Origin of the sequence: Pseudomonas sp. WS 5079, from assembly GCF_012985465.1 — a bacterium.
In the GTDB taxonomy this organism is placed as follows: domain Bacteria; phylum Pseudomonadota; class Gammaproteobacteria; order Pseudomonadales; family Pseudomonadaceae; genus Aquipseudomonas.
On record NZ_JAAQWN010000009.1, the window covers coordinates 1 to 115,343 of the forward strand.

98 protein-coding genes, 1 tRNA gene and 2 pseudogenes (1 of these 101 running past the window's edge) are annotated in these 115,343 nt (G+C 59.9%); 57 read left to right on the forward strand and 44 right to left on the reverse strand.

Features of this window, described 5'->3' with window-relative positions:
• Window positions 1–227 precede the first annotated feature (227 nt).
• Entirely contained in the window at window positions 228–995 is a 768-nt protein-coding gene (locus tag HBO05_RS22390; RefSeq protein WP_169956941.1) for an AraC family transcriptional regulator, read from the reverse strand.
• 200 nt (window positions 996–1,195) lie between these two features.
• On the opposite strand from HBO05_RS22390, the gene HBO05_RS22395 reads away from it, so the two are divergent.
• From HBO05_RS22395 to HBO05_RS22415, 5 genes are read left to right on the forward strand one after another with little or no spacing between them, the layout of a single operon-like run.
• Entirely contained in the window at window positions 1,196–2,812 is a 1,617-nt protein-coding gene (locus HBO05_RS22395; protein ID WP_172314075.1) for an APC family permease, read from the forward strand.
• A gap of 26 nt (window positions 2,813–2,838) precedes the next feature.
• The gene (locus HBO05_RS22400; protein ID WP_172314077.1) at window positions 2,839–3,765 is read left to right on the forward strand and encodes a 4-hydroxyproline epimerase; all 927 of its coding nucleotides are present in this window, start codon (window positions 2,839–2,841) and stop codon (window positions 3,763–3,765) included.
• A 44-nt stretch (window positions 3,766–3,809) separates the two neighbouring features.
• A complete protein-coding gene (locus tag HBO05_RS22405; RefSeq protein WP_169954303.1) occupies window positions 3,810–4,757 on the forward strand; it encodes a dihydrodipicolinate synthase family protein in 948 nt (315 codons plus the stop codon).
• Window positions 4,758–4,812: 55 nt separating this feature from the next.
• Window positions 4,813–6,384, forward strand: a complete 1,572-nt coding sequence (locus HBO05_RS22410; protein WP_172314079.1) for an aldehyde dehydrogenase (NADP(+)) — start codon at window positions 4,813–4,815, stop codon at window positions 6,382–6,384.
• Between the two features lie 2 nt (window positions 6,385–6,386).
• Window positions 6,387–7,652, forward strand: coding sequence for an FAD-dependent oxidoreductase (locus HBO05_RS22415; protein ID WP_172314081.1), 1,266 nt, complete (start codon window positions 6,387–6,389; stop codon window positions 7,650–7,652).
• A 20-nt stretch (window positions 7,653–7,672) separates the two neighbouring features.
• Here HBO05_RS22415 and HBO05_RS22420 read toward each other — a convergent pair whose 3' ends face one another.
• The 9 genes from HBO05_RS22420 to HBO05_RS22460 all read right to left on the reverse strand — a co-directional run bounded on the left by HBO05_RS22420 (window position 7,673) and on the right by HBO05_RS22460 (window position 21,086).
• Complete coding sequence (locus HBO05_RS22420) at window positions 7,673–8,800, reverse strand: fimbrial protein (RefSeq protein ID WP_170043073.1); 1,128 nt, start codon at window positions 8,798–8,800, stop codon at window positions 7,673–7,675.
• The gene (locus tag HBO05_RS22425) at window positions 8,797–11,256 is read right to left on the reverse strand and encodes a fimbria/pilus outer membrane usher protein (protein WP_346343165.1); all 2,460 of its coding nucleotides are present in this window, start codon (window positions 11,254–11,256) and stop codon (window positions 8,797–8,799) included. Before HBO05_RS22425 ends, HBO05_RS22420 begins: the two co-directional genes overlap by 4 nt.
• Window positions 11,257–11,427: 171 nt before the next feature.
• On the reverse strand, window positions 11,428–12,093 hold the full coding sequence (locus HBO05_RS22430; RefSeq protein ID WP_307830297.1) for a fimbria/pilus periplasmic chaperone: 666 nt from the start codon (window positions 12,091–12,093) through the stop codon (window positions 11,428–11,430).
• Between the two features lie 153 nt (window positions 12,094–12,246).
• The gene (locus HBO05_RS22435) at window positions 12,247–12,795 is read right to left on the reverse strand and encodes a fimbrial protein (RefSeq protein ID WP_169954308.1); all 549 of its coding nucleotides are present in this window, start codon (window positions 12,793–12,795) and stop codon (window positions 12,247–12,249) included.
• 401 nt (window positions 12,796–13,196) lie between these two features.
• Window positions 13,197–15,545: a transporter substrate-binding domain-containing protein gene (locus tag HBO05_RS22440; protein WP_172314085.1), complete on the reverse strand. Its 2,349-nt coding sequence runs from the start codon at window positions 15,543–15,545 to the stop codon at window positions 13,197–13,199.
• The gene (locus HBO05_RS22445; RefSeq protein ID WP_262381445.1) at window positions 15,542–17,905 is read right to left on the reverse strand and encodes an ATP-binding protein; all 2,364 of its coding nucleotides are present in this window, start codon (window positions 17,903–17,905) and stop codon (window positions 15,542–15,544) included. The genes HBO05_RS22440 and HBO05_RS22445 overlap by 4 nt, the downstream gene beginning before the upstream one ends.
• A gap of 20 nt (window positions 17,906–17,925) precedes the next feature.
• On the reverse strand, window positions 17,926–18,591 hold the full coding sequence (locus HBO05_RS22450; protein WP_170057991.1) for a response regulator transcription factor: 666 nt from the start codon (window positions 18,589–18,591) through the stop codon (window positions 17,926–17,928).
• Window positions 18,592–18,704: 113 nt separating this feature from the next.
• The gene (locus tag HBO05_RS22455; RefSeq protein WP_169954312.1) at window positions 18,705–19,370 is read right to left on the reverse strand and encodes a response regulator transcription factor; all 666 of its coding nucleotides are present in this window, start codon (window positions 19,368–19,370) and stop codon (window positions 18,705–18,707) included.
• Window positions 19,371–19,751: 381 nt separating this feature from the next.
• Window positions 19,752–21,086: an EAL domain-containing protein gene (locus HBO05_RS22460; protein WP_169954313.1), complete on the reverse strand. Its 1,335-nt coding sequence runs from the start codon at window positions 21,084–21,086 to the stop codon at window positions 19,752–19,754.
• A 299-nt stretch (window positions 21,087–21,385) separates the two neighbouring features.
• Between HBO05_RS22460 and proP the strand changes: the two genes are divergently transcribed.
• Entirely contained in the window at window positions 21,386–22,888 is a 1,503-nt protein-coding gene (gene proP, locus HBO05_RS22465; RefSeq protein ID WP_169954314.1) for a glycine betaine/L-proline transporter ProP, read from the forward strand.
• A gap of 177 nt (window positions 22,889–23,065) precedes the next feature.
• On the opposite strand, the gene HBO05_RS22470 is transcribed toward proP, so the two are convergent.
• The 6 genes from HBO05_RS22470 to HBO05_RS22495 form a co-directional block, all read right to left on the reverse strand.
• Window positions 23,066–24,388 (reverse strand): OprO/OprP family phosphate-selective porin, encoded by a 1,323-nt coding sequence (locus tag HBO05_RS22470; RefSeq protein WP_169954315.1) that lies wholly within the window; start codon window positions 24,386–24,388, stop codon window positions 23,066–23,068.
• Between the two features lie 207 nt (window positions 24,389–24,595).
• Complete coding sequence (locus HBO05_RS22475) at window positions 24,596–25,507, reverse strand: LysR family transcriptional regulator (RefSeq protein ID WP_169954316.1); 912 nt, start codon at window positions 25,505–25,507, stop codon at window positions 24,596–24,598.
• Between the two features lie 11 nt (window positions 25,508–25,518).
• A complete protein-coding gene (locus HBO05_RS22480) occupies window positions 25,519–25,851 on the reverse strand; it encodes a DUF2790 domain-containing protein (protein ID WP_169954317.1) in 333 nt (110 codons plus the stop codon).
• Window positions 25,852–25,946: 95 nt separating this feature from the next.
• Window positions 25,947–26,762 (reverse strand): aminoglycoside phosphotransferase family protein, encoded by an 816-nt coding sequence (locus tag HBO05_RS22485; RefSeq protein ID WP_222931752.1) that lies wholly within the window; start codon window positions 26,760–26,762, stop codon window positions 25,947–25,949.
• Window positions 26,759–26,965 carry a hypothetical protein gene (locus HBO05_RS22490; RefSeq protein ID WP_172314089.1) on the reverse strand — a complete coding sequence of 69 codons (207 nt, stop codon included), beginning with the start codon at window positions 26,963–26,965 and terminating at the stop codon, window positions 26,759–26,761. Before HBO05_RS22490 ends, HBO05_RS22485 begins: the two co-directional genes overlap by 4 nt.
• A gap of 167 nt (window positions 26,966–27,132) precedes the next feature.
• Window positions 27,133–27,558, reverse strand: coding sequence for a hypothetical protein (locus HBO05_RS22495; protein ID WP_169954319.1), 426 nt, complete (start codon window positions 27,556–27,558; stop codon window positions 27,133–27,135).
• A gap of 295 nt (window positions 27,559–27,853) precedes the next feature.
• Here HBO05_RS22495 and HBO05_RS22500 point away from each other — a divergent pair, with 295 nt between their 5' ends.
• The 3 genes from HBO05_RS22500 to HBO05_RS22510 all read left to right on the forward strand — a co-directional run bounded on the left by HBO05_RS22500 (window position 27,854) and on the right by HBO05_RS22510 (window position 29,595).
• Window positions 27,854–28,573, forward strand: a complete 720-nt coding sequence (locus HBO05_RS22500; RefSeq protein WP_262380955.1) for an endonuclease — start codon at window positions 27,854–27,856, stop codon at window positions 28,571–28,573.
• 60 nt (window positions 28,574–28,633) lie between these two features.
• A complete protein-coding gene (locus tag HBO05_RS22505; RefSeq protein ID WP_170058695.1) occupies window positions 28,634–28,816 on the forward strand; it encodes a hypothetical protein in 183 nt (60 codons plus the stop codon).
• A gap of 173 nt (window positions 28,817–28,989) precedes the next feature.
• Entirely contained in the window at window positions 28,990–29,595 is a 606-nt protein-coding gene (locus HBO05_RS22510; protein WP_172314091.1) for a hypothetical protein, read from the forward strand.
• Window positions 29,596–29,642: 47 nt separating this feature from the next.
• On the opposite strand, the gene HBO05_RS22515 is transcribed toward HBO05_RS22510, so the two are convergent.
• From HBO05_RS22515 to HBO05_RS22525, 3 genes are all read right to left on the reverse strand, one after another.
• On the reverse strand, window positions 29,643–29,963 hold the full coding sequence (locus HBO05_RS22515) for a hypothetical protein (RefSeq protein WP_172314093.1): 321 nt from the start codon (window positions 29,961–29,963) through the stop codon (window positions 29,643–29,645).
• A gap of 72 nt (window positions 29,964–30,035) precedes the next feature.
• On the reverse strand, window positions 30,036–30,473 hold the full coding sequence (locus HBO05_RS22520) for a hypothetical protein (RefSeq protein ID WP_169954323.1): 438 nt from the start codon (window positions 30,471–30,473) through the stop codon (window positions 30,036–30,038).
• Window positions 30,474–30,750: 277 nt separating this feature from the next.
• Window positions 30,751–31,641, reverse strand: a complete 891-nt coding sequence (locus HBO05_RS22525; RefSeq protein ID WP_169954324.1) for a LysR substrate-binding domain-containing protein — start codon at window positions 31,639–31,641, stop codon at window positions 30,751–30,753.
• A gap of 115 nt (window positions 31,642–31,756) precedes the next feature.
• Between HBO05_RS22525 and HBO05_RS22530 the strand changes: the two genes are divergently transcribed.
• Together HBO05_RS22530 and HBO05_RS22535 are read left to right on the forward strand one after the other, a co-directional pair.
• Complete coding sequence (locus HBO05_RS22530) at window positions 31,757–32,197, forward strand: PACE efflux transporter (protein WP_169954325.1); 441 nt, start codon at window positions 31,757–31,759, stop codon at window positions 32,195–32,197.
• Window positions 32,198–32,247: 50 nt separating this feature from the next.
• Window positions 32,248–32,778, forward strand: a complete 531-nt coding sequence (locus HBO05_RS22535) for a hypothetical protein (RefSeq protein WP_170043083.1) — start codon at window positions 32,248–32,250, stop codon at window positions 32,776–32,778.
• Window positions 32,779–32,854: 76 nt separating this feature from the next.
• Here HBO05_RS22535 and HBO05_RS22540 read toward each other — a convergent pair whose 3' ends face one another.
• Window positions 32,855–33,415, reverse strand: coding sequence for a hypothetical protein (locus HBO05_RS22540; protein WP_170043084.1), 561 nt, complete (start codon window positions 33,413–33,415; stop codon window positions 32,855–32,857).
• Between the two features lie 486 nt (window positions 33,416–33,901).
• On the opposite strand from HBO05_RS22540, the gene HBO05_RS22545 reads away from it, so the two are divergent.
• Complete coding sequence (locus tag HBO05_RS22545; protein ID WP_169954328.1) at window positions 33,902–34,510, forward strand: hypothetical protein; 609 nt, start codon at window positions 33,902–33,904, stop codon at window positions 34,508–34,510.
• Window positions 34,511–35,147: 637 nt separating this feature from the next.
• On the opposite strand, the gene HBO05_RS29375 is transcribed toward HBO05_RS22545, so the two are convergent.
• Entirely contained in the window at window positions 35,148–35,273 is a 126-nt protein-coding gene (locus HBO05_RS29375) for a hypothetical protein (protein WP_262381451.1), read from the reverse strand.
• A gap of 92 nt (window positions 35,274–35,365) precedes the next feature.
• Here HBO05_RS29375 and HBO05_RS22550 point away from each other — a divergent pair, with 92 nt between their 5' ends.
• The 6 genes and pseudogenes from HBO05_RS22550 (at window position 35,366) to HBO05_RS29380 (ending at window position 44,844) form a co-directional block, all read left to right on the forward strand.
• Complete coding sequence (locus tag HBO05_RS22550) at window positions 35,366–35,719, forward strand: siphovirus Gp157 family protein (RefSeq protein ID WP_172314095.1); 354 nt, start codon at window positions 35,366–35,368, stop codon at window positions 35,717–35,719.
• Between the two features lie 101 nt (window positions 35,720–35,820).
• Window positions 35,821–36,597 carry a hypothetical protein gene (locus HBO05_RS22555; RefSeq protein WP_172314097.1) on the forward strand — a complete coding sequence of 259 codons (777 nt, stop codon included), beginning with the start codon at window positions 35,821–35,823 and terminating at the stop codon, window positions 36,595–36,597.
• Between the two features lie 185 nt (window positions 36,598–36,782).
• On the forward strand, window positions 36,783–37,193 hold the full coding sequence (locus HBO05_RS22560; protein ID WP_172314099.1) for a hypothetical protein: 411 nt from the start codon (window positions 36,783–36,785) through the stop codon (window positions 37,191–37,193).
• 528 nt (window positions 37,194–37,721) lie between these two features.
• A complete protein-coding gene (locus HBO05_RS22565) occupies window positions 37,722–39,389 on the forward strand; it encodes a ShlB/FhaC/HecB family hemolysin secretion/activation protein (protein ID WP_262381449.1) in 1,668 nt (555 codons plus the stop codon).
• Between the two features lie 104 nt (window positions 39,390–39,493).
• Entirely contained in the window at window positions 39,494–44,446 is a 4,953-nt protein-coding gene (locus HBO05_RS22570) for a hemagglutinin repeat-containing protein (protein WP_172314103.1), read from the forward strand.
• Window positions 44,447–44,634: 188 nt separating this feature from the next.
• Window positions 44,635–44,844 (forward strand): annotated as a pseudogene (locus tag HBO05_RS29380) (hypothetical protein).
• Window positions 44,845–45,516: 672 nt separating this feature from the next.
• On the opposite strand, the gene HBO05_RS22575 reads toward HBO05_RS29380, so the two are convergent.
• A tRNA-Ser gene (locus HBO05_RS22575) sits at window positions 45,517–45,607 on the reverse strand.
• 152 nt (window positions 45,608–45,759) lie between these two features.
• On the opposite strand from HBO05_RS22575, the gene HBO05_RS22580 reads away from it, so the two are divergent.
• From HBO05_RS22580 to HBO05_RS22610, 7 genes are all read left to right on the forward strand, one after another.
• Entirely contained in the window at window positions 45,760–46,431 is a 672-nt protein-coding gene (locus HBO05_RS22580; protein WP_029293588.1) for a Bax inhibitor-1/YccA family protein, read from the forward strand.
• Window positions 46,432–46,518: 87 nt separating this feature from the next.
• Window positions 46,519–46,911, forward strand: a complete 393-nt coding sequence (tusD, locus tag HBO05_RS22585; protein ID WP_172314105.1) for a sulfurtransferase complex subunit TusD — start codon at window positions 46,519–46,521, stop codon at window positions 46,909–46,911.
• A 1-nt stretch (window position 46,912) separates the two neighbouring features.
• The gene (gene tusC / locus HBO05_RS22590; RefSeq protein ID WP_172314107.1) at window positions 46,913–47,263 is read left to right on the forward strand and encodes a sulfurtransferase complex subunit TusC; all 351 of its coding nucleotides are present in this window, start codon (window positions 46,913–46,915) and stop codon (window positions 47,261–47,263) included.
• Window positions 47,263–47,556 (forward strand): sulfurtransferase complex subunit TusB, encoded by a 294-nt coding sequence (gene tusB, locus HBO05_RS22595; RefSeq protein ID WP_169954334.1) that lies wholly within the window; start codon window positions 47,263–47,265, stop codon window positions 47,554–47,556. Before tusC ends, tusB begins: the two co-directional genes overlap by 1 nt.
• Window positions 47,553–47,888, forward strand: coding sequence for a TusE/DsrC/DsvC family sulfur relay protein (locus HBO05_RS22600; protein ID WP_170043092.1), 336 nt, complete (start codon window positions 47,553–47,555; stop codon window positions 47,886–47,888). Before tusB ends, HBO05_RS22600 begins: the two co-directional genes overlap by 4 nt.
• Complete coding sequence (locus HBO05_RS22605) at window positions 47,885–48,886, forward strand: glycosyl transferase family protein (protein WP_172314109.1); 1,002 nt, start codon at window positions 47,885–47,887, stop codon at window positions 48,884–48,886. The genes HBO05_RS22600 and HBO05_RS22605 overlap by 4 nt, the downstream gene beginning before the upstream one ends.
• An 88-nt stretch (window positions 48,887–48,974) precedes the next feature.
• Entirely contained in the window at window positions 48,975–49,970 is a 996-nt protein-coding gene (locus HBO05_RS22610) for a glutathione S-transferase family protein (protein WP_172314111.1), read from the forward strand.
• A 66-nt stretch (window positions 49,971–50,036) separates the two neighbouring features.
• Here HBO05_RS22610 and cysG read toward each other — a convergent pair whose 3' ends face one another.
• Genes cysG through HBO05_RS22640 form a run of 6 tightly spaced genes read right to left on the reverse strand, consistent with a single transcriptional unit; the run spans window position 50,037 to window position 57,522 of the window.
• Entirely contained in the window at window positions 50,037–51,431 is a 1,395-nt protein-coding gene (gene cysG, locus HBO05_RS22615) for a siroheme synthase CysG (protein WP_029293572.1), read from the reverse strand.
• Window positions 51,432–52,712 carry a serine--tRNA ligase gene (gene serS / locus HBO05_RS22620; protein WP_076963826.1) on the reverse strand — a complete coding sequence of 427 codons (1,281 nt, stop codon included), beginning with the start codon at window positions 52,710–52,712 and terminating at the stop codon, window positions 51,432–51,434. It abuts the gene before it with no gap.
• Window positions 52,713–52,728: 16 nt separating this feature from the next.
• On the reverse strand, window positions 52,729–53,103 hold the full coding sequence (crcB, locus tag HBO05_RS22625) for a fluoride efflux transporter CrcB (RefSeq protein WP_172314113.1): 375 nt from the start codon (window positions 53,101–53,103) through the stop codon (window positions 52,729–52,731).
• The gene (locus HBO05_RS22630) at window positions 53,100–54,425 is read right to left on the reverse strand and encodes a replication-associated recombination protein A (RefSeq protein WP_169954339.1); all 1,326 of its coding nucleotides are present in this window, start codon (window positions 54,423–54,425) and stop codon (window positions 53,100–53,102) included. The genes crcB and HBO05_RS22630 overlap by 4 nt, the downstream gene beginning before the upstream one ends.
• 10 nt (window positions 54,426–54,435) lie before the next feature.
• A complete protein-coding gene (lolA, locus tag HBO05_RS22635; RefSeq protein WP_029293564.1) occupies window positions 54,436–55,059 on the reverse strand; it encodes an outer membrane lipoprotein chaperone LolA in 624 nt (207 codons plus the stop codon).
• 57 nt (window positions 55,060–55,116) lie between these two features.
• Window positions 55,117–57,522, reverse strand: a complete 2,406-nt coding sequence (locus tag HBO05_RS22640; RefSeq protein ID WP_170043097.1) for a DNA translocase FtsK — start codon at window positions 57,520–57,522, stop codon at window positions 55,117–55,119.
• Window positions 57,523–58,043: 521 nt separating this feature from the next.
• Here HBO05_RS22640 and aat point away from each other — a divergent pair.
• The 3 genes from aat to infA all read left to right on the forward strand — a co-directional run bounded on the left by aat (window position 58,044) and on the right by infA (window position 59,806).
• Window positions 58,044–58,724, forward strand: coding sequence for a leucyl/phenylalanyl-tRNA--protein transferase (gene aat, locus HBO05_RS22645; protein WP_172314115.1), 681 nt, complete (start codon window positions 58,044–58,046; stop codon window positions 58,722–58,724).
• 55 nt (window positions 58,725–58,779) lie between these two features.
• The gene (locus HBO05_RS22650) at window positions 58,780–59,487 is read left to right on the forward strand and encodes an arginyltransferase (RefSeq protein WP_169954342.1); all 708 of its coding nucleotides are present in this window, start codon (window positions 58,780–58,782) and stop codon (window positions 59,485–59,487) included.
• Between the two features lie 100 nt (window positions 59,488–59,587).
• Window positions 59,588–59,806, forward strand: coding sequence for a translation initiation factor IF-1 (gene infA / locus HBO05_RS22655; protein ID WP_002553999.1), 219 nt, complete (start codon window positions 59,588–59,590; stop codon window positions 59,804–59,806).
• Between the two features lie 178 nt (window positions 59,807–59,984).
• On the opposite strand, the gene clpA is transcribed toward infA, so the two are convergent.
• Window positions 59,985–62,255, reverse strand: a complete 2,271-nt coding sequence (gene clpA, locus HBO05_RS22660; RefSeq protein WP_070995983.1) for an ATP-dependent Clp protease ATP-binding subunit ClpA — start codon at window positions 62,253–62,255, stop codon at window positions 59,985–59,987.
• Window positions 62,256–62,284: 29 nt separating this feature from the next.
• Complete coding sequence (gene clpS / locus HBO05_RS22665; protein WP_029293391.1) at window positions 62,285–62,653, reverse strand: ATP-dependent Clp protease adapter ClpS; 369 nt, start codon at window positions 62,651–62,653, stop codon at window positions 62,285–62,287.
• A 224-nt stretch (window positions 62,654–62,877) separates the two neighbouring features.
• On the opposite strand from clpS, the gene cspD reads away from it, so the two are divergent.
• Window positions 62,878–63,177, forward strand: coding sequence for a cold shock domain-containing protein CspD (gene cspD / locus HBO05_RS22670; RefSeq protein ID WP_169954343.1), 300 nt, complete (start codon window positions 62,878–62,880; stop codon window positions 63,175–63,177).
• A 68-nt stretch (window positions 63,178–63,245) separates the two neighbouring features.
• On the opposite strand, the gene icd is transcribed toward cspD, so the two are convergent.
• Window positions 63,246–64,502 carry an NADP-dependent isocitrate dehydrogenase gene (gene icd, locus HBO05_RS22675; protein WP_169954344.1) on the reverse strand — a complete coding sequence of 419 codons (1,257 nt, stop codon included), beginning with the start codon at window positions 64,500–64,502 and terminating at the stop codon, window positions 63,246–63,248.
• 495 nt (window positions 64,503–64,997) lie between these two features.
• Here icd and HBO05_RS22680 point away from each other — a divergent pair, with 495 nt between their 5' ends.
• From HBO05_RS22680 to nuoN, 23 genes are all read left to right on the forward strand, one after another.
• Window positions 64,998–67,223 carry an NADP-dependent isocitrate dehydrogenase gene (locus HBO05_RS22680; protein WP_169954345.1) on the forward strand — a complete coding sequence of 742 codons (2,226 nt, stop codon included), beginning with the start codon at window positions 64,998–65,000 and terminating at the stop codon, window positions 67,221–67,223.
• A gap of 162 nt (window positions 67,224–67,385) precedes the next feature.
• Window positions 67,386–68,603, forward strand: a complete 1,218-nt coding sequence (locus HBO05_RS22685) for a serine hydrolase domain-containing protein (protein ID WP_262381447.1) — start codon at window positions 67,386–67,388, stop codon at window positions 68,601–68,603.
• Window positions 68,604–68,673: 70 nt separating this feature from the next.
• Window positions 68,674–69,120 carry an NUDIX hydrolase gene (locus HBO05_RS22690; RefSeq protein ID WP_172314117.1) on the forward strand — a complete coding sequence of 149 codons (447 nt, stop codon included), beginning with the start codon at window positions 68,674–68,676 and terminating at the stop codon, window positions 69,118–69,120.
• A gap of 59 nt (window positions 69,121–69,179) precedes the next feature.
• On the forward strand, window positions 69,180–70,304 hold the full coding sequence (mnmA, locus tag HBO05_RS22695; protein WP_169954347.1) for a tRNA 2-thiouridine(34) synthase MnmA: 1,125 nt from the start codon (window positions 69,180–69,182) through the stop codon (window positions 70,302–70,304).
• The gene (gene hflD / locus HBO05_RS22700) at window positions 70,301–70,924 is read left to right on the forward strand and encodes a high frequency lysogenization protein HflD (protein ID WP_005789104.1); all 624 of its coding nucleotides are present in this window, start codon (window positions 70,301–70,303) and stop codon (window positions 70,922–70,924) included. The genes mnmA and hflD overlap by 4 nt, the downstream gene beginning before the upstream one ends.
• Window positions 70,925–71,049: 125 nt before the next feature.
• The gene (gene purB / locus HBO05_RS22705; RefSeq protein ID WP_029293372.1) at window positions 71,050–72,420 is read left to right on the forward strand and encodes an adenylosuccinate lyase; all 1,371 of its coding nucleotides are present in this window, start codon (window positions 71,050–71,052) and stop codon (window positions 72,418–72,420) included.
• Between the two features lie 84 nt (window positions 72,421–72,504).
• Window positions 72,505–73,674, forward strand: a complete 1,170-nt coding sequence (locus tag HBO05_RS22710; protein ID WP_029293370.1) for a cupin domain-containing protein — start codon at window positions 72,505–72,507, stop codon at window positions 73,672–73,674.
• Entirely contained in the window at window positions 73,667–74,089 is a 423-nt protein-coding gene (locus HBO05_RS22715; protein ID WP_169954348.1) for a GNAT family N-acetyltransferase, read from the forward strand. The genes HBO05_RS22710 and HBO05_RS22715 overlap by 8 nt, the downstream gene beginning before the upstream one ends.
• A gap of 242 nt (window positions 74,090–74,331) precedes the next feature.
• Window positions 74,332–75,057, forward strand: a complete 726-nt coding sequence (locus HBO05_RS22720) for a secretin N-terminal domain-containing protein (protein WP_172314119.1) — start codon at window positions 74,332–74,334, stop codon at window positions 75,055–75,057.
• A gap of 508 nt (window positions 75,058–75,565) precedes the next feature.
• Window positions 75,566–76,891: an isocitrate lyase gene (aceA, locus tag HBO05_RS22725; RefSeq protein ID WP_003219577.1), complete on the forward strand. Its 1,326-nt coding sequence runs from the start codon at window positions 75,566–75,568 to the stop codon at window positions 76,889–76,891.
• A gap of 657 nt (window positions 76,892–77,548) precedes the next feature.
• Window positions 77,549–77,962: an NADH-quinone oxidoreductase subunit A gene (locus HBO05_RS22730; protein WP_003219575.1), complete on the forward strand. Its 414-nt coding sequence runs from the start codon at window positions 77,549–77,551 to the stop codon at window positions 77,960–77,962.
• A 10-nt stretch (window positions 77,963–77,972) separates the two neighbouring features.
• The gene (locus tag HBO05_RS22735; protein ID WP_012724951.1) at window positions 77,973–78,647 is read left to right on the forward strand and encodes an NADH-quinone oxidoreductase subunit B; all 675 of its coding nucleotides are present in this window, start codon (window positions 77,973–77,975) and stop codon (window positions 78,645–78,647) included.
• A gap of 71 nt (window positions 78,648–78,718) precedes the next feature.
• Complete coding sequence (nuoC, locus tag HBO05_RS22740; RefSeq protein ID WP_090402815.1) at window positions 78,719–80,503, forward strand: NADH-quinone oxidoreductase subunit C/D; 1,785 nt, start codon at window positions 78,719–78,721, stop codon at window positions 80,501–80,503.
• A 2-nt stretch (window positions 80,504–80,505) separates the two neighbouring features.
• Complete coding sequence (nuoE, locus tag HBO05_RS22745) at window positions 80,506–81,003, forward strand: NADH-quinone oxidoreductase subunit NuoE (protein ID WP_029293358.1); 498 nt, start codon at window positions 80,506–80,508, stop codon at window positions 81,001–81,003.
• The gene (gene nuoF, locus HBO05_RS22750) at window positions 81,000–82,355 is read left to right on the forward strand and encodes an NADH-quinone oxidoreductase subunit NuoF (RefSeq protein ID WP_169954350.1); all 1,356 of its coding nucleotides are present in this window, start codon (window positions 81,000–81,002) and stop codon (window positions 82,353–82,355) included. The genes nuoE and nuoF overlap by 4 nt, the downstream gene beginning before the upstream one ends.
• 135 nt (window positions 82,356–82,490) lie before the next feature.
• Window positions 82,491–85,205: an NADH-quinone oxidoreductase subunit NuoG gene (gene nuoG / locus HBO05_RS22755; RefSeq protein ID WP_172314121.1), complete on the forward strand. Its 2,715-nt coding sequence runs from the start codon at window positions 82,491–82,493 to the stop codon at window positions 85,203–85,205.
• On the forward strand, window positions 85,202–86,209 hold the full coding sequence (nuoH, locus tag HBO05_RS22760) for an NADH-quinone oxidoreductase subunit NuoH (RefSeq protein ID WP_017737147.1): 1,008 nt from the start codon (window positions 85,202–85,204) through the stop codon (window positions 86,207–86,209). The genes nuoG and nuoH overlap by 4 nt, the downstream gene beginning before the upstream one ends.
• A gap of 11 nt (window positions 86,210–86,220) precedes the next feature.
• Window positions 86,221–86,769 (forward strand): NADH-quinone oxidoreductase subunit NuoI, encoded by a 549-nt coding sequence (nuoI, locus tag HBO05_RS22765; protein WP_003174725.1) that lies wholly within the window; start codon window positions 86,221–86,223, stop codon window positions 86,767–86,769.
• 9 nt (window positions 86,770–86,778) lie between these two features.
• The gene (nuoJ, locus tag HBO05_RS22770; RefSeq protein ID WP_017476146.1) at window positions 86,779–87,282 is read left to right on the forward strand and encodes an NADH-quinone oxidoreductase subunit J; all 504 of its coding nucleotides are present in this window, start codon (window positions 86,779–86,781) and stop codon (window positions 87,280–87,282) included.
• A 2-nt stretch (window positions 87,283–87,284) separates the two neighbouring features.
• Complete coding sequence (gene nuoK, locus HBO05_RS22775) at window positions 87,285–87,593, forward strand: NADH-quinone oxidoreductase subunit NuoK (RefSeq protein WP_003219560.1); 309 nt, start codon at window positions 87,285–87,287, stop codon at window positions 87,591–87,593.
• On the forward strand, window positions 87,590–89,443 hold the full coding sequence (gene nuoL / locus HBO05_RS22780; RefSeq protein ID WP_029293339.1) for an NADH-quinone oxidoreductase subunit L: 1,854 nt from the start codon (window positions 87,590–87,592) through the stop codon (window positions 89,441–89,443). The genes nuoK and nuoL overlap by 4 nt, the downstream gene beginning before the upstream one ends.
• Window positions 89,444–89,482: 39 nt before the next feature.
• Window positions 89,483–91,015 (forward strand): NADH-quinone oxidoreductase subunit M, encoded by a 1,533-nt coding sequence (gene nuoM, locus HBO05_RS22785; protein ID WP_029293337.1) that lies wholly within the window; start codon window positions 89,483–89,485, stop codon window positions 91,013–91,015.
• A gap of 7 nt (window positions 91,016–91,022) precedes the next feature.
• Window positions 91,023–92,486 carry an NADH-quinone oxidoreductase subunit NuoN gene (gene nuoN, locus HBO05_RS22790; protein ID WP_065944419.1) on the forward strand — a complete coding sequence of 488 codons (1,464 nt, stop codon included), beginning with the start codon at window positions 91,023–91,025 and terminating at the stop codon, window positions 92,484–92,486.
• Between the two features lie 233 nt (window positions 92,487–92,719).
• Here nuoN and HBO05_RS22795 read toward each other — a convergent pair whose 3' ends face one another.
• The 6 genes from HBO05_RS22795 to HBO05_RS22820 are packed head-to-tail and all read right to left on the reverse strand — an operon-like array spanning window position 92,720 to window position 98,649.
• Window positions 92,720–94,462: an ABC transporter substrate-binding protein gene (locus tag HBO05_RS22795; RefSeq protein ID WP_169954352.1), complete on the reverse strand. Its 1,743-nt coding sequence runs from the start codon at window positions 94,460–94,462 to the stop codon at window positions 92,720–92,722.
• Between the two features lie 38 nt (window positions 94,463–94,500).
• Window positions 94,501–94,773 (reverse strand): DUF2160 domain-containing protein, encoded by a 273-nt coding sequence (locus HBO05_RS22800; RefSeq protein ID WP_029293327.1) that lies wholly within the window; start codon window positions 94,771–94,773, stop codon window positions 94,501–94,503.
• A 10-nt stretch (window positions 94,774–94,783) separates the two neighbouring features.
• Complete coding sequence (locus tag HBO05_RS22805) at window positions 94,784–95,584, reverse strand: carbohydrate ABC transporter permease (protein ID WP_017735079.1); 801 nt, start codon at window positions 95,582–95,584, stop codon at window positions 94,784–94,786.
• Between the two features lie 10 nt (window positions 95,585–95,594).
• The gene (locus tag HBO05_RS22810; RefSeq protein WP_029293322.1) at window positions 95,595–96,461 is read right to left on the reverse strand and encodes a sugar ABC transporter permease; all 867 of its coding nucleotides are present in this window, start codon (window positions 96,459–96,461) and stop codon (window positions 95,595–95,597) included.
• Complete coding sequence (locus tag HBO05_RS22815) at window positions 96,458–97,555, reverse strand: ABC transporter ATP-binding protein (protein WP_170043106.1); 1,098 nt, start codon at window positions 97,553–97,555, stop codon at window positions 96,458–96,460. Before HBO05_RS22815 ends, HBO05_RS22810 begins: the two co-directional genes overlap by 4 nt.
• Window positions 97,555–98,649: an ABC transporter ATP-binding protein gene (locus HBO05_RS22820; protein ID WP_172314123.1), complete on the reverse strand. Its 1,095-nt coding sequence runs from the start codon at window positions 98,647–98,649 to the stop codon at window positions 97,555–97,557. Before HBO05_RS22820 ends, HBO05_RS22815 begins: the two co-directional genes overlap by 1 nt.
• A gap of 328 nt (window positions 98,650–98,977) precedes the next feature.
• Between HBO05_RS22820 and HBO05_RS22825 the strand changes: the two genes are divergently transcribed.
• The 3 genes and pseudogenes from HBO05_RS22825 (at window position 98,978) to HBO05_RS22830 (ending at window position 102,255) form a co-directional block, all read left to right on the forward strand.
• On the forward strand, window positions 98,978–100,798 hold the full coding sequence (locus tag HBO05_RS22825) for a sigma-54-dependent Fis family transcriptional regulator (RefSeq protein WP_172314125.1): 1,821 nt from the start codon (window positions 98,978–98,980) through the stop codon (window positions 100,796–100,798).
• 322 nt (window positions 100,799–101,120) lie between these two features.
• Window positions 101,121–101,479, forward strand: a pseudogene (locus HBO05_RS29385) (hypothetical protein).
• A gap of 227 nt (window positions 101,480–101,706) precedes the next feature.
• Window positions 101,707–102,255 carry a dihydrofolate reductase family protein gene (locus HBO05_RS22830; RefSeq protein ID WP_170043109.1) on the forward strand — a complete coding sequence of 183 codons (549 nt, stop codon included), beginning with the start codon at window positions 101,707–101,709 and terminating at the stop codon, window positions 102,253–102,255.
• Window positions 102,256–102,328: 73 nt separating this feature from the next.
• Here HBO05_RS22830 and cysS read toward each other — a convergent pair whose 3' ends face one another.
• On the reverse strand, window positions 102,329–103,711 hold the full coding sequence (gene cysS, locus HBO05_RS22835) for a cysteine--tRNA ligase (RefSeq protein WP_170043110.1): 1,383 nt from the start codon (window positions 103,709–103,711) through the stop codon (window positions 102,329–102,331).
• A 41-nt stretch (window positions 103,712–103,752) separates the two neighbouring features.
• Window positions 103,753–105,453 carry a glutamine--tRNA ligase/YqeY domain fusion protein gene (locus HBO05_RS22840; protein ID WP_172314127.1) on the reverse strand — a complete coding sequence of 567 codons (1,701 nt, stop codon included), beginning with the start codon at window positions 105,451–105,453 and terminating at the stop codon, window positions 103,753–103,755.
• Window positions 105,454–105,700: 247 nt separating this feature from the next.
• On the opposite strand from HBO05_RS22840, the gene HBO05_RS22845 reads away from it, so the two are divergent.
• On the forward strand, window positions 105,701–106,204 hold the full coding sequence (locus tag HBO05_RS22845) for a peptidylprolyl isomerase (RefSeq protein WP_169954358.1): 504 nt from the start codon (window positions 105,701–105,703) through the stop codon (window positions 106,202–106,204).
• Complete coding sequence (lpxH, locus tag HBO05_RS22850) at window positions 106,201–106,950, forward strand: UDP-2,3-diacylglucosamine diphosphatase (RefSeq protein WP_169954359.1); 750 nt, start codon at window positions 106,201–106,203, stop codon at window positions 106,948–106,950. The genes HBO05_RS22845 and lpxH overlap by 4 nt, the downstream gene beginning before the upstream one ends.
• A gap of 133 nt (window positions 106,951–107,083) precedes the next feature.
• Here lpxH and HBO05_RS22855 read toward each other — a convergent pair whose 3' ends face one another.
• The 5 genes from HBO05_RS22855 to HBO05_RS22875 form a co-directional block, all read right to left on the reverse strand.
• Entirely contained in the window at window positions 107,084–108,613 is a 1,530-nt protein-coding gene (locus HBO05_RS22855; protein WP_172314129.1) for a DHA2 family efflux MFS transporter permease subunit, read from the reverse strand.
• A complete protein-coding gene (locus HBO05_RS22860; protein ID WP_169954361.1) occupies window positions 108,613–109,815 on the reverse strand; it encodes an HlyD family efflux transporter periplasmic adaptor subunit in 1,203 nt (400 codons plus the stop codon). The genes HBO05_RS22855 and HBO05_RS22860 overlap by 1 nt, the downstream gene beginning before the upstream one ends.
• 41 nt (window positions 109,816–109,856) lie before the next feature.
• Window positions 109,857–110,330 (reverse strand): MarR family transcriptional regulator, encoded by a 474-nt coding sequence (locus HBO05_RS22865; RefSeq protein ID WP_169954362.1) that lies wholly within the window; start codon window positions 110,328–110,330, stop codon window positions 109,857–109,859.
• Between the two features lie 220 nt (window positions 110,331–110,550).
• On the reverse strand, window positions 110,551–114,225 hold the full coding sequence (locus HBO05_RS22870) for a translocation/assembly module TamB domain-containing protein (protein ID WP_172314131.1): 3,675 nt from the start codon (window positions 114,223–114,225) through the stop codon (window positions 110,551–110,553).
• On the reverse strand, window positions 114,222–115,343 hold the 3' portion of the coding sequence (locus tag HBO05_RS22875) for an autotransporter assembly complex family protein (RefSeq protein WP_169954364.1). The gene runs 606 nt beyond the window's last position; the window shows 1,122 of its 1,728 coding nt (coding positions 607–1,728); the start codon falls outside the window, past its right edge; its stop codon occupies window positions 114,222–114,224. Before HBO05_RS22875 ends, HBO05_RS22870 begins: the two co-directional genes overlap by 4 nt.

Sequence of the window (115,343 nt, forward strand, 5' to 3'; positions counted from 1 at the left end):
CCACCGCTATCGCTGGCAAGCCAGCTCCTACATTGGATCGTCGTACATTGAGTACCGTGTGCATCCTGCGGTGGCAGTGAAATGCAATCCTCCAATCCCTGAGGATCAATGTAGGAGCTGTCGAGCCTTGGCGAGGCTGCGATGGCGGCGGCATTGCTGGGGTTGATGTTGGCTGACCCGCCGCTATCGCTGGCAAGCCAGCTCCTACAGGGACGTGCGCCCACTCATTAGCGGGTGGCCTGGCGATACTGGCGTGGCGTAAAGCCGGTCAACGCCTTGAACTGGCGGGTGAATGCACTGTGGTCGGTGTAGCCGCACTGCAAGGCCACTTCGGTGATCGGCAACTCGGTATGCAACAGGCGATGGGCATGTTCCAGGCGTACTTTCTGGATCATTTGCCGGGGAGTCAGGTGGAACACGCGCTTGCAGTAGCGCTCCAGCTGAGCCACCGACGTGCCGGCGATGCGCGTCAGTTCACCCAAGGTCACGCGCCGGTTGAAATGGGCCCGGATGTGCTCGTCCACCGCCGCCAATCGCTGATAGGCCGGGTGGGTCTCGCTGGCGGATTGCAGGTCGACCGAGATCCCCGCCAAGCCAATGATCGCGCCCTCGCGGTTGTATAACGGCCACTTGTGGGTCAGGCACCAACCGGGTTCGCGGCTGCCGTACAGGTGCAACTCCAGTTGATCCTCCAGCACCAGGCCCTGTTCGAGCACGCGCCGGTCCTGCTCGGTGTAGCCCGGCCCCAACTGCGCGGGGAACACCTCGGCGCTGGTCTTGCCCAGTAGCGGGCGCCGGTCTTTCAAGCCACAACGCTGTACCAGGGTGTGGTTGGCCATGACATAGCGCGCCTGCACATCCTTAATAAACATCGTCGCATTGGGAATCACGTCGAGCATCGGCAACAGCATGGCCACGCCCGCCAGCAGCTGTTCGAGGCTGTGTGGCCGCTGCTCGCCACCTTGACACAGGGTTGCAAACGCGTTGTGCATCATGCCGCTCACCGCCTCGTTTATCGCCTCGCCGGGCCAGCAGATTGCCCGATGGCCATGGCCCTGTCGAGCACCGCTGCGCATCCGGCAATTGTGCTGAATTCGTCATTGATGACCGCGCAAAACATCAATCGCCAGCGGGCTGATGGGTTCACTGTAGCGCCACTGCATGCCTATCCAATAACCCACAAGAAGGCGCCGCTATGTCAGCCCAAGGCAAGTTCAAGAAACAGCTGTCTCTGATCGACCTCACTTTTATCGGACTGGGAGCCATCTTCGGTTCCGGTTGGTTGTTTGCCGCCAGTCACGTGTCGTCCATCGCAGGCCCGGCAGGGATTTTTTCCTGGTTGCTCGGCGGTTTTGCGGTGCTGTTGCTGGGCATTGTGTATTGCGAATTGGGCGCGGCCCTGCCCCGTGCCGGGGGCGTGGTGCGCTACCCGGTGTATTCCCACGGCCCGTTGCTGGGCTACCTGATGGGCTTTATCACACTGATCGCGTTTTCCAGCCTGGTGGCGATTGAAGTGGTCGCCTCAAGGCAATACGCCGCCGCCTGGTTTCCCGAGTTGACCAAGGCCGGCTCCAGCGACCCCACCACCCTCGGCTGGCTGGTGCAGTTCGGCCTGCTCTGCCTGTTTTTCGTGCTCAACTACCGCAGCGTCAAGACCTTCGCCATCGCCAATAACCTGGTCAGCATTTTCAAGTTCATCGTGCCGCTGCTGGTGATCGGCGTGCTGTTCACCTTTTTCAAGCCGGCCAACTTCCACTCCCAGGGGTTCGCCCCGTTCGGCCTGTCGGGGATTGAAATGGCAGTGTCCGCCGGCGGGGTGATTTTTGCCTATCTGGGGCTGACGCCGATCATCTCGGTGGCCAGCGAAGTGAAAAACCCGCAACGCACCATTCCCATTGCCCTGATCCTTTCGGTGCTGCTGTCCACGGCAATTTATGTGCTGCTGCAAGTGGCCTTCCTCGGCGGCGTGCCCACCGAAATGCTCACCAATGGCTGGGCCGGCATCAGCAAGGAACTGGCTCTGCCCTATCGCGATATCGCCCTGGCCCTGGGGGTGGGCTGGCTGGCCTACCTGGTGGTGGCCGACGCGGTGATCTCCCCCAGCGGCTGCGGCAATATCTACATGAACGCCACGCCACGGGTGATCTATGGCTGGGCGCAGACAGGCACCTTCTTCAAGATTTTCACGCGCATCGATGAGAAATCCGGCATCCCGCGCCCGGCGCTGTGGCTGACCTTTGGCTTGTCGGTGTTCTGGACCCTGCCGTTCCCGTCCTGGGAGGCGCTGATCAATGTGGTGTCCGCCGCCCTGGTGTTGAGCTACGCCGTGGCCCCGGTGTGCGTGGCGGCGCTGCGACGCAATGCGCCGGACATGCCGCGCCCGTTCCGGGTCAAGTGGATGAGTGTGCTGGGCCCGCTGTCATTCATCATCGCCGCGCTGATCGTCTACTGGTCGGGCTGGAGCACCGTGTCCTGGCTGCTGGGCCTGCAAATCGTGATGTTTGTGGTGTACCTGCTGTGCCGTCGCCTGGTGCCGACCCAGCACCTGAACATCGCCCAGCAAGTGCGTTCCAGCGCGTGGCTGATCGGCTTCTACGCCGTAACCATGGTGCTATCAAAACTCGGCAGTTTTGGCGGCCTGGGCGTGCTCAGCCATCCCTTCGACACCCTGGTCGTCGCCGCCTGCGCCCTGGGCATCTACTACTGGGGCGCCGCCACCGGCGTGCCGGCGCACCTGGTGGAACTGGAACACGAAGACGACGAAAGCGAAGCCGTGCTGCCCGCGAGCGGCATGCACCCGGCGAACGCATAACTGGCCAATCACCAAGGAATAGCTGGATGAAACGACTGCATGTGATTGACTCCCACACCGGCGGCGAACCGACGCGCCTGATCATCAATGGCTTCCCGCAGCTGGCCGGCCAGACCATCGCCGAGCAGCTCGACAGCCTGCGCACCACACACGACCAATGGCGCCGCGCCTGCCTGCTGGAGCCCCGTGGCAACGATGTACTGGTTGGCGCGCTGTACTGCGAGCCGGTCTCGCCGGGGGCCACCTGCGGGGTGATTTTCTTCAACAATGCCGGCTACCTCGGCATGTGTGGCCACGGCACCATCGGCCTGGTCGCCTCGTTGCACTACCTGGGCCGCATCGCGCCAGGGGTGCACAGCATCGACACGCCGGTGGGCGAGGTCAGCGCCACCCTGCATGAGGACGGCGCGGTCACCCTGCGCAACGTGCCCGCCTATCGCTATCGCCAGCAGGTGCCCGTGGAGGTGCCGGGGCATGGCCGGATCTACGGCGATATCGCCTGGGGTGGCAACTGGTTTTTCCTGGTGTCCGAGCACGGCCAGGGTGTGCACATGGCCAATGTCGAGGCCCTCACCGACTTCACCTGGGCGATGCTCAAGGCCCTCGAAGCCCAAGGCATCCTTGGCGCAGACGGCGCGTTGATCGACCACATCGAACTGTTCGCCGATGACGAGCAGGCCGACAGCCGCAACTTCGTCATGTGCCCCGGCAAAGCCTACGACCGTTCGCCCTGCGGCACCGGCACCAGCGCCAAGCTGGCGTGCCTGGCCGCCGACGGAAAACTTCAGGCCGGTGAGCCCTGGGTGCAAGCCAGCATCACCGCCAGCCAATTCGAAGGCCGTTTTGAATGGGAGGGCGAACACATCCGCCCCTTCATCACCGGCCGCGCCTATATGACCGCCGACAGCACCTTGCTGATCGACGAACAGGACCCTTTCGCCTGGGGCATTTGAGCACCCGGCAGCTTTTAAACAGACCCTTCCAAGGAGCTAGAACCATGAGCGATAACATCTTCACCGGCTGCATCCCTGCCCTGATGACCCCGTGCACCGCCGAGCGCCAGCCGGACTTCGACGCCCTGGTCGCCAAGGGCCGCGAGCTGATCGATATCGGCATGAGCGCCGTGGTGTACTGCGGCTCCATGGGCGACTGGCCGTTGCTCACCGAAGCCCAGCGCCAGGAAGGCGTGGCGCGCCTGGTGGCGGCGGGCATCCCGACCATCGTCGGCACCGGCGCGGTCAACAGCCGTGAGGCGGTCTCCCATGCGGCCCACGCGGCCAAGGTCGGCGCCCATGGCTTGATGGTCATCCCGCGGGTGCTGTCCCGTGGCGCTTCAGCCAGCGCGCAAAAAGCCCATTTCGCGGCGATCCTCAGCGCCGCGCCGAACCTGCCGTCAGTGATCTACAACAGCCCCTACTACGGCTTTGCCACCCGCGCCGAGCTGTTCTTTGAACTGCGCCGCGAGTACCCGAACCTGATCGGCTTCAAGGAGTTCGGCGGCGGCGCCGACCTGCGCTACGCCGCCGAACACATCACCTCCAAGGACGATGCCGTGACCCTGATGGTTGGTGTCGATACCCAGGTGGTGCACGGTTTCGTCAACTGCAACGCCACCGGCGCGATCACCGGCATCGGCAACGCCTTGCCACGGGAAGTCCTGCAACTCGTGGCCCTGAGCAAGCAGGCCGCCAAGGGCGATGCCAAGGCCCGGCGCCAGGCCCGTGAGCTGGAAGCGGCGCTGGCGGTGCTGTCGTCCTTCGATGAAGGCTGCGACCTGGTGCTCTATTACAAGCACCTGATGGTGCTCAATGGCGACCTGGAGTACAGCCTGCACTTCAACCAAAGCGATGTACTGAGCGATGCCCAACGCCGGTATGCCGAGCATCAGTACGCGCTGTTCCGCCAGTGGTACGCCAACTGGTCGGCAGAACAGAACGTCGACTGACTGCTCGTACGCCGCTGTTGCACAGCGGCGTTCCTTCTTATTTCAGGAACAGACCATGACTCTGACAGGCACTATGCTGATCGGTCAGCACTCCATTGCCGGCACCCGCGCAGCCATCCGCGCGATCAACCCAGCCACTGATGCTGCGCTGGAGCCGGCCTATCCCGGCGGCTCCAGCGAGCAGGTCGCCCAGGCCTGCGCGCTGGCGTGGTCAGCCTTTGACAGCTACCGCGAGACATCCCTGGCGGCGCGTGCTGAATTCCTCGAAACCATCGCCAGCGAAATCGAAGCCCTGGGCGATGAACTGCTCGAGCGTGCCGTGGCCGAAACCGGCTTGCCCCTCGCGCGGATCCAAGGCGAACGGGGCCGCACCTGCCAGCAACTGCGCACCTTCGCCCGCACCGTACGCGCCGGCGAATGGCTGGACGTGCGCGTCGATAGCGCCCAACCAGGCCGCCAGCCCCTGCCCCGTGCCGACCTGCGCCAACGCCAGGTGCCGCTGGGGCCGGTGGCCGTATTCGGCGCCAGCAACTTCCCGCTGGCGTTCTCGGTGGCCGGCGGTGATACCGCTTCAGCCCTCGCCGCCGGTTGCACGGTGATCGTCAAGGCCCACGGCGCCCACCCCGGCACCAGCGAACTGGTGGGCCATGCGCTGGCCCGTGCCGTGAAGCAGTGTGGCCTGCCCGAAGGTGTGTTCTCGCTGCTGTACGGCGCTGGCCGCGAAGTGGGGATTGCCCTGGTCAGCGACCCACGGATCAAGGCGGTGGGCTTTACCGGCTCGCAAAGTGGCGGCATCGCTTTGTGCCAGGCGGCCCAGGCGCGGCCGGAGCCGATCCCGGTGTATGCGGAAATGAGTTCGATCAACCCGGTGTACCTGTTCCCGGCCGCCCTCAAGGCGCGCGGCGAAGCGCTGGCGCAAGGGTTTGTCGCCTCGTTGACCCAAGGCGCCGGGCAGTTTTGCACCAATCCCGGGCTGGTGATTGCGGTTCAAGGTCCGCAACTGCAGCAGTTTGTCAGCCTCGCCAGCGACTTGCTGCAACGTAGCCCGGCGCAGACCATGCTCACCCCGGGCATCTTCCAGGCCTATGAAGCGGGCGTCGGCGCACTGGCCGAGCATGCCCATTGCGTAGCCAGCGGGTTGCCGGCGCAAGGGCCGAACCAATGCCAGGCGCAGCTGTTTACCACCCACGCGCAAGACTTCCTTGCCAACCCGCATTTGCAGGCCGAAGTCTTCGGCGCCGCCTCGCTCCTGGTGCAGTGCGCCGACAACGCGCAAATGCGCCAAGTGACCGAGCACCTCGAAGGCCAGTTGACCGCCACCTTGCACCTGGATCAGGACGATCTTGAGCAGGCACGGGCATTGCTGCCGGCCCTTGAGCGCAAGGCTGGCCGGCTGTTGGTCAATGGCTGGCCGACCGGGGTCGAGGTGTGTGATGCCATGGTGCATGGCGGGCCCTTCCCCGCGACCTCGGATTCGCGCTCGACCTCGGTCGGCACCGCCGCGATCCGGCGTTTCCTGCGGCCGGTGTGCTACCAGGATTTCCCCGACAGCCTGCTGCCCGCAGCCCTGAAACAAGACAACCCGCTGGCGTTGCGACGCTTGCTCGACGGCCAGAGAGAAGCCTGAACATGCAAGACAACCGTCAACCCGAGATCGACATTGCAGTGGTCGGCGCCGGCATCATCGGCGTCGCCTGCGCGCTGCAACTGGCGCGCCAGGGCCGGCGCGTGGTGGTCATCGACCAGCAGGAACCGGGGATGGGCGCCTCGTTCGGCAATGCCGGGCATCTGGCCACCGAACAGGTGTTCCCCATCGCCGACCTGTCGATCCTGATGCGCCTGCCCGCGATGCTCATGGACCCCATGGGCCCGCTGCGCCTGGACTGGAAATACCTGCCCCGTGCGCTGCCCTGGTTTGCTCGCCTCTTGTTAAACCTGCGCCCGGCCGCTTACCAGCGCACGGTCGCCGGTATCCGTGCCCTCAACGAAAGCAGCCTGGGCGCCTGGCAGCGCTTGTTGGCGAACATCGACCGGCCCCAGTTGATGCGCGAGGATGGCTCGCTGCTGGTGTTCGAGCGTGCCGAGTCGCGACAAGCAATTGAAAGTTTGCAAGCACGCATGACTCAGCAAAACGTGCCGGTGGACTGCTGGTCAGCCAGCGCCGTGCAACAGGCGGCACCGCAGTTAAGCGAGCGGATCCAGGGGGGCTTGTTCTTTCCCCGCACCGGGCATTTCCTCGATCCGTATCGCGTGGTGTGCGAACTGGTCGAGGCCGCCAAGGCCAGCGGCGTGACCTTTCTCAAGCGCCAGGTCCAGGATGGCCAGCTTCAGGCCCAGGGCGTTGCACTGATCACCGACCAGGGCCGCTTGGCCGCACGCCAGGTGGTGATCGCCTGCGGCGCCCACTCGGCCAGGCTCACCCAGGCGCTGACCGGCAAAAAGGTGCCCCTGGACACCGAGCGCGGTTATCACCTGATGCTGCCCCATGAGCAAGACCGCTTGCCCTTCGCCGTCACCTCGCTGGAGCGCAAGTTCATCATGACGCCCATGAGCGGTGGGCTACGGCTGGCCGGCACCGTGGAATTCGCCGGCCTCGACCGCCCTCCGAACATGCGGCGCGCCTGGCAGTTGCACCGGCTCAGCCACGGCCTGTTGCGTGACGAACTGAGCGCTGAGGACGCCACGCCGTGGATGGGCTTTCGGCCGTCGTTGCCGGACTCGCTGCCGGTCATCGACCGGGTGTGCGACGGCAAGGTGTTGCTCGCTTTCGGGCATCAACATTTGGGGCTGACGCAAGCGGCCGTCACTGCCGAGCTGGTCGCCCAGTTGGTATCGCCGATCTCCCAGCCCCAGGGATTGCCGGCATTGGCGGCCTATCGGTTGGATCGGTTCTGACGCAGGCCTTGCAGGAGCAATCACTGGTAAATAATCGTAAACGTCGCCGAGGCATTCGCCGGGCCGGGGGTTACCGTGCTCGCCGTCTGCAGGTAACGGGCGCGCAAGGGGATCGTATAACTCCCCTCGTTGGGGCGCAGGGTGAGGCCGCTGCTTTGGTTGGCCCCAAGGATGACCGAGTTGCCGTTGCGGTTCTGCACCTGCACGCCAACCCCTGTGGCGGCGGGCGCACTGCCCGTGGCGCCAGGGTCGAGGCTCAGTACACCGTTATTCGTGTTGATCGCCGTACGCGCGGGGTCGATGCGGTACTGCAGGGTGTTACGCACCAGAGAGCCACTATCGACATTCGTACCAAGAGGCGACGTGCCACTTTGCGATGACCAGGCCGGCCCCGTTGTCGTATAGATCCCGTTGAACGCCGGGCAGTCATTCAAAGCGATGGAAAAATCCGTCCAGCCCGTGCTGCTGTTGAGCCCGGTGAACTTGGAGGTCAGATGAGAGCCCATGGGCACCGAGACATCCGGTGTACGGCAGGTACTCGAGACAATCTGGATATTGCCGGAGATCCCCATACTGAAGCCGCGCATTCTCGCATCGCCGAAGTTGCCGAACAGACTGACGACCGGCAACGTACTGCCCACCAATACACCAGGCGTTACATCGCCCAGTTTGATCAAGATCAGCTCAAAGTTCGAAGGCCCGTCAAATGGGACCAAACACCTGTAGCCAGATGTGCATGTGGTCCATGCCTTGCCAGATTGCCTTGGCAGCAGGCCGCCCGAGCTGTTGAAGGCAACCCCCAGCCCCGGAATGCTGGTTCTATAGACCTTGTTGGCGTAGGTCCCGCTGGACACATTGGCCATGGCATAACTGGAGTCGACTGTCATCTCAGTCCACTGCTGATACGGGGCATAGAGGCATTCAAGCTTGGGCGCCTGGCCCGCAGCCATGCTGAAGCGCTGACGATATACCTCGGTACCCACCGGCAGATCGCGCCCGATAGTGATCGCCGAAATCTGCAATGGCATGGAGCCCACGGCCGGCTGGATACCCTCCATGTAGGTACAGGTGACCGCCATGGCCGTCCCCGCCGCCGCCCACAATGCCGCGACGGCCAGGCCCGCCTTGATCAAAGCGCCAATATTCATAACTGTACCTTTTGAAGAGTGTTGGGCTGCACGCTGCCAGCGACTTGCTTACCGGCCGCACAAACCGCGTCTACCTGTTGCAATTGCTGCCCTTCGCCGGGGCCCGCCGGGATGACCAGTGCGCACTGTTGATGGGTCTTGCTTCCCCAGTTGATCAGTAACTGACGGGTTTGTGGCTTGATCCGTGCGTAGAGCTGGCCACCCTGCCCGACCACACCGACCGAGGTGCCGTCGATATCTGTCACGCCAGCACCAAAGGGCAGGCTGCTGCCATCGTCGAGGCGTACGTTGAGCAACACTGCGCGGCCCTGGTTGGTGGTGTACTTGAGGTGCACCACCGCACCGGCACGCGGGGCCACCTGTTGGCTGGTTTCGCTGAGCTCGACGTCCAGCGAGCTACCAATAGGGTCGATTGCCACTTCGTTCAACTCATATGGCCGCAGGTACGGCACCACGGCATTGCCGCGGCTGTCGAGCTTGAGGCCAGGGTAGCCGGACACCTTGGCCCCCTGCGCACCCGGGGCACTGACCACCGCCATGGTTTCACCGCGATAAGGAGTCATGGTCACCCCATCGGCATGCGCCACCACGCTGCCGCTCGCGCCCACCGAGGCGCTGGTGTAGCCATCACCGCGTCCCAGGGCAGCGCTGAGCATGGCGCGCGCGCCGGTGTATTGGCCATTGAGGGCCGCGCTCTTGCTGTTACTGGCACCGTCATGGCCGACTGTCGCGCCGTAGCCATATTGACGGTCCTCGCCAGCGGTGCCGCTGATGCCGGCCTGCTCGCTGTAGTTGCCTTGGGAGTCACGTCCTACCTGTGCGGTCATTTGCGGGCTGAAGCCTGGACCGCCAAATTCCAGAGGCATGCTCATGGTCAGCAAAAAGCTGTTTTCCATGTCCCCCAGGCCCATTCGGCTGCGGTTGGCGTTCACACTGAAGCTGATGCGATTGAACTGCTTGCTGTAACTGAACTGGTACTGCAAATCACTGCCCGGCAGGTTCCAGTAGTTCTGCGCATAGCCGCTGATTGCCACTTGCCCCCACTCCCCCAGGCTCTGGTCGGCGGTGACCGAAAAGCGACTGCGCGGGCGCCCGAACATGCTGGTGTCCCACCCCGTTTTCTCGGCATCGAGCAGTTGCATGGCGTTACTGAAGTCCAGGTATTCGCTGGTAGAAAAACGATAAGCCGCAACGGTGAAGTTACTGCCCGTGCTGAGCACATTTTTGCTGTAGGACACCCGCATGCTCTGCCCTTTGGCGGCACCGGTGGCCAGGTCGGTCTGGGCGTGAGTCAAGTCGATGGCCATGGCACCGATCGGCGTGCCAAACGCCAGGCCGGTGAGCACGGCGGTGTAGTCATCGCTGGACTGCATCCCGGCAAATCCGGTGAACGTATTGTTCAGGCCATATTGCACAGTGCCTTGTAGCAAGCGCGATTGCTTGTCGACGTAGTTGTTGCGGGTCTCGCCTGCGGTCAGGCTGAAACGCGAGGTACCGGGGCGCAGCAACTGGCTGACCGAGGCATAGGGCACGATGAAGTTCTGCTCGGTGCCGTCGGCTTCCGCCACGCTGACGCTGAGGTCGCCGCCGTAGCCAGTTGAATACAGGTCATCAATCACAAATGCCCCGGGCGCCACGGTGGTTTCCAGCAGGATGTTGCCGGCCTGGCGAATGGTCACACGGGCGTTGGTGCGTGCAATCCCACGGATCACCGGGGCATAGCCGCGCATGGAGTCGGGCAGCATGCGGTCGTCACTGGCCAGTTGCACACCACGATAGGACAGGGTGTCGAAGATCTCGCCGGTGGTGTTGGACTCGCCCACCGTCAGTTGGCTTTTCAACGCGGTGATGTCGCGTTGCGCATAGGAGTCCAGGGCTTGGTAATTATAGCCCTGACGTGACTGCCAGCTCATCGACGCGTTGTGGCGCAGGCGCCAGTCACCCAGGTTGAGGCCGGTGTGCAGGCCCAGGAATGCCGAATCAGAGTTGCCACTGCGGGTACGGTTACGGCTGCCATTGAAGCTGTAGCTGAACATGCCTGCGGTCACGCCGCGATCCCACAGTTCCGGGCTGACGTATCCCCGGACATTGCGCCGCAGCGCCGCCTGGGGAATGCTCAGGTCGAGGGCCTGGTTTTCCGGCGAAAAATTCGCGGTTGCACCCGGGATCAGACTGCCCACGGCGGCACAGCCCTGGCTGTCCAGCGCCAAAGTGCTTTCAGGCGACAGCTTGCTCATCTCCACGCCCTGACGCTCAAGCAAGCTACGCGTCATGCAGACCACCGGCTTGCTGCCGTCGGCCTGGGCGTCGATGCGAATGTCCTGGCGGCTGTTCAACTGGCCGTTAAGCACTACGTCTGCACGGTATTGCCCGGGCATCACCGGGTTGCCGGTCTGGTAGGCGCCCAAGTCGAGATTGCGCGAGTCTTCAGGCAGGAACGCATCGTTGAACTGCACCTCTTGCGCCAGCGCACCCTGTATACCCCATGCACCAGGGGCGATAGCCAATACCCTTAGGATCAAGGCAGAGAGCGGATTCAAGGCGAAGCAAGGCCGCGCCCGCAGAGAAAGCCTGCAGCTGGAAGAGGTCGACATAAATGACTCGCGACTAAAAAACTTGAGGTTTAATCAGGGCTTGAGTGCTTTACGGGTCGGGATCAGTGCGCCGTAATCGTTGATGGCGCTGAACTCCACCTGAGCACCCGCAGCCGGTCGGACCTTGAGCGTTGGGAGCACAAATTGGCGGGTTTCACCCGGAGCGATCATGCCGTCTTCACTGCGCTCACGCTGGGCGCCAGCCACCAGTTCCAACTCGATCAGCGAAACATGGAACGCCGACGGATTGAAGGCCTGCAAGGCCAAGCCTTGCCCATCGCGTGCGGGCACCAATTGCCACTGCACCTGCTCGATCGCCTCGCTGGCAGTGCCTGGCAAGCCGGTCGGGCGATAAAACAATTTGATCCGCGAACGGAATGCCATTTGCAGCGTATTGATATCTGCACCCGCCTCGGGCTTGGGTGGAATTTCCAATACGTTGAGCCAGAACACCGACTCTTTGTCCTGGGCCATTGGAGCCCCGGTAAACAACACCCGCAGGCTTTGGCCCTTGGTCGGATCGATGCGCGCCACCGGCGGTGAAAGCAGGAACGGCGCCTTGGAGCTGGTCGGAGTCGACTCGACGCTGCCGGTGTCGATCCACGACTGGATCAGCGCTGGCTGCGTGCCATTGTTGTTGAGTTTTACCGTGATTTCTTTCTGGTCCGCCGGGTAGAGCAGGCGGGTTCCGGTAATCACTACACCCCCGATAGCCTGGGAACACGTCAGTGTCACAAGGCTTGCCAGGAGCAATTGTCTGAGGGCAGATGTGCAAGGCATTACGTAATCCCGTTGCTGCCTGGAAGCACGCCCTTTTGTTGCTGAACAGGGCGTGTATCCATGAGCGGCGACTTACTGATAATTGATGGAGTAAGTCACGGAGCCAACTACGGTACCCGGAGTGGTCGGGGCTTGAGCGTAGTACTGGACAGCGTATGGCAGGATGGCGGCCTTGGAGGTTGCATTGATGGCAATACGGCTGGTGGAAGTGACCTGCGCAGTGTTGCCGGCCTTGATCGCGTTGCCATTGGTTGCGTCAACCAATTGCAGCTGAACCTGGGTGGCAGTACCGCTCACGTTCTTCAGGTTGCCGCTGGTTGCATCAACGCTGCCGCTCGACTCAAAGAATGCAGCAGCTGTTTTCAGCGCGGCAGAGCAATCGCTCAGCTCGATATTGAAACCGGTCTGGCCTGCCACTTGGCCTTTTGCTCCCAGGGCAGCGGTAGAGATGGTTGGCAGCGTGACAGTCGACGGGCTCGCACCAGCCGCGCCGTTAACCGCAACCTTGCAGGTTTCGGCTTTCAGTTCGCCGTTGAAATCGATTTTGCCGTCTGAAGCCAGAGCAACGGTAGAGGCGGTGGCAGCAACCAGTACAGCGAGGGCGCGGGCTTTGTAATTCATGAGTAACTCCGAGAGAGCGATGTTCTACAGTAAGTTGTAAAGCCTCCGTTTATCGGAGAGCTTCTGTGCTGTTGCGGGGCTAAGTTTAGGGAGCCCACATCGAACTCAATATAGGAGTGCTCTGAAAAACAATTGAGCACGGTAAATCCCCAACAATTAAAACCACTATAAAACTTACTGTTGCACTGCACTGTTTAATGGAAAAACATTAATAGCCCGTCTATAGGAGCACTCCTAAAAACAGGCGCTGCAATGTTTATCAATAGAGAAGCTGCGAACAACCGGTGGCCGCCATCGAGCTTTATCGAGGCAGTGAGGCATATGTTGCGGCAGGGCATGCAATTCGCGGCGATTGCATCATTCCCAGATCAACCTGCTCTGCTTTGAAGCCCCTACGCGGCCTAGGCCCCGCAGGGAAGCCCGGCCCTGTGCTCAAGCAGGCTACGGGCATGGCCCGCAACCGCTTCTGCTGGCCAGTTCACTTCGTCCTGCAACAGCACTTCGATACGCTGCGCCGTGGCCGCGAACTCCTCCCAACCGACGTCCAACGCGGCAGTGCGCAGCCTGTATAGCGCCTCCAGCGCCATGCCGCGATCGCGCAGGGCAAGTAGTTCTATGAGGCTGTTAAGTTCCTGGCGCACGGCCTCCGGCGACCCTGGAGTTTCCAGGTACTCTGCAACTTGCGGCGCCGGGGTTACTTCGCACCAGAGTTCAATCATCTGCTGCAACATGGCCTGTTGGAGCGGTTTGCTCAGCACACCATCCATACCGGCATCGAAACAACGTTGCAGGTATTCATTCCCGCTAAATTGCGAGAGCGCGATGATCGGGCAATATGAGCGTTCCTGTTGGAGCTGCGACTCACGAAACGCGCTGACCATGCGCTCGGCGTCGCCCTCTGGCGAGTCACAGTCGATCAGCACCATATCGACCCGGTGCGCACTGAACAACGCCACCGCCTGGTCGGCATCAGCCGCCAGCAGCACCGCGCAACCAAGGCTCTCGAGCTGTGCCTGCAACACTTGCCGACTGGGTAGCGAGTCGTCCACCACCAACACCTGCAAACCGTTAGCCGATTCCGCGCTCGGCGCAGGCTCAGGTGCCGGCAGTTGCGGGGAAACAGCCCGCTCAACTGGCAACCGCACCTCGACCTGGGTACCTACACCCTGCAAGCTGCTGAGCACCAACCTGCCGCGCATCAACCTGACCAGGCGCCGGCAGATCACCAGGCCCAGGCCGGTACCGCCAGTGCGTCGATAGGATTGCTTGGCCTGGGCATACGGCCGGAACAGCGAGGCTTGCGCCTGCTTGGACAAGCCTATGCCCGTATCGATGACCCGGATCACCAGTTGTCGCACCTCGACCGCAGGCTTTTCCAGCTGTAGCAACTGCACCTCTACCCGACCCACATCGGTGAACTTGACGGCGTTGCAGATCAGGTTGCGCAGCACCTGCGCCAGACGCAGTTCGTCCAGCAACAATGGGTCGCCGGGACGCTCGCCGGTGACGAGCAGCTCAATGCCCTTTTCCTGCGCTTGCGTTCGATGCTCGTCGACTACCCGCAAGACCAGCGCCCATGGGTCCACCGGTTCAAGATTGAGGGCCAGTTGCCCGGCTTCCATCTTGGAGATATCCAACACATCATCCACCAGCCGCAGCAAGGTATTGGCGCCGCTATTGGCCAAGCCGGTGAAATGTCGCTGCTGCTCATCGAGCGGGGTGTGCTCCAGCAGTTCCACGGCGGCCAGCACTGCGTTCATCGGCGAACGCACTTCATGGCTGATGACCGCCAGGAACATCGCCTTCTCCCGTTCGCTGTTCATGGCCTGGCGCCGTTGCAGGCGACTTTGCACGACCAGTCCGACGAGCACTGCCACCACGGCCAGCAGCAACCACAGCTCACTTTGGTAGTGCTCGGCAATGGCCTTGACGGTAGGAATGTCCAGGTCCATATCCGCAAACCAGGCGTCATAGATCGCCTTGCGCTCTTCGCCGCTGATGGAAGCCAGCACCTTGTCCAAAATAGACAGCAGGAGCACATCGCTGTCACGTACTGCCATGCTCACACCGGTATGCAGCAACGGCAGCACCCCAGAAATCTGCAGTACCCCATGATATTGGCGGGACAGGTAGGGAATCAGCAGCCATTCCGAAGCAATCGCCGCGTCCGTGCGGCCGTCCTTGACCATCGCCATCATGTCCAGCGCATTCAGGGCAGAAACAATGGTTATCCCCGGGGCCTTACGCTTCAAAAAAGCGACGTAATCCTCCTCGCGCCCCAGCATCACCACCCGCTTGCCGGCGAGTTGCTCCAAGTCGGCAAACGGTTGATCGCCAAAACGGCTGACGATAACGGTCGAGCTGGTGTTGTAGGGCGTGGTGTAACGCAGCCCGAGATCCTTTGCCGGGTCATCGTCCCGGCGCCGGGTGGACAAGATATCGACTTCGCCGCTGATCAGCATGTCCTTGCGGGCGCTGCGCGTAGTGGTGGTGACGGGTTCGAAATACAGGCCCGTGCGCGATGCAATCAACCCCAGGTATTTGGCTGACAACCCTCTGAGTTGGCCATTGCTGATGTATTCAAAAGGCAGCAAGTTATCGAATACGCCAACACGCAGCACCGGATGGGCAGCAATCCAATCACGCTCCTGCTGGGTCAGCTCCAGCGGCGTCGGGCCGGCCTGCACCCCGACGCCCAGGTTTCCCAGCACGAACGCTATCAGCAGCAGGCGTAGCAATTTGGCGTTCATCGCTGGGTCACCCGCGTGGCACGCGCGGGCGGCAGCACTTCCAGGGGAGCATCCCCGCCCAAGGCCCGCCAATGCTCAACCAACGCCCGCAGGGCCTGGGCGTAGGCCGGGCTATCCCAGCCCTCCTGCGCACGCAGCAGGCGCTCCAGATACTCGGCACTCTGCCCCAGGGCCAGCCACTCCATAATCAGCGCAGCACCGTGCAGACGATGGGCAACGTGGACGGCGCTGGGGCGGTCACAGAGCGCTATGGCCTTGATCAGGCTCCCCAGGTCACTGGCCATCTCCCGATTGATCGCCGCCTGATCCAGCTGTGGGGCCATCAGGCTCGCACGGGGTGCAGCCAGGGTGACGTCGCACCAACGCTCGATCACTTCGCGCAGTTGCCCAAGGCGTATCGGCTTGCTCAATGCGGCGTCCATCCCAGCATCCATGCAACGTTTGAGGTGCTGTTCACCGGTCAGGGCAGAAATGGCAATGATTGGGCAGCGTGGACGCCCCAAGCCGCGCTCGAACTCACGCAGTTCGCGAACCAGGCTGTAACCGTCCTGGTCCGGCAGGTCACAGTCCATCAGGATCAATTGGTAGGCCTGCTGCGCGAACAAGCTGTGGGCCTGGGCGGCATCGGCGGCGATCACCGCCTCGCAGCCAAAGCCGCCGATCTGCGCCCGCAGCACTTCCTGGTTGGCCAGAGTGTCTTCCACGACCAGGATTTGCAGGCCGCCCGTCTCGGCCTCTGGCGCGGACTGCTGAATCTGCGGTGGTTCAGCAGTCTGGGGGGCAACCGTTACCGGCACGCAGAGGATGAAGGTCGTGCCAACCCCCGGCTCACTGCTGAGTGTGAACGACCCCTGCATCAAGTTCGCCAGTTGCTGGCAGATCACCAGGCCCAGCCCGGTACCACCGGAGCGCTTGTAGGATTGACTGGCCTGGGCATATGGCCGGAACAACGATGCCTGTACCGCTTCGCTGATACCGATCCCGGTATCGCGCACCTTGACTTGCAACTGTTGACCACCGGCCGGTAGGTCCAACAGGCACAGCTTGATGTCGACACCGCCGGCATCGGTGAACTTGATGGCATTGGAAAGCAGGTTATGAAGAATCTGCGTCAGGCGGGAGCTGTCGAGTAACAGCAAGGGCAGCGCGGTGTGGATGCTCACATTCAGGCTCAGGTGCTTTTCCCGTGCGCGCAGGCGGTGCAAGCCCACTACGCCCTGCACCAGCGCCGTCACATCGGTCGGTTCAATGCTCAGGCGCAACGCCCGCGCACCCGAGCCTGGCGTGTCCAGCACGTTATCCAGCAAACGCACCAACGCATTGGCGCCGCCATTGGCAAGGTGCACAAAGTGGCGCTGCTGCTCATTGAGCCGGGTGTGCCCCAATAACTCCATGGCCGCCAGCACGGCATTCATAGGCGAACGAATTTCATGGCCCATGACCGCCAGGAACATGGTTTTTTCCTGCTCGTTGCGCACAGCCTGACGCCGCCTGCGATGGCCGCGATAGACCAGCACACACAGGCTGGCCAGCACCAACGCCCCCATGATCAGGACATGCCAGTAGTGGCTGGAGATGGCAAGCAGGGTTGGAACATCCAGATCCAGCTCGTGATACCAGTGGTCGTACATGTCATTGCGTTGCTCGGCAGTGATCGAGCCCAGGACTTTTTCGAGGATCGAATGCAGCAGTGCCTGGTCCGAGCGAACCGCCATGCTGACATCCAGCATCTGGCTGCCGACCACACCTGAAGCCTCCAGGATGCCCTGGAACTGGCGGTACAGATAAGGCATCAGGAAGGTTTCCGTGGCAACGGCCGCGTCAGCACTGCCGTCCTGGACGCGGGTCAGCATCTCCAGGGCCGATTTGCTTTTGATCAGCGTGACCTCGATTCCTGATGCTCCGACGATCTCTTCGTAATGATCCACGTCAGGAACCATCACGGTTTTGCCATGCAGTTGGTCGAGGTCGAAAATATCCGGGCCTTCGAAACGCGTCACGATGATCGGCGAGGTGGTCTGGTAGGTCAGCAAGGCAAGGCCCTTGGTGGCCGGCTCAGACCTGAAACGCAAGTAAGAGGACAGCAGATCCACCTGGCCATCGAGGAGCATTTGCTCGCGTATCTCAATGGTCTTTCCCGGAACATAGGTGAATTCAAGGCCGGTGGCATCGGTCACCAATTGCAGGTAATGCACTGAGCGTCCCTGCAGGGTGCCATCACGCATGTACTCAAAAGGTATCAGGTCTTCGACCACGCCCACCCGCAACACCGGATGCTGCTGTATCCAGCGCTGCTCCTGCTCGCTCAGTTGAACCGGGCCAGCAGCGAAGACGGTCCCTCCAAGCGACCACAACAACAAGCCCCCCAACCACCACCGCCTCATGGCGAGCCAATGATTTTGTTGAGCTTGAACAGTTCGTTGTTCGACGTAACCCCCAGCTTGCGAAACGCCGAGGTTTTCTGGGTGCTGATGGTCTTGATGCTGCGATTGAACTTCTCGGCAATTTCAGTGATGGTCATGCCCGCCAGGTAACAACGAATGACCTCCTGCTCGCGACTGGTCAACTCCGCCAGGATCAGGGCGTCCGGCACTTCGCCAGAGCCTTTGCGGGTATCACTGGTGACGGTTTCGGCCAGGCGATAGGTCATGTCGGGACTCAGGTACACCGCCCCCGATGCCACTTTGCGGATGGCCTTGACCAACTGGTCCATGTCCTCACCCTTGCCGACAAACCCGCGGGCTCCGACACGCATGGCCAGGCCCACGGTCGCCGGGTCGTGGTGGGTGGACAACACAAGGATGTGGCTAGCGGGAAACTTGACTCGCAAGGCACGGATCAATGAGACGCCGTCCAACTCCTCGGGACTCAGGGAGAAATCCAGTAGCAGCAAGTCTGCAGGCGCCGTGGCGAGACCGGCGATCAGGTCGCGGCTGCGCTCATAAATGCCTACTACCTCAAAGTTCGCCTCGGCCGCCAGGGTATTGGCCAGACCATGTCGAACAACCGCGTGATCATCCAACAAAGCAATACGTATAGATTTCATTATGATCGAGCCCACTCAACCCAGCGCAAGCCGCGCTGCCGAAAACAGGGATACCCAACGATAGAACAGTATATGCAACAAGCGGCAAATGACACGGCGCCAACCCGCCAGGTTCAGATACCTTCAATGAGGTGCTTGATCTTGAATAGCTCGTTGTTCGATATCACACCCAACTTGCGAAAAGCCGAAGCCTTTTGGGAGCTGATGGTCTTGATGCTACGGCTGAATTTCTCAGCAATTTCGGTGATGGTCATGCCCGTCAGATAACAGCGAATCACTTCTTGCTCACGGGCAGACAGACTGACAAAGCGCAACGCGTCCTCGCGATTGCGCGCCTCGCCGTCATAGTTGACCGCAGTGGCTTCGGCAACCCTGTAGGCCATGTCCGGGCTCAGGTAAACCGCCCCCGACGCCACCAACCGGACCGCGTCGACCAACTGGCCCATATCTTCACCCTTGCCGAGAAATCCCCGGGCACCGGCACGCAAGGCCAGGATCACGGTGGCGGCGTCATGGTGCGTAGAGAACACCAGGATGCGGCATTGTGGAAACTTCACCCGTAACGCTCGAATCAGTAACACGCCATCCAACTCGCTGGGCCCCAGGACATAGTCCAGTAACAGCACCTGCGCCGGGTCCTTGGCCAGCCCTGCCAATAGTTCACGCGTACGGGCGTAGACACCGACCACTTCAAAATCAGGTTCCTGCAGCAATCGATTGACCAGGCCATGTCGCACGATTGCATGATCATCCAGCAAAGCAATTTGTAAGCGTTTCATAGATCACAGGACACTCTGTATAACGAGCAAAAAGATGAAAAATAACGCTATCTCATCATTGGTAAGTTGCCGTCAGGGAAGACGGACCTACAACATCAATTCCATCCGTGCAACTGAGCCATCGCACATTAAAAACAAACAGGCGAACTTTCGATCAGGCAATACAACACCCACCGGCAAACTTTAAGTTGCCAGGCAAGTAGTCGACTTTTTGAGATTCAAGACATCCAGCAGTGGTTATCGAATGGGCAGAGCAGTTAACTCCAGCGGCATACAATTTAAAAAAATCGATGATGGAAATTTAAAGCCATGACGAAACAATTGAAATAAGAGCACTCCTAAAAACCGCCTCCTCCCAGAGCCACACAGACAGAAGTATGTTTACGGGTGTTTCCCCCGCTCAATCAGGAAGCTCAAAAAGGCCTCGATTTCCATCGGCCGCGCCAGCGCATAACCCTGCCCGACGCGGCAGCCCAGGCGATGCAGCAGAGGGATCGTGGACTCATCCTCAATGCCCTCGGCCACCAGGTTCAGATTCAGCAGGCCGGCCCAACTGACGATGCCCGCAATCACCTTGCGTGATGACGAGTGCTGCTCTACGGCACGCACGAATGAGCCGTCGATTTTCATTTCATCGAACGACAGGTTCGCCAACAGGTTCAACGTGGCCGCGCCGGTACCAAAATCATCCAGGGACACCTGGAAACCCTTGGCGCGGATTGCCGTCAGCGATGCGGAAAGATGCAGTTCGTCCGGTTCGGGTACGTCCTCGGTAAGCTCGATTTTCAGCAAGTGGTTTGGCAATTCGGCCTGCTGCATCCGTGTGGCGAGGCGGTCGGCAAAATATGGGGTGCAAATGGTTTTTGCCGAGGCATTCACCGCGATGGGGATCAGAATGTTTTCACGCTTGAGGGCCAGCATCGCCCGGATGCTCCACATTTCCACCAGGCTGAACAGCAACAGGTCCAGGCCCAGTCGGTTAACCAACGGCATCAGCACCGACGGCGGGATTTCACCAAAGCGCGGGTGCTTCCAGCGCACCAATGCCTCGGCTCCCACTACACGCCGGCTCAACAGCTCGAATTGTGGCTGGAACACAAAGCGCAAGCCCTCCCCCGTGGTCAGCGCATTGATCACTTCATCCTCGGCCAAGGCGTCGAATGTGGTCATGTGCAACTGCGGGTCCGGTTTCGCGCGGGTCAGCATCACGGCTCGCAAGGCATCGCCCAGTTCCAGGGTTGCGCCTTCGCGCAGGATCTCCACCAGAATCCCGGCGGCGCGGGCCAATCGGGCATGGGACTCCAACGCACTGATGGCGACCCCGCCCATGTGCTTGATCCAGCGCTGCGGGGTGCCGCCATGCAGGGAAGCCACGCCGCCCTCTTCCACAGCACGCACCTGCGCATTCAAGGTGGCTTCACCGGTCCAGAAGATGCTCGGCAACTGCGCCACGGCGCCGGCTTCGTGCAGCCCCTTGAGCAGGCTTGGCAGCATCAGCCCATCATCAGACCCCGGACGAATTTCGCAGCAGATGACGTCCACCGGTTGGTCGACCAGCCAGGCCTCTACGTCGCTCAAGGATTTAGCGTTGGCCAGCGCTGTAACGCCCATACTGCTCAACGCGCCGGACAGCCAATTGGCACAGGTGGCGTCGGTTGCCAACGTGATAACGCGTAGGGCGTTGAACTCGTTGGGTACGGCGGCATTTACGATCATGACAAGAATTTCCCGATACTTTTCCAGGAAAAAAGCTTATCAGTGGCAAAAAAGAAGCAAATAGGATTGGGACTAAAAGCACCCTTGTCTGCGGGGTGGGCGACCCATAACGGAGCGCTGTGCGGCGGGTATCAGGGCAGTTGTGCTGCGTCAGCGTTGACGAACATCGCCGGCAAGCCGGCGCCTACAGGAAAAAAAACATTAAGCGGTGAATTATTTCGTGTCCTCATGTATCTGACCGAGTAGACCATGCCATTAAAACAATGGCATCGACACCGTTCAGTGACAGAGTGACCTGTATGAAATCACGCAAGAAAAGTGTCAGCCCAATCGGGTTGAAAGACATCACCATTGTCGACGACGCCAAGATGCGCAAGGCGATCACCGCCGCAGCACTGGGCAATGCCATGGAGTGGTTCGACTTCGGGGTGTATGGCTTCGTGGCTTATGTGCTGGGCAAGGTGTTCTTCCCCGGCGCCGACCCTGGCGTGCAGATGATTGCGGCGCTGGCGACCTTTTCCGTGCCGTTCCTGATCCGCCCACTGGGTGGCCTGTTCTTTGGTGCGCTGGGGGATAAGTACGGGCGGCAGAAAGTCCTCGCGGCCACCATCGTGATCATGTCCATCAGCACCTTTGCCATCGGCCTGATTCCGTCCTATGCCTCGATTGGCATCTGGGCCCCGATCCTGTTGCTGTTGGCCAAGATGGCCCAGGGCTTCTCGGTGGGTGGTGAATACACCGGGGCCTCGATCTTCGTCGCCGAATACGCCCCCGACCGCAAGCGCGGCTTCCTCGGCAGTTGGCTGGACTTCGGCTCCATCGCAGGCTTTGTGCTCGGTGCGGGCGTAGTGGTGGCGATCTCCAGCGTGCTAGGTGAAGAACAGTTCCAGGAGTGGGGCTGGCGCCTGCCGTTCTTCCTAGCCCTGCCCCTGGGCATGATCGGCTTGTACCTGCGCCACGCCCTGGAAGAAACCCCAGCCTTCCAACAGCATGTTGAAAAGCTTGAACAGGGCGACCGCGAAGGCCTGGCACGTGGCCCGCGCGTATCGTTCAAGGAGGTCGCCACTCAGCATTGGCGCAGCCTGCTGACCTGTGTCGGCGTGGTGGCCGTGACCAACGTCACCTATTACATGCTGCTCACCTACATGCCCAGCTACCTGACGCACAACTTGCACTACAGCGAAAACCACGGGGTGCTGATCATCATCGCGATCATGGTCGGCATGCTGTTCGTGCAACCCATGATCGGCTTTATCAGCGACAAGGTCGGGCGCCGGCCCTTTATCATCGCCGGCAGTATCGGCCTGCTGGCCCTGGCTATTCCGGCCTTTATGCTGATCAACAGCGGCAAGCTCGGGTTGATCTTTGCAGGCTTGCTGATGCTGGCGGTGGTGCTGAACTTTTTTATCGGCGTGATGGCGTCCACCCTGCCCGCGATGTTCCCCACCCACATCCGCTACAGCGCCCTGGCCAGTGCGTTCAACATCTCGGTACTGATCGCCGGCCTGACCCCGACCGCCGTGGCCTGGCTGGTGGAAAGTACCAACGACCTGTACATGCCTGCGTACTACCTGATGGTCATTGCCGTGGTGGGCCTGGTCACCGGCCTGACAATGAAGGAAACCGCCAACAAACCCCTGCGCGGCGCGGCCCCGGCAGCGTCGGACATGGAAGAGGCACGGGAGCTGTTGCAGGAGCATCACGACAATATCGAACAGAAGATCGAAGACCTCGACGAACAGATCGCCGAGCTGGAAGCCAAGCGCCAGAACCTGGCGCAACAGCATCCGCGGATTGACTGATTGCGCTACACAACAAATGTAGGAGCTGGCTTGCCGGCGATAGCGGTGGATCAGCCACCTACAATGGTGACTGAACCACCGCCCTCTCGAGCAAGCCCGCTCCTACAGGGGATGACGGCGGACCAGTCGACAGTATCGCCGACTCGCCGGGGCTCATCTGATTTCGGAACCTGTGGATTAGAAAGCGTATTGCAGGCGCATCACCACCCCATCACCGGTGTCATCACCCAGGGTGTTGCTGACGTTATCCGTGCGGGCCTTGACGTAGTTGGCGCTGACCTTGACCGCCTCATTGGCGTACCAGTTGACGCCCAGGGTATGCGCCTTGCCCTGGCTGTCACCTACCTGGCGCACATTGGTGCTGACCACGACATTATCGTCTTCGACGGTAAACGCGTCGTAGCGGTAGAACACCTCCCAGGCGCCGATTTGTTTGTTTTGCGGTTTGATGGAGTCGAACTTGGCGCCATCGAGTTTGTAGATGCGAGGCTCGCCGGTCAGGGTATAGGCCAGTTGTGCGTAGTAGCCGCTGGCCTTGATGTCACTCTGTGCTGCATCGGCCTTGAGGGTCCGTCGCAGGTACTCACCCTGCACCGAGAACGCATCCAGCGCCCAAGCACCTTCCAGGCCCCACACCGAGTCGTCCTGCCACAAGCCTTGCTGGGCCGCACTCCCGCCAAATACCGAGCGGGTGCCATTGGTGCCGGCACTGTTGCCGCCGTTGGTCTCGACGCCACGCATGCCCATGCGTGAGCGGATGCGCGTGTCGATGGCGGCGTCCTTGAGGTCTCGGTAGGCGTATTGCAGCCCTACGTGCAACACATTGCCGGATTCGTGCAGTGGCGCAAACACGCCGCGCAGGTTGTAGCGCTTGACGCTGTCGCCGTCAGTGTCGTTGTTGTTTTCGCTGAACACACTGCCGGACAAATAGGCCATCTGTCCCACCACGCCGTTGGCCTGTACGCCCATGCCGACGTTGTCGTTGACCCACTCGGCCACATCGTAGGAAAGGTTACGCTCCAGGGCCGTGACCCATTTGGAACTGGTGGCTTTCTCCAAGCCAAAATCGGTGTAGAAACGCCCTACTTTTACATTCAACGGATTGAACCCGGTGTAGGTCACGCTGCCTTCGTCGAAGTAACCTGCGCTGTCATTGCCCACGTTACGGGACAGGTCGTAGTTGATCTGGTATTTCCAGTCCTTGTAGACCGTGCCGCCAAACTCCAGATAGGCACGCCGAAAATACGCGGCGTCCGCCGTGTTGCCGTTACGGGTGTAGTAATCATCAAACCGGGCGTAATCGGCCTGGATACGCCCGCCCAGCTTGAAGCTGAACTCTTTGTCGGCAGTGGCCACTTCCAGGCCGCCCTTGGTTTTGAGCACAATATCGGCGCCATCGGTGGTTACCGTGCCTGCCTGCGCCGAAATGGCCAATACGCTCCCCGCCACCGCCAGGCTGAATTGAGTTAACCGAACGCACTTTGAATAACTAATCGACATCAACTTCCCCTCACTATCGTTAAGTATTACTTGGCGACGGGGAGTTTCCAAAGACCAAATGACATTTTGGATTTATTCACAAGACAGTTTTGTGACCATGGATATTTCTTGCCCTTTAACCGCGACAAGGACCTTATAAACAAGGGAATTACAAGTTACACAGGCATTCACATCGAATATTTCAGAATGGTTAAAACCAATACCAACTTAGATGACTCTTTCAAACCAGTCACGCCGTTCTTCGAACACTTTGTGAATCAACGCCACCAGCGCTTGCACATGGGGTTGCTCAGCGGTCAAGGGCGCCGTGGACAGCCATGCCAGCCGTTCCATAGGCTCACCAAACAAGGGGGTCAGGGCCAGCAGGTTTTTATCCAAATGGCCGATGTAGTCCGGTAACAAACCGACACAGGCACTGTGCCTGACCCACTCCTGCACCCACGCCTGGGAATGCACCTGGGCCACTGCGCGCTGGCGCTGTTTGACCAGGCGGTTCCAGGGTGCAAACGCCGCAACCGGCGCATTCGTACGGCCTTGCACCAGCATAAAGTCGGACAAGTGCGCAATTTGCGTCGGCAAACGGTTGCCGCGACAGTAACGCTTGGCCATATGCGGGCTGAAGTCAATGCGCGCCAGACGTTGCGGCGTGGTCATGGCAAACCCCGGCGCTGGACGAGGACGGTCAGCATCCGCCAACCACACCATGACATCCGCCTGGCGTGTTGGCTCGCCCGTCAGCGGGATGACTTCCAACTGCATTGCCGGGTGCTTGCGCATAAAATCCAGCACCTCACGCGCCAGCAGGTCGTGCATGAGGGAGTCTTCCACGGCCAGACGCAACAGCGGTTGAGGCACGGCGCCCACTTGTGGTTGAACATCGCCAAACCGCGCTATCAGCAGCGCTTGCAGGCGCTGCCCCTTGAGGGTCAGGCGTAGGGCATTTTCTCGTAATACAAACAGCGGGCTACCCAGCCGCCCCTCCAACTGGGCCAGTTGCTTGCGCAGTTCTGCAGTACGGATATTCAGGCTACGGGCAGCCTGGCGAAAGCTGGCACAGCGTGCGCATGTCAGAAAACGCTGCGCCAGCTCGCGGTCAATCAACGGTGCCTGCGCAGTCATAGGGCAACCTTTCAGCGGCCATTATTACGGCACTGCCCCATGACTTGATATTCGATAGTGTTGAGCTTGCCGCTCGAGTCCTCGTAAGTCATGCGCGACGGGACGATGTCGCAGGAGCTGATCTTAGGGGTCACGTTGACCACCTTGGCGATGTCCAGTTTCATGCCATAGCGATAGTCCTGGACCTGGGGTTGTTCCTTACCTTGTTTTAGCGCATAAGCAGCCATGGCTTGCTGGTTATCGCTCATCAACTTCTCATACCCACGATCACCGCCGTTTGTGGCGAACGCGACCGTGGATAATGACAACGCCAATGCAGCAATACTTAGTTTCAACAGGTTCATCAGATTTATCTCTCAAGTCATTTTTCCAGACTTGAGATTAACTAACCGACCCTTTCACCAAGGTAGCTTAAAGATTACCTTTCTGTTATGTGCAACTAAGCCTGACGATAATCACCGCCCAGTGCCGCCGCCGCCAGGTGCGCCACCCCGAGGGTGATTCCCGGCTCTTCACCGTCTTCGAGCATCCAGGTCGACGACAAACCTGCCCAGGCGAGCACCCATTGCAGGAGCCTACGCCGCTCGATTCCAGAGGCTTTGGCGACCACTTCGATCCGCCGCGCAAAGCACTCGGGAGCCAGGGCGCTTTGATCGGGGTTGCAGAAGAGGTTGGCGTAATCAAAGCCGCGCTCGCCGTAGAGGCCCTTGGGGTCGATAGCCAGCCAGCCGGCCGCGGCAAAATCCAGGACATTGCCATGGTGGATGTCGCCATGCAGTACCGCGACATCCTGGGGCGCCGCCAGCAGATCGCGGGCGGTGCTGGCGCACTGCGCAAGGATCCCGCCGTGCCTCGCCGCCCCCGGCCATAGCGCTTCGAACCACCGCGCCAGGGGAACCAGCGCGGGAATCGGCTTGGCCCGTGGCGCATGCAGGCGCGCGGCCACGCCACAAAGGATGCGCGTGGCCTCTTCATCGCGACCGCCGTTGGCCATCTGTACAAGCGAAGCCGAGCCCAGCGCACGCACCATCAGCAAGGCCTCCCCGTCATAGGCCAGCACCGGCGCTGCACCGTCACCGTCCCACCAGGCCATCAGCACGCTGCCGGCTTGCTCCTCGGCCACTTGGGAGACCTTGAGCATGGCCGGCACACCGTCCTGGCGAACAGGCAATAGATTGCCGTTGCGCGAGGCGAATGCATCGCCATCGACGGTCAGGTCCCATCGCTCCAGGTATTGATCAAATAGACACATCATGGCTGAGGCGGGAACTTCACAAAGCCCATGGCAAACAGCCAACCGCTGAGCATGGACAGGTAGATGGAGGTATATGAAGCAACGGTGTAGTCCAATAAGAAGTTGAGCGCGGTGAACGCAATGGCAGCGCACAGGAACTGCGTGCGGGTAAACCGCCTCACAAAGCGTTCCATTGCGGCATTCAAGGTGCGCAGGTACTTCATTGGTTTTCCCCTGGAAATGGTGACGGCATCTACACAGTTGCGCCCGTCGGCCCTGAAAAGCGCAAGAATAGTGCTGCATGGAGTTGACGAGAATCAACCACCGAGATGCCCTGGTTGCCCGTACAGCAAAACTGGCCGAGGCGGCGACAGCGCACGCGTTGCCCGCCCTAGGCCAGGGTATTCCACACCTGCGCCAACCCCACCAGGTGCACCAGCCCGTACACCACGCAAATCCCCGAGCTGATCATGATAAAGCGCGTACTACGGCCCGTGCCGGCCAACACGAACGGGCCCAGCAGACCACGCAACAGATACACCAGGGTGATTACGCACAACGCAGGGCGCAGCAGGGGCAAGGGGTCGATCACTCCGGCGCCGGACAGCGCATAGGCCGACCACGCGGCGAGCACCAGGGCAATCCCCGACGTCACCACCGCCGGGAAGCGGCGACCGGCCTTGGCTGCACGTACAAAGCGCTCGCCCGCGCCAAACAGGTGATACCAGGACGGCCCTTTGACGATGACCCCGATATGCATCAGCGCCACCAGCAGGTTAAGCCCGGCAGCGACCAGCAGTGCCGTGTTGTATTCCATTCCATCACTCCCTGATGCCAATTAGCCACATTGCGCGCAAAGGTATCATGCCCCCTCTCCCACGGCGATCAGCGCATTAAAATCGGCCCCGCAAGCCTGATCACTATCGACTGCCGCGAGACTGGACCGACCGGCGGCAACCCTTTCGGCCAGTTGATGCCGCACTATATCCGGCATGCCTCTACGCCCGACTCTCCCCGCCCCACCCTTTGAATACCCTGCCCACCTTCGCGCCCAGGCCGAGGCGGCACCGCGTGCGCCCGGCGTGTATTTTTTCTACGCGCAAGGTGAATCGATGCCGCTGTACATCGGTAAAAGTGTCGATATCCGCAGCCGCCTGCTGGCGCACCTGCGTACCCCCGAAGAAGCGCGCATGTTGCGCCAGGCACAGCGGATCGAATATCAGCAAACCGCGGGAGAAATCGGTGCGCTGTTGCTGGAGTCGCGCCTGATCAAAGAGATGCAGCCTTTGAAGAACAAGCGCCTGCGCCGGCAGCGCCGCCTGTGCTCGCTACGCCTGCACGGGGGCAAACTGCAGATCATCGACACCACCGCGCTGGCCGAGGGGCCGCAGTTGTACGGGCTGTTTCGCAGCCGACGCATGGCAATCGAAGCGTTGATCCTGCTCGCCGACGAGCACCGCCTCTGCCATAGCCTGCTGGGTATAGAACCACCCAGCGCGAAGGGCTGTTTCCGTGCGCAGATCCGTAAATGCGCCGGGGCATGCCGGGGCGATGAAACCCATGCAGCCCACACCGAGCGTTTGCTGCAGGCGTTGGCCCACTGGGCCGTCCATCGCTGGCCATACCCCGCCGCCATTGCACTGCACGAACGCCATGGCCAGTTGGAGCAATACCACGTCGTGGATAACTGGCGGTACATCGGGACTTACGCCTGCGAGGCCGAGGCCCGATTGGCGCCGGCCTTGCCATCGCAGTCGTTCGATGCTGACAGCTACAAAATCCTTGTACGGCCCGTGCTTTTCGAGAGTGCTCGTGTGGTGCTGCTGTCGTAAGAGGCGCCTTGCAGAGCCAGCCCGCCAGGAACCTTTTGCACAATCGGGAATCAGTGCTGCATGTTTTCACACCAACAACTCAGCGAATTCCCAATGATTTTCAGAAGATCCCTGCTCTGTATCGCCTTGGTGGCCATCGGCTTTATTGCCGGGTACGCCGCAAAACCCAATGATGTGCTTCAACTGACCGCTGGCCAACTCATAGAGTGTGGCGAGGTGACCATTCCTACGCTGGGCATGTGAGCCCGAAATCCGGCCGCTTTCGGTAGAGGTTACTCAGGCTTGGATTCCGGAACCCGCAGGTGCGCGCCGCAACCATAGCTGCCTGAACTACTTTGATAAAACGTCTCCCCCGTATGATGGGCGGCATTTTGTTTCAGGAAATCAACGCTGTTAAGATCGCGAGATACTGGTTCATGGACTCGTGGCGAGCGATCTGCGGGAGGAAACTTAATGCACAAGATGCCTATAATTCTGGCACCGAGGATAGAGAGCAGCAAAAATTGAAAAAGAACTCGTACCTCTATTTGGTGCCTATGATTTTTGGAACGATGCTGACTATTTCATTGCTTTTCGCATGGCGTAGCCATATTTACTCAGTGATTTTTTTCAAGCCGAACTTTCAAAAAATCTATATCACCAGCTCATTAATCTTGGCAGCTATAAGCTCGTTAGGCTTTATCATCTTTAAAAAAGACATATTGTCTGGAAACCTCATAAACACCCTAAAAAAGATTACAGCACTTCCACTGGCATTATTTTTAGTGTGCCTGCTAACCCTACAAATTCCGCTCTCACTTTTAATTTATTTATCCGACGGAACTCAAAGCACTTACACAACGGCATATACACAATCCCCTGGCGGTAGAAATAGCTGCCGCGGCATTGAGATTTTTGAGCCAGAGCTAAACAAGGAAATAAAAATATGTCACTTCAGTGGCGACAGCAATAAGGGTTTAGTCAAGATTTATAAAACCAGCAATACGAAAGGCATCGTCATAACAGGCGCCGCATTTTATTGACGGTTTTTCCAGGTTTGAGATGACTGGCTGGAACAGCTGGCCCCCCCCTAACCTGCCTTCAAGCTGCGATGCGTAGTAAGCACGCCTTTGTCGTCAAACAGGAAAATCATCTGGTTCCCCCCATTATCCTGGCAAACCACACCTTCAGTTTCCCCGTCAACAATCCCTTGGCAAGCCATGTTCCAGACATAAGGACGGATTTGGCACTTCAGCGTCTTACCGTCTTCAATCACCAGATGATGGGTGGCGGAGATGCTTTCTGGAGCGGGTTTTGGGCACGCTCCCTCCCCCCAATTGATACCTTGGTGATTAGGTTGGTAAACACAACCAGCCAGCAGGAGCATGGGCAACAGGCATTTGTAATTCATGATCACCATCCTTAGTTGTTGCTCTGTAACAGGGCGCGGGATGCTCGACCCCGTAAAGATGTAGCAGATACTCTAGAACCCCGGCGGAATGTAACCAGGGACGTAAGGAATATTTTTACACTTATTACTGACTATACGGCCATTATCAATCTTGAAATCCACAATCTTGCCAAACGGGTTGACGGTGGCCTCAATCGTACAATCAGAACTGTGCCCTACAGTTTCATAATACTCCGTGTACACCATGCCGTTACCGGTATGATTCATCGAGGTTCCTGCAGCTTCGGTATTGGTCCAGCTTGAAGACTTCTCCCATGTCAGGACAATAAGTTCCTCTCCATTCGCGCCCTTCACCTTCTTGACTGCTGCTGGTTTACCAAATAGGTTCAAGGCTTCCTGATCTGACCTTCCCACCCATCGCTCCTGAGCAATCACCCGGCAACCATTAACAAGCAAGATAACCGGAATTATTGTGGCAACCAGCAACACCTTCGAGATGCGATTAAACATAAAACCTCTTTCACAATAAAAACAAAGTAAAAAAGTTAGCATTGATGCCCTTACTGGGGAATTAGCACAGATGTGCTAATGGCTCATTGCCCCGTTGTAAAATAAGTAGTGATTGCGCCGATTGTTTAGCTGATACCCTTGCGGTTCAACGTGCTACCTACTCAACTGTTTTGCCCCCCTCCCGGCGTCCTGCCGACAGAACACAAGCTCCCGAATAGCACACGAGTCCTGAGACTTGTCGTATGCCCGCGCTCAAAAAAGTGTAGGCCGAGTATCGTCAGCCGTCCTGCAGAGCGGCTCCTGCCAGCCACATAAGGAACGCACTCACAGGCACCTGCCGCTCCCGTCCTGGCACGCACACCGCAACGTAACGCGGACCAAGCAGGCTTACTTCTGGTCTATAGGCCACTAATTCTCCATGCCTGAGGCTGTCGGCTACCAGTACATTGCTTGCCAGCACCAGCCCATGACCAGCAATCGCAGCGCTCAAGGCAAAATACTCATCGTCGAACTCACGCATCTGCGCCGTTTCAAGCCAGGTCTGGCATTCTGCGGCCGCGCACCAGCTTTCCCAGTTGATTGAGAATGCTCCCGGAATTTTCCAGTGTAAGTTGATCAGTTCGATCTGATTTACATTCAACGAGGCCACCAGGCCTGGGGCGCCGTAAACAGAGAATTGCTCTTTCATTAGCTCCTGACAGAACAACTTCGGGTCGTCGCGGCTGACTGAACGAATAGCGACATCGATACTGGAATCACGCAGTAGATCGACTAGTTCGTTACCTGTATCAACCCGCACCTTGACTTGTGGAAAGCTTCGATAGAAACCACCCAGTCGTGGGATTAGCCAGGCAGCGGCCAAACCCGGCGTAGTGGAAATGGTTAGGGTTTGGGGAACGGTGTCCGGATAAAAAGCCTCCAGGCTGCGGCGAATGTCTAACAAGGCGCGGTGAGTCTGGCGATATAGCAACTCGCCCTCTTCGGTCAATGCGACGCCTTGACCAGCTCGCTTGAACAGCATCGCTCCGAGGCGGGCTTCCAACATCCTGACCTGATGGGAAATGGCCGCGGGGGTGACTGAGAGTTCCTCAGCTGCCGCTTTAAAGCTACCCAGTCGCGCAGCCGCCTCGAAGGTGCGCAGCGCGTTAAGCGGAAGAGTCGAAAACACGCATCGTTCCCTAGATGAATTGAATTGATGAATATTTAATTTATCTCATTTTTCTTGGTGTGTACGCAGCGATACCGTTGCAGGTATTCGATCTCCCCACCCTTGGGAAAAAACCATGCAAGGACCTTCGCGAAAAATTCTTCAAGCCATCCTCTATGAATCAATCGCTGTTGCGGTGCTATCGCCCAGCATCTCGTTGATATACGACGAAGGTTTGGCCCATGCGGGTGCGCTGTCGGTGATGTTATCTGTATGCGCGCTGCTATGGAACGTGCTGTTTAACTACGCTTTTGAACTCTGGGAAGCGCGTCAGCCACAGCGTGCTCGCACGTTGGGCAGACGCTTGCTGCACTCACTGGGCTTTGAGGGTGGGCTAGTTCTAATGTTGGTACCACTGGTGGCATGGTGGCTGGAGATTTCTTGGTGGGCTGCACTGGTCACCGATCTGGGGCTGTTCGTTTTCTTCTTCTTTTACGCGCTGGCGTTTCAGTGGGTCTTCGATAGGATGTTCGATGTACCAAATTCCGCGAAGGGGGAAGTTTCGGTTAACCCATAATTCACGCGGAATCCAGATTCGCCAATCTGTAGCAGCATTAGGATTTGTCCATGAAAAATGCCACCAGAGCGATTGAGAGCTACATCTTCGGTAAGGACGGAAATCGGCCTGACTTATTGCAACATGCTTTCAGTCTAGACGCAGCTCTTAACGTGCTAGTGCAGAGAGGCAACGTCCTTTTTCCTCCCAACGTCCAGGGGCGCGAAGATATTGCTGAAGTACTAGTACGCAGCTTTAGCCTGCAATATGAGAACGTTTATACATTCTGCCTCGGTGACGCGCCAAAGCCCGACGCCAATGTTCATAAGTGCAAATGGCTGGTTGGCATGTCAACAAAAGCGACTGGGGAGTTACGTGTAGGCTGCGGGGAATATCATTGGATCTTTTCACCGCAAAGCGGCTTGGTCACTCAGCTGTCCATTACCATCGAACACATGTTGGAGTGTCCTTCCCAGCATATGCGAAAAATAATGGACTGGCTTCAAGGTCGCAGCTATCCATGGTGTGAACCTACCGAAATACTTGATTCGGCACCGCCGCTCACTTGCCTCCAGCCGGTTCTTGTCTACGTTGCTACATGACCCCTACTGATATAAACGTAAGCGTTTGGCCGATTGCGGACCTCATGATAGGCAGCAAACGGCCAAAAGCAGCCTCTCAACGCGTCGCACATTGACCTCTGCGAAGAAAATCTTTAAGCGCCGCCTGATAGAGCGTCAATGGCTGATTGCCCGTATTGAGAAGTGCAAACGGAATCATCGTCAGATGTGAAAACGACGTGGAGTTTATCGAGTAGGTTTTCTGCCTGCAAAAGCGCTGGTCCTTATTCAATATAAAATCAAACTTGAAAAGGTTTGTCCGCGTACACCAACTGGGGATCAAACCCAGACTCAGACCCGTCAAGTAATCTTGTCCGCAAGCGCCGCCAGATGAAAACTCCGAGATCTTTATTTCTAATGCTGGCAGGCTCGGGGCGGCAAGGCTGGAGTTCTTATCCTGCGCACCGGGAATAACGTTGAGTGTCGCTGCGTATGCGTCCTTGCCGAAGCGACTGTCTTTCCATGGAGAATTTATTGCGTAACTGAAGCTGGAGATAATTTCTTGTGTTTCGGGTTCAACGGGTTCGTTGATTGTCGGCTGGGACGAATAAGATGTGCAGCTGCAACAGAGTATAGCAATGCTGACAAACACAAACCCGTTGGCTATTAAACGACGCATACTCAGTTTTCCCTAATTATCAATTAGCCAACATACCTGTCGCTTACTGCCGTATAGCATCTTATCTACACGCCGGACGGCTGAATCAGCATAACAGGACAGACTGTACACGCGCACTTCGGGAGAGAGAAAAGGCCGCCGCTATGCTCTCTTTGCCCCAACCCAGTGCGAACCCGCGAACGTTGAAGGCAAACGCTGAACGACAACACCTGCCCAAGCTGTCCAGCGGCTCCTATTGGCCGCAAGCTGACGTTGATCATACCGTGCAAAAGCAGGAAAAAGTGGACGTTAGGCACGAGCCTGTTGAAACTGACGTCGAATTGACCCAGAGGCCTATGCCACTGCCCCATCCCGTCAGTAAATATCTAGCGCTGGTAATAGTTCACAGGGTAGGATCCTGGATCAGTAAAGTTTCTGTAACAGGGCCAATCCAGCACTGGCGATAATAATCTCAGGCGATATACACGTTTTACCAGAGGTGAAGTAATGCCGTTAGATAAAGATTGGCAGCCAAGTTTTGGGACTATCTTCACGTGGTTCGCCATGGATCGACATGGGCGTATAGCTGTAATGGTGAATAACTGTTTCGGTCCTATCCCTTCGAGCTTGTTGGCTATTCCAGAGCTAGAGGAAAAACTCGACAGTATAAATGAGTTTATGTGGGAAGAGTCGCGTGAGTTTCAAAGTTATCCAAAAAACAAGGAAGGTCGAACTCTTTTAGATATATATAGGTTTCGCAGGCACCTCAAACCCTCGTCGCGCGACGAAATGGAACGCATAGTCTTAGAGAGTTCGAATTTTTATCAAGAGCTCACGGAGTATTCACTTCCATCAATAAAAGGCTTCTATGTTTATCACGCGCTAGAAGATTACGTGTCCAGCGAAGACAATCCGATTGGTTATGAGGGAGACGCGGAAATTGGAGACTACTTTCGATATTTGATTCCAACGGTATGCGCTAGCATCGAAGACTTCCCTGAAGAATTAAGGTCACTAATCGCCGTATCCGACACATTAGATTTCACAGTTGACCGAGCCATATTTAGTATGTCAATCAATCAGAGTTTTAAGCGATCTTTTAATCAACGGAAGTGAAAGATTAGCAGTTTTTAAAAAGTAGTCGTTTCATCGGCTACGCAGTGAAGCGCTCCTGGATTTGTAGACAAACGGAGTGTCAGCTATTGGCCGTTTTCAGTCGGTTGTCACCGGCAGAAATCGGCCAAAAGCGGTCATCGAGAGTCTCCAAAAACAGGAGCGATTCTGGCACCTGAAATGCAGGGCCGAGATTTGATATCTCAAACTACTGAGCTAGGATCTTGGCTAAATGCCATCACTCGAAAAGGAAATCACCTTGGCCTTACCTGATACCCTCCGCCTCGCTGTGCTCGGTGTTTCAGCGGACACTCCATTTGAAAGTGCATAGAGCAATGTCAATACGAGGGCATTGGATATAAACCCTTTCATTACTCAGAACCATTTAATGATTGAAAATTAAAGTCCGTGAGCCATGGTAAGCGATTACTGGAAAGGGCGTCGAACCGCCTAAAACGGAGTGTCGGTGAGAGGCTGCCATTGATCGAAAGGAGAAACCCCTAAAGCAGGCGTACCAAACACCAACTGCTACGCTGTTCACTCCAAGGAGGAACACCGATGCCGAGCTCAGACCTGCTCCCTTCCCCGCTGTCCAAAATCAACGAAAACCAACTCGCCCTTGAAGCAGCCATCATGGAGCTTACGAACTGGGTTGAGCAGTGGGGCCGATATCCAGGCTGGCACAGACCTCGGTAACCGGCTGACCCTCATCAAGCACCATGCTGGCAGCCTTGAGCTTGAACTCACTCGAAGACGATTGACGCATATCCAGACACCTCAGATTTGGGCGCTATCATAGCGCCCGATTGAAGTGTCCAAGATCATTAGGTCACCGGCAAACTCGCCGAACTCCAAGCGATGGCCGACACCAGGAAGAACACCGTCGGCAAGCTCGTCGAGTACCTGCGCAATAACATGGAGGCCACCGATATAAAAACGATCAGGCGGCCCTTGTTCACGATCACTTTGGCTCTAGCGCCCGAAAAGGTCATCGTCGATAAAGAGGACGATATCCCGGTCGACTTCATCGACACTAAAACCGTGTTCTCTCCCGACAAGCGCACCATCACGGCCAAGTTCAAGGAAATCCGAGAGCACAACGTAGCCGTACGAAAACGCATGGCCGCCGGTGAAGATGCAGAACACGAACTACTCGAAGAGCCCATCTGGGCACACCTCGAGCGCGGTGACAGCTCCATACGGATCAAGTAAGACAACAGGGTTTTGTAGCAAAAGTGGCGTTATGACGGCGATCATACACTTCGGGCCAGCTCGGCCTGCACTCATACGCACTTCACTTAAGGATGAGTAACATGAACGATGATTTGAAGCAGTCAGGCTCTACTACCACCTCGCAAACCACCACCTCGTTAGAGCAGGTTAAAACCGGCAGGGTCTTGGATTTCACCTGGGCGCCAAACGCCAACACAACGACCACCACCGTCTCGGCGGACTTTGTCGACTACAAGGTCGACACCTCCCAGGGCAGCCCTACTGGAGACAGCCACTCCATTGCGCGGTTTACCTATGTCCAAGCTAAGGGTGGCGGCCAGATCAGTCAGCTGTTCCTTGAAGAGATGCGTGCCGGCGTACGTGCCAACACCCAGATCGGGCTGATGGTAGGACGCAAATGGGTTCTGGATCCCAACGCTGAAGTATCAGGCAGCATCGGCACCTACGTGGTCGAGCAATTCGATGACATGCGCGCCAGTGTCAATTATGTCGGCGCCTTCGCCCGCGTCTTCGCCGACCCACGAATGGTCAGCTACCACGCTGGGGGCCACGTACACACCAACGTCTCTATCAGCAGCAGCAGGGCCCTGACCATGGCTGATTCCGGTAAGTCGATCCTGGTCATTAGTGATACTGACGTCACGCTCACCATTGGTGATGACGTGACTGAAGGGTTCAGGGTGAATCTGATCCAGGCGGCCGCCGGCAAGGTCAACATCGCCGTATCGAGCAGCCATGTGATCTACAGCAATGCTGGGAGTCGCACACGCACGCTCAACCCACTGGATGAGCTGGAAGTCAGTACCTTCCCATTCGGCCCGGTGTTCCTGGCCTTCCGGGTCAGACCTACTGCCTAACGATCCATTGCGCGCTGGCAGAGGTGGTTCTTACTGCCAGCGCCGTAATCACCGACAGTCCTGGCTCACACTGCCGGCCAGCGGAATAGAAGAGGCAGGCTAGTTCGGGAAATTTCAGGGAGGAATGCCGCCCACCCTTCCAAGTATCTGCTGATCAACAAGCAGGGAAAAGGATGACGAAGGGGATGCTGCGCTTGCGCTGGGACAAGGCGCGAGAGATGGCTTGCGAGAAAGCTATCGAACAAGGAGATCCGGCGCTCGCCGCGAAGCTCGGCGGGTTTCAGTTGCGAGATATTCGACCCAAGGCGGCGTCGGAAATCGTGGATATCGGCAACGCAAGCCTGCTGCTGGGCACAGCAATCAGGAAGTCACAAAGCGCGTTGACAGAAGGCTCAGCGCCACTACGAAGCCGTCAAAATAGAAAAGTTATGGAACGGTTCCATAAAAATACAAGCCAGCCACAGCCGAACCCCAGAAACACAAAAGCCCCGCATAAGCCGGGCTTTTATCTGCATCTTGGCGGGAAACCAGGGACTCGAACCCTGGGAGCTCTATTAACGTTCGCCGGCTTTCAAAACTGGTGTTTTTTTCTTTAAATTCAGCAAGTTAACCTTTTTAGCGCTTCCGCATCCCTCCATATTTCGATACGCTGAAAGCTCCATAACTCAAGGGGTGCACATCAGATTGCGGAAATGATTTACTCCCCACCCCGACGTCCTGCCCACCAGCACACAAACTACCAAATTGCCCACGATTCGTGGCGTTTGTCCTATGGCCCCCCAGCGGCATTTGTAAAAGGCAAAGGGGTAAATACGTCTGAAAGGTAGGATTGATCGGTCAGTCAGCAAAATGAGGGTAAAAATCGCCTCATGAAACGCCCAAGGAGTTATCGCCTGGCCCTCCCGCACCACCTCTATGCATTTATTTTGTGAATAACGCTGCATTCCCCACGTTTTACGTAAAAAATCCTACAACTGATGTAGCAGACAGTTTAATGATGGCTCAACTGTGCAAAGTCCCTGAGTTCACCGTTTGGCTAGGGGTATGGATTGTGTGTATTTCTACGTTAAGGATGTCGAGTGCCGAATCAGCCCTCAACCCAACGCCTGTGTTGTATCCAGAGCCTGGGCGTCGCCCTGCTCTGCCTGTGCGCGCTGCCGGCCGCCGCCGATGGGCGGCAAGCGGGCCAGGAAGCGCTGCGCTTGCAGCAGCAACAGCAGCGCGACTTGCAGCAATTACACCTGGAGCAGCGCCAACGGCAGCTGCAACGCGGTAGTTTCAGTACGCAAGCGGCCACGCCGGCCTTGCCAACAGACATAGCCAAAGACGAACGCTGCTGGCCGCTAAGTGGCACGCGCCTGGCCGGGGTCACGCTGTTCAGCAAGGCTGAGCTGAACCAACGCATCGAACCCTACGTGGCGCCGTGCATGGGCGTCACCCAGATCAACCGCCTGCTGGCCGAGATCACCCAGCTGTATGTGCAAGCCGGCTATATCGCCAGCCGCCCGTACCTGATCAGCCCGCCAGCGGCCGGGCAGTCGCTGGATATTCACGTCGAAGAGGGCTACCTCGAAGCCATCGAACTGGCCGACCAGAGCCTGCCGGTGTCGTTAGGCGGCGCGTTCCCCGGGATGCTCGGCAAGCCGCTGAACCTGCGCGATTTGGAACAAGGCCTGGACCAGCTCAACCGCCTGCGTTCGGTGGACCTCACCGCCGACATCGCCCCTGGCAGTGAAGCTGGCGCCTCGCGCATCATCCTGCGCTCGCGCAGCACGGCGTCACGCTGGGGGCTGGGGCTTGGAGTGGATAACCTCGGCAGCGCCGGCACGGGGCGTGATCGCAATGCCATCAACCTGAGCCTGGACAGCCCGCTCACGCTCAACGATTCGCTCAACCTGAGCTTCAGCGACACGCTCAACCACGGGCCGCGCTACAGCCGCAGCAACAGCCTGTTTTATTCCATCCCTTACGGGTACTGGACTTACAGCCTGTTCGCCAGCCACAACGAATACCGCTCGCCGTACAAGCTCAGCCGCGCCACGTTTTACAACAGCGGCCGTACCGACCAGGTCAGTTTGCGCACCGACCGCGTGCTGTGGCGCGACCAGGGCCATCAACTCAGCGCCAACCTGCAACTGGCCTACAAGGACGTCGACAGCTACCTGCAAAAGGTTCGCTTAGGCATCCAGAGCCCGACGCTGACAGTGGCCGAGGCTGGCCTGAATCTGTTCTGGCTCAACAGCGCAGTGTGGAACCTCGACGTCAATTACGCCCAAGGCCTGACATGGTTCGGCGCCGACCGTGATGCTGAGCAAACGCAAAAAAACCTGCCCCAGGCGCAATTCCATAAGTACCGCGCCAACCTCACCCAATGGCGCAACGGCCAATGGCTGGGGCAACCGTGGCAGTGGCAGAGCCAGCTGTCGGCGCAATACAGCCCGGATGCGTTGCCTGCCATCGAACAACTGCTGGGTACCGACGATTCGGCGGTGCGTGGCTACCGCGAAAACATCGCGTCCGGGGCCATCGGCGCGGTATGGCGCAACACCTTGCGCCTGCCGCTCACCAGCGACCTGCCGGTAACAATCACCCCGCGCCTGGGCCTGGACAACGGCTGGATCAAGCGCGAACACGGCGCTCAAAGCCAGCGCCTGAGCGGTGCCAGTGCAGGACTCAACCTGAGCTGGAAAAACGTGCAACTGGACCTCGATTACCAACGCAACCTCAACACGCCCACAGGGTTTGGCCAGGAGCGGGAGGTCTGGCTGACGCGCCTTAGCGTGCAGATTTGAGCAACACCTGTTTAGCCTGAGTTTACCGCCGTACCTGACCACCACAGCAGCGTTGCAACGAACAACGCACGTCGCGGATCAGCCAACACAGAGCGAATTTATTTATGCCGACTGACACCCATACGTTTCACCTTTCACCCCAGGGCAAACTGCGCTGGGCCATCGCCAGCCTGTTCCTGCTACCGCAGCTGGTACTGGCCGGTGGCTTAACCGTCGTCGAAGGGCCTGGCGGTACGCCGCAGCTGCAAAACCAGGGCGGCGTGCCCATCGTCAACATCGTCGCGCCGAATGCCGGCGGCCTGTCCCATAACCAGTTCCTGGACTACAACGTCGACCGCCAGGGCGTGGTGTTGAACAACGCCTTGCAGGCTGGTCAATCGCAACTCGCCGGGCAGCTGGCGGCCAACCCGCAGTTCCAGGGCCAGGCGGCGAGCGTGATCCTCAACGAAGTGGTGAGCCGCAACGCCTCGGCCATCAACGGCGCTCAGGAGATTTTTGGCCGGGCTGCCGATTATGTGCTGGCCAACCCCAATGGCATTTCCGTCAACGGCGGCAGTTTCATCAACACCCCAAATGCCAACCTGGTAGTGGGCCGCCCTGAACTCAACGACGGCAAGCTGCAAGGCTTGAACACTCGCGATGCAAGCGGCCAACTGACGGTGCAAGGCCAGGGCCTGCAAAACGGTGCGGGTTCGATCAACCTGATCGCGCCGCGTATCGACAGCGATGGGCGCCTCAGTGCGCGTGACCAATTGAACCTCACGGTCGGCCGCAATCAGGTCGACTACGCCAGCGGCCAGGTGCGCCAGGTCGACCCGGCGAGCAAAACCCAGGACCAGCGTATCGACGCCCGCCTGTTCGGGGCAATGCAGGCCGGCCGTATCAACATCATCAGCACCGCCGAAGGTGCCGGGGTGCGCGTGGGTGCGGTGCAAGTCGCGGGCCGTGATGGGGTGAAGGTCAGCTCGGCCGGCAACCTCGATATCAGCGGCCAGGTCTACGCCAACAGCCTCGACGCCACCCGCGCCGGTGTGCAGAGCCGCCAGGGCGATGTCGACTTGCACAGTGCCAAAGACTTGAGCCTCGCCGCCACCGACGTCGGCGGGCGCAACGTCAAGCTCGACGCCGGCCGCAACCTCACCCTCAGCAGCCTGGAAAGCAAAAAACTTCAGGAAAAACGTGAGCAGTGGAACAACAGCAACTTCCTGTTCACCTACGAAACCTATGACCGCACCACCACCGACAAGGACTCGCGTCAGCACGGCAACAACGTCGTCGCACAACAACAGGCCACGCTGTTGTCCGGCGCCAACACCCAGATCAAGGCCAGCAAGGTCGAAGCGGGCGACGCATTGCGCGTCAACAGCGGCGCCGACCTGCAACTGAGCGCCGCCACCGAAACCCACGAAACCCGCGACCAGGGCAAACACCGCAAGCACCTGTGGAAAGCCAACTGGGACAATTCCAGCAGCGAACAGCGCAGCGTCACCAGCAGCCTCAAGGCCGGCAAAGCCCTGGAGCTGACCAGCCAGCAAAAACTGCAACTGCAAGGCGCCGAACTGAAATCTGCGGGCGACATTCAATTGGCCGCTCGGCAAGTCGACATCACCAGCGCCAGCCGTACCCAGCGCAGCAGCGACAACGCTTACTCCGGCGACCTGACTGGCGGCAGTTTCTTCGGCAAGAACGGCGATGGCGATAAGGGCAAGACCCTGAACACCGGCAGCAAGGTCAACGCCGATGGCAAGCTGATCGTCAAGGCGGACGACGTGCGCATCAATGGCAGCCAGGCGCGTGGTGGCCGACAGGCCAGCGTCATCAGCGACAAAGGCTCGCTGGTGATCGACGGCGTGCAAAACACCTCCCACGACAATAGCTACAGCAACGACAGCAAGTTCTTCGGTATCACCAAGGATGAAAGCCGCAAGAACCTCAAGGACAGCACCGTCGTCGCCAGCAACCTGCGCTCGGACAGCAACCTCAAACTGCAAAGCGCCAAAGACATCAGCGTCAGCGGCTCCAAGGTCTCTGCGGCAGGCGAACTGCAAGCGAATGCCAAGGGTGACATCAAAGTCGCGTCGGCTGAAAACACCTCTCACACCACTACCAGCACTCACACGCGGGGTTTCGATGGCTACGCCAAGGAGACCGCCGACGGCACGCGTCAGTACCGCGCGGGTGTGAACTATGCAGACCAGCAGCACGCCAGCAAGACCGACACCACCCAGCAGCAAGCTTCCAGCCTCAGCGGCGGCAGCCTGGCCGTCACGGCCGGTGGCGACGTTAGCATCAAGGGTTCCGAGCTGAAGGCGACCCAGGGCGATGCGACCGTGAGCGGCAAAAACGTCGAGCTGTTGGCGATCGATGACAGCACCCGGAGCCAAACCGACACCACCACCACCGCTGGCGGCGTGTATTACACCGGCGGCCTGGACCGAGCCGGCAATGGTGCGCAGTTCAGCCACCAGAGCAGCAATGACACCAGCCACAAAACCACCGCGCAAACCAGCAGCGTGGCGTCGGCCGGCACGCTGACGATCAACGCCGGCAACACCCTGACCAGCCAGGGCGCGCAGGTGAAGGCCGGTTCTGAGTTGCAGGTCAACGCGGCGCAGGTCGATAACCAGGCGGCGCATAACACCGAGACCGGCACCCACAAAGAGAACGGTTGGACCGCCGACGTCGGCGCCAATGTTGAATACAAAGGCATCACCCGGCCGATCGAAAAAGCCGTCAACGGCGTGGCCCAGGCCAAATTCCATCAGCCCGGCCTGCTGGATGCCTTCGAGCAACCGAATGTCGGGCTCGATGTGGAAGTCGGCCATACCAACAAGACCCGCACACAGCAGGACAGTACCGCCGTGGTCAGCCAGTTCAGCGGTGGCACGGTGCAGGTCAATGTCGCCAACACCGTGAAAGATGAAGGCACCCAGTACCGCGCCAGTGAGGGCGGGCTGAAGATCAATGCCGGCGAGCACCTCGCCACGGCGGCCGCCAACACCCACACCAGCAGCGAGCAAAGCGTTGACGCCAAAGTGGGCGTGCGCGTCTACACCACCACCGGTGAAGACTTGAACGTGCGCGGCAATGGCGCAGGCGGCAGCAGCGATGTGCGCGAATCCAGCAGCACGGCGGTGGTCGGCAGCTACGCCGGGACCCAGGGTGTGAACATCGAGACCCAAGGCGACGCGCGTTATGAAGGCAGCCAGTTCAACGGCGGCCAGGCGGGCGTCAACCTCAAAGCCGGTGGCGAATTGGCGCTGAACCAGGCCAGCGATACCCAGAGCAGCACCAATAACAGCCTGCGTGGCAGCGGTTCATTGACCGTGGGCACGGCGCCGGGCAGCAACGGTACGAACGTCAACCTCGGTGCCGGTGTGCAACTGGACGACAAGCGCCTTAACACCCAGGACAGCCAGGCGCGTGTCGCGACGCTGCAGGGCAACGGCCCGATCCAGCTCAGCAGCGGTGGCGACATGACCCTGCAAGGCACCAAGGTCGGCAGCAGCACGGCGAAGACCGGTGACATCAGCCTCAACGCTGGCGGCAAGCTGAACCTGCAAGCAGCCACCGATACTCATGTGAGCAGCGGCAGCAACCTGGGCGGCGGCCTGACGGTCGGTGCCGGCAAGACCAGCAGCGCTGAAAGCAGCGGCACCACCGGCAGCCTGAGCGCCAACTTCAACATCGGCAAAGTCGCCGAAAACGACCAAGGCGTTAGCGTCGGGCAGTTGCACAGCAACGGCAAGGTGAGCCTCACCAGCGGCGCCAACGCGGCGGATGCGATCCACCTGCAAGGCACTCAGGTGGTGGCTGACAGCGTCAATCTGGATGCGCAAAACGGCGGCATCCTGCAAGAGTCGGCGCAATCGACCCAGGCGCATAACAGCTGGGGCGTGACCCTGGGCGCAGGCGGCAGCGGCGGCAAAACCACCCTGGCCGACGCCGGTGAACATGACACCCCCAAGACCCAGCACGGCATCAATGCGCGGGCCAAGGTCGACGTGGATCACCTGCAAGGCACCACCCAGCACGACAGCCTGATCAAGGCGAATAAGGTGGTGATCAACAGTGCCGGTGACACCCATCTGGCCGGCGCGCGGATTGAAGCCGAGCAGGTCAGTGGCAATGTCGGCGGCGACCTCATCATTGAGAGCCGCAAGGATCAAGTCAGCAGCACCCAAGTCAACGTCGACGCCAAGCTTGATGTCGAGAAAAACCAGCCCGGTGTGGTCAACAAACTGGCCAAGGCTAGCGGCCCGCTCAAGGACAAGGTGCAAGCCAAGGCCGAGGGCGCGTTTGACAAGCACCGCGAAAAGCTCGAGAACGCCGTGGACAAGGGCACCAAGCACCTGGCCTCGGCAAAGGACAGCGTGGTCAACAGCGTTGGTAACGCCAAGGAACGCCTGGGCGAAAAACTCACCCGCAGCGGTAGCTACGACGTGAACCCCGAGCCCCGCGGCGCCTTCGGTACGAGCGTGGACAAAGCCAAGGCTTACCTGGCGGACAAGAAGGATGCCGTGGGCACTCGCCTGTCCGACCTCAAGGAAAAGGCCTGGCCAAAATCCACTGACAGCTACGCCGTCAGCGGCAAAAACACCACCGGCAGTTCGGTGGCCAATACCACCGAAAACGTGCTGTTCGGCGACAAGAGCGGCAACACGTCCTACACCCCGACGTTGAACCTGGACGTCAGCCATGTGGTGAAAGATAGCGTCACTCAAGCGTCGGGCATCCGCACGCAAGGCGTCAACCTGCAGGTGAGTGGCGAAACCCACCTGACTGGCGCCCGGATCAGCGCGGACCAGGGCAAGGTCGACCTGGGTGGTTCCAAGGTGACGGCAGCGACGTTGGCCGGCAGCGATTACCGAGCGGATGTCGGGCTGAACCTGTCGAAGTCACCGGTCAATCTGGTGCTGGGCGCCAAGGACGAATTGACCCAGAAACAGGACGACGCCATACGTAAGGATCAAGCCTTCAACCTTGGACCGCTGAGAGTCGGCGGGCACAGTGATCGCCAGGCGTTACAGGCCGGGATTGATCAGCAAACCAATTAACTAGCAATCCACTCGTGGAAGCAGGAGGCTATCCTGCTTCCACTACTGATCGCGTAAACACCAAAATCCGTATGCGTGAATTAGAGTTTTTCTATGTTAACCAACCCTCGCTGAAATCCATCGACTTCCACGAAAAGCACATCTGCGCCATCATCAGCCTACGCTGTTCACTCAAAGGAGGAACACCGATGCCGAACGCTGACTTACTCCCTTCCCTGCTGTCCAAAATCAACGAAAACTAACTCGCCCTTGAAGCAGCCATCATGGAGCTTACGAACTAGGTTGAGCAGCAAGGCGGTACAGAAATTGCCGACAACGTGCGTGGTGTACTGGATACCATCGACCGCAACGAAGAGTTCATCAAGCTGACCTTGGCGGTCCTTATGACGCCTGACTAATCAACAGAGACCGTTAGCTCTTAACGCCCCCCACTCCCCGGTCAGAGAGGTGGGACTCTTTCGAGCACAGCACTGCGAAAAGCTCATTATCATCAGGAGGGTTGCCGACCTTCCGGGTCAGACCTACTGCCTAACGATCCATTGCGCGCTGGCAGAGGTGGATCTTACTGCCAGCGCCGTAATCACCGACAGTCCTGGCTCGCACTGCCGGCCAGCGGAATAGAAGAGGCAGGCTAGTTCGGGAAATTTCAGAGAGGAATGCCGCCCACCCTTCCAAGGATCTGCTGATCAACAAGTATGGAAAAAGGATGACGAAGGGGATGTTGCGCTTGCGCTGGGACAAGGCACGAGAGATGGCTTGCGAGAAAGCTATCGAGTAAGGAGATCCGACGCTCGCCGCGAAGATCGGCGGGTTTCAGTTGCAAGATATTCGACCCAAGGCGGCGTCGGAAATCGTGGATATCGGCAACGCAAGCCTGCTGCTGGGGCAGAGCAATCAGGAAATCACAAAGCGCGTTGACAGAAGGCTCGGCGCCACTACGAAGCCGTCAAAATAGAAAAGTTATGGAACGGTTCCATAATAGTTATGGAACACCGAGCAAATACAAGCCAGCCACAGCCGAACCCCAGAAACACGAAAGCCCCGCATAAGCGGGGCTTTCGTATGAATCTTGGCGGGAAACCAGGGATTCGAACCCTGGGAACGCTATTAACGTTCGCCGGTTTTCAAGACCGGTGCATTCAACCACTCTGCCAATTTCCCTTGTGCAACACAGGATTATAGTAGCCCATCCTGTCTCAGCGGGCGCCATAATACCCGAATGAAACACACTGTCAAACTCTCTGCATAGCTTGTTACAGAGCGTCTGTTATGATCTTTGCGACTGAACGTTTCAAAACTGAAGGAGTGTCGCCATGCGCGAACAGGATTACGCAGTTAATAGCAACGTGCAGGCTGAGCAGCTAGAGGTTAGCCGCGTCCTGCGCAATACATACGGCCTGCTCGCCCTCACCCTCGCATTTAGCGGCGTGATGGCGTATGTGGCGCAACAGATGCGTGTCGGCTACCCGAATATCTTCGTGGTACTGATCGGTTTCTACGGCCTGTTTTTCCTCACCAACAAGCTGCGCGACTCGGCCTGGGGCCTGGTGTCGGCGTTTGCCCTGACCGGTTTCATGGGGTTCCTGCTCGGCCCGATCCTTAACCGTTACCTGGGCATGCAGGGCGGCGCGGAAGTGGTCAGCTCGGCATTTGCCATGACGGCCTTGGTATTTGGTGGCCTGTCGGCGTATGTGCTGATTACCCGTAAGGACATGAGCTTCCTCGGCGGCTTCATCACTGCAGGTTTCTTCGTGTTGCTGGCGGCTGTACTGGCGAGCATGTTCTTCCAGATCAGCGGCCTGCAATTGGCAATCAGCGCAGGTTTCGTGCTGTTTTCCTCGGTCTGCATTCTGTTCCAGACCAGCGCTATCATTCATGGCGGCGAGCGTAACTACATCATGGCGACCATCAGCCTGTATGTATCGATCTACAACCTGTTTGTCAGCCTGTTGCAGATCTTCGGCATCATGAGCCGCGACGACTGATCCCAGCCTTACCAAAAAGCCCGCTTCGGCGGGCTTTTTGTTGCCTGCGGCTTTATCATTGGCAAAGGTTTGCCAACAGAGTGTTCCATGAAGTTCGCGATTGCGCTTTTTTCCGCCGCCCATGCGCCTTCCTCGCGCCGCGCCCTGCAGTTTGCCCAGGCGGTGCTGGCCGGTGGGCATGAGATTGTGCGGCTGTTTTTCTATCAGGATGGCGTCTACAGCGCCGCCAATTCGGTGGTCGCGCCCCAGGATGAGCAGGATATCGCCCAACAATGGAGCGCCTTCGTCAGCAAGCATCAGCTTGATGGCGTGGTCTGTATCGCTGCGGCGCTGCGCCGTGGGGTGTTGAATACTGAAGAAGCTGCGCGCTACCAGCGCAATGCGGTGAATCTGGATGCGCCGTGGGCGCTGTCAGGCCTTGGGCAGTTGCATGATGCCATCCAGGATGCCGACCGCCTGATCTGCTTTGGAGGGCCATAAAATGTCCAGATCCTTGTTGGTAATCAGCCGTCAGGCGCCGTGGTCCGGACCCAGTGCGCGAGAAGCGCTGGATGTGGTGCTGGCCGGCGGCGCATTCGACTTGCCGATTGGCCTGCTGTTTCTCGATGACGGGGTGTTTCAACTGGCAACCGCCCAAGATGCCAAGGCCGTGCAACAAAAGGATGTGACGGCCAACCTGCAGGCACTCTCGCTGTTTGGCATCGACGACGTGTTCGCCTGCAGCCACAGCCTGGCAGAGCGCGGATTGACCGCCCCTGAAAGCGCGCAGCCACTGAGCAGCGAACAGATTTCCCAGATGATTGACCGTTACGACCAGGTGATGACCCTCTGATGTCGACCTTGCATGTGTTGTCCCACTCCCCTTTTTCCGACACCCGCCTGGACAGTTGCCTACGCCTGTGTGGCGCGCAAGATGTGATCTTGCTGTGCGGCGATGCAACCTATGCCCTGCAAGCCGGCAGCGCGCCCTTCCAGGCCCTGCAAGCCAAGGCCCTGGGCATCTTTGTACTGGCCGAAGATGCCCAGGCCCGCGGCCTGGTGTTGCCGCAGTGGGCCAAGAGTGTCGACTACCCGGGGTTTGTGCAGCTGTCGATCGAGCATGACAAGGTCAACACCTGGCTATGAACACCTTGACCGTAGGCACACACACCCTTGAGCTGGACAAGGATGGTTACCTGGTTGACCTGGATGCCTGGTCGACCGAGGTGGCCAACGCCCTGGCGAGCGCCGAAGCGCTGGAGCTGACTGACGAACACTGGGAAATCCTTGAGCTGCTCAGGGGTTTTTACCAGGAGTTCCAGTTGTCCCCGGCCACCCGCCCACTGATCAAGTACACCGCCCTGAAGCTGGGCCCGGAAAAGGGCAACAGCCTGCACCTCAACCGACTGTTCAAAGGCACTCCCGCCAAACTTGCCGCCAAGCTGGCGGGCCTGCCCAGGCCGACGAATTGCTTATGACCGACTTTGCTCCGTTGATCACCGAAACTCCCGCCGAACACCCCTTTGCGCCGTTTGTGCGGATCCTCGGCAAAGGCAAGCGCGGCGCCCGCAGCCTGACGCGCGAAGAAGCCCGGGAAGCCATGGGCATGCTGCTCGACGAGAAAGTCGAGGACTCCCAGCTCGGTGCGTTCCTGATGCTGCTGCGCCACAAGGAGGAAAGCCCGGAGGAACTCGCAGGCTTCACCGAGGCCCTGCGCGAGCGCCTCAACCCGCCATCTCTGAGAGTGGATGTCGATTGGCCCACCTACGCCGGGAAAAAGCGCCACCTGCCGTGGTACCTGCTGGCCGCCAAGTGCCTGGCGCAGAGCGGCGTGCGGATTTTCATGCACGGCGGCGGCGCACACACGGCCGGCCGGCTGTACACCGAACAGTTGCTGGGTGAACTGCAGATTCCACTGTGCCGCAATTGGCAACAGGTCGAGACCGCCCTGGAGCAAGGCAACCTGGCGTTTATGCCGCTGGGCGACTGGGCCCCACAGCTGCAACGCATGATTGACCTGCGCAATATCCTCGGCCTGCGCTCGCCCATCCACTCCCTGGCCCGCATCCTCAACCCGCTGGGCGCACGCTGCGGCCTGCAAAGCATCTTCCATCCCGGCTACCAGGGCGTACACCGCGATGCCAGTGGTTTGCTAGGTGACAATACCATTGTGATCAAGGGCGATGGCGGCGAGATCGAGATCAATCCCGACACCACCAGCCACTTGTATGGCACCACCGGCGGCGCAAGCTGGGATGAGGAGTGGCCAGCCCTCTCCGCCCAGCGCCACGTCAAGCCGGCCAGCCTCGACCCCGAGCATTTGAAGGCGATGTGGCGCGGCGAGGTGCAGGACAGCTACCCGCAATTGGCGCTGATCGCCACTATGGCCCTGGCCTTGCGCGGTCTTGGGCAACCACGGGAACAGGCCTTCGCACTGGCACAACAGTACTGGGACGCGCGGGACAGATCGATTTAATCGATCATTAACCCCGACCCTTTGCGCTATTTGTTCGAACCCAGACGATTAGACTGCACTCCAACGCTTAATAGCCAAGGAGTCAGTCATGGGTTTGCTAATAGAAGGACGCTGGCACGACCAGTGGTACGAAAGTAGCGCAGATGGCGCCTTCCAACGGGAACAGGCGCAACGCCGCAACTGGGTCACCGTCGACGGCCAACCTGGCCCGAGCGGTGATGGTGGCTTCAAGGCCGAAGCCGGCCGCTACCATCTCTATGTTTCACTAGCCTGCCCGTGGGCGCACCGCACCCTGATCCTGCGCAAGCTCAAAGGCCTGGAAAGCCTGATCGACGTGTCGGTGGTCAGTTGGTTGATGCTGGAAAATGGCTGGACCTTCGACAAGGCCCATGGCTCCACCGGCGACAAACTCGACGACTTTGCCTACATGCACCAGCGCTATACCGCCGATACCGCCGATTACACCGGGCGTGTCACGGTGCCGGTGCTGTGGGACAAGAAGCTCAAGCGCATCGTCAGCAATGAATCGGCGGAGATCATCCGCATGCTCAATAGCGCGTTCAACGGGCTAACTGGCAATAACCTGGACTTCTACCCCGAACCACTGCATCCCACCATCGATGCGCTGAACGAGCGGATCTATCCCGCCGTGAACAATGGCGTGTATCGCGCAGGCTTTGCCACGTCGCAGCAGGCGTATGAAAGCGCATTTGATGAGGTGTTTGCCGAACTGGATCACCTGGAACAACACCTGGGCAAGCATCGTTACCTGGCCGGTGAATACCTGACCGAGGCCGATGTACGACTGTTTACCACGCTGATTCGTTTTGATGCGGTGTATTACAGCCACTTCAAATGCAACCTACGGCGGATTGCGGATTATCCGAATCTGTCGAATTGGCTGCGGGAGCTGTATCAATGGCCGGGGGTGGCCGAGACCGTGGATTTTGCGCATATCAAGGGGCATTACTATGCCAGCCACCGGACGATCAATCCTACAGGAATTGTGCCGAAGGGGCCGTTGCAGGTGTTTGATAGCAAACATGATCGAGAAGGATTGAGCGGTAAAGAGATCTGGCGCTGATGCGCCAGCCTCATCGCGGGCAAGCCCGGCTCCCACAGTGGGTCTGTGTGCAGCCGGGCGAACAGGTTATACCTGGGACTGGGCGCCTTCAAACCACTTCAGCTTCTCACGCAACACCACCACTTCGCCTACGATCACCAGCGTCGGCGCATGCACTTCATGCTCCGCCACCAGGCGCGGCAAGTCGGCCAGGGTGCCGGTAAACACACGCTGGTTGGACGTGGTGCCTTGCTGGATCAGCGCAGCCGGGGTGTCCGCCGAGCGGCCATGGCGGATCAGTTGCTCGCAGATGATCGGCAAACCGATCAGGCCCATGTAGAACACCAGGGTCTGCGACGGTCCCACCAGGTCATTCCAGGGCAAATCCGAGGTGCCATCTTTCAGGTGGCCGGTGATGAAGCGTACCGATTGCGCATAGTCGCGATGGGTCAAAGGGATGCCAGCGTAAGCCGCGCAACCACTGGCCGCGGTAATCCCCGGCACCACCTGGAACGGGATGCCATTGGCTGCCAGCTCCTCGATCTCTTCACCGCCACGCCCAAAAATAAACGGATCGCCGCCCTTGAGGCGCAGTACACGCTTGCCCTGCTTGGCCAGTTTCACCAGTTGCTGGTTGATCTGGTCCTGCGGCACCGCGTGATCGGCGCGGCGCTTGCCGACATACACGCGCTCGGCGTCGCGCCGGCACAGTTCAAGAATCGCTGGCGCCACCAGGCGGTCATACAGCACCACATCGGCTTGCTGCATCAAACGCAGCGCGCGAAAGGTCAGGAGGTCCGGGTCACCAGGGCCTGCGCCCACCAGATACACCTCACCCGGGGCATGGGGCGGCTTGCCGTTGACTTTTTCTACCAGCAAACGCTCGGCTTCATCGCCTTGCCCAGCCAGTTGCCGATCAGCAATCGGGCCCTGGAAAACCTCTTCCCAGAAAGCCCGGCGTTGCTGCACATCAGGATACAAACCCTTGACCTGGGCGCGAAAGCGCGCGGCCAGCCCGGCCAATTGGCCGTAGGTGGACGGAATCCATGTTTCCAGCTTGGCGCGAATCAAGCGCGCCAGCACCGGCGCATCGCCGCCGCTGGACACTGCAATCACCAAGGGCGAACGGTCGACAATCGCCGGGAAGATCACGCTGCACAGTGCCGGCGCATCGACGACATTGACCGGTACGCACCGGCGCCGGGCATCGCTGGACACTTGCGCGTTCAGCGGCTCGTCGTCGGTTGCCGCGATGATCAGGGTGCAGCCATCAAGATCCGCCTCCTGGTAACCACGCACAATCAGCTCACCGCCACTGCCCTGCACCAGTTCACGCAACTGGTCTTCGATCAGGGGAGCAACCACCCGCAACAACGCGCCGGCATCGGCCAGCAGCCGGGATTTGCGCAAGGCAATCTCCCCGCCACCGACGACCAACACACGACTGCCGCGCAGGTTATGAAACAGTGGCAGAAATTCCATTTAGCCGATGACCTCAACGCCCGCCATGTACGGCTTGAGCACTTCAGGTACGCGGATCGAACCGTCGGCCTGCTGGTAGTTTTCCAGCACCGCGACCAGGGTCCGCCCTACCGCCAGGCCCGAGCCGTTGAGGGTGTGGACCAGCTCCGGCTTGCCGGTTTCCGGGTTGCGGAAACGCGCCTGCATACGTCGGGCCTGGAAATCACCGCAGTTGGAGCACGAGGAAATCTCGCGGTATTTGTCCTGGCTCGGCACCCAGACTTCGAGGTCGTAGGTCTTCACCGCGCTGAAACCCATGTCGCCGGTGCACAGCGCCAATACGCGGTACGGCAGCTCCAGCAGTTGCAGGACGCGCTCGGCGTTGGCGGTCAGGCCTTCCAGGGCTTCCATGGAGGTCGATGGCTCGACGACCTGCACCATCTCGACCTTGTCGAACTGGTGCTGGCGGATCATGCCGCGAGTGTCACGCCCCGAGGCACCGGCTTCGCTGCGAAAGCACGGGCTGTGGGCGACGAACTTGATCGGCAATTGCTTGGCGTCGAGGATCTCGCCGGCCACGATGTTGGTCAGCGACACTTCGGCGGTCGGGATCAGGTACAGATCGGCTTCGCCGTCGCGGCTGATCTTGAACAGGTCTTCTTCGAATTTCGGCAGTTGACTGGTGCCCATCAGCGCCGGCGCCTGCACCAGGTACGGGGTGTAAGCCTCTTCGTAACCATGCTCGCCGGTGTGCAGGTTGAGCATGAACTGCGCCAGGGCACGGTGCATGCGCGCGATCGGGCCGCGCAGCAAGGCAAAGCGCGCGCCGGACATTTTGGCCGCGGTTTCAAAATCCAGGCCGCCGGTCAATTCGCCCAGGGCCACGTGGTCCTTGATCTCAAAATCAAAGGTTTTTGGCGTGCCCCAGCGGCGTACTTCGACGTTGCCGTCTTCATCTTCGCCAACCGGTACCGACTCGTGCGGCAGGTTGGGAATACCCAGCAGGATCGAATCCAACTCGGACTGAATCTTGTCCAGCTCGACTTTACCGTCGGACAGCTCGCTGCCCATGCGCTCGACGTCCGCCATCAACGGCGCGATGTCTTCACCACGCTGCTTGGCCTGACCGATGGATTTGGAACGTGCATTGCGCTCAGCCTGCAGTGCTTCGGTGCGGGTCTGGACGGTCTTGCGCTGTTCTTCCAGCGCTTCGATGCGCGCAACATCCAAGGCAAAGCCACGGGATGCAAGGCGGTCCGCTACGTCCTGAAGGTTGCTACGTAACAGTTTGGAATCGAGCATGTCGGTCTCTCGTTTATCAAAGTTTGGTCAAGGACAGGCCAGCCCAGGTGGCAAGCAGCCCGCCGAATACACTGATGGCCACATAGCTTAAAGCCAGCGGCACTTGCCCGCTTTCCAGCAGGCGCACGGTATCCAGTGAAAAGGATGAAAAAGTCGTCAGGCCGCCAAGGAAGCCCACCATCAACCCGGCGCGCACTTCAACAGGCACTTCCGGGCGTAACAGGAACAGGCCGTATAACACCCCGATCAGCAGGCAGCCCACGATATTAACGGCCAGCGTCGCGGTATAGAAGTGTTTCGGCCAATTGGCGTTGATCCAATTGCCGGTGGCAAAGCGCAATAGGGTGCCGGCCACACCGCCTACGGAAACAGCAATCAGCAAGGGAATCATGGTTTTCTCCGCTGTTTGGGGCTCAGGCGGTCAAGTTGCGCCAGGTGGTTGAGCTTTTCCCCGATCTTCAACTCCAGGCCACGAGGCACCGGCTGGTAGAACGGTTGTGGCTCAAGGTCGTCGGGAAAGTAGTCTTCACCGGCGGCATAGGCATCTGGTTCATCGTGGGCGTAACGGTATTCGTCGCCGTAACCCAGTTGTTTCATCAGCTTGGTCGGCGCATTGCGCAGGTGCAGCGGCACTTCCAGCGAGCCATGCTCGGCCGCCGCACGCAGCGCCGACTTGAAGCCCATGTAAACTGCATTACTTTTCGGCGCGCAGGCCAGGTAGGTGATGGCCTGCGCCACCGCCAACTCGCCTTCCGGGCTGCCCAGACGCTCCTGGACCTCCCACGCCGCCAGGCACAGGCTCAGGGCCCGCGGGTCGGCGTTGCCAATGTCTTCGCTGGCCATGCGCACCACACGCCGGGCCAGGTACAACGGATCGCAGCCACCGTCGATCATGCGCGCAAACCAGTACAGCGCGCCGTCCGGGTTGGAACCGCGCACGGATTTGTGCAGCGCGGAAATCTGGTCGTAGAAGGCCTCACCACCCTTGTCGAAACGCCGCCGGGTATCGCCCAGCAGGCTTTGCAGCAGGTCGACGCCAATCTCGCTATTGTCTTCAGCCAGGTCAGAGGCGTTTTCCAGCAGGTTGAGGAAACGTCGGCCATCGCCGTCGGCCGCCGCCAGCAGGATCTTGAAACCCTCGTCACCCAGGCTCAGGTGGCGCTTGCCCAACCCCTTGTCCTCGCCCAGCGCCCGCTGCAGCAACCTCTGCATCGCGGCTTCGTCGAGGCTCTTGAGCACATACACCCGTGCCCGCGAGAGCAAGGCGTTGTTCAGTTCAAACGAGGGATTTTCCGTGGTGGCGCCGATAAAAATCAGCGTGCCATCTTCCACGTAAGGCAGGAACGCATCCTGCTGCGACTTGTTGAAGCGATGCACTTCGTCGACGAACAGGATAGTGCGCCGGCCATACTGCCCCGCCTGCTGCTTGGCGACTTCCACCGCCTGGCGGATCTCCTTGACCCCGGCCAATACCGCCGAGACCGTTTCAAAGTGCGCATCCGAGACTTTCGCCAGCAGTCGCGCCAGGGTGGTCTTGCCCACGCCCGGCGGCCCCCAGAAGATCATCGAGTGCAGGGCACCCTGCTCCAGGGCCTCACGCAGGGGCTTGCCGCGGGCCAGCAAGTGCTCTTGCCCGACATACTCATCCAGGTTGGTCGAGCGCAAGCGCGCGGCCAGGGGCTGGGCAATCGGGTCACTGCGAAACAGGTCCATGGGCAGCGATTTACTCCTGGATCACATCGGCACCCTTGGGGATGTCGAACTTGAACGTGGAGGCCGGGACCGGCTCATTGGCCTTGACCCCGGTGAACAAGATATTGGTGCGTTGGCCGACGCTGTCGACCAGTTGCATATCGTTGATCACGCCATTGCGAAACGACAGGCGCAGGCTGTCGAACAGCGTGTCCTTGGACTTGGGCTTGAGGGTGAAGTCGATCACGTTGCTTTGTTGCTTGGAGGTAATCTCGAAACTCTCGCTGATCTGCGACACATCACCCGACAGCAGCAAGGCCGGGGTCTGGCTCAGGCGTGGGTCGAGGGTCTTGATGGTCGCCTGCTCCAGGTCCGGGTCCCACAGCGTGACTTTCTTGCCATCGGAGACGATGGTCTGCTCGTTGGGCGCGTCGGTCTTCCAGAAGAACAGGCCTGGGCGTTGCACGGCCATTTCACCGGCTGTTTCCTGCAACTGAGTGCCACCACCGTCCAGGGTCAACTGGGAGAAGCGCGCAGTCAGGGTCTTGGATTTGTCCAGCAGGTTGGTCAGGCTCGCGACGGATGCCTGGTCTGCGTGGGCCGAAAACGCGGTCAGGGCCAATGCCGGCAACAACAGCATGCGGATAAGACGCATGGGAGTCCTCATAGAATAATGTGAAAGGCGCGCCGCATGCTGCCACGCGGCACGAGGTCAGTCGCGCATCGGCCCTGGCGCGATCACTTCGCGCGAGCCGTTGGTGTTCATGGCCGTGACGACGCCGGCCATTTCCATGGATTCGATCATACGCGCGGCGCGGTTGTAGCCGATCTTCAGTTTACGTTGCACCGCCGAGATCGAGGCGCGACGGCTTTCCAGCACGAACGCCACCGCTTCGTCGTACAGCGCGTCGGTCTCGGCATCATCGTCGCCGCCGCTGCCACCGTCGAAGCCGCTACCGGCCTCCTCGACACCGGCCAGGATATCGTCGTTGTATTCCGGCGCGCCGCGCAGTTTCCAAGCCTCGACCACACGATGCACTTCGTCATCGGAAACGAAGGCGCCGTGAACACGGATCGGTAGGCTGGTGCCGGGCGGCATGTAGAGCATGTCACCATGGCCCAGCAGCTGCTCGGCGCCGCCCTGGTCGATGATGGTCCGTGAGTCGATCTTGCTCGATACCTGGAACGCCATACGGGTCGGGATGTTGGCCTTGATCAGGCCGGTAATCACATCCACCGACGGCCGCTGGGTCGCGAGGATCAAGTGGATCCCGGCCGCACGGGCCTTCTGCGCGATACGCGCGATCAATTCTTCGACCTTCTTGCCGACGATCATCATCATGTCGGCAAATTCGTCGACCACCACGACAATGGTCGGCAGCTTGGTCAGTAGCGGCGCTTCATCGTGAATGCTTTCGCGCTTGTACAGCGGGTCGGTCAGCGGTGTGCCGGCGTCCTGGGCTTCCTTGACCTTGGCGTTGAAGCCAGACAGGTTACGCACGCCCATCTTCGCCATCAGCTTGTAGCGCCGCTCCATCTCGGCCACGCTCCAGCGCAGGGCGTTGGCGGCGTCCTTCATGTCGGTCACCACCGGGCACAGCAGGTGCGGGATGCCTTCGTAGATCGACAGTTCAAGCATCTTCGGGTCGATCATGATCAGCTTGGCGTCTTCCGGGCCGGACTTGAACAGGATCGACAGGATCATTGCGTTCACACCCACCGATTTACCGGAACCGGTGGTACCGGCAACCAGCAGGTGAGGCATTTTCGCCAGGTCCGTGATCACCGGCTTACCGCCAATGTCATGCCCGAGAGCCAGGGTGACCGGCGATTTGAAGTTGTCGTATTCCGGGGTCGACAGCACTTCGGAGAAGCGCACGATCTGCCGGTCTTCGTTGGGAATCTCGATACCCACGGTGGTTTTGCCGGGAATTACTTCCACCACGCGCACGCTGGTCACGGCCAGGGAGCGCGCCAGGTCTTTGGCCAGGTTTGCAATACGGCTGACCTTGACCCCAGCGGCCGGCTGGATTTCGTAACGGGTGATCACAGGGCCCGGGTGAATCGAGTCCACCGACACCTCGACGCCAAACTCCTTGAGTTTGATTTCCAGCAGATGGCCGACCGCCGCCAGGGATTCCGGGGAATAGTTGAGCTGTTTCTTTTCTGCCGGATCGAGGATCGAGATCGGCGGCAAGGTGCCTTCGACGGCGCTGTCGATAAATAGCGGCGCCTGCTTTTCCTTTTGCACGCGATGGCTTGGCTCGGGCGCCTTGACCGGAACCGGGGCGATAACCGGCGGCACTTGCTTCTCGCGGTCGGACATGTGCTTGGTCAGGGCCTGCTCGCGTTCGATCAGGCGCTCCTTGACCTTGGCCTGCTCACGGCGGTCCGGCGTGCTCGGGGCCACTACTTCGTTGACCCGGGTATCGACTTCACGCAATTGCGCAACCATGCGCTTGCGGTCCACACGGGCGGCCCACCAGCGGTTGGCGGCACCCTGGAACAGCTCGAACAGGTCGAGGGTGATCTTGCCGGTCACATCCATGACCTTGAACCACGACAAGTCGGTAAATACCGTCAGGCCGAACAGGAACAGGGCGATGAACATCAGTGTGCTGCCCTGGATATTCAAGGTCTTGCGCGCCAGGTCACCCAGGCTTTCGCCCAGGGCACCACCCGCACCCGCCGGCAGGCCAGTCGGCGCATGGAAATGAATATGTGCCAGCGCCGCGCCCGACAACACCAGGAACACCAGGCCGATCAGGCGCCAGGAAAACAACCAACCGCTCCACTGCCACGGCTCATGGCGCTGGCGGAAGATCTGCCAGGTCTTGATCGCCAGCAGCAGCGGGAAGATATAAGCGAAATAGCCGAGGATCATGAACAGGATATCGGCGCTGTAGGAGCCCACGGGCCCGCCGAAGTTCTGCACATCGTCGATCTTGCTGTTATGGCTCCAGCCTGGATCATCCTTGCCATAGGTCAGCAAGGCCATCATCAGGAACAGGCATAAAGCACCGATGGCAATCAGCGCGCCTTCCTTGAGCCGATAGTGCAGGTGCTGGCGCCAGGCCGGTACCACTGCTGTTTTGGGTGCTGCGGCGGATTTCTTCAAAACGGGTCTTTTCCTGCGCCTTAAGCGCGTCCAACAATTGAATGACTATAAAAATACTGCCCAATCCGGGCAGATGAAAAGTGAACGAGCGTCGTCAAACGTCCTTTAACACTTCGTGACTCATTCATGAACGGGCGTTAATGCCGGCCCACAAGGACATAGTGCCGCCATTGTACGGGTTTGTGTGCCCGTTGCCACGCTGCCGGCCTCGCTCATGGAGCATAGACAAGCGCATTGTTCATACGCTTCAATTTGAGCATGCATTGTCTTTACTGACAAAGGCTTATGAGCTGTTTTTATCAGACTGGACAAGCTTTACCCAGCATTCCCGCCCAACGGATGGCGACATGACGCGATTACGACCGCACCACCGCTATAGAGTTGCAGAAACACGCGCTCATGCATCAAGGCATTGATTACATGATCGGGCTGGCCGAGTGGCGCCGGGTCGACAATAATCACTGCTTACACGACGGGCCCTGGCCTGTCACCGCCCTCCCCTTCCGTAAGCCCGACTACCCATGCTCACCTGGCTGCAACGCAACACCCTGACGTTTCCACCGCTGGCCAAAGCCATGCGTGAACCCAACGGCCTGCTGGCTGCCGGTGGCGACCTGTCTGCCGACCGCCTGGTCCAGGCCTATCGCCATGGCTGCTTCCCCTGGTTCTCCGAAGGCCAGCCCATCCTGTGGTGGTCGCCAGACCCGCGCACGGTGCTGTTCCCCACAGAGCTGCACGTGTCCCGCAGCCTCGCCAAGCTGCTGCGCCAGCAACGCTACGAGATGACCTTTGACCAGGACTTCGCCGCCGTCATCCAGGCCTGTGCTGCGCCTCGCAGCTATGCAGACGGCACCTGGATCACCGAGGCCATGCAGAATGCCTACCTGCAACTTCACCAACGGGGCTATGCCCATTCCGTCGAGGTATGGGACCAGGGCGAACTGGTCGGCGGCCTGTATGGCCTGGCCATGGGCCAGCTGTTTTTTGGCGAATCGATGTTCAGTCGCGCAGACAACGCCTCGAAATACGGCTTTGCCACGCTCGTCAGGCAATTGCAGGCCTGGGGCTTTGTGCTGATCGACTGCCAGATGCCCACCGATCACCTGCACAGCCTCGGTGCCCGCGCCATTCCCCGCAGCGACTTTGCCGGTTACCTGCGCGACCATCTTGATCAAGCCAGCAGTGGGCCATGGGTTTCTTAGGCGACTTGCGCGCACCTGGCTTACACTTATTTCAAAGCTTATCCGAGGGTTGATCATGACCGAGTTGGCGCGCTTGAAGTTTTATGCCACTCAACCCCACTCTTGCAGCTACCTGCCCGAAGAACAGGCCACCACGCTGTTCCTCGACCCCAGCCAGCCGATGGACGTGCATGTGTATGCCGATCTGTCAGAGATGGGGTTTCGGCGCAGCGGCGACCACCTGTACCGGCCGCACTGCCAGAACTGCAACGCTTGTGTGCCGGCGCGCATCCCCGTAGCGCAATTTTTGCCGGACCGTAATCAAAAACGCATCCTCAAGCGCAATGCCGACCTGATCGTGACCCCCGCCAAGCCCGGCTTCAGCGAAGAGTACTTCGATCTTTACCAGCGCTATATCGAACAACGCCACGCCGACGGCGATATGTTCCCACCCAGTCGTGACCAGTTTTCCACGTTCCTGGTGCGCGACCTGCCGTTCTCGCGCTTCTACGAGTTCCGCCTTGAGGGAAGGCTGCTGGCGGTCGCGGTCACCGACCTGCTGCCCAATGGATTGTCGGCGGTCTATACCTTTTATGAACCCGCCGAAGAGCGTCGCAGCCTAGGGCGTTTTGCCATTTTGTGGCAGATCGGTGAAGCATCCAGGCAAAATCTGGAAGCGGTGTACCTGGGATACTGGATCAAAAACTGCAAAAAGATGAACTACAAGACCCAATATCGGCCCATTGAGCTACTAATTAATCAAAGATGGGTCACGCTTAACTAGAACCCCTTGGCTTAAACACCCTTTTTCGGGCACAATGCACGCCGCTTTTGCCTGGCGCAGTTGCACCGGGCCATTCACTGGATACCGAGGGCTTTACTGCATGTCGAAAGAAGACAGCTTCGAAATGGAAGGCACTGTCGTCGACACCCTGCCCAACACCATGTTTCGTGTGGAGTTGGAAAATGGGCACGTCGTAACCGCGCATATCTCCGGCAAGATGCGCAAGAACTACATTCGTATTCTTACCGGTGACAAAGTGCGCGTCGAGCTGACGCCCTATGACTTGAGCAAAGGGCGCATCACTTACCGCGCCCGCTAAACAAGTCAATACAAGACGCCCGGTTATGCCGGGCGTTTTTGTGTGTGTGGGATTTAACCAGCACCGCAGAATGAGTGTGGGAGCAGGCTTGCCTGCTCCCACATTTGATCTTCATTGACTGGGATTTGGCGGGCAGCAAAAAGGCGCCTTTCGGCGCCTTTTCTACTACTGTGAAGCATCAGGCCATTTCAGCAGTGGTCTCGAACTCGAAGGTCAGCTCGCCGTCCTTCAAATCGATATGCACCACGCCACCATGGTCGGAGAGCTCGCCAAACAGGATCTCTTCGGCCAACGGCCGCTTGATCTTGTCCTGGATCAGACGCGCCATTGGACGAGCGCCCATTGCCGCGTCGTAACCACCCTCGGCGATCCAACTGCGTGCCGCTTCCGTCACCTCCAGCTGTACGCGCTTGTCTTCCAACTGCGCCTGAAGCTCGGTAAGGAACTTGTCCACCACGCTCTTGATAACCTCATGACTGAGGCGACCAAACTGGATAATGGTGTCCAGGCGGTTGCGGAACTCCGGCGTGAAGCTCTTCTTGATCACTTCCATGGCGTCGGAAGAGTGATCCTGATGAGTAAAGCCAATGGAAGCCCGCGCGGCCGTCTCGGCACCGGCGTTAGTGGTCATGATCACGATCACGTTGCGGAAATCCGCCTTGCGCCCGTTGTTGTCGGTCAGGGTCCCGTGGTCCATCACCTGCAGCAGCAGGTTGAAGACTTCCGGGTGAGCCTTTTCGATTTCATCGAGCAGCAGTACGCAATGCGGCTGCTTGGTGATCGCCTCGGTCAACAGGCCGCCCTGGTCGAAGCCGACATAGCCCGGAGGCGCACCGATCAGGCGCGACACAGTGTGGCGCTCCATGTATTCGGACATATCGAACCGCACCAGCTCAATGCCCATGGCCTTGGCCAACTGCCGCGCGGCTTCGGTCTTGCCGACGCCGGTAGGGCCGGCGAACAGGAACGAACCCACCGGTTTGTCCGGCGACTTGAGGCCGGCCCGGGACAGCTTGATCGCCGTCGACAGCGAATCAATCGCCGCATCCTGGCCAAACACCGTCAGCTTGAGATCGCGCTCCAGGTTACGCAGCAGCTCCTTGTCGGAACTGGTGACGTGCTTTGGCGGAATACGCGCGATTTTCGCCACGATATCCTCGACCTGGGCCACTTCGATGCGCTTCACGCGCTTCTCTACCGGCTGCAGGCGCTGGTAGGCACCCGCTTCGTCAATCACATCAATGGCTTTGTCCGGCATGTGCCGGTCATTGATGTAGCGCGAAGCCAGCTCGGCGGCTGCACGCAGCGCCTCATCACTGTATTCGATGCCGTGGTGTGCTTCGAAGCGTCCTTTCAGGCCGCGCAGGATGCCAATAGTGTCTTCAACCGAAGGCTCGGACACGTCGACTTTCTGGAAGCGCCGTGCCAGGGCACGGTCTTTTTCGAAGATCCCGCGAAATTCCTGGAACGTGGTCGAGCCGATGCAGCGGATATCACCCGAAGACAGCAGCGGCTTGAGCAGGTTGGACGCATCCATCACCCCACCGGAAGCCGCACCGGCGCCAATGATGGTGTGGATCTCATCAATGAACAGGATCGCCTGCGGACGCTTTTTCAGCTCGCCAAGCAAAGCCTTGAAACGCTTTTCAAAGTCGCCACGGTACTTGGTCCCGGCGAGCAGCGCCCCCAGGTCCAGGGAGTAGACAACGCTGTTGGCCAGCAGGTCAGGCACCTGGTTATCAACAATGCGCTTGGCCAGGCCTTCGGCAATCGCGGTCTTGCCCACGCCCGCCTCGCCCACCAGCAAAGGGTTGTTCTTGCGACGACGCGCGAGGATCTGCGCAACACGCTCAACTTCCATCTCGCGCCCCACCAGCGGATCGATCCGCCCCTGGCGCGCCAGTTCGTTGAGGTTGCTGGCGTAGGCATCCAGCGGGTTGCTTGAAGAAGAAGACTCACCGCCCTCGTCATCTTGCATATCCTGCTCACCCTCGGAGTGATCGCCATGCCCTGGCACTTTCGAGATGCCATGGGCGATGTAGTTGACGACATCGATACGCGCCACGCTCTGCTGCTTGAGCAGGAATACCGCCTGGCTTTCCTGCTCGCTGAAGATGGCAACCAATACATTGGCGCCCGTCACTTCCCGCTTGCCGGAGCTCTGCACGTGGAAGACAGCACGCTGCAACACCCGCTGGAAGCCCAGAGTTGGCTGGGTCTCGCGGTCCTCGTCATGCACGGGGATCAGTGGCGTGGTGGAGTCGATAAACTCCTGCAAATCATGCTTGAGCTTGTCGAGGTTGGCGCCGCACGCACGCAGGACCGTGGCGGCAGCTTCGTTATCCAAAAGTGCCAGCAGCAGGTGTTCGACGGTCATGAATTCATGACGCTTCGAACGGGCCTCCTTGAAGGCAAGATTGAGGGTGACTTCGAGCTCGCGGTTTAACATAGCTTCACCTCATACCCAAGTGGTCGGAGTTAACCGTCCTTCTCGATTTCACAGAGTAGCGGATGCTGGCTTTCCCTGGCGTACTGGTTGACCTGCATGGCCTTGGTCTCGGCGATGTCGCGGGTAAACACTCCACATACTGCCCGTCCTTCTGTGTGAACGGCCAGCATTACCTTGGTCGCCAACTCGCGGTTCAGATTAAAAAACACCTCGAGCACTTCGACGACGAAATCCATCGGCGTGTAGTCATCATTGAACAAAACCACCTTGTACATCGGCGGCGCCTGTAAAGCAGGCTTGGCCTCCTGAACAGCGATGCCTGCAGAACCGTCATCGTCTTCTAGATGATCCGGGCGATCCTGATTGAATGTTAGTCGAATCTGGCTGAATGCATGCATGGAAAGAAAGGTTCGTCTGTTGTGCATTTACAGTGATGGGGGCGACCTGTCAGAAATTCAACTCCGACCGACTGGTCACCTTGACTATCGGCAAAACGGTGTTACAACCAATAGAACCCACAGTGGGTAAAAAAGGTCCGCGCAGTCAACCTTATTTATTCGGGTTAGGACGGATAAACTGGATGATACTCCAGTGATGGAGTCTGGTGCAGAGGGATATGGGTATGTCTGGCGTCAAGATCAGTGGCAAGGTCAAATGGTTCAACAATGCCAAGGGGTACGGCTTCATTAATGAAGACGGCAAGGAAGAAGACCTTTTTGCGCATTATTCGGCAATTGCCATGGAGGGCTATAAAACGCTGAAAGCAGGTCAATTGGTGTCCTTTGAAATCATCCAGGGGCCCAAGGGCCTGCATGCTGTAGCTATCAGTGCAGCAGGCGCGACCGCACCCGGGAAACAGCACGAAGACAAGCACAACAATAAAGGTAAACCCGCTCATTCCAAAGAGCAGCAAACGGCCTGATCAGCCACTGCGCATTAAAAAACGGCCACCCTGAGCTATCAGGATGGCCGTTTTTTATAGCCTTCGACTTACATATGTGAAATCAGCGCATCACCGAAACCCGACGACGACACCAACTTGGCGCCGTCCATCAGACGCTCGAAGTCATAGGTCACGGTCTTGGCCGAAATCGCCCCGTTGGTGCCCTTGATGATCAGGTCGGCCGCCTCGGTCCAGCCCATGTGGCGCAGCATCATTTCCGCCGACAGAATCAGCGAACCCGGGTTGACCTGGTCCTTGCCGGCGTATTTTGGCGCAGTACCGTGGGTGGCTTCGAACATTGCCACGGTGTCGGACAGGTTGGCGCCCGGCGCAATACCGATGCCGCCCACTTCTGCCGCCAGGGCGTCGGAGAGATAGTCACCGTTGAGGTTGAGGGTGGCGATCACGTCGTATTCGGCCGGGCGCAGCAGGATCTGCTGGAGCATGGCGTCGGCAATCGCATCCTTGACCACTACATTGCGGCCAGTGCGCGGGTTCTTGAACTGCATCCACGGCCCGCCATCAAGCAGGGTTGCGCCGAACTCTTCGGCCGCCACTTCGTAGGCCCATTCCTTGAAGGCACCTTCGGTGAACTTCATAATGTTGCCTTTGTGCACGATGGTCAGCGACTCACGGTCGTTATCCACTACATATTGCAGGGCCTTGCGCGCCAGGCGCTTGGTGCCCTCTTTGGAAACCGGCTTGATGCCAATCCCGCAATCCTGGTCGAAACGAATCTTGGTAACACCCATCTCTTCCTTGAGGAACTTGATGACCTTGATGGCCTCAGGCGAACCGGCCTTCCACTCGATGCCGGCGTAAATATCCTCGGAGTTCTCACGGAAGATGGTCATGTCCACATCGCCAGGCTTCTTGACCGGGCTTGGCACACCTTCGAACCAACGCACCGGACGCAGACATACATACAGGTCCAGTTGCTGGCGCAGGGCCACGTTCAGCGAGCGGATACCACCACCGACCGGCGTGGTCAGCGGGCCCTTGATGGAAACTACGTAGTCCTTGACCGCGTCCAGGGTTTCCTGGGGCAGCCAGGTGTCCTGGTCGTAAACTTGAGTCGCCTTCTCGCCGGCATACACCTCCATCCAGGAGATTTTGCGCTTGCCGCCGTAAGCCTTGTTAACAGCTGCATCGACCACCTTAATCATCACCGGGCTGATGTCGACGCCAATACCGTCACCTTCGATGAAGGGAATGATCGGGTTGTCAGGAACATTGAGAGAATGGTCTGCGTTGACGGTGATTTTGTCGCCGACTGCCGGAACCTGAATCTTCTTGTATCCCATGCTGAACTCCGTTTGTGGATTGAACATCTGGCTGTGCCCGAGCCTACTCCAGTTGTATGTGGACTGGAACCTTGCACCCGGCACATTTGCTGCGAAAACCGTAGATTTAGTCGCCTACAACCTTGAAACAAAAGGGAAAAACGCCAAACTTGAGCACTGTGTGCGACTTTAGGCGCAATCCGGTCCCTGCGACCTTTAGACCAATGGACGACCCACCTTTTGTATGAAGGCTCGGCGTAAGCATAGCGACCTATGTATAATGCCGCCGCTGACCAAAGAGTCACGACGGCCGACCGCTCTATATCGAGCACCTGCGCCTGAAAAAGCCGGGCTGCCACCGTAGCCCACCCGCTTGACGCTCGACTGATGCAACCCAACATCACCGCGAAGAAACATCGACATTCGGCTCATGGATGACTTTGAACGAACGCGCTTTACCCGGCGCATCTCGAGTTTCCGCGCACGCTTTTAGCAAAGAAGAGAGTTAATCCGAATATGCCCACCCGCTCGAAGATCATCTATACCTTCACCGACGAAGCCCCAGCCCTCGCCACCTATTCACTGCTGCCTATCGTAGAGGCCTTCACCGCTTCCGCTGATATTGAAGTGGAAACCCGCGACATCTCCCTCGCAGGGCGCATCCTCGCAAGCTTCCCCGAGCAACTGGGCACCAAGGCCGTTGCGGACCACCTCGCCGAACTGGGCGCCCTGGCCGTTACCCCTGAAGCCAATATCATCAAGCTGCCTAACATCAGCGCCTCGACCCCGCAGCTGCAAGCCGCGATCAAGGAACTGCAGGCCCAGGGCTACGCCCTGCCGGACTACCCGGAAACCGTAACCACCGACGCGGAAAAAGAAACCCGTGCACGTTACGACAAGGTCAAGGGCAGCGCCGTAAACCCGGTCCTGCGCGAAGGCAACTCCGATCGCCGCGCGCCACTGTCGGTCAAGAACTACGCACGCAAGCACCCGCACAAAATGGGCGCCTGGGCCGCTGACTCCAAGTCCCACGTGGCTCACATGAGCAACGGCGACTTCTACGGCAGCGAAAAAGCCGTACAGATCGAAGCCGCCGATGCTGTCAAAATCGAGCTGGTCGGCAAGGATGGCAGCACCACCATCCTGAAAGAAAAAACCTCCGCACTGGCCGGCGAGATCCTCGACAGCGCCGTGCTGAGCAAGAACGCCCTGCGCGCGTTCATTGCCGCCGAAATCGAAGACGCCAAGAAACAAGGCGTGCTGCTGTCGGTCCACCTCAAAGCCACCATGATGAAGGTCTCCGACCCGATCATGTTCGGCCAGATCGTTGCCGAGTTCTATAAAGACGCCCTGGCCAAGCACGCCACTGTGCTGGAGCAGATCGGCTTCAACCTGAACAACGGCATCGGCGACCTGTACGCCCGCATCAAGGCCCTGCCGGCCGACCAGCAAGCGCAGATCGAAGCTGACATCCAGGCGGTCTACGCCGCTCGCCCTTCCCTGGCGATGGTCAACTCCGACAAAGGCATCACCAACCTGCACGTGCCGAGCGACGTAATCGTCGACGCCTCGATGCCGGCCATGATCCGTGACTCCGGCAAGATGTGGGGCACTGACGGTCAGTTGCACGACACCAAGGCCGTGATCCCGGATCGCTGCTACGCCACCATCTACCAGGCGGTCATCGAAGACTGCAAGGCCAATGGCGCCTTCGATCCAACCACCATGGGCAGCGTGCCAAACGTTGGCCTGATGGCGAAGAAAGCCGAAGAGTACGGCTCCCACGACAAGACTTTCCAGATCAAGGCCGACGGCGTAGTCCGCGTCACCGACAGCCAGGGCAAGCTGCTGATGGAACAGTCGGTTGAAGCCGGCGACATCTTCCGCATGTGCCAGACCAAAGACGCTCCGATCCAGGACTGGGTCAAACTGGCCGTCAACCGCGCCCGCGCCAGCAACACCCCGGCCATTTTCTGGCTGGACCCGCTGCGCGCCCACGACGGCGTAGTGGTCGAGAAAGTCCAGGCCTACCTGAAAGACCACAACACTGAAGGCCTGGACATCCGCATCATGTCGCCGGTCGACGCGATGAAGTTCACCCTGGAACGCACCCGCAAGGGCCTGGACACCATCTCGGTGACCGGCAACGTACTGCGCGACTACCTGACTGACCTGTTCCCGATCATGGAACTGGGCACCAGCGCCAAGATGCTGTCGATCGTGCCGCTGATGAACGGTGGCGGCCTGTTCGAAACCGGCGCTGGCGGTTCGGCGCCAAAACACGTGCAGCAACTGCTGGAAGAAAACTTCCTGCGTTGGGACTCCCTGGGCGAATTCCTGGCCCTGGCAGCCTCCCTTGAGCATTTGGGTGTGAACTACAACAACCCGAAAGCCCTGGTACTGTCCAAAACCCTGGACCAGGCTACCGGCCAGTTCCTCGACAACAACAAGTCGCCATCGCGCAAAGTCGGCAACATCGACAACCGCGGCAGCCACTTCTACCTGGCGCTGTACTGGGCACAAGCCCTGGCCGCCCAGACTGAAGATACTGCGCTGCAGGCGCAGTTCGCTCAACTGGCAAAAACCCTGGCCGAGAACGAGGCAACCATCGTTGCCGAACTCAACGCCGTACAGGGCAAGCCAGTGGACATCGGCGGCTACTACGCGCCGAATCCTGAGCTGACCAGCAAGGCCATGCGTCCAAGCAACACCCTCAATGCGGCGATTGCTGCACTGGTGTGATGCGCTGATGTGACGATGCTTGATTGATCGTCACACCACAGGAAAATCCGGAACCCGAAGGGGTTCCGGATTTTTTTTGCGCTTTTTTCCGCAAGTGGGCGCAGGACTTGCTTTGTGTTTTTGCTCAAGCCATTTCAGAAAACAACAAATAAGGAAGTCTTTATGCAAAGAGCTCACTTCCAGGCGCTGGCCTGGGCCTCGGCAATCGTCCTGCTGACCGCCTGCGCGAGCCACTCGCCACCCTACCCGCATGCACAGGAGCCGATTGGCGACGTGCATACCATGTACGATGGCAAACTCAGCCCCGACGCCGCCGTCAGCACCTTTCGCAATATCGACCGCTTGTTTCCGGTGCGCACCATCAAGGCCGGCGGCCACCCTTTCCCACTGCCGCACAGCAGCCGGGCGCTGGGACCGGTTGCGTTCGATTACGAAGGCAAACGCTATAGCCTTGATGACTACGTCACCCTCAACCGGGTAACAGGCCTGCTGGTGATCAAGGACGGCCAAGTCGTTACTGAACGCTACGAAAAAGGTAATACCGCCGAAACCCGCTGGATGTCGATGTCGGTGGCCAAGTCGATTACATCCACCCTCGTCGGCGCGGCCTTGCAGGACGGTTCGATCAAGAGCCTGGATGACAAAGTGACCCAGTATTTGCCTGCACTGGCCGGCAGCGGCTACGACCAGGCCACCGTACGCCAGGTGCTGGCGATGCGTTCGGGGGTCAAATGGAGTGAGAAATACGCCGACCCGACGTCGGATCGACGCATGATGCTCAAGCTGCAGACCGAACAAGTGCCCGGCTCCGCCCTCAAGTTCATGGCGAGCCTGCCCAGCGCCGCGCCGCCTGGCACCCGCACCAACTACAGCACTGGCGAGACACAAGTGCTCGGCCAACTGGTCAGCGCCGCCGTGGGCAAGCCCCTGGCGAACTACCTCAGCGAGAAAATCTGGGCGCCCTATGGCATGCAGACCGATGCGAACTGGTGGCTCGACGGTCCGAACGGCAACGAAGTGGGCGGCAGCGGCATCAGCGCAACACTGGAAGATTACGGGCGCTTCGGACAGTTCGTACTCAGTGGCGGAAAAGCCGGCGACAAGCAAGTACTGCCCAAAGGCTGGATGAGCTTTGCCAGCGCCACTACCGGCACCGATGCCGCCTACGGTGACTTTGCCTCCATGTGGTGGCCGGCCTGGACTGCCGCGTCAAAAGCCGACAAAGCCTTCACAGCTGCCGGCATTTTCGGCCAGTTCATCTACATAAACCCTACGCAAAACGTGGTGATCGTCGTGTGGCAAGCGCAGACCAAAGCCACCGGCGGCGAAGTCATTGACGACATGGTCGCCTTCGACGCCATCACCAAGGCCGCCCGGTAACCAAGCGCAACACCCGGCGGGCGCGCCTGTATGATGGGCGCCTGCCCCACTGATCGCTTGAGAGCCCTCCATGACCTGGCAACCCCACATCACTGTCGCCACCATCGTCGAAGACAATGGCCGCTTCCTCATGGTCGAAGAGCTCAAGGGTGGCCGCGCCGTGCTCAACCAGCCTGCCGGCCATCTCGACCCTCACGAAACCCTGACCGAAGCCGCCGTGCGCGAAACCCTCGAAGAAACCGGCTGGGACGTCGAAGCCACCGGCATCGTCGGCATCTACCTGTACGCCGCCCCCAGCAATGGCGTGACCTACCAACGGGTGTGCTTCATCGCCAAGGCCCTGCGACACCACCCGGACTATCAACTGGACGAAGGTATCGTGCGCGCCCGCTGGCTGAGCCGTGACGAGCTGATAGCCTTGCGCGACGACTGGCGCAGCGAGTTGATCATCCGCTGTATCGATGACTATTTGGCCGGTCAGCGCCATAGTCTCGAGCTGATCCGCCCTTCTCTTTAGCCTTGCGGGCTCGGGCCTGCTAGAATCGCGTCCTTTTTCAAGACACCCGTTGAAATCCTATGCGTGATCCAGCCCCTTCTGACACACAAAAGAAGCGCGTCATCGTCGGCATGTCCGGCGGCGTGGATTCTTCCGTTTCCGCCGTTCTGCTCATGGAGCAGGGTTATGAGGTGGAAGGCCTGTTCATGAAGAACTGGGAAGAAGACGATGGAACGGAATACTGCACCGCCATGGACGACCTGGCGGACGCCCAGGCCGTGTGCGACAAGATTGGCATCAAGCTGCACACCGCCAACTTTGCCGCCGAGTACTGGGACAACGTGTTCGAACATTTCCTGGCCGAATACAAGGCCGGTCGTACGCCGAACCCGGACATCCTGTGCAACCGCGAAATCAAGTTCAAGGCGTTCCTCGATTACGCCATGATCCTCGGCGCCGACCTGATTGCCACTGGCCACTACGTGCGCCGTCGCGATATCGATGGCCGCACCGAATTGCTCAAGGGCCTGGACCCGAACAAGGACCAGAGTTACTTCCTGCACGCCGTGGGCGGTGAACAGATCGCCAAGACCCTGTTCCCGGTGGGCGAACTGGAAAAGCCCGAAGTGCGCAAGATCGCCGAGAAACATGGCCTGGCCACCGCCAAGAAAAAGGATTCCACCGGGATCTGCTTTATCGGCGAGCGCCGCTTCAGCGACTTCCTCAAGCAATACCTGCCAGCCCAGCCGGGCGAGATCAAGACCACCGAAGGCGAAGTCATCGGCCGTCACCACGGCCTGATGTACCACACCATCGGCCAGCGCCAGGGCCTGGGTATCGGCGGCCTGAAAGACGCGGGGGAAGAGCCGTGGTACGTGCTGGTCAAGGATCTGGAACACAACGTACTGATCGTCGGCCAGGGCAACGAGCATCCCCTGCTGTTCTCCGGCGCGCTGCTGGCTTCAGAGATTTATTGGGTCAACCCGATCGACCTGAGCAGCCCACGCCGCTTGACCGCCAAGGTGCGCTATCGCCAGAGCGACCAGCCCTGCACCCTGGAAAAAACCGCCAATGGCTACCGTGCCACGTTCGATGACCCGCAACGCGCGGTCACGCCCGGCCAGTCCGTGGTGTTCTACGACGGTGAGATCTGCCTGGGGGGCGGCGTGATTGAAGTCGCCGAACCCTGGAGCACCCCGGCATGAGCCCGACCCAGGAGCAATTGACAGCACTGGGCGGGGTGTTTCTCGCCGCCGTGCTGGTGGACAAGATCGCAAAGACCGGCCAGGTGACCGAGGCAGGCCTGACCTGCATGCTCGGCAGCCTGCTGGTGGTCGACCCGAAGGACACCCTGGATGTGTACGGTGGCGATGACCTGAGCCTGCGCGAAGGTTATCGCGCGCTGATCGGCGCCCTCGAGCGCGACCCCAGCACCCTGCAGCGCGAGCCGCTGCGCTATGCGTTGTCGATGCTCGGCCTTGAGCGGCAACTGGCCAAGCGCGACGACCTGCTGGAAACCATCGGCAAGCGCCTGCCGCAGATCCAGTCCCAGGTAGAGCACTTCGGCCCGGCCCACGAGAACGTGATCGCGGCCTGTGGCGCCTTGTACCAGGACACCTTGAGCACCTTGCGCCAGCGGATCCAGGTCCACGGCGACATGCGCAACCTGCAACAACCCAACAACGCCTCGAAAATCCGCGCCCTGCTCTTGGCCGGTATCCGTTCAGCGCGGTTGTGGCGGCAGTTGGGCGGTCATCGTTGGCAGTTGGTCATCAGCCGACGCAAATTGCTCAAAGAGCTTTACCCGTTGATGCGCAACGAATAAGTCGCAGCCGCGGGCTATTTTCAAGCCGCTACGCGTAATACGTCGGTCAGTTGGCAACGGACCGGCGGATTTTTTCATGTATGATACGCGCCCCATTTCGTTGCCCGACTGTCCGAGAACACCCCATGCAGCTCTCTTCGCTCACTGCGGTTTCCCCTGTTGACGGCCGCTACGCCGGCAAGACCCAGGCCCTGCGCCCTATTTTCAGCGAATACGGCCTGATCCGTGCTCGCGTACTGGTTGAAGTGCGCTGGCTCCAGCGCCTGGCCGCTCACCCTGCCATCAGCGAAGTGCCGGCGTTCTCCGCCGAGGCTAACGCTGTACTGAACACCCTGGCGGAAAACTTCTCCCTGGAGCACGCCGAGCGTGTGAAAGAGATCGAGCGCACCACCAACCACGACGTCAAAGCCATCGAGTACCTGCTCAAAGAGCAAGCGGCCAAGTTGCCGGAACTGGCCCAGGTCAGCGAGTTCATCCACTTTGCCTGCACCAGCGAGGACATCAACAACCTGTCCCACGCCCTGATGCTGCGCGAAGGCCGTGATGACGTGATGCTGCCACTGATGCGCCAGACCGCCAACGCCATCCGCGAACTGGCTATCCGCTTCGCCGACGTGCCGATGCTGTCGCGCACCCACGGCCAGCCGGCCTCGCCGACCACCCTGGGCAAAGAACTGGCCAACGTGGTGTACCGCCTGGAACGCCAGATCGCGCAAGTGGCTGCCGTGCCACTGCTGGGCAAGATCAACGGCGCCGTGGGCAACTACAACGCGCACCTGTCGGCCTACCCTGAGATCGACTGGGAAGCCAACGCCCGCGCCTTCATCGAAGACGAGCTGGGCCTGGGCTTCAACCCGTACACCACGCAGATCGAACCCCACGACTACATCGCCGAGCTGTTCGACGCCATTGCGCGCTTCAACACCATCCTGATCGACTTCGATCGCGATATCTGGGGCTACATCTCCCTGGGCTACTTCAAGCAGCGCACCATCGCTGGCGAAATCGGCTCCTCGACCATGCCGCACAAGGTCAACCCGATCGACTTCGAAAACTCCGAAGGCAACCTGGGCATCGCCAACGCCTTGTTCCAGCACCTGGCCAGCAAGTTGCCGATCTCCCGCTGGCAGCGCGACCTGACCGACTCCACCGTACTGCGCAACCTCGGCGTGGGCTTTGCCCATAGCGTGATCGCCTACGAAGCCAGCCTCAAAGGCATCAGCAAACTGGAACTCAACGCGCAGAAAATCGCCGCTGACCTGGACGCTTGCTGGGAAGTCCTGGCCGAGCCGATCCAGACCGTAATGCGCCGCTACAACATCGAAAACCCCTACGAAAAGCTGAAAGAGTTGACACGCGGCAAGGGCATCAGCCCCGAGGCGCTGCAAACTTTCATCGACGGCCTGGACATGCCAGCCGCGGCCAAGGCCGAGCTGAAACTGCTGACCCCGGCCAACTACATCGGCAACGCTGTAGACCAAGCCAAACGCATCTGATTGCGGCTTGATCCCTTGAGACGCCCGGCAGCGCCGGGCGTTTTTATTCCCGTCTGAAAAGTGCTTTTTTTCAATAGGTTACACATGAATCCTGATATTCCTCTTCAACTTCTGGGCGGCATCACGGCACGGGAATTCCTGCGCGACTACTGGCAGAAAAAACCGCTGCTGATCCGCCAGGCCATCCCTGATTTCGAAAGCCCGATCGACGCCGACGAACTGGCCGGCCTGGCGCTGGAAGAAGAAGTCGAGTCACGCCTGGTGATCGAGCACGGCGAGCGCCCATGGGAACTGCGCCGCGGCCCGTTTGCCGAAGACGCCTTCAGCACCCTGCCAGAGCGCGAGTGGACCCTGCTGGTGCAGGCGGTCGACCAGTTCGTACCAGAAGTGGCCGAGTTGCTGGAGCAGTTCCGCTTCCTGCCAAGCTGGCGCATCGACGACGTGATGATCAGCTTTGCCGCCCCCGGTGGCAGCGTAGGCCCACACTTCGATAACTACGATGTGTTCCTGCTGCAAGCCCAGGGCAAGCGCAACTGGAAGATCGGCCAGATGTGCAGCTCGGAAAGCCCGCTGCTGCAACACGCCGACCTGCGCATCCTCGCCGAATTCGAAGAGAGCGCCGAATGGGTGCTGGAGCCGGGCGACATGCTCTACCTGCCGCCGCGCCTGGCGCACTTTGGCATCGCTGAAGATGACTGCATGACCTACTCGGTAGGCTTCCGCGCACCGAGCGCCGCTGAAGTGCTGACCCATTTCACCGACTTCCTCAGCCAGTACCTGACAGATGAGGAGCGCTACACCGACGCCGACGCCCAGCCTGTCAGCGACCCGCACCAAATCCAGAGCGACGCCCTCGACCGCCTGAAAAGCCTGCTGGCCGAGCACATGAGCGACGAACGCATGCTGCTGACCTGGTTCGGCCAATTCATGACCGAGCCACGCTACCCGGAACTGGTCGCCGGCCCTGAAGAGCTGGCGCAGGATGAAGTCATCAGCAGCCTGGAAGACGGTGCAGTCCTGATCCGCAATCCGAGCGCACGTCTGGCCTGGTCGGAAGTGGACGACGATGTACTGCTGTTCGCCAGTGGCCAGAGCCGTTACCTGCCGGGCAAACTGCGCGAGCTGCTGAAGCTGATCTGCGCGGCCGACGCCCTGCACGTCGACAACCTGGGTCCGTGGCTGGCCGATGAAGATGGCCGCGACCTGCTGTGCGAACTGGTCAAGCAAGGAAGCCTGGGGTTTGCCGATGAATAAAATTCACGTAAGTGTCGCAGACTGGCAAAAGGATATCGCCGAGATCCGGCGCATTCGTGAAGCGGTATTTATCGCTGAGCAATCGGTTCCACCTGAGCTGGAATGGGACGCAGACGACGCCGGGGCCATGCATTTCCTCGCATTCGAAGGCGACTTTCCGATTGGCACTGCGCGCCTGCTACCCAGCGGCGAGATCGGTCGCGTGTCGGTCCTCAAGGACTGGCGCGGGCTGAAAGTCGGCGACAAGCTGATGGAAGCAGTGATCGGCCAGGCCGAAAAACGCGGCCAGACCCGGCAGTTCCTCAGCGCACAGGTGTATGCCGCGCCGTTCTATGAGCGGCTGGGGTTCAAGATCGTCAGCGGGGAATTCCTGGAAGTCGGGATTCCCCATGTTGATATGGAGCGCGAAGGCTGACTTTAGACCCAGTCGCGCCCTTCGCGAGCAAGCCCGCTCCCACACTTGATCGAGCTCGACCTCTGAAATGTGGTCAAAAGTGGGAGCGGGCTTGCTCGCGAAGGCGTCATTAGCAGCCCCCCCAAAAAAAGGCCCTGCCATCCCCGATGCCAGGGCCTTTTGCCGTCTACGATTCAACTCGCGCCCCTCCGGGCCGATAAACTGGCACCATCAAGCCCAAATGACTTGCAGAGATAACGGACATGTCCCTACGCACCCTAGTCGCCAGCCTGCTCATGGCCGCCAGCTTTTCAGCAATGGCAGCCACTGAAGTCGTACCCCTGAACAACCGCACCAGCGCCGACCTGTTACCCGTGGCGCAGAATTTCATTGGCAAGGACGGCACGGTCAGCGCCTACGGCAATCAACTGATCGTGAATGCCGAACCCGACAAGATCCAGGGCCTGCGCGCCCTGCTCACACAGCTGGACACCCCGTCCAAGCGCCTGCTGATCACCGTCGACATTAATGAGAACAATCAGCAGGCCAACCGCCAGGTCATTACCTACAGCACCGAAAGCCGAGAGGGCGGGATCCAGCAGATCCAGGCCAGCGAAGGTGTGCCCGCGCTGATCCAGGTCGGCCAGAGCGTCCCCCTGACCACCACCCAGCCCGACGCCTACGGCCGCCCGCAAAACCAGACCCAGTACCGCAACGTCACCCAGGGCTTCTACGTGACCGCCAGCGTCACCGGCGAGACCGTGCACCTGAGCATCAGCACCAATCGTGACCGCATGAGCCAGGAACGTCCCGATGTAGTGAACGTGCAAAGTACCGACACAACCGTCAGCGGGCGCCTGGGCGAGTGGATCACCCTGGCCGGCATCAATCGCCAGACCCAGGCCGACAAACAGGGCACAACCCGCACCTACTCGACCCAGGGCCGGGATGACCTGACAGTGCGGGTCAAAGTCGAGACCTTGAACTGAAGCACCAAAAACTGACTGATTAGTCGTATTAGACCAAAGATGTAGTGCCATAAAAAAAGCACTACAAAACATTTGACGATCCAAAAAAGCATGGGCATGATGGCCTCGCTCCCGCTAATCAGGGGCCCTGGCAAGGGCCTTCGGATCGTCGCTCCAAGTTACCCACCTGAGCCGATTCGTGTCTGTACCGCCCACAAGGCGTGTTTGACGAGGTTGCGACTGGAACGAAGTTGTCCCGAGGGACGGAAGCTAACCAGGTAACCCGGCAACACACTGATGGATCGTACCAAGGCCCACGACGCCCGAAGACTGTTCTCGGTTCGCCTCTACCTGCTCACTTTCTCCCTTGAGCCTATCGTTCATCCCGTCGCCTTCCCCGCCAAGCCCAACTTGACCGCCTAAGCTTCTGGTCAGCGAGCAGCCATAACCACGCACTGAATACGTGGCTGGCAAACGGAATTTTCAACCCAGTAGTTTTTCCACAAAAGACGCGACGAGGTTTTTCCCCATGGCACTGACACGCGAACAGCAAATTGCAGCCCTTGAAAAAGACTGGGCTGAAAACCCACGCTGGAAAGGCGTGACTCGCGCTTACTCCGCTGCTGACGTCGTCCGCCTGCGCGGCTCGGTTCAACCTGAGCACACCTTTGCAAAACTGGGCGCCGAGAAGCTGTGGAAGCTGGTTACCCAGGGCGCCAAGCCGTCCTTCCGCCCCGAGAAAGATTTCGTCAACTGCATGGGTGCCCTGACCGGCGGCCAGGCTGTGCAACAAGTCAAGGCCGGCATCCAGGCGATCTACCTGTCCGGCTGGCAAGTGGCTGCGGACAACAACTCCGCCGAGTCCATGTACCCTGACCAATCGCTGTACCCGGTGGACTCCGTGCCAACCGTGGTCAAGCGCATCAACAACTCGTTCCGCCGCGCCGACCAGATCCAGTGGAAAGCCGGTAAAGGTCCGGGCGACGAAGGCTACATCGACTACTTCGCGCCAATCGTGGCGGACGCCGAAGCCGGTTTCGGTGGCGTACTGAACGCCTACGAGCTGATGAAAAGCATGATCGAGGCAGGCGCCGCCGGCGTGCACTTCGAAGACCAACTGGCTTCCGTGAAAAAATGCGGCCACATGGGCGGCAAGGTCCTGGTTCCAACCCAGGAAGCCGTACAGAAGCTGACCGCTGCCCGCCTGGCAGCTGACGTAGCCGGCACGCCGACCATCATCCTGGCCCGTACCGACGCCAACGCCGCTGACCTGCTGACTTCGGACTGCGACCCGTACGACCAGCCGTTCGTGACTGGCGAGCGCACCCAGGAAGGTTTCTACAAGGTGCGTGCAGGCCTGGATCAAGCCATTGCCCGTGGCCTGGCCTACGCGCCGTACGCCGACCTGATCTGGTGCGAAACCGCCAAGCCAGACCTGGACGAAGCCCGTCGCTTCGCCGAGGCGATCAAGAAGGAATACCCGGACCAACTGCTGTCCTACAACTGCTCGCCTTCCTTCAACTGGAAGAAGAACCTGGACGACGCGACCATCGCCAAGTTCCAGCGCGAACTGTCCGCCATGGGCTACAAGCACCAGTTCATCACCCTGGCCGGCATTCACAACATGTGGCACAGCATGTTCAACCTGGCGCACGACTACGCCCGCAACGACATGACTGCCTACGTGAAGCTGCAGGAGCAGGAGTTCGCTGACGCCGCCAAAGGCTACACCTTCGTGGCGCACCAGCAGGAAGTGGGCACTGGCTACTTCGACGACATGACCACCGTGATCCAGGGCGGCACCTCGTCCGTGACCGCGCTGACCGGTTCGACCGAAGAAGAACAGTTCCACTGAGTAACCTGAGTACACGGCCATTGCGGGCCCGATAGAAAGCTAACCGCAGTGCCGCACGATCTGACGCCCCGACTGGTTCGGGGCGTTTTTTTGCCTGAAAAATCGCTCCGGACCCAGTGAAGATCAAAATGTGGGAGCGGGCTTGCTCGCGATAGCGATATGTCAGTCAAGAAAGTGCTGGCTGACACACCGCTATCGCGAGCAAGCCCGCTCCCACAATGAAAATGCGCTCAGCCTGGTGTTTTTTGCGCAAAACCTTGATCCAGAGCGGTATTCGCCCAGAAAAAATCAGTTAAAAGTTGCGCGCTGGCAACTTGCGCCAAACGGGCAAGTAACAACAACTTTCCCTGCGCCCCGCTCATTATCCGCTTAAAACTCTTGCAAACAATATTCATTATCATTTAGAGCAATAAAACTTCGTTACACCCTAAACAAAACACAATTGATTAAAATCAAGCTAATGCCCGCAGCGTCTGGGCTACAGCCCCATAAAGGTGCACTATGTCCTTATTTCAGCGAATAATTTAGCTACAGGAATTTTACTTGCTAGGTGTTTAGCCATAAAATCACCGCGATTGATTGCGCTGCGACATATCGTCACTGCGTCGTTACTTTTTCGAGCTCAGAGACCTTTGCTCTCTGTTAAGGATTTCCAGCATGACCGAAGCGACAGGACTCATGGCCCACAACTGGGGCTTTGCCATTTTCCTCCTCGGTGTTGTCGGCCTCTGCGCCTTCATGCTCGGTGTCTCCAGCCTTCTCGGGTCAAAAGCCTGGGGCCGCAGCAAAAACGAACCGTTCGAGTCCGGCATGCTACCTACAGGTGGCGCCCGCTTGCGGCTCTCAGCCAAATTCTATCTGGTCGCGATGTTGTTCGTGATCTTCGATATCGAAGCCCTCTTTCTCTTTGCCTGGTCTGTGTCCGTCCGCGAAAGCGGCTGGACCGGATTCGTCGAAGCCCTCGTTTTCATAGCAATTCTGTTGGCAGGCCTTGTCTACCTATTTCGAGTGGGCGCCCTTGACTGGGCTCCGGAAGCTCGTCGCAAGCGGCAAGCGAAGCTGAAACAATGAGGCTTTGGCGATGCAATACAATCTCACCAGGATCGACCCGGATGCTCCTAACGATCAGTACCCCATCGGCGAACGGGAAACCGTCTCCGATCCGTTAGAAGACCAAGTCCACAAAAACATCTACATGGGCAAGCTGGAAGACGTGCTGAGTGGCGCGGTCAACTGGGGGCGCAAGAATTCCCTGTGGCCGTACAACTTCGGCCTTTCGTGCTGCTACGTGGAAATGACCACTGCCTTCACGGCGCCCCACGACATCGCGCGCTTTGGCGCCGAAGTTATCCGGGCATCACCGCGCCAGGCGGATTTCATGGTTATCGCCGGCACCTGCTTTATCAAGATGGCGCCGATCATCCAGCGTCTCTACGAGCAAATGCTCGAGCCGAAGTGGGTTATCTCCATGGGTTCGTGCGCCAACTCCGGTGGCATGTACGACATCTATTCCGTAGTTCAGGGGGTGGACAAGTTCCTGCCTGTGGACGTTTACGTGCCTGGCTGCCCGCCCCGCCCTGAAGCTTTCCTGCAAGGCCTGATGCTGTTGCAGGAATCGATTGGCAAGGAGCGTCGCCCACTGTCCTGGGTCGTCGGCGATCAAGGCGTGTACCGCGCCGAGATGCCTTCGCAAAAGGAACAGCGCCGCGAACAGCGAATCGCAGTCACCAACCTGCGCAGCCCCGACGAAGTCTGATCCAGCCCGCTTCTTTTATAGAACGAAAACCTGGCCTCATTCTTTACGTTGACCGAAAGCGATAAAAAACCATGACTACAGGCAGTGCTCTGTATATCCCGCCTTATAAGGCAGACGACCAGGATGTGGTCGTCGAACTCAATAACCGTTTTGGCCCTGACGCCTTCACCGCCCAGGCCACACGCACCGGTATGCCGGTGCTGTGGGTGGCGCGCGCCAAGCTCGTCGAAGTCCTGACCTTCCTGCGCAACCTGCCCAAGCCGTACGTCATGCTCTATGACCTGCATGGCGTGGACGAGCGTCTGCGCACCAAGCGCCAGGGGCTGCCGAGCGGCGCCGACTTCACCGTGTTCTATCACCTGATGTCGCTGGAACGTAACAGCGACGTGATGATCAAGGTCGCCCTCTCGGAAAGCGACCTGAGCATCCCGACCGTGACCGGTATCTGGCCGAACGCCAGCTGGTACGAGCGTGAAGTCTGGGACATGTTCGGGATCGACTTCCCGGGCCACCCGCACCTGACGCGCATCATGATGCCGCCGACCTGGGAAGGTCACCCGCTGCGCAAGGACTTCCCTGCCCGCGCCACCGAATTCGATCCGTTCAGCCTCAACCTGGCCAAGCAGCAGCTTGAAGAAGAAGCGGCGCGCTTCCGTCCGGAAGACTGGGGCATGAAACGCTCCGGCACCAACGAGGACTACATGTTCCTCAACCTGGGTCCGAACCACCCTTCGGCCCACGGTGCCTTCCGTATCATCCTGCAACTGGACGGCGAAGAAATCGTCGACTGCGTGCCGGACATCGGCTACCACCACCGTGGTGCCGAGAAGATGGCCGAGCGCCAGTCCTGGCACAGCTTCATCCCGTACACCGACCGTATCGACTACCTCGGCGGCGTGATGAACAACCTGCCGTACGTGCTCTCGGTCGAGAAGCTGGCGGGCATCAAGGTGCCAGACCGCGTCGACACCATCCGCATCATGATGGCCGAGTTCTTCCGGATCACCAGCCACCTGCTGTTCCTGGGTACCTATATCCAGGACGTCGGCGCCATGACCCCGGTGTTCTTCACCTTCACCGACCGTCAGCGTGCGTACAAGGTCATCGAAGCCATCACGGGCTTTCGCCTGCACCCGGCCTGGTACCGCATCGGCGGTGTGGCCCACGACCTGCCGAACGGCTGGGAGCGCCTGGTCAAGGAATTCATCGACTGGATGCCCAAGCGTCTGGACGAGTACCAAAAGGCTGCGCTGGACAACAGCATCCTCAAGGGCCGGACCATCGGCGTCGCTGCCTACAACACCAAAGAGGCCCTGGAATGGGGCGTCACCGGTGCTGGTCTGCGCTCGACTGGCTGCGATTTCGACCTGCGCAAGGCGCGCCCGTACTCCGGCTATGAGAACTTCGAGTTCGAAGTTCCGCTGGCAGCCAATGGCGATGCCTACGACCGTTGCATCGTGCGCGTCGAAGAAATGCGCCAGAGCCTGAAGATCATTGAGCAGTGCATGCGCAACATGCCGGCAGGCCCGTACAAAGCGGATCACCCGCTGACCACGCCGCCGCCAAAAGAGCGCACCCTGCAGCACATCGAAACCCTGATCACGCACTTCCTGCAAGTCTCGTGGGGCCCGGTGATGCCGGCCAACGAGTCCTTCCAGATGATCGAGGCGACCAAGGGTATCAACAGTTATTACCTGACGAGCGATGGCGGCACCATGAGCTACCGCACCCGGATTCGTACCCCAAGCTTCGCCCACTTGCAGCAGATCCCTTCGGTGATCAAAGGCGAGATGGTCGCGGACTTGATTGCGTACCTGGGTAGTATCGATTTCGTTATGGCCGACGTGGACCGCTAAGCATGAACAGCACGCTTATCCAGACAGACCGTTTCACCTTGAGTGAAACCGAGCGCTCGGCCATCGAGCACGAGCTGCATCACTACGAAGACCCGCGCGCGGCGTCGATCGAAGCCTTGAAGATCGTCCAGAAGGAACGTGGCTGGGTGCCCGACGGCGCCCTCTACGCCATCGGCGAGATCCTCGGCATCCCGGCCAGCGATGTGGAAGGCGTGGCGACGTTCTACAGCCAGATCTTCCGCCAGCCGGTCGGCCGCCACATCATTCGCGTGTGCGACAGCATGGTCTGCTACATCGGTGGCCACGAGTCAGTGGTCGACGCGATCCAGAGCAAGCTGGGCATCGGCCTGGGCCAGACCACTGCAGACGGGCGCTTCACGCTGCTGCCGGTATGCTGCCTGGGCAACTGCGACAAAGCGCCGGCGTTGATGATCGACGACGACACATTCGGCGACGTGCAGGCCTCTGGCGTCACCCAATTGCTCGAGGGCTACCCATGACCCTGACTTCCTTTGGCCCGGCCAACCTGATCAAGCGTTCGGCCGAAACCCACCCGCTGACCTGGCGCCTGCGTGACGACGGCGAGCCTGTATGGCTTGACGAGTACCAGGCCAAGAACGGTTACGCCGCTGCGCGCAAAGCCTTTGCCGACATGGCTCAGGACGATATCGTCCAGACCGTGAAGGACGCTGGTCTCAAAGGTCGCGGCGGCGCAGGCTTCCCCACGGGTGTGAAGTGGGGACTGATGCCAAAAGATGAATCCATCAACATCCGTTACCTGTTGTGTAACGCCGATGAAATGGAGCCCAACACCTGGAAAGACCGCATGCTGATGGAGCAACTGCCCCATCTGCTGATCGAAGGCATGCTGATCAGCGCCCGTGCGCTGAAAACCTACCGGGGCTACATCTTCCTGCGGGGCGAATACACCACCGCCGCCAAACACCTGAACCGTGCCGTGGCCGAAGCCAAGGCCGCAGGCCTGTTGGGCAAGAACATCCTCGGTTCGGGTTTTGACTTCGAGTTGTTCGTGCACACCGGCGCCGGGCGTTACATCTGCGGTGAAGAAACCGCACTGATCAACTCCCTCGAAGGCCGCCGCGCCAACCCGCGCTCCAAGCCGCCCTTCCCCGCCGCCGTTGGCGTGTGGGGCAAGCCTACGTGCGTGAACAACGTCGAGACCCTGTGCAACGTGCCGGCGATCATCGCCGACGGCGTGGACTGGTACAAATCCCTGGCCCGCGAAGGCAGCGAAGACATGGGCACCAAGCTCATGGGCTTCTCCGGTAAGGTCAAGAACCCTGGCCTGTGGGAACTGCCATTCGGCGTGACCGCCCGCGAGCTGTTCGAGGACTACGCCGGCGGCATGCGCGACGGCTACACCCTCAAGGCCTGGCAGCCAGGCGGTGCCGGCACCGGTTTCCTGTTGCCCGAGCACCTCGACGCACAGATGTATGCCGGCGGCATCGGCAAGGTGGGCACCCGGATGGGTACCGGCCTGGCGATGGCGGTGGACAACACCGTGAACATGGTCTCGCTGCTGCGCAACATGGAGCAGTTCTTCGCTCGCGAATCCTGTGGTTTCTGCACCCCTTGCCGCGATGGCTTGCCATGGAGCGTCAAGCTCCTGATGGCGATCGAGAAAGGCGAAGGCCAGCCGGGGGATATCGAAACCCTGCTGGGCCTGGTCGGTTTCCTCGGCCCTGGCAAGACCTTCTGTGCTCACGCACCGGGCGCCGTGGAGCCACTGGGCAGTGCAATCAAGTACTTCCGCTCGGAGTTCGAAGCCGGCATCGCGCCCAAAAGCGCCGCCGTCCCGCCTCTGGCAAAGCCGATCGTAGTCGGCGCGTAACGCTTCAATAGGCGAAGGGTCCGTGCCCTTCGCCTTGTCATGTGCTGACGCCGTGAAGGCTGTGTTGATGCACATGAATAACAAGATTCCATTAGCCACGCCCGCTGACAACGGGCCAACGAAGAACTTTGAACCATGGCCACTATCCACGTAGACGGCAAAGCGCTCGAAGTCGATGGGGCGGACAACCTGTTACAGGCGTGTCTGTCACTAGGCCTCGACATCCCTTATTTCTGCTGGCACCCCGCGCTTGGTAGCGTCGGTGCCTGTCGCCAGTGTGCGGTCAAGCAGTACACCGACGAAAACGACACCCGTGGTCGTATCGTCATGTCCTGCATGACGCCGGCCACCGACAACACCTGGATTTCCATCGACGATGATGAGTCCAAGGCGTTTCGCGCCAGCGTTGTCGAATGGCTGATGACCAACCACCCCCACGACTGCCCGGTCTGTGAGGAAGGCGGTCACTGCCACCTGCAAGACATGACGGTGATGACCGGCCACAACGAGCGCCGTTATCGCTTCACCAAGCGTACCCACCAGAACCAGGACCTCGGCCCGTTCATTTCCCACGAAATGAACCGCTGCATCGCCTGCTACCGCTGCGTACGCTTCTATAAAGACTACGCCGGCGGCACCGACCTGGGCGTATTCGGCGCCCACGACAACGTGTACTTCGGGCGCGTTGAAGATGGCGTCCTGGAAAGCGAGTTCTCCGGCAACCTCACCGAGGTCTGCCCGACCGGTGTGTTCACCGACAAGACTCACTCCGAGCGCTACAACCGTAAGTGGGACATGCAGTTCTCGCCGAGCATCTGCCATGGCTGCTCCAGCGGTTGCAACATCTCCCCGGGCGAGCGCTACGGCGAACTGCGTCGCATCGAAAACCGCTTCAACGGTTCGGTCAACCAGTACTTCCTGTGCGACCGTGGCCGCTTCGGCTATGGCTACGTCAACCGCGAAGACCGTCCTCGCCAGCCATTGCTGGCCGATGGCGCCAAGCTAAGCCTGGACGAGGCGCTGGACAAAGCCGCCGACCTGCTGCGCGGGCGCAACATCGTCGGTATCGGTTCGCCACGCGCCAGCCTCGAAAGCAACTACGCGCTGCGTGAACTGGTGGGTGCCGAGCACTTCTACAGCGGTATCGAAGCCGGCGAGCTGGAGCGTATCCGCCTGGTCCTGCAGGTGCTCAATGACAGCCCGCTGCCAGTACCGAACATGCGCGACATCGAAGACCACGACGCAATCTTCGTGCTCGGTGAAGACCTGACCCAGACCGCCGCGCGTATCGCGCTGTCCCTGCGCCAGTCGGTCAAAGGCAAGGCCGAAGAAATGGCCGACGCCATGCGCGTACAGCCTTGGCTCGACGCTGCGGTGAAAAACATCGGCCAGCACGCGCTGAACCCGCTGTTTATCGCAAGCCTTGCCGAAACCAAGCTCGACGATATCGCTGAAGAATGCGTGCACGCAGCACCTGACGACCTGGCCCGTATCGGTTTCGCCGTGGCCCACGCCCTCGACGCCAGCGCCCCTGCCGTCGAAGGCCTGGACGCAGAAGCCGTGGCCCTGGCCCAGCGTATTGCCGACGCCCTGCTCGCGGCCAAGCGTCCTTTGATCATTGCCGGTACCTCGTTGGGTTCCAAGGCGCTGATCGAAGCCGCCGCCAACATCGCCAAGGCCCTCAAGCTGCGCGAGAAGAACGGCTCCATCAGCCTGATCGTGCCGGAAGCCAACAGCCTTGGCCTGGCCATGCTCGGTGGCGAGTCCCTGGACAGCGCCCTGCAAACCGTGATCGACGGCAGTGCCGACGCCATTGTGGTGCTGGAAAACGACCTGTACACCCGCACCGATGCGGGCAAGGTCGATGCCGCGCTGAGTGCTGCCAAAGTGCTGATCGTCGCCGATCACCAAAAGACCGCGACCAGCGACCGTGCCCATCTGGTCCTGCCAGCCGCGAGCTTCGCCGAAGGCGACGGGACCCTGGTCAGCCAGGAAGGCCGCGCCCAGCGCTTCTTCCAGGTGTTCGATCCGAAGTACATGGACGCCAGCATCCTGGTTCACGAAGGCTGGCGCTGGCTGCACGCCCTGCGCGCAACCCTGCTGAACCAGCCGATCGACTGGACCCAGCTCGACCACGTCACCGCAGCCGTCGCCGCGAGCGCACCGCAACTGGCGCGTATCGTCGACGCCGCACCGTCCGCCGCGTTCCGTATCAAGGGCATGAAGCTGGCCCGTGAACCGCTGCGTTATTCCGGGCGTACCGCCATGCGTGCTGATATCAGCGTGCACGAACCGCGTACCCCGCAAGACAACGACACCGCGTTCGCCTTCTCTATGGAAGGTTACTCGGGTTCGGTCGAGCCCCGTCAGCAGGTGCCGTTTGCCTGGTCGCCGGGCTGGAACTCGCCGCAGGCCTGGAACAAGTTCCAGGACGAAGTCGGTGGTCATATCCGCGCTGGCGACCCGGGCACCCGCCTGATCGAAAGCACTGGTGATTCGCTGAACTGGTTCGCTGCAGTACCGCGTCCGTTCAACCCGGCCCAGGGCACCTGGCAGGTTGTGCCGTTCTTCCACCTGTTCGGCAGCGAAGAGACCTCTTCCAAGGCCGCGCCGGTGCAACAGCGCATTCCCGCCGCCTACGTATCCGTGGCCAAGTCCGAAGCCGATCGCCTGGGCGTCAACGACGGTGCCCTGCTGAGCTTGAACGTAGCCGGCCGGACCCTGCGTCTGCCGCTGCGCATCAACGACGAGCTGGGTGCTGGCCTGGTTGCACTGCCAAAAGGCCTCGCCGGGATTCCTCCTGCGATCTTTGGCCAAACCGTTGACGGTCTGCAGGAGGCAGCGCAATGACCTGGTTCACCCCTGAAGTGATCGACGTGATCATCTCGGTCGTCAAGGCCATCGTGATCCTGTTGGCCGTGGTCGTCGCGGGCGCCCTGCTCAGCTTCGTCGAACGTCGCCTGCTGGGCTGGTGGCAGGACCGTTACGGTCCGAACCGCGTTGGCCCATTTGGTATGTTCCAGATCGCCGCCGACATGCTGAAAATGTTCTTCAAGGAAGACTGGACCCCGCCGTTTGCCGACAAGGTGATCTTCACCCTGGCACCGGTCGTGGCCATGAGCGCCTTGCTGATCGCCTTCGCGATCATCCCGATCACCCCGACCTGGGGCGTGGCGGATCTGAACATCGGCTTGCTGTTCTTCTTCGCCATGGCCGGTTTGTCGGTCTACGCGGTGCTGTTCGCCGGCTGGGCCAGTAACAACAAGTTCGCCCTGCTGGGCAGCTTGCGGGCCTCGGCCCAGACTGTGTCCTACGAAGTGTTCATGGGCCTGGCGCTGATGGGCATCGTGGTGCAGGTGGGCTCGTTCAACATGCGCGACATCGTCGAGTACCAGGCTCAGAACCTGTGGTTCATCATTCCGCAGTTCTTCGGCTTCTGTACCTTCTTCATCGCTGGCGTGGCCGTGACTCACCGTCACCCCTTCGACCAGCCGGAAGCGGAACAGGAACTGGCCGACGGCTACCACATCGAATACGCCGGCATGAAATGGGGCATGTTCTTCGTCGGTGAGTACATCGGCATCATCTTGATCTCGGCCCTGCTGGTCACGCTGTTCTTCGGCGGCTGGCACGGTCCGTTCGGCATCCTGCCGCAGTTGGCGTTCTTCTGGTTCTTCCTCAAGACCGCGTTCTTCATCATGTTGTTTATCCTGCTGCGCGCTTCCATTCCGCGTCCACGATACGACCAGGTGATGGATTTCAGCTGGCGCTTCTGCCTGCCGCTGACCCTGATCAATTTGCTGGTGACTGCTGCCGTTGTGTTGTTGAACACGCCAGCGGGCGCGGTTCAGTGAGGATTTGACCCATGTTCAAATATATTGGCGACATCGTTAAGGGTACCGGTACCCAGTTGCGAAGCCTGGTGATGGTTTTCGGCCATGGCTTTCGCAAACGCGACACCCTGCAATACCCGGAAGAAGCGGTGTACCTGCCGCCGCGTTATCGCGGCCGTATCGTCCTGACCCGCGACCCCGATGGCGAAGAGCGTTGCGTAGCCTGCAACCTGTGCGCCGTGGCGTGCCCGGTGGGCTGTATCTCCCTGCAGAAAGCTGAAACCGAAGACGGTCGCTGGTACCCGGACTTCTTCCGCATCAACTTCTCGCGCTGCATTTTCTGCGGCCTCTGCGAGGAAGCTTGCCCGACCACCGCGATCCAGCTGACACCGGATTTCGAGATGGCCGAGTTCAAACGTCAGGACCTGGTGTACGAGAAAGAAGATCTGCTGATCTCTGGTCCCGGTAAAAACCCTGATTACAACTTCTATCGTGTTGCAGGTATGGCCGTTGCCGGTAAGCCGAAAGGCGCCGCACAAAACGAAGCCGAGCCGATCAACGTGAAGAGCTTGCTGCCTTAAGGAAGAAAGATGGAATTCGCTTTCTATTTCGCATCGGGTATTGCAGTGGTGTCCACGCTTCGCGTGATCACCAACACCAACCCCGTGCACGCCCTGCTCTACCTGATCATTTCGCTGATCGCCGTGGCCATGACCTTTTTCAGCCTCGGCGCACCGTTCGCCGGTGTGCTGGAAGTGATCGCCTACGCTGGCGCCATCATGGTGCTGTTCGTGTTTGTGGTGATGATGCTCAACCTGGGGCCGGCTTCGGTCGCCCAGGAGCGCGTCTGGCTCAAGCCCGGCATCTGGCTCGGCCCGGTGATCCTGGCAGCGCTGCTGCTGGCTGAACTGCTGTATGTGCTGTTCGCTCACCAGAGCGGCCAGGCCATCGGCCACACCACCGTAGACGCCAAGGCCGTGGGCATCAGCCTGTTTGGCCCGTACCTGCTGGTGGTCGAACTGGCTTCGATGCTGCTGCTCGCGGCAGCCATCACCGCCTTCCACTTGGGCCGCAACGAAGCCAAGGAGCAATGACGATGCCTGCTATCCCTTTGGAGCATGGTCTGGCGGTCGCCGGCATCCTGTTCTGCCTTGGCCTGGTCGGCCTGATGGTTCGCCGCAACATTCTGTTCGTGTTGATGAGCCTGGAAATCATGATGAACGCTGCCGCACTGGCCTTCATCGTTGCGGGCAGCCGTTGGGGCCAGCCGGATGGGCAAGTGATGTTCATCCTGGTGATCAGCCTGGCAGCCGCCGAGGCCAGTATTGGCCTGGCGATCCTGTTGCAGCTGTATCGTCGCTTCCACACGCTTGATATCGACGCTGCCAGTGAGATGCGCGGATGAACATGATCTTTCTGACTTTCGTATTTCCCCTGATCGGTTTCCTGCTGCTGTCGTTCTCCCGTGGACGCTGGTCGGAAAACCTCTCGGCCCTGGTCGGCGTGGGTTCCATTGGCCTGTCGGCGATTGTCGCCGCCTACGTCATCTGGCAATTCAACGTTGCGCCGCCCGAAGCCGGCCACTACACCCTGGTGCTGTGGCAGTGGATGGCGGTCGAGGGCTTCAAGCCTGACTTCGCCCTCTACGTCGACGGCCTGTCGATCACCATGCTCGGCGTGGTGGTGGGCGTGGGTTTCCTGATCCACCTGTTCGCGTCCTGGTACATGCGCGGTGAGGCCGGTTACTCGCGCTTCTTCGCCTACACCAACCTGTTTATCGCCAGCATGCTGTTCCTGGTGCTGGGCGATAACCTGTTGTTCCTGTACTTCGGCTGGGAAGGCGTGGGCCTGTGCTCGTACCTGCTGATCGGTTTCTACTACAGCAACCGCAACAACGGGAACGCGGCCCTCAAGGCCTTTGTCGTGACCCGGATCGGCGACGTGTTCATGGCCATCGGCCTGTTCATCCTGTTCCAACAGGTGGGCACGCTGAATATCCAGGAACTGCTGGTGCTGGCACCGCAGAAATTCCAGGTCGGCGACTTCTGGATCACCCTGGCGACCCTGATGCTGCTGGGCGGCGCTGTCGGTAAATCGGCGCAACTGCCACTGCAAACCTGGCTGGCAGACGCCATGGCCGGTCCTACCCCGGTGTCGGCACTGATCCACGCCGCCACCATGGTGACCGCCGGTGTCTACCTGATCGCCCGTACCCACGGCCTGTTCACCCTGGCGCCGGAAATCCTGCACCTGGTGGGCCTGGTGGGCGGCGTGACCCTGGTGCTGGCCGGCTTCGCCGCGCTGGTGCAGACCGACATCAAGCGGATCCTCGCCTACTCGACCATGAGCCAGATCGGCTACATGTTCCTGGCCCTGGGCGTCGGCGCCTGGGACGGCGCGATCTTCCACCTGATGACCCACGCCTTCTTCAAGGCCCTGCTGTTCCTGGCCTCCGGTGCGGTGATCGTTGCCTGCCACCACGAGCAGAACATCTTTAAGATGGGCGGCCTGTGGAAGAAACTGCCGTTGGCCTACGCCAGCTTCATCGTCGGTGGTGCCGCGCTGGCAGCCCTGCCACTGGTGACCGCAGGTTTCTACTCCAAAGACGAAATCCTCTGGGAAGCCTTTGCCAGCGGTAACCAGGGCCTGCTGTACGCCGGTCTGGTTGGCGCGTTCATGACCTCGCTGTACACCTTCCGCCTGATCTTCATCACATTCCATGGTGAAGCCAAGACCGAAGCCCACGCAGGCCACGGCATTTCCCACTGGCTGCCGCTGTCGGTGCTGATCATCCTGTCGACCTTCGTCGGCGCCATGATCACTCCGCCACTGGCTGGCGTACTGCCACAAAGCGTCGGGCATGCCGGCGGCGACGCCAAGCACAGCCTGGAAATCGCCTCGGGCGCCATCGCCATCGCCGGTATCCTGCTGGCGGCCATGTTGTTCCTCGGCAAGCGTCGCTTCGTGACCGCCGTGGCCAACAGTGGCATTGGCCGCTTCCTTTCGGCCTGGTGGTTCGCCGCCTGGGGCTTCGACTGGATCTACGACAAACTGTTCGTCAAGCCTTACCTTGCGATCAGCCATGTACTGCGCAAAGACCCGCTCGACCAGACCATCGGTTTGATCCCGCGTGCCGCCAAGGCCGGTCACACCGCCCTGAGCCGCACCGAGACCGGCCAATTGCGTTGGTATGCAGCTTCCATGGCGGCCGGTGCCGTGTTGGTGATCGGCGCCATCGTAGTGGTAGCGGTCTGATATGAACTTTGCGAACTTGCGAAAGGAAACGAGCCCGTCATGATTCTGCCCTGGCTAATCCTGATCCCCTTTATCGGCGGCCTGCTCTGCTGGATGGGCGAGCGCTTCGGCGCTACCCTGCCCCGCTGGATTGCGTTGCTGACCATGTCCCTGGAACTCGCACTCGGCCTCTGGCTGTGGGCCCATGGCGACTATTCATTTGCTCCGGCACCGGGTGTCGATCCAACCTTCGCGCTTGAATTCAAGCACGTCTGGATCGAACGCTTCGGCATCAACGTGCACCTGGCCCTCGATGGCCTGTCGCTGTTGATGATCCTGCTGACCGGCCTGCTGGGTATCCTCTCGGTACTCTGCTCCTGGAAAGAAATCGAGCGTCACGTGGGCTTCTTCCACCTGAACCTGATGTGGATCCTGGGCGGCGTTGTCGGCGTGTTCCTTGCGCTGGACCTGTTCATGTTCTTCTTCTTCTGGGAAATGATGCTGGTGCCGATGTACTTCCTCATCGCGCTCTGGGGTCACAGTTCTTCGGACGGCAAGAAAACCCGGATCTACGCGGCGACCAAGTTCTTCATCTTCACCCAGGCTTCCGGCCTGATCATGTTGGTGGCGATCCTGGGCCTGGTCCTGGTCAACTTCAACAACACCGGCGTGATTACCTTCAACTACGCCGACCTGTTGAAAACCAAGATGTCGATGACCACCGAGTACATCCTCATGCTCGGTTTCTTCATCGCCTTCGCGGTGAAACTGCCGGTGGTGCCGTTCCACTCCTGGTTGCCTGACGCTCACGCCCAGGCGCCCACCGCAGGTTCCGTGGACCTGGCCGGTATCCTGTTGAAGACGGCGGCCTACGGCCTGCTGCGTTTCGCCCTGCCGCTGTTCCCGAATGCTTCGGCCGAGTTCGCGCCGATTGCCATGACCCTGGGCCTGATCGGGATCTTCTACGGTGCGTTCCTCGCCTTCGCACAAACCGACATCAAGCGCCTGATTGCCTTCTCGTCCGTTTCCCACATGGGTTTCGTACTGATCGGCATCTACTCCGGCAGCCAACTGGCGTTGCAAGGCGCGGTGATCCAGATGCTGGCTCACGGTGTTTCGGCAGCCGCACTGTTTATCCTCAGTGGCCAACTGTACGAGCGCCTGCACACCCGTGACATGCGTGAAATGGGCGGCATCTGGTCGCGTATCGCCTACTTGCCGGCGATCAGCCTGTTCTTTGCAGCCGCCTCCCTGGGCTTGCCGGGCACCGGTAACTTTGTCGGCGAGTTCCTTATCCTGATGGGCAGCTTCGTCAGTGCGCCATGGATCACCGCGATCGCCACCTCCGGCCTGGTGTTCGGTTCGGTGTACTCGCTGATCATGATCCACCGTGCCTACTTCGGCCCGACCAAGTCGGACGCCGTCCTCAAAGGGATGGATGCTCGCGAACTGATCATGGTGCTCGGCCTTGCGGTATTGCTGGTGTATATCGGCGTGTATCCGCAACCGTTCCTCGACACCTCTGCCGCCACGATGCATGGCGTGCAGCAGTGGTTGAGCACCGCCTTCACTCAACTCGCTTCGGCCCGGTAAGAGCGCTATGGAATTCACGATCCAACACTTTATCGCGCTTGCGCCGCTGCTGATTACCAGCCTCACCATTGTGGTGGTGATGCTGGCAATCGCCTGGCGCCGCAATCACTCACAGACGTTCCTGCTGTCCACCGCAGGCCTGAACCTGGCCTTGCTGTCGATTATCCCGGCACTCAAGGTAGCCCCGCTGGCGGTGACCCCGCTGGTCATGATCGATGACTTCGCGCTGCTGTACACCGCGTTGATCCTGGTTGCGACACTGGCCTGCGTCACCCTCGCCCACGCCTACCTCGGCGAGGGCGGCACCGGCTACCCGGGCAACCGCGAAGAGCTGTACCTGCTGATCCTGCTGGCTGCGGCCGGCGGTATCGTGCTGGTCAGCGCGCAGCACCTGGCCGGCTTGTTCATCGGCCTGGAACTGCTGTCGATCCCGACCTACGGCCTGGTGGCCTACGCCTTCTTCAACAAGCGCTCCCTGGAAGCCGGCATCAAGTACATGGTGCTGTCGGCCGCAGGTTCCGCGTTCCTGTTGTTCGGTATGGCCTTGCTCTACGCCGAAGCCGGCAGCCTGAGCTTCAGCGGTATCGGTCACGCCCTGGCCGCCACCAGCATGCCTGCGCCAATCGCCCAACTGGGCCTGGCCATGATGCTGATCGGCCTGGCGTTCAAGCTGTCGCTGGTACCCTTCCACCTGTGGACCCCGGACGTGTACGAAGGCGCCCCGGCGCCGGTAGCCGCGTTCCTGGCTACCGCGTCGAAGGTTGCAGTGTTTGCGGTGATGGTGCGTCTGTTCCAGATCTCCCCCGCCGCCAACACCGGTGTGCTGAGCGACGTACTGACCGTGATCGCCATTGCGTCGATCCTGTTCGGTAACCTGCTGGCCCTGACCCAGAACAACCTCAAGCGTCTGCTGGGTTACTCGTCCATCGCGCACTTCGGCTACCTGCTGATCGCTCTGGTGGCGAGCAAGGGCCTGGCGGTGGAAGCCATCGGCGTGTACCTGGTCACCTACGTGATCACCAGCCTCGGCGCGTTCGGCGTGATCACCCTGATGTCCTCGCCTTACAAAGGCCGTGACGCCGACGCCCTGTACGAATACCGCGGCCTGTTCTGGCGCCGTCCGTACCTGACCGCCGTACTGACCGTGATGATGCTGTCCCTGGCTGGCATCCCGCTGACCGCAGGCTTTATCGGCAAGTTCTACATCGTCGCGACCGGTGTCGAAGCCCACGAATGGTGGCTGGTGGCATCCCTGGTACTGGGTAGCGCCATCGGCGTGTTCTACTACCTGCGCGTGATGGTCACCCTGTACCTGATCGAGCCAAACCTGCGCCGTGTGGACGCCGAACTGCACTGGGAACAGAAAGCCGGTGGCGTGATGCTGCTGGCCATTGCCCTGCTGGCGTTTTTCCTGGGTGTCTACCCACAACCGTTGCTCACCCTGGTGCAGCATGCGGTGATGGCGGGTTGATCGCTTAGGCTCAAGCAGTAAACAGAACGGCACCCTTGGGTGCCGTTTTGCGTTTCTGGGGGCAGATATGCGGTGCCACTGGCGTCGCCATCGCGGGCAAGCCCGCTCCCACATTGATCCGGTTTCATCATGAGAATACGGTCAAGTGTGGGAGCGGGCTTGCCCGCGATGGCGGCAGCAGCGACACCACAAAAAACGGCACCTCACGGTGCCGTTGTGCTATCTGCCCTACCTCACTTACGTGCCGCCTCCCAGGACTTGAGCAAGTCGGCATAGTTGACGGTTTCACCCTTGGGCTTTTCGTTCGCCAGTTTCGGCTTGGGCGCGCCCGGCTGATCGAACCAGTACTGGGCATCACGCTCGGGGTTCATCTTCGGCCCACAGATCGGCTGCACCTTGGAGCGTTCCAGGCGCGTCATGATGGCGTCCTGGTCCTTGGCCAGGCCATCCAGCGCCTGTTGCGGGGTTTTCTCGCCGCTGGCGGCTTCCGAGATGTGGCTCCACCACAGTTGGGCCAAGCGTGGATAGTCCGGCACGTTGGTGCCGGTCGGCGTCCATTGCACCCGCGCCGGGCTGCGATAGAACTCCACCAGGCCGCCAAGTTTCGGTGCCAGGTCGGTCATGGCCTGGGAGTTGATGTCCGATTCGCGGATCGGCGTCAGGCCGACGATGGTTTTCTTCAAGGACACGGTTTTCGACGTAACGAACTGCGCATACAGCCAAGCTGCCAGTTTTTGCTTCTCAGGCGTGGACTTGAGGAAGGTCCAGGAGCCCACGTCCTGATACCCCAGCTTCATGCCCTCCTCCCAATACGGACCGCGGGGCGACGGTGCCATGCGCCACTTCGGCGTGCCATCGGCGTTCATCACTGGCAGGCCGGGTTTGGTCATGTCAGCGGTAAAGGCGGTGTACCAGAAGATCTGCTGGGCGATGTTGCCTTGGGACGGCACCGGCCCGGATTCGGAGAAGGTCATGCCCGCCGCTTCCGGTGGCGCATAGGCGCGCATCCAGTCGACATACTTCTGCGTGGCAAACACCGCGGCCGGGCCGTTGGTGTCGCCGCCACGGGTCACGCTGGAACCCACCGGGTGGCAGTCCTCGACCCGAATCCCCCACTCGTCCACCGGCAAGCCATTGGGCAAGCCCTTGTCGCCGCCTCCAGCCATGGAGAACCAGGCATCGGTAAAGCGCCAGCCCAGGGACGGATCCTTCTTGCCGTAGTCCATATGGCCGTACACGCGCTTGCCGTCGATTTCCTTGACGTCTTCGCTGAAGAACTTGGCGATATCTTCATAGGCCGACCAGTTCACCGGCACGCCCAGTTCATAGCCGTATTTCTCCTTGAACTTGGCCTTGAGGTCGGCCCGCTCGAACCAGTCGGCGCGAAACCAGTACAGGTTGGCGAACTGCTGGTCGGGCAACTGGTAGATCTTGCCGTCCGGCGCAGTGGTAAACGAGATGCCGATAAAGTCCTTGAGGTCCAGGGTCGGCGAGGTGAAGTCCTTGCCTTCATTGGCCATCAGGTCGGTGATGGATTCGGTCTTGCCATAGCGAAAGTGCGTACCAATCAGGTCGGAATCGTTGACCCAGCCGTCATAGATGTTCTTGTCCGACTGCATCTGGGTCTGCAGTTTTTCCACCACGTCACCTTCCTGCAGCAGGTCGTGGGTCAGCTTGATCCCGGTGATTTCACTGAAGGCCTTAGCCAGTACCTTGGATTCGTACTCGTGGGTGGTGAGGGTTTCCGACACCACATTGATCTTCATCCCACGAAACGGCTCGGCGGCCTTGATAAACCACTTCAACTCTTCAAGTTGCTGGGCTTCGCTGAGGGTGGACGGTTTGAACTCGCTGCCGATCCACTTTTTCGCGGCATCTTCATAGGCATCGGCCCAGGCTGCAGCACTCAGGCCGCTGAGTGCCAAGACTGCGGCCAATGAAATGCTATGTCGCAGCTTATTGTTTTTATCGAACATAGAGACCTCCTGGTTGGGATCAAAAGGGATGCCTGTGGCTATCCCCAACGCATCACAGACAACAGCCACACCACAGACAGCGCGGACGCCACCCAGATGCTCCAGCCGGTTACGCCAATCACCAGCAGATGCAGGTAGGCGCTCCCGAGAAGACCGATAAACAGGCGATCACCACGGGTGGTGCTGATCGGTAACAAACCGCGCCGAGGGATGCTCGGCGAGCGCAATTCCCACGTGGTCATGCCCGCCAGCAACAGGGCAATCGCCGCAAAAAACAGCGCAGTCGGGGTGGTCCAGGCCATCCATTCCATCATCGTTTCCTCAGACCCGGCCGAGGGCAAAGCCCTTGGCCACATGGTTGCGCACAAACCAGATCACCAGCATGCCCGGCAGGATGGTCAGCACCCCGGCGGCCGCCAGCACACCCCAGTCAATCCCCGAAGCGGACACGGTGCGGGTCATCACGGCGGCAATCGGCTTGGCATTCACGGACGTCAGGGTGCGCGCCAGCAGCAGCTCGACCCAGGAAAACATAAAGCAGAAAAACGCCGTGACACCGATCCCCGAGCCAATCAGCGGGATAAAGATCTTCACGAAAAACTTCGGAAAGCTATAGCCATCGATGTAAGCCGTTTCGTCGATCTCCTTGGGCACCCCGGACATAAAGCCTTCCAGGATCCACACCGCCAGCGGCACGTTGAACAGGCAGTGGGCCAGGGCCACGGCGATATGGGTATCGAACAGGCCGATGGACGAATACAGCTGGAAAAACGGCAGTAGGAACACCGCCGGCGGCGCCATGCGGTTGGTCAGCAACCAGAAGAACAGGTGCTTGTCGCCCAGGAAGCGGTAACGCGAAAACGCGTAGGCCGCCGGCAGTGCCACCGTCAGGGAAATCACGGTGTTCAGGCTCACGTAGTACAGCGAGTTCAGATACCCGGTGTACCAACTGGGGTCGGTGAAGATCACCTTGTAGTTGGCCAGGGTGAAGTCCTGCGGAAACAGCGTCAGGCCGCCGAGGATTTCGGTGTTGCTCTTGAAGGACATGTTCAGCAGCCAGTAGATCGGCACCAGCAGGAACAGGATGTAGATCAGCAGCGGGATGACCTTGCGCTTGCTCATGTTGGCGGCCTCAGCGGTTGGCGTCGGAGTGGGTCATGGCGGTGTAGAACAGCCAGGACACCAACAGGATGATCAGGAAATACACCAGGGAAAACGCGGCTGCAGGCCCCAGGTCGAATTGCCCTACCGCCATCTGGGTCAGGGTCTGACTTAGGAAGGTCGTTGCGTTACCCGGCCCGCCTCCCGTCAGGACAAACGGCTCGGTATAGATCATGAAACTGTCCATGAAGCGCAGCATCACCGCGATCAACAGCACGCTCTTCATCTTCGGCAACTGGATATGTCGGAAAACCGCCCAGGCCGATGCCCGATCAATCCGCGCAGCCTGGTAGTACACATCCGGTATGGCCCGCAGCCCCGAGTAGCACAGCAGCGCCACCAAAGAGGTCCAGTGCCATACATCCATCACCAGCACCGTGACCCAGGCGTCCATGGTGTTGGCGGCATAGTTGTAGTTGATGCCCATGGCATTCAGGCTCGACCCCAGCAGGCCGATATCGGCACGGCCAAAGATCTGCCAGATGGTGCCGACCACGTTCCACGGGATCAGCAGCGGGATGGCCATCACAATCAGTACCAGGGACGACCAGCGGCCCTTGGTGGGCATGGTCAGGGCGATGGCGATGCCCAGCGGGATCTCGATCAGCAGCACACACGCGGAATAGATGAACTGGCGCAACAGCGAGTCATGCAGGCGCGGGTCCAGCAATACCTGCTTGTACCAATCGGCCCCGACGAAATAGCGGCTGGACTGGTCGAAAATGTCCTGCACCGAGTAGTTGACCACAGTCATCATCGGGATCACCGCACTGAACGCCACCAGCAGGAACACCGGTAACACCAGCCACCAGGCCTTGTTGTTCTGCACCTTGTTCATGGGCGCGCCTCCAGCAGGTAATCATCGGCATACACCATCAACCACTGCGCCGGGAAGCTGATCGACGCCCGCCCTTCGGGCACCGGTTTGTCTTCGGCCAGGCGCACCTTCAAGGGCGCGCCGTCGAGGTTGAGGGTCAGGATCTTGTAGGTGCCCAGGTCTTCGACATGCATGACCTCGGCCTGCAACGCGTCGGGATTGGGCTCATCCCACACATGAATGAACTCGGGACGTATGCCGACCTGGAGTTTCTTGTAGTCCTTTTCCGATATCTGCCGTTGCTGCACTTCGGACAACGCCAGATGTGTCCCGGCAAACCGCACCCCACCGGCATCGGCCTGCACCTCAATCAGATTCATTCCAGGGCTGCCGATGAAATAGCCGACAAAGGTATGGCTGGGACGCTCGAACAACTCCCGTGGGGTGCCGAACTGCACAATCTGCCCGCCGTACATCACCGCGATCTTGTCGGCAAAGGTCGAGGCCTCCAACTGATCGTGGGTGACGTAGACCATGGTGATATTGAACTGCTCATGGATCTGCTTGAGCTTGCGCCGCAGTTTCCACTTCAGGTGCGGGTCGATCACCGTCAGCGGTTCGTCGAACAGGATCGCCGACACGTCATCGCGCACCAGGCCACGGCCCATTGAGACCTTTTGCTTTTCATCGGCACTGAGGTTGCGGGCTTTTTTACCCAGCAGGTTCTGCAGGTCGAGCACCTCGGCAATTTCCTGCACCTTGCTGTGCACTTTCGCCTCGGCCATGCCCTGGTTGCGCAGGGGGAATGCCAGGTTATCGAACACCGTCATGGTGTCGTAGACCACCGGGAACTGGAACACCTGGGCGATATTGCGCTTTTCCGGGGTCAGGTCATTCACCACCTTGCTGTCGAACAGCACCTGGCCTTCCGAAGGGCTGAGCAGGCCGGAGATGATGTTGAGCAGGGTTGATTTGCCACACCCCGAAGGACCGAGCAATGCGTAGGCACCGCCCTGCTCCCAGACGTGGTTCATTTCGCGAATGGCGTAGTCTTCAGGCCCTGTGGGTGTAGGGCTGTAGCTATGCGCCAGGTTCTGCAAATGGATCTCGGCCATCAGGCAACCCTCGCGACACGGCGCCCGGGAGCCTGGACCAAACGACCCTGGCCATCGAACACAAACAGTTTATGGGTCGGTATGTAGATGCGGATCGGCGCATCCACGTCGTACTCGTGTACCCCCGGTAGGTGCAACACCAGCAAAAAATGCTCGCTGCGCACATGCAGGAAGGTTTCCGAGCCGCTGATCTCCGCAACTTCCACGGTGACCGCCAGTTCCAGGTCATCGTCGTTGCTGGGCACCAGGCTGATATGGCTGGGACGCACGCCAAAACGGAACTCGCCCTCGCCAACCGGCCGCAGGTCTACGTTCAATGGGAAGTGCACATCGTTGGCGAAACTCACTTCGTTGCCGCTGATGCGCCCCGGCATCAGGTTGATCGGCGGCTCGGAAAACAGCTCGGCGGCCAGCACGGTCTGCGGTTGGTGATAGACCTCGGCGGCCTTGCCGCTCTGGATCACCCGGCCATCGTGGAGGATGGTGGTGGTGCCACCCAGCGCCAGTGCCTCGTTGGGTTCGGTGGTGGCATAGATGGCAATGGTGTTGCGGGCCTTGAACAACTCACGCATTTCCTGACGCAGCTCTTCGCGCAGTTTGTAGTCCAGGTTCACCAGGGGCTCGTCGAACAAAATCAGTTCGGCATCCTTGACCAGCGCCCGAGCCATGGCCGTGCGTTGTTGCTGGCCACCGGACAGCTCCAGGGGATGACGTTGCAGGAACTTGTCGATGCGCAGCATCTTCGCGGTTTCCAGCACTTTGCTGTGGATCAGCTCGCTGCTCACCCCGGCCTGGCGCAGCGGCGAGGCGATGTTCTCGAACACGGTCATGGTCGGGTAGTTGATGAACTGCTGGTACACCATCGACACATTGCGCAAGCGCACCGGCTTATGGGTGACGTCGACGCCGTTCATCAGGATGCGCCCGGCATCAGGCTTGTCCAGGCCGGCCATCAGGCGCATCAGGCTGGTCTTGCCGGACAGCGTACGGCCCAGCAACACATTGAAAGAGCCAGCTTCAAAGCGCAGGTTGGCGTCGTCGATCCAGGTCTGGCCTTCGACGACACGGGTCACATGTTCCAGGGTCAATGACATGACACGCCCTTTTTCTTATTGGAATTGTTCTTCCAGGGACAGAGCCAGTTTCGTGCCAATAATAAAAAGTGTTGATTTACCAGCGACTTGAGCAAAACCAGTCCTCAGTGCTGAACAGAAATGAACATTCACAACTGAACAATTGAACAACCAGCGGGTTGACAATGAACAGTTCTGAACAACACTGAGTAAGCCCAGTAAAACCGTTCAACCTGTGGGAGCTGGCTTGCCTGCGATAGCGATCTCACGGACGCCATCGCAGGCAAGCCAGCTCCCACAAGGTGAGCGGTGCACGGTTCATAACAACAATAAAAAGAAGGTCACCACCATGGCCGCACCTGCCCCGCTTTTGCCCCACGACACCATCATCCAGGACTCCTGGCGCCGCTGCCGCGCCTTTGGCCTGGATCACCAGAGCACCCCCAGTTTCGACCAACTGCCCGCCGAGGGCATCAGCCAGTTGCTGGAGAGCCAGCACGCGCTAGTCCAGACTACTCACCAGGAAGTGCTGCCCTATTACGAGAACATCCTCAGCAATTCCAACTGCCTGATCATGCTCGCCGACAATCAGGGCCAGGTCCTGACCTCCTGGGGCACCCAGCGTTTTATCGAACCCAAGCTCGCCCGTGGCTTCAGCGCCGGGGCCAGTTGGATGGAGCGCGCCACCGGCACCAACGCCATCGGCACCGCGCTGGCCTGCGCCCAGGCAGTGCATATCGAGCATGACGAGCATTTCCTCAAGGCCAACCGGTTCATGACCGGTTCGGCCGCGCCGATCTTTGATGCCAACCGCGAAATCATTGCGGTACTGGATGTGTCCAGCGACAGCTACCTGCCGCCCTCCCACACCCTGGGCATGGTCAAGATGATGAGCCAGACCGTGGAAAACCGCCTGATCCTCAACCTGTTTGGCGGCGAACACTTCCAACTGACGTTCAATACCGGCCTGAACAACCTCGACAGCCAGTGGGCCGGCCTGCTGATTTTCGATGAAAGTGGCCAGGTGCTGTCGGCCAACCGCCGCGCCGACAATCTGCTGGGCATCAGCCTGTCACGGGTGATGATCGACAGCCTGTTCAAAGTCTCGCTGCTGGAGCTGCTCAACCAGCCCGAGGGCCTACCCTTTGCCCTGCAAGCCGCCGGGCGCAACCGTTTCCAATGCCTGCTCAAACGCCCCAGGCAGGCGCCGGTGCAGGCCAGGATCTTTACCGAGCCGGCCCCCACCGTCATCGGCCTCAAGACCCTGCACTTTGGCGACAGCCGCGTGGAAAAAGCCGTGCGCCAGGCCGAGCGCCTACTGGAAAAAGACATCCCGCTGCTGATCCACGGCGAAACCGGCGTAGGCAAGGAAGTCTTCGTCAAAGCCCTGCACCAGGCCAGTTCCCGCAGCCAGCAGGCGTTTATCGCGGTCAACTGTGCGGCAATTCCGGCGGAGCTGGTGGAATCGGAACTGTTTGGCTACGAAAAAGGCGCGTTCACCGGTGCCAATCAAAAAGGCAGCATCGGCCTGATCCGCAAGGCGGACAAAGGCACACTGTTTCTCGATGAGATAGGCGACATGCCCCTGCCTGCCCAGGCCCGGCTGCTGCGGGTGTTGCAGGAGCGTTGCGTACAGCCGGTGGGCAGCAGCGAATTGTTCCCGGTGGACCTGCGCATTATCTCGGCCACCAACCGCTCGCTGCGCGAACAGGTGCAGCTCGGACGGTTTCGCGAGGATTTGTACTACCGCATCGGCGGCCTGACCCTGGAGCTGCCGCCCCTGCGCGAGCGCAGTGACAAGCAGGCGCTGTTCAAGCAACTGTGGCAACAGCACCGCGAACCCACGCAGTGGGCCGGGCTCAGCGCCGAAGTGCTGGAATTGTTCGAGCAACATCCCTGGCCGGGCAACCTGCGCCAGGTCAGCAGCGTGATGCAGGTGGCACTGGCCATGGCCGAAGACCAACCGATCCGCCTGGAGCATCTACCGGATGATTTTTTTGTCGACCTGGGGCACGCCTCACCCAGCAAGCCGGTGGTGATGGGCGATCTGGACGATAGGCAAAACCTTCAGCAAAGACTGGCAGCGGTCGGCGGCAATATCTCCCATCTGGCGCGGGAGCTGGGGGTTAGCCGCAATACGCTATACAAGCGGTTGCGCGCCGCTACGTAACGGTAACCGCCCCAACATGCATCTACCCTCAGATTTATCCGACAGCGTTTTAGGGTTGCTGCTCGGAAGATGCCCCAATAATCTTCGGTAGTCGCTGCAAATTCAGCGACCGGGTTTCGCAGCCCGGTTAAACTCTAGACGCACAGCGTCCACCATAAGATAACGGGCGCTTTTTTATGCCTGATGTTATGGCGGCTGTGCGCGGGATACCTTTGGGTATGCCGGGTTCCTAGAGTCCCGGTCTGCGAACCTGCGTACAGCTGCCACCCGGGTATCGTTTCGCAGCGATGGGTAGCGGCTCCATAACTCTGGGAGCTTTACCATGATCAAACACAGTCCAAACCCGCCGTTAGACTCAACCTCGCTTCAGGGGCTGCTCAACGAGCGATTGACTACTACCTGAACCCTCCTGCCGAAACCAAGCGGCCTGCTGAAGATCACCGCCTTTTCACCGTGCGCGAAGGGTTAGATGCAGAGGTGTTGTTGATTAACGCTTCGGAAGACCTTGCATCGCTTCAAGTATTAGCAACCCATTTGGCTTTTGAAGTAGACGGCACTGCACGGCGTGTGGCACTAGGAATTTGTCGGATGCTCGAAAGCGTTGAGCTATTGGTAAACAACGCCGTCGTTCAATATGGAACAGAGCAAGAAAGAGGAAGGCCGACTCACCATCCAGATTAGTCTGCGATCGCCGGTCCGCCATCGCTGGCAAGCCAGCTCCTACAGTTGAGCGGTGCTGATTTGCAAACCAGCACGCACAAAAACGCTCCGAACCAGGCGGGGCGTTTTTATTCAGTGTGAGCCATCAGTCGGCCAACCGCCCTGTCGTTGCGCCATCCGCCGCCGTTTGTAGGCGTCAAAGTGATACCTTCCTGATTCCACTTGGTAAAAAAGGAGTGTTACCACCCATGAAGATCAAATGTTCCGTCTTTATCGCGGCAAGTATCGACGGTTTTATTGCCCGCCCGGACGGTGATATTGAGTGGTTGCACCGACCGAAATATGAAAGCTCGGGCTTGAACGGCATCACGTATGACAGCTTCATCGCAACGGTTGACGCGTTGGTCATGGGACGCAAAACCCTGGAGAAAGTACTGTCCTTTCCCGAGTGGCCCTATGAGGGCACGCCGGTCATTGCGCTTTCTCACAAGACCTTGGAGATTCCTGTGCACCTCCAGGGCAAGGTAGAAGTGCTGGCCGTCGATGTGAGCACACTCGTCGAACAGCTTGCCGAGCGCGGTATGAAGCATCTGTATATCGATGGTGGCCAGACCATCCAGGCATTTCTTGAAGCAGGCCTGCTCAATGAGTTGATCATCACTCGCATCCCGATCCTGCTGGGCCAGGGGGTTCCCTTGTTCAGTCAAGACGGTCGTGAATATGACCTTCGCCACATCGATACCTGCGCCTCGGACAATGGCTTTGTCCAGAGCCGGTATGCAGTTGAGCACCGTTGACTGATAAACCAGCACACACAAAAACGCCCCGAACCAGTCGGGGCGTTTTTATTCAGCGTGCAGCCATCAGCCGTCAGTCAGCCAAGCGCCACGTCGTCCCGCCCTTGCCGTCTTCCAACACCACGCCCATGGCGGTGAGTTGGTCGCGGATGCGGTCGGATTCTGCCCAGTCCTTGTTGGCACGGGCATTCAGGCGGGCCTGGATCAGTGCGTCGACTTCGGCTGCATCCACACGCCCTTCGGCGCCGGCTTGCAGAAAGTCGTCGGCTTCCATTTGCAGCACGCCCAGCACGCTCGCCAGTTCCTTGAGACGGGCCGCCAGGCCGGCCGCAGCGCTGAGATCGCTCTCACGCAGGCGGTTGATCTCGCGGACCATCTCGAACAGCACGGCGCAGGCTTCGGGGGTGCCGAAGTCATCGTTCATCACCGTGGTGAAGCGCTCGACAAACGCCTCGCCACCGGCCGGCGCCACAACCGGCAGGCCTTTCAATGCGTGGTAGAACCGCTCCAGGGCGCCCTTGGCGTCCTTGAGGTTGTCTTCCGAGTAGTTGATGGCGCTGCGGTAATGGCTTGATACCAGCAGGTAACGCACAACCTCTGGGTGGTACTTTTCCAGCACGTCGCGGATGGTGAAGAAGTTGTTCAAGGACTTGGACATCTTCTCGCCATTGATACGAATCATGCCGCAATGCATCCACGCGTTGGCGTAGGTCTTGCCGGTGGCCGCTTCGCTTTGGGCGATTTCGTTTTCGTGGTGCGGGAACTCAAGATCGCTGCCGCCGCCATGAATGTCGAAAGTTTCGCCCAGGCAGCAGGTGGACATCACCGAGCATTCGATGTGCCAGCCCGGACGCCCGGCGCCCCATGGCGACTCCCAGCTCGGCTCGCCAGGCTTGGTGCCTTTCCACAGCACGAAGTCCAGCGGGTCTTGCTTGGCTTCGTCGACTTCGATGCGGGCGCCGATGCGCAGGTCTTCGATTTTCTTGCGCGACAGCTTGCCGTAGCCCATGAACTTGGCGACGCGGTAGTACACGTCGCCATTGCCCGGGGCGTAGGCATAGCCCTTGTCGATCAAGGTCTGGATCATCGCGTGCATGCCCGGGATGTGGTCCGTGGCGCGCGGTTCCATGTCCGGCTTGAGGATGTTGAGGCGCGCCTCGTCCTCGTGCATCGCGGCGATCATGCGCTCGGTCAGCGCGTCGAACGACTCGCCGTTTTCATTGGCGCGATTGATGATCTTGTCGTCGATATCGGTGATGTTGCGCACATAGGTCAAGTCGTAGCCGCTGAAACGCAACCAGCGGGTCACCAGGTCGAAGGCAACCATGCTGCGGCCGTGGCCGATGTGGCAGTAGTCGTACACGGTCATGCCGCACACGTACATGCGCACCTTGTTGCCATCCAGCGGCTTGAAGACTTCTTTGGTTTTGCTCAGCGTGTTGTAGATCGTTAGCACGATGCTTCCTTTTCTCTCTATGCAAGCCGCTCACGGCTGCATCACTGGCCCCACGAATCACGCAAGGTCACGGTACGGTTGAATACCGGATGACCAGGTTTGGAGTCCTTGATATCCGCGCAGAAGTAGCCTTCGCGCTCGAACTGGAAACGGTCTTCCGGCTGTGCGTCGCCAAGCGATGGCTCGGCACGACAACCCGTAAGTACTTGCAGGGAGTTAGGGTTGATGTTGTCGAGGAAACTCGCGCTGTCTTCGGCCTTTTCAGGGTTCGGCGAGCGGAACAGGCGATCGTACAGGCGCACTTCGCACTCGACGCTGGCAGCCGCCGGCACCCAGTGCACCACGCCCTTGACCTTGCGGCCTTCAGGGTTCTTGCCCAGGGTTTCAGGATCGTAGGAACAACGCAGTTCGACGATGTTGCCCTCGGCGTCCTTGATCGCTTCATCGGCACGGATCACGTAGCTGCCGCGCAGACGCACTTCACCGTTCGGCTCCAGGCGCTTGTAGCCCTTGGGCGGCTCTTCCATGAAGTCGTCACGGTCGATGTAGATTTCACGGGCAAACGGCAGCTTGCGCACGCCCAGTTCTTCTTTTTGCGGGTGACGCGGCAGTTCGAGGTTCTCGACCTGGTCTTGCGGGTAGTTGGTGATCACCACTTTCAACGGACGCAGCACGCACATGGCGCGCGGGGCGTTTGCGTCGAGGTCCTGGCGGATGCTGAACTCAAGCATGCCGTAGTCAACCACGCCGTCGGAGCGGTTGGTGCCGACCATCTCGCAGAAGTTGCGGATCGATGCCGGGGTGTAGCCGCGACGACGGAAACCCGACAGCGTCGACATGCGTGGGTCGTCCCAGCCGAACACGTGTTTTTCATCGACCAGTTGCTTGAGCTTGCGCTTGCTGGTGATGGTGTAGTTCAGGTTCAGGCGGCTGAATTCGTACTGACGCGGGTGCGCCGGTACCGGCAGGCTGTCGAGGAACCATTCGTACAGCGGGCGATGGCTTTCGAACTCCAGGGTGCAGATGGAGTGGGTGATGCCTTCGATGGCGTCCGACTGACCGTGGGTGAAGTCGTAGTTGGGGTAGATGCACCACTTGTCACCAGTCTGGTGGTGATGGGCATGACGGATGCGGTACATGATCGGGTCGCGCAGGTTCATGTTCGGCGAGGCCATGTCGATCTTGGCCCGCAGTACACGGGCGCCGTCCGGGAACTCGCCGTCGCGCATGCGGGTGAACCAGTCCAGGTTCTCTTCTACCGAACGATCGCGAAACGGGCTGTTCTTGCCAGGCTCGGTCAGGCTGCCACGGTATTCCTTGGCCTGCTCCGGGGTCAGGTCGTCGACGTAGGCCTTGCCGGCCTTGATCAGCTCCACGGCCCAGTCGAACAACTGGTCGAAATACTTGGAGGCGTAGCGCACTTCACCGGACCATTCAAAGCCCAGCCACTTGATGTCGCTTTCGATGGCGTCGATGTATTCCTGGTCTTCCTTGGCCGGGTTGGTGTCGTCGAAACGCAGGTGCGTGACGCCACCGAACTCCTGGGCCAGGCCGAAGTTCACACAGATCGACTTGGCGTGGCCGATGTGCAGGTAACCGTTGGGCTCAGGCGGGAAACGGGTGACGATCTGCGTGTGCTTGCCCGAATCCAAGTCCGCCTGGATGATCGGGCGCAGGAAATTGACCGGGACGGCAGGTCCGGCCTTGGAATTCGAGGTAGGGTCGACAGTGGGCTTGCTCATAGGATCCTTGAACAGACAGGTACGTGGCCGGGTCGGGCCAGACAAACAAAGGGCTTATCATAGCCGATGCTGTCAAGCACCTGACAGGGCATGGCCAAAAACTGCTGCATTTATTGCATGGGCGGTGAAAAACCACCTCGAAATTCCTGCAGGGCACGCTAAACTGCGCGCCTTGGCCGCAATTTAGCCAACCCGGTAAGGTGCCCAGGCGGCCGAACCCACGAATTCCCTGAAAAGAGTAATGAACATGACTCAAGTCAAACTGACCACCAACCACGGTGACATCGTCATCGAGCTGAACGCCGAGAAAGCGCCGACCACCGTCGCCAACTTCATCGAATACGTTAAAGCCGGCCACTACGAAAACACTGTTTTCCACCGTGTCATCGGCAACTTCATGATCCAGGGCGGCGGTTTCGAGCCAGGCATGAAAGAAAAGAAAGACAAGCGTCCAAGCATCCAGAACGAAGCGGACAACGGTCTCTCCAACGACAAGTACACCGTCGCCATGGCCCGCACCATGGAGCCGCATTCGGCCTCCGCGCAGTTCTTCATCAACGTGGCCGACAACAGCTTCCTGAACCACAGCGCCAAGACCGTACAGGGTTGGGGTTACGCGGTATTCGGTAAAGTCACCGAAGGCACCGACGTCGTGGACAAGATCAAGGGTGTTTCCACCACCATGAAGTCCGGCCACCAGGACGTACCAGCAGAAGACGTGATCATCGAGAAAGCCGAGATCATTGCGTGATATTGCTGATTTCAGATTTGCATCTGGAAGAGGAGCGCCCGGACATTACCCGGGCGTTTCTGGATTTACTCCACGGCCGCGCCCGTGGCGCGCAAGCGTTGTACATCCTGGGGGACTTTTTCGAAGCCTGGATTGGCGACGATGGCATGACCCCGTTCCAGCGTTCTATATGCGCGGCTCTACGTGAGCTGAGCGACAGCGGCACCCAAATATTCCTGATGCACGGCAACCGCGATTTCCTGATCGGCAAGGCATTCTGCAAAGCAGCAGGCGCGACCTTGCTCAAGGACCCCAGCGTCGTGCAGATGTATGGCGAGCCCGTGCTGTTGATGCACGGCGACAGCCTGTGTACCCGCGACCTCGGCTATATGAAGCTGCGGCGCATCCTGCGTAACCCCCTTGTGCTGTTTATCCTGCGCCACCTGCCCTTGCGCACCCGCCATAAGCTGGCGCGCAAGCTGCGCAGTGAAAGCCGCGCGCAGACGCGCATGAAGGCCAACGATATTGTCGATGTAACGCCCGAGGAAGTGCCACGGGTAATGCAGGCCCATGGCGTGCGCACCCTGGTCCACGGCCACACCCACCGCCCGGCCATTCACAAATTGCAGATTGGCGAGCAGGCGGCCAAACGCATTGTGCTGGGGGATTGGGACAAGCAGGGTTGGGCGTTGCAGGTGGATGAGCAAGGTTTCCAGTTGGCGGCATTCGACTTCGTCAATCCGCAGTTGGCGTTGCCTGGCGCATAACCCAGACACAACACCGATCAATATGTAGGAGCTGGCTTGCCTGCGATGCAGGCACCTCGGTAAATCAGTCACACCGAGGTGATGCCATCGCAGGCAAGCCAGCTCCTACAGTTGACTGCATTGCAATTCAAGATCAGTGACCCGACGCCGCCGGCCCCGCCTTTGCGGTAAACGGCGGCTTGGCCAGCCACACCAGCAGGATCAAGCCCATGAACATCCACCCCAGCAAGGTGAAGTAGTCCACGGTAGACATCATGTATGCCTGGCTGGTGAGGACCTGGTCCAGTTGCGCATAGGCCTTGTGGCCCGCACCGCCCAGGGTGTTCAGGGCATCGCGGGTGGCCGAGTCGTACACACTCATGCTCTCGCTCATGTAGGCATGATGCTGGTCAGCCCGGCGAATCCAGATCCAGGTGGTCAACGATGCCGCAAAGCTGCCACCCAGGGTCCGCAGGAAGGTCGCCAGGCCTGCGCCGTCGGCGATCTGGTGCGGCGGCAGGTCGGACATCAGGATGCTCAAGGTCGGCATGAAGAACAGCGCCACGCCGATGCCCATGAACAGTTGCACCAGGGCGATGTGCTGGAAGTCCACTTCATTGGTGAAGCCGGCGCGCATAAAGCAGCTCAGGCCAATCGCCAGGAACGCCAGGCCGGCCAGCAGCCGCAAGTCGAACTTGTGTGCGTACTTGCCGACAAAGGGCGACATCAGCACCGGCAGGATACCGATCGGCGCCACGGCCAGCCCGGCCCAGGTGGCGGTGTAGGCCATCTGCGTCTGTAACCATTGCGGCAGGATCAGGTTGATACCAAAGAACCCGGCGTAGCCCAGCACCAGCACGATGGTGCCGATGCGGAAGTTGCGGTGGGCAAACAGGCGCAGGTTGACCACCGGGTGTTTGTCGGTCATTTCCCAGATCACGAACACCGCCAGGGCGATCACCGAGATGGCCGCGCCGATGATGATGAAATTGGACTCGAACCAGTCCAGGTCATTGCCCTTGTCGAGGATGATCTGCAAGGCACCGACCCCGACGATCAGGCTCAACAGGCCAACATAATCCATCGGCTGATGGCTGGTGACCACCGGCCGCTTCTTGAGCTGCGCACGCGCCACCATCACCGCAAAAATCCCGATGGGCACGTTGATAAAGAAGATCCACGGCCAGCTGTAGCTGTCGGTGATCCAACCGCCAAGAATCGGCCCGGCAATCGGCGCGACCACCGTGACCATCGCCAGCAATGCCAGGGCCATGCCCCGCCTGGCAGGCGGATAGACCGCGATCAACAGGGTCTGGGTCATCGGGTACAACGGCCCCGCGACCAAGCCCTGCAGGACCCGGAAGCCGATCAGCTCGGGCATCGAGGTGGAGATACCACACAGGAACGAGGCCAGCACAAACAAAATGGTGGCCCACAAAAACAGCTTCACCTCGCCAAAGCGCCGGCTCAACCAGCCGGTCAACGGCAGCGCAATAGCATTGCTCACGGCAAATGAGGTGATGACCCAGGTGCCCTGCTCCGAACTCACCCCCAGGTTGCCGGAGATGGTCGGCAGCGCCACGTTGGCGATGGTGGTGTCGAGCACCTGCATAAAGGTCGCCAGGGACAGGCCAATGGTGGCCATCAGCAAGCTGGGCGGCGTGAAGGAGGCGTTATTGCTCATCAGCGTTGCGCAGCCTTCGGCGCGGCCACACTGTTGTCATGGATCAACTGGGTGATCATCGCGTCGGCCTCGGCCAACTGGCGGTCATACACAGTGGTGCTGAACGAGGCTTTTTGCGGCGGTTGTTGCGCCAGCACCGGGCCGCTCTGGTCATGCAGGTTGACTTGCACCTGAGTCGACAGCCCCACCCGCAATGGGTGCTCAGCCAACTCCTGGGCATTGATGTGAATGCGCACCGGCACCCGCTGCACGATCTTGATCCAGTTGCCGGTGGCGTTCTGCGCCGGCAGCAAGGCAAAGGCGCTGCCGGTACCGGCGCCAAGGCTGTCGACGGTGCCGCTGTACTTCACGTCGCTGCCGTAGAGATCGGCCTCGATGTCCACCGGCTGGCCAATGCGCATCTGGCGCAGTTGGGTTTCCTTGAAGTTGGCGTCGATCCACAGTTGGTCCAGGGGAATCACCGCCATCAACGCGGTGCCCGGCTCGACCCGCTGCCCCAGTTGCACGGTGCGCTTGGCGACGTAGCCGGTAACCGGTGCGATCAGGGTGCTGCGCGCATTGGCCAGGTAGGCCTGGCGCAGTTGCGCGGCAGCGGCCTGTACATCCGGATGGGAGGAAATCACCGTGTCATCCACCAATGCGGTAGAGGTATTGAGTTGCTGTTGCAGGTTGGCCAATGAGTTGCTCGCCGCGCTCAGGGCGTCGCGGGCATGGGACAGTTCTTCCAGGGAAATCGCGCCACCCTGTGCGAGGATTCGGCGGCGGTTGAAGTTGTCCTGGGCGGTCTGCACTTGGGCTTTTTGCGCCTGTACCTGGGCTTTCATGCCATCCACATTGCTGTACAGGCCGCGCACCTGGCGTACCGTACGCGCCAGGTTGGCCTGGGCACTTTGCAGGCCGACGGCTGCGTCGTTGGGGTCGAAGTTGATCAGCACCTGGCCTTCGTGGACCAGGTCGCCATCGTCGGCGCCAATGCTGACCACGGTGCCGGTGACCAACGGGGTGATTTCCACCACGTTGCCGTTGACGTAGGCATCGTCGGTGCTTTCGCTCCAGCGGCCATACAGTTCGTACCAGCCCCAGACGCCCACGACGCAGAGCACGACGATCAGCGCCAGGCCCAGCAACATGATTTTGCGTTTGCGCGGGTTGCTGTCGTCGGGTTGGGTTTGAGCGGTGTTGTTTGCTTGGGCAGTAGCCATGACAAGTACCTTGCGTTATTCAGCGCGCGTGACTGGCGTGTTCATTGAGTCCCGACCCGCTGCAGCGTGATGGGGTCACCGGCGGCGATCAGGATTTTCTTCAGGATGTATTCCAGGGTCTGCAACTCCCCCGGCTCCAGCACCCCAGCCAGCTGGTTGAGGGCCTGGGCGCCGATCTGCGGCAACATGTCCGCCAGGCGCTGGCCTTCTGCGGTCAGCACCAGTTGCACCTGGCGCCGGTCCTGTTCGGAACGCTTGCGCGCCAGCAGGTCTTTTTGCTCCAGGCGGTCGAGCATGCGGGTCATCGAGCCGCTATCCAGGGACAGGTTGCGGCATAGCTCCGCCGGGGTATCGACGCCGAACTGGGCCATGATGATCAACACCTTGAACTGCGCGGCAGTGATGCCGTGGGGTTCCATATGGGTGTCGATGATGCGGTCCTTGAGAATCGCGGCGCGCCCCAGCAACAGGCCGAGATGGCAGTTGTGGAAGTTTTCCGGGGTGAAGTGTTTCATCGAAAGTCACCTTATTACTGCCTAGGCAGTGAATATGTGACCAAATATTACTGCCTAGGCAGCGAATGTCAAACAAATAGTTAGGTTGCTTGGTATACCCCACGACACAACTGTAGGAGCTGGCTTGCCAGCGATAGCGGTAGTTCAGCCACTATTTCCAGTGCCTGACAGACCGATATCGCTGGCAAGCCAGCTCCTACAGGTTGGTGTGGGCTAAACGTCAGAAATCCCGTTTGTAGAAGATATCCAGGGAGCTGGCTACGCCGCTGGCCACTTCCAGGTACACCCGCTTGCTCAGCAGGTAACGCAAGGCAATGGTACTGGCCGGTTCGAATACCCCGACCCCGTAACGCAGGCTGAGTTTCTCGGTGATCTTGCCGCTGGCCACCACGGCGGTGTTGTTGCCACTGCCCTGGGTGTCCAGTTCAAAGTCCTGGATCCCCAGGTTCTTGGCAATGTCCGAGGTCACCCCGGCACTGCCCATCAACCCCAGGCCCAGCGCCGCTTGCGCCAGCATGTTGTTATCTTCGCCAGTAGTGCTCAACGGGCGGCCCAGCACCAGGTAGGACAACGCCTGCTCCTGGCTCATGGCCGGTTCCGAAAAGATTTGCGTGGTCGGTTGCTCGGCACTGCCGCTCAGGCGGATACCGGCGATTACGTCGTCTGTCTTGCGGATGGCTTCGATATCCAGGTACGGCTGGTCGAGCGGCCCGGCGAACAGCAGGCGCGCACGCCGTACATCCAGCCTCTGGCCGTAGGCGCGGTAACGGCCGTCGTTGAGCCAGAGTTCGCCACGGGTGTCCAGGTTGTCGCCGATGTGCACCCGGCCCTGGACCTTGGCGGTCAGGCCGAAGCCGGCAAAGTTGAGCTGGTCCTCGCCCACCACCACGTTGATATCCATGGCCATGGCCATCGGCGGCTTGCCCTCTTCGGTCTGGCTGCCAACGATCACTGTGTCATCCGAAACCTTGACCGTGGACGGCGGCAGTTCGCGCACGGTGATATCGCCGCGCGGGATGTGCACATTGCCGGCAATTGCCAACTTGTCGTCCTTGAGGGTGATCTTCAGGTCGGGCGCCACTTCCAGCTTGGCGTAGGGTTCGACGGTCACCGGCAACTGGGAACCTTGCAGGCTGAGGTCAACGACCAGCGCCCGCCCCCAGTCGATCTGCCCCTTGAGGCTGCCCTGCCCGGCCTTGCCACTGCGCCAGCCGCCGTTGAGCTGCACGCTTTCGCCGGCGATCAACGCCTGCACGTTCAGGCCTTCAAGGCTGATGGGCAGTTCGGGCCCGGAAATCTCGCCGGCGATCAGGTTGATGCTGCCGTTGACCTGCGGCGCCAACAACCCGCCGGAGATACGCCCGCTGCCATTGAGCTTGCCATTGAGCTTTTCCACCATCGGCACAAACGGCCGCGCGACCGCCAGGTCCAGGCCGGTGAGGCTGAAGTTGCCGGAGATCGGCTTGTTTTTCGCCACCGGGTTGATCTGCGCCTGCAACAGCAACTCACCCAGCTTGCCACCGCGAAAATTCAGCTGGGTATCGATGCGCGTGGGGTTGAGCGTGGTTTCCAGCTTGAGGGTGTCGTAGGGGAAATCCAGCCATTGGTCCTTGTCCTTGACCCGCAGCGTGCCGCCACTGGCATCCACCGCGATCAGACCTTTGGGGCCGCTGGCCGGCAGGTCGAGTTGGATATCGGCGTTGAGCTTGCCCTGCCAGGCAAAATCCTTGGGCAGCCATTGCGCCAGGCTGTCGATGGGGAACTGCTTGAGGTGGTAACGCAGCTTGGGATCAGGCATCAGCCGCTGGTCTTCGCCACACAGGCTGGCGGGCCCGGAGACCCAGCAGTGGGCGGCGAACGTGAGCTTGCCGTCGGCCATGCGCTCGATTTTTGCCGGGGCCTGCAGTTTCCAGTCCTGGCCACCGGCCTGCACATCGCCACTGGCCAGGCGCCCGCGCCAGTTACCCTTGTCAAGATTGCCGTCCAGGGCCAGGGCCAGCTTGACCAGGGGGCCCATCAGCTCCAGTTGGACTTTCTGGCTTTTGATATCGCCCTGGGCACTGGCGGCCAGGGTACCGAGCTGGGTGTCACCGGCCTGGATGCCGCTGCCCTTGAGGTCGATCTTCGCCCGCTGTGCGCTATCGAGCGTCGCGTCCAGGCTGAGGGCTTGCAAGCGGTTTTCTTCAAATACCAGTTGCTGGCCCTTGAGGTCGAGCTTGCCCTGGGGCGCGTTCAACGTACCGGCCACATCGAGCCGACCGTTGACCTGCCCACGCAACTGCGGCCACAGCTGGGCCAGGCGTGCGAGCTTGATGTCGATCTGCCCGGCCAGGCGTTGTTGCAGGCTGCCACTGCCATTGATGCGGTTGTCACCCAGGCGGATATCCAGGTTGGCCAGGGTCCATTGCTCGCCCGCGCCTTCGGCCTTGGCCGCCAGCACCGCAGGCTGGCCGCGCAGGCGGCCCTTGAGGTCGAGGTCGGCGTTGAGCTTGAGTTGTTCGTTCTTCAACTCACCTTTGCTGCGCAGCGGCCCAGCCAGGGTGCCCGGCAGCTCTGCGACCCAGTACGCCGGGTTCAGGGCCGACAGGTCCAGCGCCGTGTCCCAGGCGATGCCCTCGGCAAATTGCAGGTTCAGGTGGCCTTCGGCCTTGCCCTGGCCAGCGGTCAATTTCAGCTCGGGCAGGAACACTTGCTTGAGGTCGCCGCTGAACGGCGTGACCAGGCTGAACTTGCCGGCCGGGCCGTCGAGGTCGGCCTTGAGATTGCCCAGGTAGTTGCCGTCCTTGTAGGAGACTTCGCCGTTGAAGGTGCGCAACACCACTTGCGGCTCGTCAATCAGCGGATACAGGCGATGCCAGGGGAAGTCCAGCCAGTCGATTTTTGCGTCTGCGCTCAAACCCTGCTGCCAATCCAGCTGGGCACTGAGCTTGAGGCTTTGCTTGTCCCCGGCGTTCAGGTCCAGGCCGGCGATCTGCGCGCCCTTGGCATCGACCCGGCCTTGCAGCAACAGGTCAACCGGGCCTTTTTCTGCGGGTAATACAGCCTTGCCCAGCAGCTGATAGCCCGTGCCCAGGTCGCCCTTGGCAGTCAGGTCAAGTTGGTTGAGTTGCAAGGTGTCCGGCAGGTCGGCGGCGGGTTTGAAACCATCGGCGGTGATGCGCAACTGCGCGGGCAGGTTCTCAACCAGGGGTTGCAGTTCGCCGCTGAGTTTGGCGGGCAGGTAGCCCGTGCTGTCGGCGTCGAGCTTGAGGGTCTTGAGCAAATCACCGGTGACGTTCAGCGCCACCGCCCACGGCGCGCCGCCCGGGGCGTAGGGCAGGCTCAGGTTACCGCTCGCCGTCAGCGGCCAGTCACCGCTGGGTTGCAGCACGCCGTTGACGTCCAGCACCAGGCCGTCGCGTTGCAGGTGCACCGCGTCGATCTGCATCCCCGCGGCCGTCCAGTGCGCGGCCAGTTGCAGGCCCTGGAGTTCTTCGCTGCCGTTGAACAACAGACTGCCGACGCGCACGTCGCCCAGTTCGATGGCCACGGGCAGGTTCAAGTCCGGCAGGGTAATCGGGCCGCTGCTGTCTTCGGTGCTGGGTGGCAATTGCAGGCTGACCTGCTCCACATCCAGTTGCCGGATGCACAAGGTCATTCGCAACAGGCACGCCGGTGACCAATCGAACTTCGGCGCGTTGAGCTCCACGCGGCTGCTGTCTTGTTGCCACAGCACCTGGTCGGCGCTCCATTGCCCGCCCAGGCGGCCCTGGAAGTTATCCACGGTCAACCCCGGGACTTGGCCGAGGGCCCAGCGACTGCCGACTTGCGTACCCAGTACGCTCCAGACAGCCAGCGGCACCAGGGCTGCAACCGCCACCACACTCAGACCCGCTATTTTCAAACCACGCTTCACAGCTCAGGCCCCATGGAAAAGTGCAAACGAATGCCGCCCGGATCTTCCAGGGCATGGGCCAGGTCAAGGCGAATCGGGCCGACCGGCGACACCCAGCGCACGCCGACCCCGACCCCGGTTTTCAGGCTCGGCAATTCCAGGCTGTTAAAGGAGTTGCCCTGGTCGACAAAGGTCGCGATCCGCCATTTTTCGGCGATGGAATATTGATACTCGGCGCTCAAGGCCACCATGTAGCGGCCACCGATGCGGTCGCCCTTGTTGTTTTCCGGGGACAGGGTCTGGTACTCGTAGCCACGCACGCTCTGGTCGCCACCTGCAAAAAAGCGCAAGGACGGCGGCACCGACTTGTAGCCATTGGTGGCGCTGCCGCCAAACTGCGCACGGCCGAGGAAGCGGTGCTTGTCCCACACCGTGGTCAAACCCTTGATCATCGCCGTGCCGTACAGCAAGTTGGTGTCCGAACCCAGCCCTTCCTTGGCCACCTTGGTATCGAACTGCAGGCGATAGCCGTTATGGGGGTCGATGCGGTTGTCGCTGCGCAGGTAGGAATAGCTGATTCCGGGCATCAGCAGATTGCTCAAGCCGGAGTCGTCCCCCAGGCGATATTCTTCGCGCTGCCATTTGAGCGAGATCACCCGTGTCCAACCGCTGGGCAACTTGCTGTGCCATTCCGGGCCGAGGGTGAGCAACTTGCTGAGGGTGTCGGTGTTGGCCATTTCTTCGTTCTGGTAGCCACCGGCAAAACGCAGCTTGTCAGTCAGCGGCGGATCGAGGGGAATGTCGTACCACAGGCCGACGTTCTGCCGGGGCGCCGACAACTCGGCCTCCCAGCCATAGCTGTGCCCTTGGGGGTTGACCCAGTGCCGCGTCCAATTGGCCTTGCCACGCGGGCCGACGTCGGTGGAAAAACCCAGGCCCAGGCCCATGGTTCGCGGTTTGCGGGTTTCCAGCTGGACCGCCACCGGGATCACATCATTGGCCGCCGCGGCCGGGGCGGCATCCACCCGCACACCCTCGAAATAGCCACTCGATTGCAGGGCCTGGTTCAGTTCGGCAATCAATTCGGAATCATAGGGGGTGCCACTTTGGAACGGCACCATGCGCTGCAACAGTTCTTC

What these genes read in the sequence shown, in the direction of transcription:
- HBO05_RS22390 (WP_169956941.1), bottom strand. Translation starts at nt 995, where the DNA reads ATGATGCACAACGCGTTTGCAACCCTGTGTCAAGGTGGCGAGCAGCGG.
- HBO05_RS22395 (WP_172314075.1), top strand. Translation starts at nt 1,196, where the DNA reads ATGTCAGCCCAAGGCAAGTTCAAGAAACAGCTGTCTCTGATCGACCTC.
- HBO05_RS22400 (WP_172314077.1), top strand. Translation starts at nt 2,839, where the DNA reads ATGAAACGACTGCATGTGATTGACTCCCACACCGGCGGCGAACCGACG.
- HBO05_RS22405 (WP_169954303.1), top strand. Translation starts at nt 3,810, where the DNA reads ATGAGCGATAACATCTTCACCGGCTGCATCCCTGCCCTGATGACCCCG.
- HBO05_RS22410 (WP_172314079.1), top strand. Translation starts at nt 4,813, where the DNA reads ATGACTCTGACAGGCACTATGCTGATCGGTCAGCACTCCATTGCCGGC.
- HBO05_RS22415 (WP_172314081.1), top strand. Translation starts at nt 6,387, where the DNA reads ATGCAAGACAACCGTCAACCCGAGATCGACATTGCAGTGGTCGGCGCC.
- HBO05_RS22420 (WP_170043073.1), bottom strand. Translation starts at nt 8,800, where the DNA reads ATGAATATTGGCGCTTTGATCAAGGCGGGCCTGGCCGTCGCGGCATTG.
- HBO05_RS22435 (WP_169954308.1), bottom strand. Translation starts at nt 12,795, where the DNA reads ATGAATTACAAAGCCCGCGCCCTCGCTGTACTGGTTGCTGCCACCGCC.
- HBO05_RS22440 (WP_172314085.1), bottom strand. Translation starts at nt 15,545, where the DNA reads ATGAACGCCAAATTGCTACGCCTGCTGCTGATAGCGTTCGTGCTGGGA.
- HBO05_RS22450 (WP_170057991.1), bottom strand. Translation starts at nt 18,591, where the DNA reads ATGAAATCTATACGTATTGCTTTGTTGGATGATCACGCGGTTGTTCGA.
- HBO05_RS22455 (WP_169954312.1), bottom strand. Translation starts at nt 19,370, where the DNA reads ATGAAACGCTTACAAATTGCTTTGCTGGATGATCATGCAATCGTGCGA.
- HBO05_RS22460 (WP_169954313.1), bottom strand. Translation starts at nt 21,086, where the DNA reads ATGATCGTAAATGCCGCCGTACCCAACGAGTTCAACGCCCTACGCGTT.
- proP (WP_169954314.1), top strand. Translation starts at nt 21,386, where the DNA reads ATGAAATCACGCAAGAAAAGTGTCAGCCCAATCGGGTTGAAAGACATC.
- HBO05_RS22470 (WP_169954315.1), bottom strand. Translation starts at nt 24,388, where the DNA reads ATGTCGATTAGTTATTCAAAGTGCGTTCGGTTAACTCAATTCAGCCTG.
- HBO05_RS22475 (WP_169954316.1), bottom strand. Translation starts at nt 25,507, where the DNA reads ATGACTGCGCAGGCACCGTTGATTGACCGCGAGCTGGCGCAGCGTTTT.
- HBO05_RS22480 (WP_169954317.1), bottom strand. Translation starts at nt 25,851, where the DNA reads ATGAACCTGTTGAAACTAAGTATTGCTGCATTGGCGTTGTCATTATCC.
- HBO05_RS22485 (WP_222931752.1), bottom strand. Translation starts at nt 26,762, where the DNA reads ATGATGTGTCTATTTGATCAATACCTGGAGCGATGGGACCTGACCGTC.
- HBO05_RS22490 (WP_172314089.1), bottom strand. Translation starts at nt 26,965, where the DNA reads ATGAAGTACCTGCGCACCTTGAATGCCGCAATGGAACGCTTTGTGAGG.
- HBO05_RS22495 (WP_169954319.1), bottom strand. Translation starts at nt 27,558, where the DNA reads ATGGAATACAACACGGCACTGCTGGTCGCTGCCGGGCTTAACCTGCTG.
- HBO05_RS22500 (WP_262380955.1), top strand. Translation starts at nt 27,854, where the DNA reads ATGCCGCTGTACATCGGTAAAAGTGTCGATATCCGCAGCCGCCTGCTG.
- HBO05_RS22505 (WP_170058695.1), top strand. Translation starts at nt 28,634, where the DNA reads ATGTTTTCACACCAACAACTCAGCGAATTCCCAATGATTTTCAGAAGA.
- HBO05_RS22510 (WP_172314091.1), top strand. Translation starts at nt 28,990, where the DNA reads ATGGACTCGTGGCGAGCGATCTGCGGGAGGAAACTTAATGCACAAGAT.
- HBO05_RS22515 (WP_172314093.1), bottom strand. Translation starts at nt 29,963, where the DNA reads ATGAATTACAAATGCCTGTTGCCCATGCTCCTGCTGGCTGGTTGTGTT.
- HBO05_RS22520 (WP_169954323.1), bottom strand. Translation starts at nt 30,473, where the DNA reads ATGTTTAATCGCATCTCGAAGGTGTTGCTGGTTGCCACAATAATTCCG.
- HBO05_RS22530 (WP_169954325.1), top strand. Translation starts at nt 31,757, where the DNA reads ATGCAAGGACCTTCGCGAAAAATTCTTCAAGCCATCCTCTATGAATCA.
- HBO05_RS22535 (WP_170043083.1), top strand. Translation starts at nt 32,248, where the DNA reads ATGAAAAATGCCACCAGAGCGATTGAGAGCTACATCTTCGGTAAGGAC.
- HBO05_RS22540 (WP_170043084.1), bottom strand. Translation starts at nt 33,415, where the DNA reads ATGCGTCGTTTAATAGCCAACGGGTTTGTGTTTGTCAGCATTGCTATA.
- HBO05_RS22545 (WP_169954328.1), top strand. Translation starts at nt 33,902, where the DNA reads ATGCCGTTAGATAAAGATTGGCAGCCAAGTTTTGGGACTATCTTCACG.
- HBO05_RS29375 (WP_262381451.1), bottom strand. Translation starts at nt 35,273, where the DNA reads ATGCGTCAATCGTCTTCGAGTGAGTTCAAGCTCAAGGCTGCCAGCATG.
- HBO05_RS22550 (WP_172314095.1), top strand. Translation starts at nt 35,366, where the DNA reads ATGGCCGACACCAGGAAGAACACCGTCGGCAAGCTCGTCGAGTACCTG.
- HBO05_RS22555 (WP_172314097.1), top strand. Translation starts at nt 35,821, where the DNA reads ATGAACGATGATTTGAAGCAGTCAGGCTCTACTACCACCTCGCAAACC.
- HBO05_RS22560 (WP_172314099.1), top strand. Translation starts at nt 36,783, where the DNA reads ATGCTGCGCTTGCGCTGGGACAAGGCGCGAGAGATGGCTTGCGAGAAA.
- HBO05_RS22570 (WP_172314103.1), top strand. Translation starts at nt 39,494, where the DNA reads ATGCCGACTGACACCCATACGTTTCACCTTTCACCCCAGGGCAAACTG.
- HBO05_RS22580 (WP_029293588.1), top strand. Translation starts at nt 45,760, where the DNA reads ATGCGCGAACAGGATTACGCAGTTAATAGCAACGTGCAGGCTGAGCAG.
- tusD (WP_172314105.1), top strand. Translation starts at nt 46,519, where the DNA reads ATGAAGTTCGCGATTGCGCTTTTTTCCGCCGCCCATGCGCCTTCCTCG.
- tusC (WP_172314107.1), top strand. Translation starts at nt 46,913, where the DNA reads ATGTCCAGATCCTTGTTGGTAATCAGCCGTCAGGCGCCGTGGTCCGGA.
- tusB (WP_169954334.1), top strand. Translation starts at nt 47,263, where the DNA reads ATGTCGACCTTGCATGTGTTGTCCCACTCCCCTTTTTCCGACACCCGC.
- HBO05_RS22600 (WP_170043092.1), top strand. Translation starts at nt 47,553, where the DNA reads ATGAACACCTTGACCGTAGGCACACACACCCTTGAGCTGGACAAGGAT.
- HBO05_RS22605 (WP_172314109.1), top strand. Translation starts at nt 47,885, where the DNA reads ATGACCGACTTTGCTCCGTTGATCACCGAAACTCCCGCCGAACACCCC.
- HBO05_RS22610 (WP_172314111.1), top strand. Translation starts at nt 48,975, where the DNA reads ATGGGTTTGCTAATAGAAGGACGCTGGCACGACCAGTGGTACGAAAGT.
- cysG (WP_029293572.1), bottom strand. Translation starts at nt 51,431, where the DNA reads ATGGAATTTCTGCCACTGTTTCATAACCTGCGCGGCAGTCGTGTGTTG.
- serS (WP_076963826.1), bottom strand. Translation starts at nt 52,712, where the DNA reads ATGCTCGATTCCAAACTGTTACGTAGCAACCTTCAGGACGTAGCGGAC.
- crcB (WP_172314113.1), bottom strand. Translation starts at nt 53,103, where the DNA reads ATGATTCCCTTGCTGATTGCTGTTTCCGTAGGCGGTGTGGCCGGCACC.
- HBO05_RS22630 (WP_169954339.1), bottom strand. Translation starts at nt 54,425, where the DNA reads ATGGACCTGTTTCGCAGTGACCCGATTGCCCAGCCCCTGGCCGCGCGC.
- lolA (WP_029293564.1), bottom strand. Translation starts at nt 55,059, where the DNA reads ATGCGTCTTATCCGCATGCTGTTGTTGCCGGCATTGGCCCTGACCGCG.
- aat (WP_172314115.1), top strand. Translation starts at nt 58,044, where the DNA reads ATGCTCACCTGGCTGCAACGCAACACCCTGACGTTTCCACCGCTGGCC.
- HBO05_RS22650 (WP_169954342.1), top strand. Translation starts at nt 58,780, where the DNA reads ATGACCGAGTTGGCGCGCTTGAAGTTTTATGCCACTCAACCCCACTCT.
- infA (WP_002553999.1), top strand. Translation starts at nt 59,588, where the DNA reads ATGTCGAAAGAAGACAGCTTCGAAATGGAAGGCACTGTCGTCGACACC.
- clpA (WP_070995983.1), bottom strand. Translation starts at nt 62,255, where the DNA reads ATGTTAAACCGCGAGCTCGAAGTCACCCTCAATCTTGCCTTCAAGGAG.
- clpS (WP_029293391.1), bottom strand. Translation starts at nt 62,653, where the DNA reads ATGCATGCATTCAGCCAGATTCGACTAACATTCAATCAGGATCGCCCG.
- cspD (WP_169954343.1), top strand. Translation starts at nt 62,878, where the DNA reads ATGTCTGGCGTCAAGATCAGTGGCAAGGTCAAATGGTTCAACAATGCC.
- icd (WP_169954344.1), bottom strand. Translation starts at nt 64,502, where the DNA reads ATGGGATACAAGAAGATTCAGGTTCCGGCAGTCGGCGACAAAATCACC.
- HBO05_RS22680 (WP_169954345.1), top strand. Translation starts at nt 64,998, where the DNA reads ATGCCCACCCGCTCGAAGATCATCTATACCTTCACCGACGAAGCCCCA.
- HBO05_RS22685 (WP_262381447.1), top strand. Translation starts at nt 67,386, where the DNA reads ATGCAAAGAGCTCACTTCCAGGCGCTGGCCTGGGCCTCGGCAATCGTC.
- HBO05_RS22690 (WP_172314117.1), top strand. Translation starts at nt 68,674, where the DNA reads ATGACCTGGCAACCCCACATCACTGTCGCCACCATCGTCGAAGACAAT.
- mnmA (WP_169954347.1), top strand. Translation starts at nt 69,180, where the DNA reads ATGCGTGATCCAGCCCCTTCTGACACACAAAAGAAGCGCGTCATCGTC.
- hflD (WP_005789104.1), top strand. Translation starts at nt 70,301, where the DNA reads ATGAGCCCGACCCAGGAGCAATTGACAGCACTGGGCGGGGTGTTTCTC.
- purB (WP_029293372.1), top strand. Translation starts at nt 71,050, where the DNA reads ATGCAGCTCTCTTCGCTCACTGCGGTTTCCCCTGTTGACGGCCGCTAC.
- HBO05_RS22710 (WP_029293370.1), top strand. Translation starts at nt 72,505, where the DNA reads ATGAATCCTGATATTCCTCTTCAACTTCTGGGCGGCATCACGGCACGG.
- HBO05_RS22715 (WP_169954348.1), top strand. Translation starts at nt 73,667, where the DNA reads ATGAATAAAATTCACGTAAGTGTCGCAGACTGGCAAAAGGATATCGCC.
- HBO05_RS22720 (WP_172314119.1), top strand. Translation starts at nt 74,332, where the DNA reads ATGTCCCTACGCACCCTAGTCGCCAGCCTGCTCATGGCCGCCAGCTTT.
- aceA (WP_003219577.1), top strand. Translation starts at nt 75,566, where the DNA reads ATGGCACTGACACGCGAACAGCAAATTGCAGCCCTTGAAAAAGACTGG.
- HBO05_RS22730 (WP_003219575.1), top strand. Translation starts at nt 77,549, where the DNA reads ATGACCGAAGCGACAGGACTCATGGCCCACAACTGGGGCTTTGCCATT.
- HBO05_RS22735 (WP_012724951.1), top strand. Translation starts at nt 77,973, where the DNA reads ATGCAATACAATCTCACCAGGATCGACCCGGATGCTCCTAACGATCAG.
- nuoC (WP_090402815.1), top strand. Translation starts at nt 78,719, where the DNA reads ATGACTACAGGCAGTGCTCTGTATATCCCGCCTTATAAGGCAGACGAC.
- nuoE (WP_029293358.1), top strand. Translation starts at nt 80,506, where the DNA reads ATGAACAGCACGCTTATCCAGACAGACCGTTTCACCTTGAGTGAAACC.
- nuoF (WP_169954350.1), top strand. Translation starts at nt 81,000, where the DNA reads ATGACCCTGACTTCCTTTGGCCCGGCCAACCTGATCAAGCGTTCGGCC.
- nuoG (WP_172314121.1), top strand. Translation starts at nt 82,491, where the DNA reads ATGGCCACTATCCACGTAGACGGCAAAGCGCTCGAAGTCGATGGGGCG.
- nuoH (WP_017737147.1), top strand. Translation starts at nt 85,202, where the DNA reads ATGACCTGGTTCACCCCTGAAGTGATCGACGTGATCATCTCGGTCGTC.
- nuoI (WP_003174725.1), top strand. Translation starts at nt 86,221, where the DNA reads ATGTTCAAATATATTGGCGACATCGTTAAGGGTACCGGTACCCAGTTG.
- nuoJ (WP_017476146.1), top strand. Translation starts at nt 86,779, where the DNA reads ATGGAATTCGCTTTCTATTTCGCATCGGGTATTGCAGTGGTGTCCACG.
- nuoK (WP_003219560.1), top strand. Translation starts at nt 87,285, where the DNA reads ATGCCTGCTATCCCTTTGGAGCATGGTCTGGCGGTCGCCGGCATCCTG.
- nuoL (WP_029293339.1), top strand. Translation starts at nt 87,590, where the DNA reads ATGAACATGATCTTTCTGACTTTCGTATTTCCCCTGATCGGTTTCCTG.
- nuoM (WP_029293337.1), top strand. Translation starts at nt 89,483, where the DNA reads ATGATTCTGCCCTGGCTAATCCTGATCCCCTTTATCGGCGGCCTGCTC.
- nuoN (WP_065944419.1), top strand. Translation starts at nt 91,023, where the DNA reads ATGGAATTCACGATCCAACACTTTATCGCGCTTGCGCCGCTGCTGATT.
- HBO05_RS22795 (WP_169954352.1), bottom strand. Translation starts at nt 94,462, where the DNA reads ATGTTCGATAAAAACAATAAGCTGCGACATAGCATTTCATTGGCCGCA.
- HBO05_RS22800 (WP_029293327.1), bottom strand. Translation starts at nt 94,773, where the DNA reads ATGGAATGGATGGCCTGGACCACCCCGACTGCGCTGTTTTTTGCGGCG.
- HBO05_RS22805 (WP_017735079.1), bottom strand. Translation starts at nt 95,584, where the DNA reads ATGAGCAAGCGCAAGGTCATCCCGCTGCTGATCTACATCCTGTTCCTG.
- HBO05_RS22810 (WP_029293322.1), bottom strand. Translation starts at nt 96,461, where the DNA reads ATGAACAAGGTGCAGAACAACAAGGCCTGGTGGCTGGTGTTACCGGTG.
- HBO05_RS22815 (WP_170043106.1), bottom strand. Translation starts at nt 97,555, where the DNA reads ATGGCCGAGATCCATTTGCAGAACCTGGCGCATAGCTACAGCCCTACA.
- HBO05_RS22820 (WP_172314123.1), bottom strand. Translation starts at nt 98,649, where the DNA reads ATGTCATTGACCCTGGAACATGTGACCCGTGTCGTCGAAGGCCAGACC.
- HBO05_RS22825 (WP_172314125.1), top strand. Translation starts at nt 98,978, where the DNA reads ATGGCCGCACCTGCCCCGCTTTTGCCCCACGACACCATCATCCAGGAC.
- HBO05_RS22830 (WP_170043109.1), top strand. Translation starts at nt 101,707, where the DNA reads ATGAAGATCAAATGTTCCGTCTTTATCGCGGCAAGTATCGACGGTTTT.
- HBO05_RS22840 (WP_172314127.1), bottom strand. Translation starts at nt 105,453, where the DNA reads ATGAGCAAGCCCACTGTCGACCCTACCTCGAATTCCAAGGCCGGACCT.
- HBO05_RS22845 (WP_169954358.1), top strand. Translation starts at nt 105,701, where the DNA reads ATGACTCAAGTCAAACTGACCACCAACCACGGTGACATCGTCATCGAG.
- HBO05_RS22855 (WP_172314129.1), bottom strand. Translation starts at nt 108,613, where the DNA reads ATGAGCAATAACGCCTCCTTCACGCCGCCCAGCTTGCTGATGGCCACC.
- HBO05_RS22860 (WP_169954361.1), bottom strand. Translation starts at nt 109,815, where the DNA reads ATGGCTACTGCCCAAGCAAACAACACCGCTCAAACCCAACCCGACGAC.
- HBO05_RS22865 (WP_169954362.1), bottom strand. Translation starts at nt 110,330, where the DNA reads ATGAAACACTTCACCCCGGAAAACTTCCACAACTGCCATCTCGGCCTG.